The 115,343-nt window shown below is 31.7% G+C and carries 131 protein-coding genes, 1 tRNA gene, 1 pseudogene and 1 other annotated feature (2 of these 134 cut by a window edge); of the genes and pseudogenes, 11 read left to right on the forward strand and 122 right to left on the reverse strand.

Annotated elements, in window-relative coordinates:
- The 8 genes and pseudogenes from CLHOM_RS09430 to CLHOM_RS09460 all read right to left on the reverse strand — a co-directional run.
- On the reverse strand, positions 1–41 hold the start of the coding sequence (locus CLHOM_RS09430; protein WP_052221447.1) for a MarR family winged helix-turn-helix transcriptional regulator. Its footprint begins 400 nt before the window's first position; 41 of the gene's 441 nt are visible here — the first part of the coding sequence; it begins with the start codon at positions 39–41; its stop codon lies beyond the left edge, outside the window.
- A 284-nt stretch (positions 42–325) separates the two neighbouring features.
- A complete protein-coding gene (locus CLHOM_RS18335; RefSeq protein WP_161803215.1) occupies positions 326–475 on the reverse strand; it encodes a hypothetical protein in 150 nt (49 codons plus the stop codon).
- Between the two features lie 111 nt (positions 476–586).
- The gene (locus tag CLHOM_RS09435) at positions 587–976 is read right to left on the reverse strand and encodes a hypothetical protein (RefSeq protein WP_152909100.1); all 390 of its coding nucleotides are present in this window, start codon (positions 974–976) and stop codon (positions 587–589) included.
- A 180-nt stretch (positions 977–1,156) separates the two neighbouring features.
- Positions 1,157–1,690: a hypothetical protein gene (locus CLHOM_RS09440; protein WP_052221449.1), complete on the reverse strand. Its 534-nt coding sequence runs from the start codon at positions 1,688–1,690 to the stop codon at positions 1,157–1,159.
- Positions 1,691–1,940: 250 nt separating this feature from the next.
- Positions 1,941–2,426, reverse strand: a complete 486-nt coding sequence (locus CLHOM_RS09445) for a Csac_0668 family 2Fe-2S cluster-binding (seleno)protein (RefSeq protein WP_052221450.1) — start codon at positions 2,424–2,426, stop codon at positions 1,941–1,943.
- A pseudogene (locus tag CLHOM_RS17900) lies at positions 2,404–2,667 on the reverse strand (ArsR family transcriptional regulator); the annotation flags it as partial. The gene CLHOM_RS09445 and the pseudogene CLHOM_RS17900, both read right to left, overlap by 23 nt.
- 500 nt (positions 2,668–3,167) lie before the next feature.
- Positions 3,168–3,407, reverse strand: a complete 240-nt coding sequence (locus CLHOM_RS09455; protein ID WP_052221452.1) for a hypothetical protein — start codon at positions 3,405–3,407, stop codon at positions 3,168–3,170.
- Positions 3,397–3,630, reverse strand: coding sequence for an SHOCT domain-containing protein (locus tag CLHOM_RS09460; protein ID WP_052221453.1), 234 nt, complete (start codon positions 3,628–3,630; stop codon positions 3,397–3,399). The genes CLHOM_RS09455 and CLHOM_RS09460 overlap by 11 nt, the downstream gene beginning before the upstream one ends.
- Positions 3,631–4,794: 1,164 nt before the next feature.
- Here CLHOM_RS09460 and CLHOM_RS09465 point away from each other — a divergent pair.
- A complete protein-coding gene (locus tag CLHOM_RS09465; RefSeq protein WP_052221454.1) occupies positions 4,795–9,753 on the forward strand; it encodes a hypothetical protein in 4,959 nt (1,652 codons plus the stop codon).
- A 41-nt stretch (positions 9,754–9,794) separates the two neighbouring features.
- Here the strand turns inward: CLHOM_RS09465 and CLHOM_RS09470 are convergent, their stop codons facing one another.
- The 14 genes from CLHOM_RS09470 to iadA all read right to left on the reverse strand — a co-directional run bounded on the left by CLHOM_RS09470 (position 9,795) and on the right by iadA (position 26,151).
- Positions 9,795–11,681, reverse strand: coding sequence for a TnsD family Tn7-like transposition protein (locus CLHOM_RS09470; protein ID WP_052221455.1), 1,887 nt, complete (start codon positions 11,679–11,681; stop codon positions 9,795–9,797).
- 36 nt (positions 11,682–11,717) lie between these two features.
- The gene (locus CLHOM_RS09475; protein ID WP_052221456.1) at positions 11,718–13,373 is read right to left on the reverse strand and encodes an ATP-binding protein; all 1,656 of its coding nucleotides are present in this window, start codon (positions 13,371–13,373) and stop codon (positions 11,718–11,720) included.
- Positions 13,363–15,498 (reverse strand): DDE-type integrase/transposase/recombinase, encoded by a 2,136-nt coding sequence (locus CLHOM_RS09480; RefSeq protein ID WP_052221457.1) that lies wholly within the window; start codon positions 15,496–15,498, stop codon positions 13,363–13,365. Before CLHOM_RS09480 ends, CLHOM_RS09475 begins: the two co-directional genes overlap by 11 nt.
- A complete protein-coding gene (locus CLHOM_RS09485; RefSeq protein ID WP_052221458.1) occupies positions 15,479–16,294 on the reverse strand; it encodes a heteromeric transposase endonuclease subunit TnsA in 816 nt (271 codons plus the stop codon). The genes CLHOM_RS09480 and CLHOM_RS09485 overlap by 20 nt, the downstream gene beginning before the upstream one ends.
- A gap of 31 nt (positions 16,295–16,325) precedes the next feature.
- Entirely contained in the window at positions 16,326–17,366 is a 1,041-nt protein-coding gene (locus CLHOM_RS09490) for a hypothetical protein (protein WP_052221459.1), read from the reverse strand.
- A 232-nt stretch (positions 17,367–17,598) separates the two neighbouring features.
- Positions 17,599–19,425 carry a glutamine--fructose-6-phosphate transaminase (isomerizing) gene (glmS, locus tag CLHOM_RS09495; protein ID WP_052221460.1) on the reverse strand — a complete coding sequence of 609 codons (1,827 nt, stop codon included), beginning with the start codon at positions 19,423–19,425 and terminating at the stop codon, positions 17,599–17,601.
- A 764-nt stretch (positions 19,426–20,189) separates the two neighbouring features.
- The gene (locus CLHOM_RS18525) at positions 20,190–20,381 is read right to left on the reverse strand and encodes a type II toxin-antitoxin system RelE family toxin (protein WP_052221461.1); all 192 of its coding nucleotides are present in this window, start codon (positions 20,379–20,381) and stop codon (positions 20,190–20,192) included.
- A 6-nt stretch (positions 20,382–20,387) separates the two neighbouring features.
- Positions 20,388–20,684 carry a type II toxin-antitoxin system Phd/YefM family antitoxin gene (locus tag CLHOM_RS09505; protein ID WP_052221462.1) on the reverse strand — a complete coding sequence of 99 codons (297 nt, stop codon included), beginning with the start codon at positions 20,682–20,684 and terminating at the stop codon, positions 20,388–20,390.
- 230 nt (positions 20,685–20,914) lie between these two features.
- Complete coding sequence (gene glmM, locus CLHOM_RS09510) at positions 20,915–22,261, reverse strand: phosphoglucosamine mutase (protein WP_052221463.1); 1,347 nt, start codon at positions 22,259–22,261, stop codon at positions 20,915–20,917.
- 90 nt (positions 22,262–22,351) lie between these two features.
- A complete protein-coding gene (locus tag CLHOM_RS09515) occupies positions 22,352–22,606 on the reverse strand; it encodes a hypothetical protein (RefSeq protein WP_052221464.1) in 255 nt (84 codons plus the stop codon).
- A 9-nt stretch (positions 22,607–22,615) separates the two neighbouring features.
- Entirely contained in the window at positions 22,616–23,005 is a 390-nt protein-coding gene (locus CLHOM_RS09520; RefSeq protein WP_052221465.1) for an SHOCT-like domain-containing protein, read from the reverse strand.
- 56 nt (positions 23,006–23,061) lie between these two features.
- On the reverse strand, positions 23,062–23,439 hold the full coding sequence (locus CLHOM_RS09525) for a DUF2089 domain-containing protein (protein ID WP_052221466.1): 378 nt from the start codon (positions 23,437–23,439) through the stop codon (positions 23,062–23,064).
- Between the two features lie 22 nt (positions 23,440–23,461).
- Positions 23,462–24,760, reverse strand: coding sequence for an MFS transporter (locus CLHOM_RS09530; protein WP_052221467.1), 1,299 nt, complete (start codon positions 24,758–24,760; stop codon positions 23,462–23,464).
- Between the two features lie 257 nt (positions 24,761–25,017).
- Positions 25,018–26,151, reverse strand: coding sequence for a beta-aspartyl-peptidase (gene iadA, locus CLHOM_RS09535; protein ID WP_052221468.1), 1,134 nt, complete (start codon positions 26,149–26,151; stop codon positions 25,018–25,020).
- Between the two features lie 106 nt (positions 26,152–26,257).
- Between iadA and CLHOM_RS09540 the strand changes: the two genes are divergently transcribed.
- Positions 26,258–26,923: an FMN-dependent NADH-azoreductase gene (locus tag CLHOM_RS09540; RefSeq protein WP_052221469.1), complete on the forward strand. Its 666-nt coding sequence runs from the start codon at positions 26,258–26,260 to the stop codon at positions 26,921–26,923.
- 54 nt (positions 26,924–26,977) lie between these two features.
- On the opposite strand, the gene CLHOM_RS09545 is transcribed toward CLHOM_RS09540, so the two are convergent.
- The 8 genes from CLHOM_RS09545 to cdaA all read right to left on the reverse strand — a co-directional run bounded on the left by CLHOM_RS09545 (position 26,978) and on the right by cdaA (position 34,124).
- Entirely contained in the window at positions 26,978–27,508 is a 531-nt protein-coding gene (locus CLHOM_RS09545; RefSeq protein WP_052221470.1) for a 2-oxoacid:acceptor oxidoreductase family protein, read from the reverse strand.
- 1 nt (position 27,509) lies between these two features.
- Positions 27,510–28,259, reverse strand: coding sequence for a thiamine pyrophosphate-dependent enzyme (locus tag CLHOM_RS09550; RefSeq protein ID WP_052221471.1), 750 nt, complete (start codon positions 28,257–28,259; stop codon positions 27,510–27,512).
- Positions 28,259–29,332 (reverse strand): 3-methyl-2-oxobutanoate dehydrogenase subunit VorB, encoded by a 1,074-nt coding sequence (locus CLHOM_RS09555; RefSeq protein ID WP_052221472.1) that lies wholly within the window; start codon positions 29,330–29,332, stop codon positions 28,259–28,261. The genes CLHOM_RS09550 and CLHOM_RS09555 overlap by 1 nt, the downstream gene beginning before the upstream one ends.
- Positions 29,333–29,342: 10 nt before the next feature.
- On the reverse strand, positions 29,343–29,552 hold the full coding sequence (locus CLHOM_RS09560) for an indolepyruvate ferredoxin oxidoreductase subunit alpha (RefSeq protein ID WP_052221473.1): 210 nt from the start codon (positions 29,550–29,552) through the stop codon (positions 29,343–29,345).
- Between the two features lie 35 nt (positions 29,553–29,587).
- Positions 29,588–30,253 carry a nucleotide-binding protein gene (locus tag CLHOM_RS09565; RefSeq protein ID WP_052221474.1) on the reverse strand — a complete coding sequence of 222 codons (666 nt, stop codon included), beginning with the start codon at positions 30,251–30,253 and terminating at the stop codon, positions 29,588–29,590.
- A 241-nt stretch (positions 30,254–30,494) separates the two neighbouring features.
- Positions 30,495–32,090 (reverse strand): NAD(P)/FAD-dependent oxidoreductase, encoded by a 1,596-nt coding sequence (locus CLHOM_RS09570; RefSeq protein ID WP_052221475.1) that lies wholly within the window; start codon positions 32,088–32,090, stop codon positions 30,495–30,497.
- On the reverse strand, positions 32,080–33,306 hold the full coding sequence (locus CLHOM_RS09575) for a CdaR family protein (protein WP_052221476.1): 1,227 nt from the start codon (positions 33,304–33,306) through the stop codon (positions 32,080–32,082). The genes CLHOM_RS09570 and CLHOM_RS09575 overlap by 11 nt, the downstream gene beginning before the upstream one ends.
- Positions 33,279–34,124 (reverse strand): diadenylate cyclase CdaA, encoded by an 846-nt coding sequence (gene cdaA, locus CLHOM_RS09580; RefSeq protein WP_052221477.1) that lies wholly within the window; start codon positions 34,122–34,124, stop codon positions 33,279–33,281. The genes CLHOM_RS09575 and cdaA overlap by 28 nt, the downstream gene beginning before the upstream one ends.
- Positions 34,125–34,315: 191 nt before the next feature.
- On the opposite strand from cdaA, the gene CLHOM_RS09585 reads away from it, so the two are divergent.
- Positions 34,316–35,329, forward strand: a complete 1,014-nt coding sequence (locus CLHOM_RS09585) for a hypothetical protein (RefSeq protein ID WP_052221478.1) — start codon at positions 34,316–34,318, stop codon at positions 35,327–35,329.
- A 117-nt stretch (positions 35,330–35,446) separates the two neighbouring features.
- Positions 35,447–35,977, forward strand: a complete 531-nt coding sequence (locus CLHOM_RS09590; protein ID WP_052221479.1) for a cell wall hydrolase — start codon at positions 35,447–35,449, stop codon at positions 35,975–35,977.
- A gap of 75 nt (positions 35,978–36,052) precedes the next feature.
- Here the strand turns inward: CLHOM_RS09590 and CLHOM_RS09595 are convergent, their stop codons facing one another.
- From CLHOM_RS09595 to CLHOM_RS09620, 6 genes are all read right to left on the reverse strand, one after another.
- Positions 36,053–36,901 (reverse strand): NAD(P)/FAD-dependent oxidoreductase, encoded by an 849-nt coding sequence (locus CLHOM_RS09595; RefSeq protein WP_052221480.1) that lies wholly within the window; start codon positions 36,899–36,901, stop codon positions 36,053–36,055.
- Positions 36,902–36,969: 68 nt separating this feature from the next.
- Entirely contained in the window at positions 36,970–37,287 is a 318-nt protein-coding gene (trxA, locus tag CLHOM_RS09600; protein ID WP_052221481.1) for a thioredoxin, read from the reverse strand.
- 176 nt (positions 37,288–37,463) lie between these two features.
- Positions 37,464–38,627, reverse strand: a complete 1,164-nt coding sequence (locus tag CLHOM_RS09605) for a tetratricopeptide repeat protein (protein WP_052221482.1) — start codon at positions 38,625–38,627, stop codon at positions 37,464–37,466.
- A 27-nt stretch (positions 38,628–38,654) separates the two neighbouring features.
- Entirely contained in the window at positions 38,655–39,377 is a 723-nt protein-coding gene (locus CLHOM_RS09610) for a DUF4652 domain-containing protein (RefSeq protein WP_052221483.1), read from the reverse strand.
- A 40-nt stretch (positions 39,378–39,417) separates the two neighbouring features.
- Positions 39,418–40,725 (reverse strand): DUF4652 domain-containing protein, encoded by a 1,308-nt coding sequence (locus CLHOM_RS09615; RefSeq protein ID WP_052221484.1) that lies wholly within the window; start codon positions 40,723–40,725, stop codon positions 39,418–39,420.
- Entirely contained in the window at positions 40,715–41,281 is a 567-nt protein-coding gene (locus CLHOM_RS09620; RefSeq protein ID WP_052221485.1) for an RNA polymerase sigma factor, read from the reverse strand. The genes CLHOM_RS09615 and CLHOM_RS09620 overlap by 11 nt, the downstream gene beginning before the upstream one ends.
- A 305-nt stretch (positions 41,282–41,586) precedes the next feature.
- Here CLHOM_RS09620 and CLHOM_RS09625 point away from each other — a divergent pair, with 305 nt between their 5' ends.
- Complete coding sequence (locus CLHOM_RS09625; RefSeq protein WP_052221486.1) at positions 41,587–43,194, forward strand: Na/Pi cotransporter family protein; 1,608 nt, start codon at positions 41,587–41,589, stop codon at positions 43,192–43,194.
- A 68-nt stretch (positions 43,195–43,262) separates the two neighbouring features.
- Here CLHOM_RS09625 and citX read toward each other — a convergent pair whose 3' ends face one another.
- The 66 genes from citX to CLHOM_RS09955 form a co-directional block, all read right to left on the reverse strand.
- Positions 43,263–43,778 (reverse strand): citrate lyase holo-[acyl-carrier protein] synthase, encoded by a 516-nt coding sequence (citX, locus tag CLHOM_RS09630; protein ID WP_052221487.1) that lies wholly within the window; start codon positions 43,776–43,778, stop codon positions 43,263–43,265.
- A 39-nt stretch (positions 43,779–43,817) separates the two neighbouring features.
- Positions 43,818–44,381, reverse strand: a complete 564-nt coding sequence (locus CLHOM_RS09635) for a Fe-S-containing hydro-lyase (RefSeq protein WP_052221488.1) — start codon at positions 44,379–44,381, stop codon at positions 43,818–43,820.
- Between the two features lie 33 nt (positions 44,382–44,414).
- Positions 44,415–45,257, reverse strand: a complete 843-nt coding sequence (locus CLHOM_RS09640) for a fumarate hydratase (protein ID WP_052221489.1) — start codon at positions 45,255–45,257, stop codon at positions 44,415–44,417.
- A gap of 181 nt (positions 45,258–45,438) precedes the next feature.
- Entirely contained in the window at positions 45,439–46,176 is a 738-nt protein-coding gene (gene cwlD, locus CLHOM_RS09645; RefSeq protein ID WP_423230633.1) for an N-acetylmuramoyl-L-alanine amidase CwlD, read from the reverse strand.
- A 120-nt stretch (positions 46,177–46,296) separates the two neighbouring features.
- Complete coding sequence (gene rpsI, locus CLHOM_RS09650) at positions 46,297–46,689, reverse strand: 30S ribosomal protein S9 (protein WP_052221490.1); 393 nt, start codon at positions 46,687–46,689, stop codon at positions 46,297–46,299.
- 26 nt (positions 46,690–46,715) lie between these two features.
- Positions 46,716–47,150, reverse strand: a complete 435-nt coding sequence (gene rplM, locus CLHOM_RS09655; protein ID WP_052221491.1) for a 50S ribosomal protein L13 — start codon at positions 47,148–47,150, stop codon at positions 46,716–46,718.
- Positions 47,151–47,325: 175 nt separating this feature from the next.
- Positions 47,326–48,063, reverse strand: coding sequence for a tRNA pseudouridine(38-40) synthase TruA (gene truA, locus CLHOM_RS09660; protein WP_423230634.1), 738 nt, complete (start codon positions 48,061–48,063; stop codon positions 47,326–47,328).
- Between the two features lie 25 nt (positions 48,064–48,088).
- On the reverse strand, positions 48,089–48,901 hold the full coding sequence (locus CLHOM_RS09665; protein ID WP_052221493.1) for an energy-coupling factor transporter transmembrane component T family protein: 813 nt from the start codon (positions 48,899–48,901) through the stop codon (positions 48,089–48,091).
- Positions 48,894–49,760, reverse strand: coding sequence for an energy-coupling factor transporter ATPase (locus CLHOM_RS09670; RefSeq protein ID WP_052221494.1), 867 nt, complete (start codon positions 49,758–49,760; stop codon positions 48,894–48,896). The genes CLHOM_RS09665 and CLHOM_RS09670 overlap by 8 nt, the downstream gene beginning before the upstream one ends.
- Complete coding sequence (locus tag CLHOM_RS09675; RefSeq protein WP_052221495.1) at positions 49,745–50,587, reverse strand: energy-coupling factor transporter ATPase; 843 nt, start codon at positions 50,585–50,587, stop codon at positions 49,745–49,747. The genes CLHOM_RS09670 and CLHOM_RS09675 overlap by 16 nt, the downstream gene beginning before the upstream one ends.
- Before the next feature lie 84 nt (positions 50,588–50,671).
- Positions 50,672–51,013, reverse strand: a complete 342-nt coding sequence (rplQ, locus tag CLHOM_RS09680) for a 50S ribosomal protein L17 (RefSeq protein WP_052221496.1) — start codon at positions 51,011–51,013, stop codon at positions 50,672–50,674.
- 13 nt (positions 51,014–51,026) lie between these two features.
- Complete coding sequence (locus CLHOM_RS09685; protein WP_052221497.1) at positions 51,027–51,974, reverse strand: DNA-directed RNA polymerase subunit alpha; 948 nt, start codon at positions 51,972–51,974, stop codon at positions 51,027–51,029.
- A gap of 64 nt (positions 51,975–52,038) precedes the next feature.
- Complete coding sequence (gene rpsD, locus CLHOM_RS09690; protein ID WP_052221498.1) at positions 52,039–52,659, reverse strand: 30S ribosomal protein S4; 621 nt, start codon at positions 52,657–52,659, stop codon at positions 52,039–52,041.
- A 27-nt stretch (positions 52,660–52,686) separates the two neighbouring features.
- Positions 52,687–53,082 (reverse strand): 30S ribosomal protein S11, encoded by a 396-nt coding sequence (gene rpsK / locus CLHOM_RS09695; protein ID WP_052221499.1) that lies wholly within the window; start codon positions 53,080–53,082, stop codon positions 52,687–52,689.
- 16 nt (positions 53,083–53,098) lie between these two features.
- Positions 53,099–53,470 carry a 30S ribosomal protein S13 gene (gene rpsM, locus CLHOM_RS09700; RefSeq protein WP_052221500.1) on the reverse strand — a complete coding sequence of 124 codons (372 nt, stop codon included), beginning with the start codon at positions 53,468–53,470 and terminating at the stop codon, positions 53,099–53,101.
- A 143-nt stretch (positions 53,471–53,613) separates the two neighbouring features.
- Entirely contained in the window at positions 53,614–53,727 is a 114-nt protein-coding gene (rpmJ, locus tag CLHOM_RS09705; protein ID WP_002509257.1) for a 50S ribosomal protein L36, read from the reverse strand.
- A gap of 15 nt (positions 53,728–53,742) precedes the next feature.
- On the reverse strand, positions 53,743–53,961 hold the full coding sequence (gene infA, locus CLHOM_RS09710) for a translation initiation factor IF-1 (protein WP_052221501.1): 219 nt from the start codon (positions 53,959–53,961) through the stop codon (positions 53,743–53,745).
- Between the two features lie 7 nt (positions 53,962–53,968).
- On the reverse strand, positions 53,969–54,253 hold the full coding sequence (locus CLHOM_RS09715) for a KOW domain-containing RNA-binding protein (RefSeq protein WP_052221596.1): 285 nt from the start codon (positions 54,251–54,253) through the stop codon (positions 53,969–53,971).
- A 16-nt stretch (positions 54,254–54,269) separates the two neighbouring features.
- The gene (gene map, locus CLHOM_RS09720; protein ID WP_052221502.1) at positions 54,270–55,016 is read right to left on the reverse strand and encodes a type I methionyl aminopeptidase; all 747 of its coding nucleotides are present in this window, start codon (positions 55,014–55,016) and stop codon (positions 54,270–54,272) included.
- A complete protein-coding gene (locus CLHOM_RS09725) occupies positions 55,017–55,673 on the reverse strand; it encodes an adenylate kinase (RefSeq protein ID WP_052221503.1) in 657 nt (218 codons plus the stop codon).
- Positions 55,674–55,701: 28 nt separating this feature from the next.
- Complete coding sequence (gene secY, locus CLHOM_RS09730; protein WP_052221504.1) at positions 55,702–56,976, reverse strand: preprotein translocase subunit SecY; 1,275 nt, start codon at positions 56,974–56,976, stop codon at positions 55,702–55,704.
- Position 56,977: 1 nt separating this feature from the next.
- A complete protein-coding gene (gene rplO / locus CLHOM_RS09735; RefSeq protein ID WP_052221505.1) occupies positions 56,978–57,418 on the reverse strand; it encodes a 50S ribosomal protein L15 in 441 nt (146 codons plus the stop codon).
- A gap of 15 nt (positions 57,419–57,433) precedes the next feature.
- Positions 57,434–57,616: a 50S ribosomal protein L30 gene (rpmD, locus tag CLHOM_RS09740; RefSeq protein WP_052221506.1), complete on the reverse strand. Its 183-nt coding sequence runs from the start codon at positions 57,614–57,616 to the stop codon at positions 57,434–57,436.
- Positions 57,617–57,628: 12 nt separating this feature from the next.
- Positions 57,629–58,126: a 30S ribosomal protein S5 gene (rpsE, locus tag CLHOM_RS09745; protein WP_052221507.1), complete on the reverse strand. Its 498-nt coding sequence runs from the start codon at positions 58,124–58,126 to the stop codon at positions 57,629–57,631.
- A gap of 16 nt (positions 58,127–58,142) precedes the next feature.
- Positions 58,143–58,505 carry a 50S ribosomal protein L18 gene (gene rplR / locus CLHOM_RS09750; RefSeq protein WP_052221508.1) on the reverse strand — a complete coding sequence of 121 codons (363 nt, stop codon included), beginning with the start codon at positions 58,503–58,505 and terminating at the stop codon, positions 58,143–58,145.
- Between the two features lie 30 nt (positions 58,506–58,535).
- A complete protein-coding gene (rplF, locus tag CLHOM_RS09755) occupies positions 58,536–59,075 on the reverse strand; it encodes a 50S ribosomal protein L6 (RefSeq protein ID WP_052221509.1) in 540 nt (179 codons plus the stop codon).
- 25 nt (positions 59,076–59,100) lie between these two features.
- The gene (gene rpsH / locus CLHOM_RS09760; RefSeq protein WP_052221510.1) at positions 59,101–59,496 is read right to left on the reverse strand and encodes a 30S ribosomal protein S8; all 396 of its coding nucleotides are present in this window, start codon (positions 59,494–59,496) and stop codon (positions 59,101–59,103) included.
- Between the two features lie 29 nt (positions 59,497–59,525).
- The gene (locus CLHOM_RS09765; protein ID WP_052221511.1) at positions 59,526–59,711 is read right to left on the reverse strand and encodes a type Z 30S ribosomal protein S14; all 186 of its coding nucleotides are present in this window, start codon (positions 59,709–59,711) and stop codon (positions 59,526–59,528) included.
- Positions 59,712–59,726: 15 nt separating this feature from the next.
- Positions 59,727–60,266, reverse strand: coding sequence for a 50S ribosomal protein L5 (rplE, locus tag CLHOM_RS09770; protein ID WP_052221512.1), 540 nt, complete (start codon positions 60,264–60,266; stop codon positions 59,727–59,729).
- Between the two features lie 22 nt (positions 60,267–60,288).
- Positions 60,289–60,606: a 50S ribosomal protein L24 gene (rplX, locus tag CLHOM_RS09775; protein ID WP_052221513.1), complete on the reverse strand. Its 318-nt coding sequence runs from the start codon at positions 60,604–60,606 to the stop codon at positions 60,289–60,291.
- A 16-nt stretch (positions 60,607–60,622) separates the two neighbouring features.
- Positions 60,623–60,997: a 50S ribosomal protein L14 gene (rplN, locus tag CLHOM_RS09780; RefSeq protein ID WP_052221514.1), complete on the reverse strand. Its 375-nt coding sequence runs from the start codon at positions 60,995–60,997 to the stop codon at positions 60,623–60,625.
- A gap of 27 nt (positions 60,998–61,024) precedes the next feature.
- Positions 61,025–61,279 carry a 30S ribosomal protein S17 gene (gene rpsQ / locus CLHOM_RS09785; RefSeq protein WP_052221515.1) on the reverse strand — a complete coding sequence of 85 codons (255 nt, stop codon included), beginning with the start codon at positions 61,277–61,279 and terminating at the stop codon, positions 61,025–61,027.
- A 23-nt stretch (positions 61,280–61,302) separates the two neighbouring features.
- The gene (gene rpmC, locus CLHOM_RS09790) at positions 61,303–61,515 is read right to left on the reverse strand and encodes a 50S ribosomal protein L29 (protein ID WP_052221516.1); all 213 of its coding nucleotides are present in this window, start codon (positions 61,513–61,515) and stop codon (positions 61,303–61,305) included.
- Positions 61,505–61,948: a 50S ribosomal protein L16 gene (gene rplP / locus CLHOM_RS09795; RefSeq protein ID WP_052221517.1), complete on the reverse strand. Its 444-nt coding sequence runs from the start codon at positions 61,946–61,948 to the stop codon at positions 61,505–61,507. The genes rpmC and rplP overlap by 11 nt, the downstream gene beginning before the upstream one ends.
- A 17-nt stretch (positions 61,949–61,965) precedes the next feature.
- The gene (gene rpsC, locus CLHOM_RS09800) at positions 61,966–62,631 is read right to left on the reverse strand and encodes a 30S ribosomal protein S3 (protein ID WP_052221518.1); all 666 of its coding nucleotides are present in this window, start codon (positions 62,629–62,631) and stop codon (positions 61,966–61,968) included.
- 17 nt (positions 62,632–62,648) lie between these two features.
- Positions 62,649–62,984 carry a 50S ribosomal protein L22 gene (rplV, locus tag CLHOM_RS09805; protein ID WP_052221519.1) on the reverse strand — a complete coding sequence of 112 codons (336 nt, stop codon included), beginning with the start codon at positions 62,982–62,984 and terminating at the stop codon, positions 62,649–62,651.
- A 21-nt stretch (positions 62,985–63,005) separates the two neighbouring features.
- On the reverse strand, positions 63,006–63,290 hold the full coding sequence (rpsS, locus tag CLHOM_RS09810; RefSeq protein ID WP_052221520.1) for a 30S ribosomal protein S19: 285 nt from the start codon (positions 63,288–63,290) through the stop codon (positions 63,006–63,008).
- A gap of 79 nt (positions 63,291–63,369) precedes the next feature.
- Positions 63,370–64,203 carry a 50S ribosomal protein L2 gene (gene rplB / locus CLHOM_RS09815; protein ID WP_052221521.1) on the reverse strand — a complete coding sequence of 278 codons (834 nt, stop codon included), beginning with the start codon at positions 64,201–64,203 and terminating at the stop codon, positions 63,370–63,372.
- Between the two features lie 58 nt (positions 64,204–64,261).
- Positions 64,262–64,555, reverse strand: a complete 294-nt coding sequence (gene rplW / locus CLHOM_RS09820; RefSeq protein WP_052221522.1) for a 50S ribosomal protein L23 — start codon at positions 64,553–64,555, stop codon at positions 64,262–64,264.
- Complete coding sequence (rplD, locus tag CLHOM_RS09825) at positions 64,555–65,175, reverse strand: 50S ribosomal protein L4 (protein WP_052221523.1); 621 nt, start codon at positions 65,173–65,175, stop codon at positions 64,555–64,557. Before rplD ends, rplW begins: the two co-directional genes overlap by 1 nt.
- A gap of 25 nt (positions 65,176–65,200) precedes the next feature.
- Positions 65,201–65,830 carry a 50S ribosomal protein L3 gene (rplC, locus tag CLHOM_RS09830; RefSeq protein WP_052221524.1) on the reverse strand — a complete coding sequence of 210 codons (630 nt, stop codon included), beginning with the start codon at positions 65,828–65,830 and terminating at the stop codon, positions 65,201–65,203.
- A 63-nt stretch (positions 65,831–65,893) separates the two neighbouring features.
- Complete coding sequence (gene rpsJ, locus CLHOM_RS09835; RefSeq protein ID WP_052221525.1) at positions 65,894–66,202, reverse strand: 30S ribosomal protein S10; 309 nt, start codon at positions 66,200–66,202, stop codon at positions 65,894–65,896.
- Between the two features lie 335 nt (positions 66,203–66,537).
- Entirely contained in the window at positions 66,538–67,719 is a 1,182-nt protein-coding gene (gene tuf, locus CLHOM_RS09840) for an elongation factor Tu (RefSeq protein WP_052221526.1), read from the reverse strand.
- 58 nt (positions 67,720–67,777) lie between these two features.
- Entirely contained in the window at positions 67,778–69,838 is a 2,061-nt protein-coding gene (fusA, locus tag CLHOM_RS09845; protein ID WP_052221527.1) for an elongation factor G, read from the reverse strand.
- Between the two features lie 110 nt (positions 69,839–69,948).
- Positions 69,949–70,419, reverse strand: coding sequence for a 30S ribosomal protein S7 (rpsG, locus tag CLHOM_RS09850; RefSeq protein WP_052221528.1), 471 nt, complete (start codon positions 70,417–70,419; stop codon positions 69,949–69,951).
- Between the two features lie 128 nt (positions 70,420–70,547).
- Positions 70,548–70,925: a 30S ribosomal protein S12 gene (rpsL, locus tag CLHOM_RS09855; protein ID WP_052221529.1), complete on the reverse strand. Its 378-nt coding sequence runs from the start codon at positions 70,923–70,925 to the stop codon at positions 70,548–70,550.
- Between the two features lie 55 nt (positions 70,926–70,980).
- On the reverse strand, positions 70,981–71,220 hold the full coding sequence (locus CLHOM_RS09860) for a ribosomal L7Ae/L30e/S12e/Gadd45 family protein (protein ID WP_052221530.1): 240 nt from the start codon (positions 71,218–71,220) through the stop codon (positions 70,981–70,983).
- A 118-nt stretch (positions 71,221–71,338) separates the two neighbouring features.
- Positions 71,339–74,875: a DNA-directed RNA polymerase subunit beta' gene (gene rpoC / locus CLHOM_RS09865; RefSeq protein WP_052221531.1), complete on the reverse strand. Its 3,537-nt coding sequence runs from the start codon at positions 74,873–74,875 to the stop codon at positions 71,339–71,341.
- A 20-nt stretch (positions 74,876–74,895) separates the two neighbouring features.
- On the reverse strand, positions 74,896–78,645 hold the full coding sequence (rpoB, locus tag CLHOM_RS09870) for a DNA-directed RNA polymerase subunit beta (protein WP_052221532.1): 3,750 nt from the start codon (positions 78,643–78,645) through the stop codon (positions 74,896–74,898).
- A gap of 256 nt (positions 78,646–78,901) precedes the next feature.
- Complete coding sequence (gene rplL, locus CLHOM_RS09875; protein ID WP_052221533.1) at positions 78,902–79,267, reverse strand: 50S ribosomal protein L7/L12; 366 nt, start codon at positions 79,265–79,267, stop codon at positions 78,902–78,904.
- A 55-nt stretch (positions 79,268–79,322) separates the two neighbouring features.
- Entirely contained in the window at positions 79,323–79,829 is a 507-nt protein-coding gene (rplJ, locus tag CLHOM_RS09880; RefSeq protein ID WP_052221597.1) for a 50S ribosomal protein L10, read from the reverse strand.
- A 16-nt stretch (positions 79,830–79,845) separates the two neighbouring features.
- Positions 79,846–79,982, reverse strand: a sequence feature (ribosomal protein L10 leader region).
- Between the two features lie 48 nt (positions 79,983–80,030).
- Entirely contained in the window at positions 80,031–80,729 is a 699-nt protein-coding gene (rplA, locus tag CLHOM_RS09885) for a 50S ribosomal protein L1 (RefSeq protein ID WP_052221534.1), read from the reverse strand.
- A 53-nt stretch (positions 80,730–80,782) separates the two neighbouring features.
- On the reverse strand, positions 80,783–81,208 hold the full coding sequence (rplK, locus tag CLHOM_RS09890) for a 50S ribosomal protein L11 (RefSeq protein ID WP_052221535.1): 426 nt from the start codon (positions 81,206–81,208) through the stop codon (positions 80,783–80,785).
- A gap of 73 nt (positions 81,209–81,281) precedes the next feature.
- Complete coding sequence (nusG, locus tag CLHOM_RS09895) at positions 81,282–81,806, reverse strand: transcription termination/antitermination protein NusG (protein WP_052221536.1); 525 nt, start codon at positions 81,804–81,806, stop codon at positions 81,282–81,284.
- Positions 81,807–81,851: 45 nt separating this feature from the next.
- Positions 81,852–82,073: a preprotein translocase subunit SecE gene (secE, locus tag CLHOM_RS09900; protein WP_052221537.1), complete on the reverse strand. Its 222-nt coding sequence runs from the start codon at positions 82,071–82,073 to the stop codon at positions 81,852–81,854.
- A gap of 40 nt (positions 82,074–82,113) precedes the next feature.
- Positions 82,114–82,263 (reverse strand): 50S ribosomal protein L33, encoded by a 150-nt coding sequence (rpmG, locus tag CLHOM_RS09905; RefSeq protein WP_052221538.1) that lies wholly within the window; start codon positions 82,261–82,263, stop codon positions 82,114–82,116.
- Positions 82,264–82,496: 233 nt separating this feature from the next.
- Positions 82,497–83,678 carry an elongation factor Tu gene (gene tuf, locus CLHOM_RS09910; RefSeq protein ID WP_052221526.1) on the reverse strand — a complete coding sequence of 394 codons (1,182 nt, stop codon included), beginning with the start codon at positions 83,676–83,678 and terminating at the stop codon, positions 82,497–82,499.
- A 118-nt stretch (positions 83,679–83,796) separates the two neighbouring features.
- Positions 83,797–83,872, reverse strand: a tRNA-Thr gene (locus CLHOM_RS09915).
- Between the two features lie 134 nt (positions 83,873–84,006).
- Positions 84,007–84,660, reverse strand: a complete 654-nt coding sequence (sigH, locus tag CLHOM_RS09920; protein WP_052221598.1) for an RNA polymerase sporulation sigma factor SigH — start codon at positions 84,658–84,660, stop codon at positions 84,007–84,009.
- Between the two features lie 89 nt (positions 84,661–84,749).
- Complete coding sequence (locus CLHOM_RS09925; protein ID WP_052221539.1) at positions 84,750–85,259, reverse strand: NYN domain-containing protein; 510 nt, start codon at positions 85,257–85,259, stop codon at positions 84,750–84,752.
- A gap of 12 nt (positions 85,260–85,271) precedes the next feature.
- On the reverse strand, positions 85,272–86,099 hold the full coding sequence (gene rlmB, locus CLHOM_RS09930; RefSeq protein ID WP_052221540.1) for a 23S rRNA (guanosine(2251)-2'-O)-methyltransferase RlmB: 828 nt from the start codon (positions 86,097–86,099) through the stop codon (positions 85,272–85,274).
- A 21-nt stretch (positions 86,100–86,120) separates the two neighbouring features.
- A complete protein-coding gene (gene thyX, locus CLHOM_RS09935) occupies positions 86,121–86,861 on the reverse strand; it encodes an FAD-dependent thymidylate synthase (RefSeq protein WP_052221541.1) in 741 nt (246 codons plus the stop codon).
- Positions 86,861–87,292 carry a Mini-ribonuclease 3 gene (locus tag CLHOM_RS09940; protein ID WP_052221542.1) on the reverse strand — a complete coding sequence of 144 codons (432 nt, stop codon included), beginning with the start codon at positions 87,290–87,292 and terminating at the stop codon, positions 86,861–86,863. The genes thyX and CLHOM_RS09940 overlap by 1 nt, the downstream gene beginning before the upstream one ends.
- 133 nt (positions 87,293–87,425) lie before the next feature.
- Complete coding sequence (gene cysS, locus CLHOM_RS09945; protein ID WP_052221543.1) at positions 87,426–88,826, reverse strand: cysteine--tRNA ligase; 1,401 nt, start codon at positions 88,824–88,826, stop codon at positions 87,426–87,428.
- A gap of 25 nt (positions 88,827–88,851) precedes the next feature.
- The gene (gene ispD / locus CLHOM_RS09950) at positions 88,852–89,547 is read right to left on the reverse strand and encodes a 2-C-methyl-D-erythritol 4-phosphate cytidylyltransferase (protein ID WP_052221544.1); all 696 of its coding nucleotides are present in this window, start codon (positions 89,545–89,547) and stop codon (positions 88,852–88,854) included.
- A gap of 17 nt (positions 89,548–89,564) precedes the next feature.
- Positions 89,565–90,644, reverse strand: a complete 1,080-nt coding sequence (locus CLHOM_RS09955; RefSeq protein WP_052221545.1) for a PIN/TRAM domain-containing protein — start codon at positions 90,642–90,644, stop codon at positions 89,565–89,567.
- A gap of 301 nt (positions 90,645–90,945) precedes the next feature.
- On the opposite strand from CLHOM_RS09955, the gene CLHOM_RS09960 reads away from it, so the two are divergent.
- Entirely contained in the window at positions 90,946–91,356 is a 411-nt protein-coding gene (locus CLHOM_RS09960) for a nucleoside triphosphate pyrophosphohydrolase family protein (RefSeq protein WP_052221546.1), read from the forward strand.
- Positions 91,357–91,394: 38 nt separating this feature from the next.
- Here the strand turns inward: CLHOM_RS09960 and disA are convergent, their stop codons facing one another.
- The 11 genes from disA to CLHOM_RS10015 all read right to left on the reverse strand — a co-directional run bounded on the left by disA (position 91,395) and on the right by CLHOM_RS10015 (position 103,765).
- Positions 91,395–92,459: a DNA integrity scanning diadenylate cyclase DisA gene (gene disA, locus CLHOM_RS09965; RefSeq protein WP_052221547.1), complete on the reverse strand. Its 1,065-nt coding sequence runs from the start codon at positions 92,457–92,459 to the stop codon at positions 91,395–91,397.
- Positions 92,460–92,487: 28 nt separating this feature from the next.
- The gene (gene radA / locus CLHOM_RS09970) at positions 92,488–93,846 is read right to left on the reverse strand and encodes a DNA repair protein RadA (RefSeq protein ID WP_052221548.1); all 1,359 of its coding nucleotides are present in this window, start codon (positions 93,844–93,846) and stop codon (positions 92,488–92,490) included.
- Positions 93,847–93,995: 149 nt separating this feature from the next.
- Complete coding sequence (locus CLHOM_RS09975; RefSeq protein WP_052221549.1) at positions 93,996–96,437, reverse strand: ATP-dependent Clp protease ATP-binding subunit; 2,442 nt, start codon at positions 96,435–96,437, stop codon at positions 93,996–93,998.
- Positions 96,438–96,464: 27 nt separating this feature from the next.
- Positions 96,465–97,499: a protein arginine kinase gene (locus CLHOM_RS09980; protein ID WP_052221550.1), complete on the reverse strand. Its 1,035-nt coding sequence runs from the start codon at positions 97,497–97,499 to the stop codon at positions 96,465–96,467.
- An 18-nt stretch (positions 97,500–97,517) separates the two neighbouring features.
- Positions 97,518–98,036, reverse strand: coding sequence for a UvrB/UvrC motif-containing protein (locus CLHOM_RS09985; protein ID WP_052221551.1), 519 nt, complete (start codon positions 98,034–98,036; stop codon positions 97,518–97,520).
- 28 nt (positions 98,037–98,064) lie between these two features.
- Positions 98,065–98,523: a CtsR family transcriptional regulator gene (locus CLHOM_RS09990; RefSeq protein ID WP_052221552.1), complete on the reverse strand. Its 459-nt coding sequence runs from the start codon at positions 98,521–98,523 to the stop codon at positions 98,065–98,067.
- A 304-nt stretch (positions 98,524–98,827) separates the two neighbouring features.
- Positions 98,828–100,156 carry an acetyl-CoA hydrolase/transferase family protein gene (locus tag CLHOM_RS09995; protein ID WP_052221553.1) on the reverse strand — a complete coding sequence of 443 codons (1,329 nt, stop codon included), beginning with the start codon at positions 100,154–100,156 and terminating at the stop codon, positions 98,828–98,830.
- 25 nt (positions 100,157–100,181) lie between these two features.
- A complete protein-coding gene (locus CLHOM_RS10000; protein ID WP_052221554.1) occupies positions 100,182–101,219 on the reverse strand; it encodes a 3-oxoacyl-ACP synthase in 1,038 nt (345 codons plus the stop codon).
- Between the two features lie 67 nt (positions 101,220–101,286).
- Positions 101,287–101,706 (reverse strand): hypothetical protein, encoded by a 420-nt coding sequence (locus CLHOM_RS10005; protein ID WP_052221555.1) that lies wholly within the window; start codon positions 101,704–101,706, stop codon positions 101,287–101,289.
- A gap of 60 nt (positions 101,707–101,766) precedes the next feature.
- Positions 101,767–103,305, reverse strand: coding sequence for a sodium:solute symporter family transporter (locus tag CLHOM_RS10010; protein ID WP_052221556.1), 1,539 nt, complete (start codon positions 103,303–103,305; stop codon positions 101,767–101,769).
- Complete coding sequence (locus CLHOM_RS10015; RefSeq protein WP_052221557.1) at positions 103,283–103,765, reverse strand: hypothetical protein; 483 nt, start codon at positions 103,763–103,765, stop codon at positions 103,283–103,285. The genes CLHOM_RS10010 and CLHOM_RS10015 overlap by 23 nt, the downstream gene beginning before the upstream one ends.
- Positions 103,766–104,197: 432 nt before the next feature.
- Here CLHOM_RS10015 and CLHOM_RS10020 point away from each other — a divergent pair, with 432 nt between their 5' ends.
- The gene (locus tag CLHOM_RS10020; RefSeq protein WP_052221558.1) at positions 104,198–105,610 is read left to right on the forward strand and encodes a sigma-54 interaction domain-containing protein; all 1,413 of its coding nucleotides are present in this window, start codon (positions 104,198–104,200) and stop codon (positions 105,608–105,610) included.
- Between the two features lie 130 nt (positions 105,611–105,740).
- On the opposite strand, the gene CLHOM_RS10025 is transcribed toward CLHOM_RS10020, so the two are convergent.
- From CLHOM_RS10025 to CLHOM_RS10040, 4 genes are all read right to left on the reverse strand, one after another.
- Positions 105,741–106,289 (reverse strand): NADH peroxidase, encoded by a 549-nt coding sequence (locus CLHOM_RS10025; protein ID WP_052221559.1) that lies wholly within the window; start codon positions 106,287–106,289, stop codon positions 105,741–105,743.
- Between the two features lie 172 nt (positions 106,290–106,461).
- Entirely contained in the window at positions 106,462–107,454 is a 993-nt protein-coding gene (locus tag CLHOM_RS10030; protein ID WP_052221560.1) for a P1 family peptidase, read from the reverse strand.
- Between the two features lie 128 nt (positions 107,455–107,582).
- On the reverse strand, positions 107,583–108,179 hold the full coding sequence (locus tag CLHOM_RS10035) for an ECF transporter S component (RefSeq protein WP_052221561.1): 597 nt from the start codon (positions 108,177–108,179) through the stop codon (positions 107,583–107,585).
- Between the two features lie 132 nt (positions 108,180–108,311).
- Entirely contained in the window at positions 108,312–109,556 is a 1,245-nt protein-coding gene (locus CLHOM_RS10040; RefSeq protein ID WP_052221562.1) for an MDR family MFS transporter, read from the reverse strand.
- A 209-nt stretch (positions 109,557–109,765) separates the two neighbouring features.
- On the opposite strand from CLHOM_RS10040, the gene CLHOM_RS18340 reads away from it, so the two are divergent.
- Positions 109,766–109,903, forward strand: a complete 138-nt coding sequence (locus tag CLHOM_RS18340) for a hypothetical protein (protein ID WP_161803217.1) — start codon at positions 109,766–109,768, stop codon at positions 109,901–109,903.
- Between the two features lie 55 nt (positions 109,904–109,958).
- Here the strand turns inward: CLHOM_RS18340 and panD are convergent, their stop codons facing one another.
- From panD to CLHOM_RS10065, 5 genes are all read right to left on the reverse strand, one after another.
- Positions 109,959–110,330: an aspartate 1-decarboxylase gene (gene panD, locus CLHOM_RS10045; RefSeq protein WP_052221563.1), complete on the reverse strand. Its 372-nt coding sequence runs from the start codon at positions 110,328–110,330 to the stop codon at positions 109,959–109,961.
- Between the two features lie 11 nt (positions 110,331–110,341).
- Entirely contained in the window at positions 110,342–111,181 is an 840-nt protein-coding gene (panC, locus tag CLHOM_RS10050; protein WP_052221599.1) for a pantoate--beta-alanine ligase, read from the reverse strand.
- Between the two features lie 45 nt (positions 111,182–111,226).
- Positions 111,227–112,054 carry a 3-methyl-2-oxobutanoate hydroxymethyltransferase gene (gene panB, locus CLHOM_RS10055; RefSeq protein WP_052221564.1) on the reverse strand — a complete coding sequence of 276 codons (828 nt, stop codon included), beginning with the start codon at positions 112,052–112,054 and terminating at the stop codon, positions 111,227–111,229.
- Complete coding sequence (locus tag CLHOM_RS10060; protein WP_052221565.1) at positions 112,055–112,903, reverse strand: Rossmann-like and DUF2520 domain-containing protein; 849 nt, start codon at positions 112,901–112,903, stop codon at positions 112,055–112,057.
- Positions 112,904–113,143: 240 nt separating this feature from the next.
- Positions 113,144–114,055, reverse strand: a complete 912-nt coding sequence (locus tag CLHOM_RS10065) for a WG repeat-containing protein (protein WP_052221566.1) — start codon at positions 114,053–114,055, stop codon at positions 113,144–113,146.
- 164 nt (positions 114,056–114,219) lie between these two features.
- Between CLHOM_RS10065 and CLHOM_RS17910 the strand changes: the two genes are divergently transcribed.
- From CLHOM_RS17910 to cls, 3 genes are all read left to right on the forward strand, one after another.
- Entirely contained in the window at positions 114,220–114,402 is a 183-nt protein-coding gene (locus CLHOM_RS17910; RefSeq protein WP_074782995.1) for a uracil-DNA glycosylase, read from the forward strand.
- Between the two features lie 82 nt (positions 114,403–114,484).
- Positions 114,485–114,886 carry a hypothetical protein gene (locus tag CLHOM_RS10070; RefSeq protein ID WP_052221567.1) on the forward strand — a complete coding sequence of 134 codons (402 nt, stop codon included), beginning with the start codon at positions 114,485–114,487 and terminating at the stop codon, positions 114,884–114,886.
- A gap of 18 nt (positions 114,887–114,904) precedes the next feature.
- Positions 114,905–115,343: the 5' end (the start) of a cardiolipin synthase gene (cls, locus tag CLHOM_RS10075; RefSeq protein ID WP_052221568.1), read on the forward strand. 1,004 nt of this gene lie beyond the right edge of the window; only the first 439 of its 1,443 coding nucleotides appear in the window; it begins with the start codon at positions 114,905–114,907; the stop codon falls past the right edge of the window.

Consider the following 115,343-nt stretch of genomic DNA (forward strand, 5'->3'; position numbering starts at 1 on the left):
CTAATTAGTTCTCTTAAATAGTGACTTTCTTTATTATCCATTTTACCACCTCTGCAATCATTGTAATACAAAACTGTTGTGTATCGCAACTATTGTTTATATAAATATTTCGACAGCTATTTTTAAAAGAACGTCATATCTGTATCTTTAAAATAAACCTATTCTGTTTCTATAACCTGAATCCATGATTTTTCTAGTACCTATCTATTTCCATGAAATAAAGCTTTTCCGTCAGCCTAATCCCTTTAATATCAAGGCTTATAGCCTTTGTAATTAAATCTTGCCGTTTCTAACAATAACAAAAAGAGTAGGTTGTGGATTCTAGTTATCCAAAATCCTCTCTACTCTTGATATATTGAGCTTTCTCAAGTTTTTCTATTATTTTTTCCGATTCATTCCAAACAGTTGTAGATGTTATAAAAAAGTCTTTAAGTATAATGACCTCAAAATCCTTGAAATTCCTTCTCTTATACATTTATGAGTAAAAAAACTCCTTTTGATACATATTACCATGCAAAACAATTAGGTTATGAACATAATCACAGCTAGGCAATATAATCCAAATAATATCGAAAAAATATTGACTTTATTGAAAATGGAACATCAAGGTTTCCGCTTTATCTATATAAAAGTCATTATTTTTGAGAGACATACTGTTAATATTTTTTGATATTATTTCTGGGTTCATTAACTCTTTTCTACTATCAATTTTTATTTTACTTAAAGTATAAATTAGATTGAAACTTGATAGCACTGCTTCATTCTCTACATCCGTAAAACAAATCAACTGTATGTTAAAGAGTTTGGCAAATTCCAGAAATGATTTGAGAAGGTGTTGACTTGTCATTTTTGCAAATGGATTATCAAGAATAATTACCTTGGCATTTTTAAGTAATTTCTTCTTCTCTGATTGCACCGGCAATATACTCAAATTACTGAATAGTTTTTTATATCTTATAAATGATATTAAGCTCATAAATAGCATCGCTATTCCAATATACCCTTCTCCCACACTTGTGTTGGATTTTATCTTCTCATAATCGGTATAATCCCTTTCCACTATCTAAGGGTTTATATATCTCCAAATGATACTCCTGTAGAGGGGTTATAAGATTCACCAATGATTCAGCTTTTAATCTATCATGTATCAGTTCTCTTACCTTTTTTTCACACTACCCTCTATTTTTAATTGGGATACGTCATTGACTAAAGTATTTATATGATTATTTACAGTTTCCTCAACACTATGCTCATATATTTTAGGCATAGTTAGCTTTACTCCTTGTACAAGATATCCCTTGTCTTCATATTTTGTTGTTTTATCGAAATCTTCTATATCCTCAAGTATCTTTCTTATATATTGACAGCACATCTGTAAAAGGTTTTCCTTGTCTTTCTTTATATGTTCAAACGTACTCTCAATATTCTCAATATACTTATCTATAATTTGTATTTTTATATTCATAAATTGAGTATTGTACTGAAAATTATATAAAAACTTTTCGTTACTCATAAGCTGCTGTAGAGTTGCACCTATTCCTAAAACCGTTAAATCAGAATAATCACTAATAATCTGTTTCTTTTGAATTTCAATGTTGGACTTTTCTTGTTCCATATTCCATCTTGATAAGCTTTCTTTCCTTAAAATATCGTCAACAGTCTTATAAATGGCTGATGGTGTTATTTTCATAAGGTCCACCAATTCTAGAGTTTCTTTTAATTCAGCTTGTTCAAGAGCAAGTCTTTTACTATTGATTATTCTTATATTTGCATCCAGAGAACCATAAATTAAATTATTACTATCAATGTCATCCTTGTATTTTTCAATTAACTTTTTGTTTTCATTTTTTTACTATCGCATTTAATTCTTGTATTAAAAAAGAAGGCAAAACCGCCTCCTTTTTTATATAATATAAAGAAATTGTGATATAATAAAATTTCTATTTCATAGATAATCCTCTATCTATTGCATTCTGAATTATTTGATGACAGCACTTGCCTAATGGATTTTTCTTTTGGCATTGTGAATTACTCATTGCTCCAGTAATCTTTAAAACTTCTTTCATATTAGTAGCACCATCTTTTACTACTGCATCTATGACTTGTTCTTCTGTTACTTTACTACAGTAACAGGCATATTTAGGATTCGCATCTTTCTTAAACCATATAGGGACTTTCACTTGTTGCTTATTAAATTTGATATTAAATTCCGTATTATAGTAAGTAATATCGCATTCCTCACTCATGCATAAAAAATAATCAAGATTCCCAACTTGCTCTATTAACTCATCAAGTATCATATGCTTTACTGTAATGTTTTTTACAAGAATACCTTCTTTCCCACAAACTGGACACAAGTTGGCTTCTTTACAAGAGGATTTAAATGAATCTTCACAACAACACTTATTCAAAATTTCTTTTTCCATAATCTATATTTTTCTCCTTTAATTTATTTTGTTCACTCATTATAACCTCGCAAGTACAAATATCATTTATACTTCCTTCTGCTATTGATTGACCAAGTTGAATAAATTCCTTTATTCTTTCATCAGAAATATAATAATAGATATTCTTTCCTTCTTTAATCGACTTTACAAAATTGCACCATTTCAAGCATTTTAACTGCATTGATATAAGACTTTGAGAACATCCTAAATCTTCTGCAAGTTCGCCTACATTTTTTTATCGTCCAATAAAGTAATTATAATTTTGTATCTTGTAGGATTAGACAATACAATGGCTCCATCCTTCATTTGCACAGAAACCATCTTTAACTTTTTCGTAGATATGACCCCCGAAAACTATTTCGTTACCTACTTTAATGCCATCCGTAACCTTTGTATTATTTATTACAACAATACCCCCAACAACACAATATATTGATCATTTTTTGTTTATATTACTGTATATCGTAATAAATGTTTGTTACTTTATAAAGTTTATACTCTTAATGCATATATGATAATAACTACACTGATTAATGCTATAAATCCACTAATTAAATCAAATTTATCATGTAGTGTAGTTTTATAATAAAGCTCGGTCAGGATATCCTTGAATGACGAAATAAAAAATACCATAAAATCCAATTTTGAATAATACGGTATTTTGAAAAATTATTCGTTTTTATAGTTGAGTCGCCAAATATGAATATTGCATAACATTTATTAGGATTTAGCCCTTCTATCTTTTATCTCTCTGAATACACCAATTCCCAATAATACTAATCCGAGAATAAATAAAGCTACTTCCAAATATTCTGAAAGAGTCTCGTTTGGCAAAATCCTATGCCATTTAAAAAGCCAATGAGAAAATATATTGTCAAGTACGGCTACCAATCCTAAAGATATAAAACTTCCATTCATTAAAATTTTGTTTCTTTCGTTGTTTCTCATATTATCTCTCAAGTATTTCTTCCTTTTTCCGTTTATATTCTTCAGAATTAATTTCTCCGTTAGCATACCTCTTATTCAATATTTCTATAGCTTCGGATTTGTTATCGGAATCGTGATTCGGTCTCCTATGAAATCTCGGAATTCCGCAGCCTCCGCTCCATCCACATCCACGTAGAAAAAACATACCAATAAAAAGCAATATTACAAATAACCAACTAAAATTGCCAAACCGCATAACTAAACCTCCTTAAAAATCCCACTAAAGATTAGATTACTCAAAATTTTTAATACTATTCGCTTATCACTATGGTATACAATTTATGCCTATTGAACAATTAAAATACCGTATTATTCAGTTTTAAAAAAACATTATTCAGATATTCAATTCCAATTATTAATTCGCCTTTTAATCAAACTTTTTTCTAAAATTTATTTATTAGCTCAACGGACTTAAGCCATTTATATGACCTATTTTAATCAATCTTTTTTATAAAGCTATATGTAGTACATTATCAACTTTCCATCCACATAAAATTGATAGAGCAATGAATTATCTCCTTAAAATCTATTTAACCTTAAATTAAGTATTATCAAGGATTTAAGCTACTTCAAATTCGGTTTTATTTTATATTTTATCAATCCTTACTTCTTAAGCCTTTTTCCTGCAAACAAATAAATCCCTGAACGAAAATGCAGTACCTTCTGCGCTCCGTCCAAGGATTATGAAAAACATTTATTATTCAGGAAAGGGTTTAATATGTGTATACAAATATGACTTTATTTCAAGTGGTTCATCTTTGTTCTATCTCAACATTTAACACATACAAACCCATATGACATATTTATATTATAATCTGTGACATAACATGTTGTAACTTGTGACATGTTATGTTGTAACCGACACATACACTTTTCCCTTAAATCTAACTCCTCCTTATCCCTGCCTACTTTTCTCCAAAGTGAAAAAGAGAAAACCAGCTATTTTTTCTGATTTTCTCTCATTATTTTTGAACAACTTTTTTCTAGATGAACAAGTTTATTTTCACAAAATACAAATGTTCTCCTAAAAGAAAGTTGTTAAATTATATATACATACAATTAAGCTTTTACGCAATATAGTTTTTATAGTATTAAAAGAAAGTTGTTAAAACTCGGATAATAATTTATTTATATTTATATATTTCTAAAAGAAAGTTATTAAATTTTAATACTATAAAATAATTATACAATGAAAATGGAAAATGTCCAAATAAATAATAATATAGTGAATTTTATACAATTTTGTAGTATAATATTAAGTGGAATAAGCTAGAAAATTTGGAATTCAAGTAACTGCATTAATATGTTTCAAATTATCATTGACATCATTAAAATAAATTTTGTTGTTTGGAGGAGTTCGATGTCTGAAGAAAAAGTAATTGATTTAGTGGCTGCATGTTTAAGCCTTCCTGAAATCGGGTGTAATGATACCACGAATGATCTTATTGAACGAGATAATTATTTATATGCAATCGAAGATAGATTTAATATGGATTATAAAACAGTAATTATTGATGGACAAGATGGCATTGGTAAGACAACACTTTTAGTTCAATTTGCTAATAAGCATAAATCATCTTCTGTTTGTATATTTATTAAGCCAAATGATCAGTGGGGATGCAATATAGATTACCTACGTTATGATTTATGCAATCAACTTAGTCTATTTATTAATTCCAAAGAGTTAAATAATATTAATGAATCTAGCGAAATGCATCTAAGAGACTTACTTTTTTCATTAAACAAAAAAACTCGTAAAATCAATAAAAATTTTTATTTCTTAGTTGATGGATTAAGTGATATTCCAAAGGAAAATGAGGTTATAAAGAGACAACTTATTCAAATGTTACCATTTTCATATTCTAATATAAAATTTATATTTACAGGTGATTATACTGAATTAAAGGACACATATTTATATAATATAAAATGTAGTCATTTTATATTAACTGGATTTAAAATTGAAGAAACTAGAAAATACTTTGAAGACTTTGATATTGAAGATGACTATATTAGAGAGATTCACTTAAACTGCAAAACGTTACCTGGTAGACTTGCTGATATAAAAAGATTAATTAAATCAGGTATTAATGTGAAAGATTTGATGACAATCAAAATAGATAAATGGTCTGACTTATTTGATGTAGAATGGGGTAATGTTGGTACAGATGAAGAACAAAACAAATTATTATCAATACTTGCTTTGGATAATAGAACATATACTGTTGATGAACTAAGTCAATTAATTTGTATTGATAAAAATTCAGTATACAATAAATTACAAGGATTAAGTTTTATTGAATTTTGTAAAGAAACAAATAAAATCACTTTTGTAACAGAATCATTTCGCTTATATGCAGCTGATAAACTAAGATTATATCAAAGCTATGTTAATAAATTAATTGTTGAGTATATGCTAAAGAAACCTGATAGTGAAGAATCAATAGAATTACTTCCTATTTATCTAGACAAGAGTGGATACCATGATGAAATACTCAGATATCTATCCCCATATCATTTTTTAAAAATGCTAGAAAGAAGCCAATCTATAAATTCAATTAAAAATAAAGCTGAGTTAGGTATAAAAACTTCTATTAACTTAGGTAAATATAATGATCAGATAAGATTTAGTATCCAGAAATCAATAATGTTACAGTTTGAAACTGAAGAAATATTGCATTCAGAAGTGGAAGCTTACATTTCTTTAAATGACTATAACTCAGCAATAGTATTAGCACAATCCGCAGTCACCAAAGAAGATAGATTGCACCTTTTATCCATAATTTGCAAAAAGAAAAAGCAACAAGAAGGTATCCTCGATTCAAGTTTATTAGACCTGATTAAAGGACTTTATAATGAAATCGATTATGAAATTAATAAAGACAAAACTATTGCAATTTCTTCTGAATTAATTTTTTGTTGCCCCGAAATAGCAATAGAACTAATTACCAAATCCAATAAAGAGTCAAAGCTTGAAAATGATTTAGATTTTGCTTTTGCTGAATTATCATTAAGAACTTTAGAAAAAGATCAAAATACTGATGAGTATTTAAAGATAGCTGATGAAATAAACTCAAAAATTAAGAATCCTGAAGTAAGGGACATTTCTAAAAGTATCAATTTATTAGTTGGGGGATATTCTGCGAGCAAAATTATTGGTGAATCAGAAAAACTAAAAGATACAACAAGTAAGCTTCTTATTTTAACAAAATGGACTGTAAAAAATAGGCGAAGAAAGGATGCAATTGAAGTAGTTAAATATTCTCTTGATTTAACAATTGCAACAACTTCATATTCGCCAAACGCGCAAATTTTTAGAGAATTGGCAACGCCAATTCCATATATTAATGATGAAAAGGAAATGGATAACTTAATCAGCCGTTTCGATAGTCAAAAGGGTTTGGCTGAAAAGATTGGACCAACAGAAGAGTTTATCGGCTTGCAACTTATTTTAGCTCATGCAGAAAGTAGAATAGATCTAACAAAGAGTTTTGATAGGTTATGGGATACTTATAATTATATCCTAGAGCTTGATGATCTATCAGTAAAAGCAATTTGTATGGCAAAACTTCTCTCAAGAGTGAAAGTAATAGACAAAGATCAAGAATTAGAACAGCAACTAAGTTTTAATGAAACTATTAGGAAAGATCTGAATAATTTTATAGAAGAGTTACTAAATACAACTGCTATGCATTTCGAAGTAAGTGAAGGAATTATATCTTCATTAGCTTATAATTATTATGACTTAGCATACTCAATTGCTATAAAATTAAATACAGAAACTAGGAGAAATAAAGCATTATCTAAACTTATTGACACTCTACTTTTATCTGATATAAAGAAAATTGATATACAATTCATTATTAAGGTTATTAATGAGATTACCCAGAAATCAATTAAATATAACTTGATAATATCTATATTAGAAAGAATAGAATCTGAAAGTACTGAAGTTAATATTTGCATAAATAATGCTTTGCAATTAATCCCACATGTTGAAAGTATAGATGATGCTGAAGACAAGTGTATAGCTTATTGTAATTTGTGCTCAATCTTAAAAAAAGATTTGAATAGTAAATATGAAAATTTAATTTCAGATAAAATACAGCTATTAGAAAAATTATGGCAAGCTATGGATACAGGATGGAAAAAAATTAATATAGGCTATACAATTGTGTCTAAACTATCAACAAGCTCACATGATATTGCTAAAAAATTATTGCTGAGAACAGAGGAGTATAAAAAAGAGGCAATTATTGATTCTAACAGCTTAGCTAATATACTTATATTTATTATTCAACTTGCAATCCGAGCATATAGTGGATTAATAGGAATAAATTCTGTAAATAGAGATGATATAAAAAAACTTATGGAATATATAAATTGCATACCTTCCTATGGAGAACGAGCTGCTCTATGGAGCGACCTAGCTCTAAGATGTTTAAGAATTAAAGAGTTAAAATTGTTTGATTCACTAGTATCCGAAAATGTGAGAGCACATTTAGCGTATATTTCTTCACTAGACAAACAGTACTATAATAGATTAATTATAAGACTCGCCCCTGCACTTTACTATCATAATAGAGTAAGAGCTCTTAGTGAAATAGACAATCTTGATCCGCTACAAAAGGATTCAGCCTATTTTAACATTGTAGAGTATATATTTACTAAACAATCATATTTCGATCCATATGATAATTCAGGTAAACATGAATTCATGTTAAATTTTGATGAAATTATTGACCTCTGTGAAATATTGAAAAAGGTAGAAACAGATGATTTAATATATTACATTATCGCTGGTATCTCTACATCTATATATTCTTTTAAATTACTTACAGATAATCAGTGCTATGATATTATGAATCGGCTTGATAATATCATAAATACAAAACTTCCTAGTAAGAAAAATATAAAACATGGAGGCTATAAAATAATATCTAAAGCACAAGTTGCTAGATTTTATCCAAAATACATTACTTTTGAAGAGTTAATAGGACAAGCAAAACAAATTGATAACTTAGCTGACAAAGCATTTGTATTATCTGTTATAGCTACTTTACTTCCTGCTAAACAAACTTTAACGCAATCAGCTCTTGTAAATGATTCAAAATCTTTAATTGATAATATACCTTCTATTTATGATAGAATTAAACACTATGAGGACTTTGCATCAAATTGTTGGACAATAAATTCGAGTTTGAGTAAAAAATGTTTACTTACAGCATTACAAATATCAAAGGAACAAGATAATCCTGAGTACTTAAAGGTTCAGCGAAGAATAATTGATATGGCTCATCGTATAGATCCAGACTTAGCAGCATCAATGGCTTCTCTTACAGATGAAGATGAGGTAAGATCCCAAGTTAAACTGAATTTAAGGCAACAAGTAAAGGTTAATGACTTAAAAAAGAAAATGACAAAAGGTTTAAATGAAAATGAAAAAAATGAATATACAAATATTGATTACTGTAAAGCTGCATGGAAATTACTAGGTTCATTAAATGCAGGCAGAACTAATACTCTCCATAGATCTCTTACGAGCCCCTATATAGAAGTTGTTTCAAGAGAAAAATTTATGCATATCTATCCTATTCTCTCTTGGCTTGTGGAGAATGATATTAAGCGTCACTGTAGAGCAGAGGATTCTCAACCTTTTCTAAGAAATATGTTTGATTCTCTGCTACTAGGAGCTGAATTAGCTATGAAGTTATTAGAGAAGTCCTTAATGCTTGTAGATAAAAGGAAGGTTTTAGTATCCTTTAACGAATATGATGATTCAAAAATTATTAACCCAGGAGAAAGAGATTTAGCAATAGAATTTATTAGAGATTGGCTAGAATCAAATTCAAAAAATAATCTTATTATTGCAGATCCTTTCTTTGGTCCTGAGGAAATGGAAATTTTAAAAATTATTAGTTCAATTAATCCAAGTTGTCAGATTAATATCCTAACTAGTATTAAACATAATACAAAAGAAAGTATTAATCCACACAAGCTTCCGTATGATGAACTATATACTAATTACTGGAGAGCAAATATTTCTGATCAAGATCCACCAGATTGTGAAATAACATTTATAGGTGGAATTAAAACAAATGAACCACCTATACACGATCGTTGGCTTATTACAGAAGATAGTGCACTTATTCTCGGGACATCGTTTAATAGTCTAGGTATTACAAAAATATCAAAGTTATCAATCTGTACTAAGGAGCAAGCTCAAGATATGATGCATGTTGTTATGTCATACTTAAATAGAAAAGAAAAATTTTTTAACGGTGAACGATTAAGATCGTATTCAATTACACTTTATTAATAAATAATACACTTTAATATCTAATCCGAGATAAACTCCATTTATGTGAGTTTATCTTTTTTTACTCTAAAGCATTCATCTATATAAAATTTTACTGAAACTGAAGGATTTCTAGCAACTTGCTTTAATATCTGCCATTTACGTACATAACCTTGTTGTTTAATTAAGTTATTATAAATATAGTTTACTTTTCTTATATGAAATTTATCAATAGATTCTACCATATTAGAAATAAATTTTTGAGTTTTAGGCAATTTACTTTTCTTATTATATATCAAGGAACTAATCCCAGCAACATTACCTAACCGACTTTTGGTAATTCTAATGGGCTTATTACTATTAACTATGTCGTTATATGCATTTTTTATAAGTATTAAAACTTCATTATCTCGTGGTTCCCACTCAACTTTATTTCTATTCATTTTAACTCTATATGTTTTTTGAGGTAAATTTTCAAAAAGCCATTCCTTGTCATTTCTATAAAGCCATGTATATTCTTTTTGCGCAATTCTTCTAATCTCAGTTCTAGTTAGATCAGAATTCTCCTTTATAAAACTTATTAAATTATTACGATATTTTAATAATCTTTTATTTTGAAAATTACTTATATCATAATCTTTTTTAACGGAATCTGATATTTTAATATACCCATTTTCTATTTTATCTATGTATTTTTTTACTGTTTTGGCATCACACCTCATTATTCTACATATCTCTCTAACACTTTTACTGCCTGCACAGGCTATTGATAGTAATTGCGACTCCCACACATGTCCAAAGCATTTAATCCTACCAATTTCATATATATGTTCATTATGATTATCTGGTCCCTTTCTAGAATATTTAAAACCACAAGAACAATTGAATGTTCCAATTGGAAGTCTTGTTTTATAATCTGCAGTTATTTTCACATTTTTAATGACTTTTTCCCTATAATGATCTGACACTGGATTTAAGCAAGGCCAAGGTCCATTCCCAAAATACTCATATTCATCCTCTGGTTTTTTCAAGAAAGTGTTCATATTATCACATAAAAATAATATTAACATAATGTGTTTTATTGGATTTATTATTCTTTTATTATTTCTTAATATATTTCTTATCCAAGAGCTATCAGAATCTACATTAAAATTTAGATTCATAATATTAAGTATCTCATCACCATAGTACATTTTAAAAAATCTTACAGTCTTATCTTGTCTAATTTCTCGAGATATAGTTAATAATCCCTTTTGTTTTAATAAGACTTTATATTTTTTATTAATAATGTTAATCTCATATTGATTATTACTATTCTTCAATAATAAAAAAGCCGCCTTAGCTATTTTTAATAATATTGCAGATTGTTGCTCATTATAATAGTTTACATCCTTATCTGTGTATTTAGGATTCAAACTAATATATTTTAATCTTGAAATATAGTTATCTTTGCCATAGGTATAAGTCTTGATTTTACACCCATGTTTATGGCATACTAATATTCCGTCAACTTGATGTCCTCTATGAAAATAAGCCTCTCCGCTTGAATTAACGTCCTCTCTTACACACAATGGACAATATTTTAACTCTTTAGTGCTAAAAATTGCTCCTGCTTGTATCCCTAATAAGAATCCAATTCTTTGACCATTTGAAAACTTCATATCTTCTAAGATTTCTTTTTTACGTGAAGTGGTTAAAAATGGTTCATAAATTGGGAACATGGTATGACCTGAAATAATGATATCAGCATTTAAATTTAAGTCCTCAAAAACACTTGAACAGAATTTAGAAATATTACAAGGGAATTGAACATATGGTGTTATTGTTTTAGAACCGAAAAAATCTTTTAATATATTCTTAAGATTAGTATCCCCAGATATTTCAGAATAGCGCGCTACAAAACTATAAAATAATTCATCATCATAAATTCTAGGTATATAATTAATCATACTACTCCTTACAGAAATTCAAATTTATTAAGGTTCTTATGGTAATTCTATAGTTTTTATATCTTCTGTTAAATCTATAGTAATATTTTTTTTGTTTATTCTTTTAGTTTCTTTTTTCCCATTCACTTCTTGTGGCTTACTTAAAACTATTTGTTTTATAAGCCGCTGTTTAAGATAAGAAACTGGTTTTCTAATTCCTTCTATTGATATTAATTCATCCACAATATTTAAAAAGTCATTATAATTATAGCCTAACTCACTTAAAAATAATCTTAATTCATTTATTAATTCTTTCTTATTTCTACTGTTTTTACGTTCTTCACCTTTCAATATTTCCATAGCTTGTGACCTGCTCATAACCTCATGTCTACAATTTTCAAATAGCTCTTCCATATCAGCTGGTGCAATTAAATCCTCATATTTCATAAGCTTATTTATATCATACTTAATAATTGCATCCGTCAATTCCTTTGATAAGGCAAACTTTTCATTTGCTACTTCTTTAATCAGCTTTGATGTAATTTTTTCTACCCCTCTTCTTATTGCCTCAAATTGTACAGTCATAAAAAGTTTAACACTCAAGTCTACAATTCCAGCTGTTCTTTCATGAAATAATTTCTTAATTTCATCTGTAAGTTCTGTTTTATTCTTCACCCATTGATACTCCCATAACTCACCTAAAAACATTTCAAATTCTGCGTCATCTTTCAAATATCTAAATTCCGTCATACCTATTCCCATTGATCGTCTTATATGTCTACCATCTTTTGATAGATGCTTTATTGCCTTATATGTACCAATATACACTATTGGTAATTTAATTTCATTCATCATACTTACAAAAAAATTTAATGCAGCTTCATCTTGGCGTTTAGAGCATTTTAAATGTTGAATTTCATCTATTATCAACATACCTAAACCGTGCTTCATACATAAATAAGATATAGCAATAATCATTCTATCAATACTGAATCTACTATTCCCATACTTTTGAAGATAATTTGTCTTAAGTACTTTATCAAATTCATAAAATATTTTCTGACATAACCCCTTGATATTACCATCATATGTACAATCTACTTTTATCCAAGTAACTTGTGCAAAATAATATTTTTGTTCTTCATACTCAGTATGATGAATAACTTGAGGATAAAAAGAAAGAATATCATTAACAGTAGTTGATTTTCCTGCCCCACTTACCCCTATTATAGAAAAGCCTAATGGAGCTGATGAAGCAAGCGTCATATTCAAAAATCCTTCTTTAAATTCTTTAATCTCATTTGCCGAATTATTCAAAATTAAATTTAGTTCTTTTAATGAATCTGTATAATCTGGTGAAAAAATTCGTTTATTTATATAGCCTCTTTTTAATGCAATAGATATTTTTAATCCAACCTCATAATACTTTGTAAATGGAAATCTATAATCGTTTAATCTATATATTGCTTCTAATCTTTCAATCTCCGTTTTATTTCTTTCCTCATCAATGTATGGAGGTATCTTCTCGACTCTTAGAAAAATACTCTCCATATCTAATGTAGGTGGCAATGCCTCTATTAATGGATTACCTAAATAAGTAATCTCAGTAGGTTCTATATATCTGGCTTTAGTTGAATTAATTAATTGAATGCTATTTTCATCTATATCTTCATACTGACTTATTTTGAAATCTGTATAATATTTATTTCTCATTATTCTTTCTCCTCATTTTGATCTTACTAAGTGCTTCTAACTCTCTGATTGTATTTTTATTATCATCTTCACTATAATTAGTAAATTCATTTTGTAGTATGTGATTTGTATATGAAAATTTATCCATCTTATTAATCTCATTATTGAATACTATCTCTAACCGCTTATTATACTTCATATCTTTTTTTGATACCTTTACTGATTGTAAATTTTTAGCACTACTTTTCATTATCTTTTCAATTTCAGAATACATGTCAACTTCATTTTGATTAATATAGTCTTGCATTCTTTTTTTCTCTACAATGCTATTAATTTGAAAATCTTTAACTTCATCTAAAGTTAAATTAGTATACATTTTGTATTCATTTTTTAACTCGCATCGAATATATCTATTGCTTAACTTATCATAGAAATAAATAAATGTCATATCTCTATCATCAAATACGATAGGAATAGTTTTATGCCCATTTATTCTTGCTAACTCAAATAATCCTTTTTTTTCTATCACTTCTGTTGTATATAACATTTTTCTGTATTTTATACCTCTTTCTGTTATTGAAGCGGTATCATGTTTCATAAGCTTTAGCTTTAATAGATCATCATTTATTCTTTTTAGTTTTCCTGTTTTATTTAGCATTCCCCACTTCCAAAGTTCAATTGGAATAACTCTTACACCATCTGCTATCATTTCCTTTGTAAGCTGATAATCATCAATCAATGAACTATTAATATTTTTAATAGCTATTAATACTATTTGAGTGTATTCATAGATATCTAATTTAGCATCAAGCTTATAATCTCTTTCTCCACGTTCTTTATGATCTTTCTTAACAGCCCCTGGGAGTAATGCCTTAATTCTTGCATTTAAGCGATGAAACATTTGCTCAACTATTGGCTTTCTATCTCCTCTACCAGTTGGGGTATTTTCTAAAGTAATATTTAAATTTGATACAATATGCTCACCAATAGGACCTATTAATTCACCTCTATCCGCTAATATAATATTAGGTAACCCTTGTGATGGCCATTCATCGGAATTTATTTTTATTCCATACTTTTCACAAAACTTTACTTTATTTTCAGTACAATTATATATTGTACTTGCTGATCCATTCCAAGATGCACATTCGAATGAAATATTCATACCTGTGATAAGTCTACTAAAAACATCAACAATTATGTATAATGTAGGTCTTCCTATAACTTTACTTTTGTCTATTCTACTTACTAAATATATATCACATATTGTTGAATCTATTTCATATCTTGATCCTGGGCCTAAAACTTCTTGTAGCGTATTTGATGGTAATTGCCTATTTTTCAGCTGATATTTCCTATCACCCATTCGTTTCTTTTTATTAGTCCTAATATCAGATTTATTCCTAACCCAATTATAAAATTGATTAAGATTTGGTATCTGATACCTACTTTTAACAACTAGTTGCCCATTACTTACTTCTGTAAAAAAATCTTTTATCATAAGTTTATATACTAATCTTAAAGACATTTCGTTAGGCTTCCTATAGTACTTATCTAATGTTTTTTGAAAAATATCTTTTATTTCTTCGGTTATGGGAATTCCAATTTTTTTATTTAAAATCTTCTCCTCATAACTTGGCCTACCTGTTTTTTTACTGAAGTTTTTTTCTCTCCCTGGAGCTCCACAATTATTATATTTTGGTATCAAAGAAAATTTAATTTTACCTCCCTGCCAATATAATCTTAAATACTTATAAATCACAGTTTTACTCAAATTAAATTTTGTAGAAGCAGCTTCAACTACTTTTCCCCTATACTTATGGTAAAAAATATATGGTTCAGGTGATTTTGAAATAGCATAATTGATAATTTCAAACTTTTTATCTATACTATCTTTATACTTTTTTATATATTCATTATCTATATAAACTAATTCACTTATACTATCAGTAGATATTTCAACTGAATTATTCTCAATAGCATTAATTAACTGCTTTATCAACTTCTCTTTTATTATTGTTTTATTTGTATCTAATTGGATCGTAAAACAATATTCATACTTTTCATCAATCCATAAAATTCTTTCTCTAATTATTTCATTTGAATCATTATAATTTAAAATGTCATTAACAAGTAACTGAATCATTTTTATTCCCCTCATTAAAATATATTTCCATGTCGTTAAAATTTAACTTTATATTTAGATTAACAATAATGACTTTCTTTAAGATAAGATACTTAAAGAAGTTTAGACCTTCACCACATTCCCAAAAGTTATTTTTTTCGAGATTACGACAAGATTTTATAATGTCTTTATTATATTTTAATAACAAATTTTTCAAATCATATGTAATATAATCGATTTCATTTTGATTAAACTTAGAATTACTAAACCAAAAATAATCGTTGTATAGTAAATATATGTTTTTAGCTTTTGTCTTATTTATTTGCTCTTCTGTTACTATTCCCCAATTCAAGCCCTTATTCTTAAAATATTCCTTTTCTATAGATAACTTTTCTAAAACTCTTTGATTTTTTAAATCTTTTTTACTCTTTACTGTTCTTACTATATCCTTTAATCCATCGTTGCTCTTTATTGTAATTATAAAATCTGTAGTCATTATAACTTCATTACCACTTTTTTTATTATGCGGTGGATGCTTAATACCAAGATCTTTGGCAATTCTTACAGTATCAATTAAGTTCATAGGAAATTGTTCTCTTATATCAATTACATTTTCATTCCACTGAAGTAATAAAAAATAGTACAATTCTAAATCTGACATAAAGTAATATATTCTATTAACTTTCCATCCCCTAATTCTGTGTGTTCTCCCCAATGATCCGAATTCATGCGGTTTTAACCAAGGAGTATAATTACCCCCCCTGCCTGTTCCAATTTTCTCTTTTAACTTAGCATTATCACTTTTTCTTCTAGCCATCATATTCACCTATCCTAAGAGTATTAATTAATCAACTATCTATTTCCAATAAATGTTCATATACTTCCTCTGCTGCCTCACTAAAATAAAATCCACAATTAATATATTTATAACTCTTCTTATTAAACAAATTCTTTAATCTATGCAACTTGTCGTATGTGGATTGTTTTCTAGAATAATTTATAAATTCTTTTATATCACAATCAAATAGCATTCTAATAATTAAAATGATTTGAATAGGAGAGTAGTAGTATGGGCTCCAACCTGGTTTTAATATTAATCTTCTAAAATTGAATATATCTTCTCTAAAATAAAATAAACTATTATCTAATTGTTTTAAATAAAAGTAATCATGATATTCATAAAAGTCACTATAAAATTTTGATTTGATAGCCATATTATTAATATAGCCCTTTTCATACATAATAATCCAAATGCTCATCATAATATAATCAATATTAAAACTATTCAATATACCATTAGAAATATCATAAATATCTTGACTTAATAATCTTAATTTATCAGTATAGATTTCATCTGGCCTAATCGGGTCTTTTAAATCCATCTTTAGATAATCACTAGTCCCATAGTGAAAATTATTTGCCATTTTGAGTTTGCTATTATGCTTTATACAAAAAAAATTTCCTGGAATCTGATGTGCACGATGAATGTATGCTCCTCCAAATGTATTAATTTCTTCATTAATACAATCAATACATACCTTTGGATTTTCTAAAATAAAATATGATTGATAATATTCCTTTACACTATTAAGATAAATTAAATAATTCATTTTATCATGCTTATCCATATATTCTGGTGAATCACAAAATGGAGTAATATAAGGAAATAGTGTGTTTTTATTTATTATGTCCATAAAATTAAGTTTTAAGTAGTTTTGAACATATAGACAAATATCTAATATGTCATGAGCTTTTAATTTTCTTATATCTCTAATACCAAACTCTTTGTTTCTATTTGGACAAAATATCGAAGAATCATTATATTGGAAAACTTTAAATAACCAACTTTCAAAAAGTTCATCATGACGTAGTGGCGGTAATATATGCATTTTTTAGCCTCCCCCAAAATTACATTTTTGCAATTATGTTTAATACCATACTATATAATCACATAAATTTGCCTAAACGACATATTTGACATAAAATGAAAATAGAGGTTATTTTAACCTCTATTTTATATATAATTATTTGTTTAACAACTTTATTTAATTTTAACGACTTTTTTTTACTTTTAACAACTTTGTTTAAGATTAACAACAAATATTTATATTTATTTCATTATTATTCAACCGTTACAGACTTTGCCAAATTTCTAGGCTTATCCACGTCGCAGCCTTTCTCAATAGAAATATAGTAAGATAGAAGCTGTAATGGAATAACTGAAAGTATTGGTGCTACTATTGGCATAACTCTTGGAATATATATAGCATCATCAACACTCTTTTCTATTACATCATGTCCTTCCATAGCTACTGCTATTACTTTTGCTCCTCTTGTTATAACTTCCTTAATGTTACTCAACATCTTTTCGAATAAGTATTCTTGTGTTGCAAGAGCAATTACTGTAGTATCATCTTCAATTAGAGCTATCGGTCCATGCTTTAATTCTCCTGCAGCATAAGCTTCTGAGTGGATATAGGATATTTCTTTAAGCTTTAGAGATCCTTCCATTGCTACTGCATAGTCAAGTCCTCTTCCTAAGAAGTACATATCTTTATCCATGTATATTTTTTTAGCGAAGGCCTTAACCTTTTCCTTTTGGTTTAGAACCTCAGCTGCTTTTTCTGATAGGTTTAAAAGCTCAGATTTTATCTTATCAATTTCCGTAGATCTTATGCTTTCCTTGTTTTCTGCAAAATATAGAGCAATAATATACATTGCAATAAGCTGAGTTACATAAGCTTTAGTAGATGCTACTGCAATTTCTGGTCCTGCCCAAGTATATAAAACATCATCTGCCTCTCTTGCAACGGAGCTTCCAACTACGTTTGTTATAGCTATTACTCTAGCATTTTCAGATTTAGCAAGTCTTAAGGCAGCCAAAGTATCTGCTGTCTCTCCTGATTGGCTGATAACTATCATTAAAGTTCTTTCGTTGATAAGCGGTTCTCTGTATCTAAATTCAGATGCAACCTCTATCTCTACTGGAATTTTTGCAAGTTTTTCTATAGCATACTTGCCCACAACTCCTGCATGATAAGCAGTACCGCAAGCAACTATATATATTTTATCTATTTCAGCTATTTGTTCCTTTGTAATCTTTATGCTATCTAAGTTAATCTTTTGTCCTTTAACTACTCTTGAAGTTAAAGTATCCTTTATAGCCTTAGGCTGCTCATGAATTTCCTTTAGCATAAAATGATCATATCCGCCCTTTTCAGCTGCATCAGCGTTCCAGGTTACATGATATATTTCCTTCTTAACTTCATTTTTATTAAAATCAAATATCTTAACATTTCCATCTTCCATTAAAACAAATTCATTGTCTTCAAGAAGATATACGTTTCTTGTATGATTTAAAACAGCTGGAATATCAGAAGCTATAAAGCTTTCTCCTTCCCCTACACCAACTATTAGAGGGCTGTCCTTTCTAACTGCAACAATCTTATTAGGCTCCTCTTTGCAAACTACTCCTAGTGCATAGCTGCCTTCCATCTTTTTAACTGCCTTCATAAAAGCATCAAGAAGATCTCCCTCATAATAATAATCTATTAAGTGAGGAATAACCTCAGTATCTGTTTCTGATTTAAATTTATATCCTTCAGATTGTAACCATTCCTTCAATACCATGTAGTTTTCAATAATTCCATTGTGAACTACAGCTATTGTTTGATTTTCATTTGTATGAGGATGAGAATTTAAATCTGATGGTACTCCATGAGTTGCCCATCTTGTATGCCCAATTCCCACATTTCCAACTAATTTATTACTATCAATCTTTTCCTCAAGATTTGCAAGTCTTCCTTTGTATTTTTCAACAACTACAGAACCATCTACAATAACTGCAACTCCTGCTGAATCGTAACCCCTATATTCTAGCTTTGATAATCCTTCTATCAAAATATCAGTTGCGCTCTTTTTGCCTAAATATCCTACTATTCCACACATATTCTATTCTCCCTTTTGATAATTTTTATTTTTTGTACATATAATTATGCTATTTAAGGGAAGCTTGTATTGTGAGTGCCTGACTGAATTTGTACTGAAAATTACTTTTCAGTTTTGCCAGTCTTTATCGGTAGCACTATACCGTGGGGCATCCGCCGAATTTTCGATACTCCCCACCCTCGTCAGCTAAGCGAGAATCCAAATCTTAAGTAGATTGCCCAAATCTATGATTTGGTGCAAGTCACTTACACAGAGTGCTAATTTGGCTTATTCGAGCTTACTCAGACCTTAGTTTGAGTTTCCTATAAGACAATCTTTGATTCAGGCTCCCTGCTTAGCTCTGGCGCTTTAATATATTTTTTCCTTTCTACCCTCCTTTTTCATGTATTATTTTTTCACAAGCTTCTAGTACATTATATTTGACATTATATTATACGTCAATAAATTTAATGTTGATTCATATTTAATTCATTTTTAGTTCATTAATTAGTCAAATATAACTATTTATATAAAAAAGACACAGGTATTTTCAAACACCTATGTCCAAGTAATTACATTCTAATGTTTTCTTTTCCAAATTTTAGACAATTCCATTGATTCTAATAATTTATCTTTATGCAACCTTTTCAACTTGTCATTTCTATTATGTGCAATTTTAAATACCAAGCCATCACTTCTTCTTTCAATCGCAAGTATATACACAATCTTAAGAATATCTACTCTTTCATCTGTAATTTTAAAAATAATTCTTATACCTGCATCTCTTAATTTTTTTCTTTACACCCTCCTAATTTAGTATCCTTATTATTTCTCAATATTTTTCCTGTCTCATTTGCTCTTAGCTCTAGCTCATCTATTGCTTTATTAACAATATTAAGAACAGAACCGTCCAATTTTTCATATTCTTTTACTGCATCTGGATGTAATCGCACTTCAAATTTTCTTTGCTCTCTCATCGTTAATTACCTTGTACGACGAACATCTCTCCAAGAAGCTGCCGAAGATGAATTGTCTTCAAGATCACTTATTCTCTTAGATAATATTCTCTCTTCCTCTTTCTCTTCTAATTCAATAAGCCTTCCATACATCTTTTCAAAATATTCATATCCAAGTAAAACAGAATCAATACTTCCATTATCAGTTATATATAATGGAGCATCTTTAGCTTTTTTTCTAATTTGCCCAAATCTTTTTGAGGCTTCAGAAGATTTTACTATTTGCTCTTTAGTAATACTTGGCTTCGCCATTGTAACACCCACTTTCGAATTCCTCCTTCTTATTATATTCATATCTATATTATAAATACACTAAATCTTACTGATTATATTACGCAATATATTCCGTAATATAATTATATATTATTATTTGTTTAAAGACAATAAGCATGTCCCTTGCTTATATGTAGATAAAAAGCTCTATTTTGTTAAGAATCACAAAGTCAATTCAAAAAGAAGTACCCAAATCTTTGGATACTTCTCTAAAACCTTTATTAATTAACTTTTGCTTCAATCATCTTAGCTAGGTTATGAGCAATTTTATTAAGTTCCTCTTGATCCTTTCCTTCTAGCATTACTCTAACTAAAGGCTCAGTTCCTGAAGGTCTTATTAAAACTCTTCCACAACCATCAAGTTTTTCTTCAATTTTAGCTATTTCAGCAGCAATCTCTACGTCCTTTTCATGAATATCCTTCATATTGTTAGGCACCTTAGCATTCACTAAAACCTGAGGAAGCTTGGTCATCATTGCTGCTAACTCTGAAAGGGCCTTTCCAGTCTTCTTAACTACTGACGCAATTTGAAGTCCAGTTACAAGACCGTCTCCAGTAGTGTTATAATCCAAGAAAATAATATGCCCTGATTGTTCTCCTCCCAGCTTATAGTCACCCTTAATCATTTCTTCAAGAACATATCTATCTCCTACTTTTGTCTTTATAGTGGATATTTTTTCATTCTTAAAGGCTAAATCTAAGCCAAGGTTACTCATAACAGTAACTATTACCATATCATCCTTTAATTTACCTTGCTCTTTTAAATTCTTTCCACAGATAGCCATTATAAAATCACCATCAATTAGATTTCCTTTTTCATCTACTGCAAGGCATCTATCTGCATCTCCATCAAAAGCTAGCCCCAAATCGCAGCCTTCTTTTACAACATACTCCATTAATCCTTCTGGATGAGTTGAACCACATTTTTCATTTATATTTACTCCATCTGGATTATTATTTATAACATACACTTTTGCCCCTAGCTTATTAAATCCTTCTACTGCTGCCTTATATGCTGCTCCGTTAGCACAATCAAGGGCTACCTTAATACCTTTTAAATCTACATCTATTGTAGATAAGGCATAGTCTATATAATCTTCTATAGCAAAGTTATTTATAATTTTTCTTCCTAAGTCTCCACCTGTTGGAGATGGAACTCCTACAAAATTACTCTCTATTATCCCTTGTATTTTATCTTCTATTTCGTCACTTAGTTTGTATCCATTTCCATTGAAAAACTTGATTCCGTTATATTCTACAGGATTATGAGAAGCTGAAATTACAACTCCTGCATCTGCTTTATACTTTCTTGTAAGATAGGCAATGGCAGGGGTAGGTACAACTCCTATACAGACAGCTTCAGCTCCCATAGATAATATACCTGAAACTAATGCTGCTTCAAGCATATCCCCTGAAATTCTTGTATCCATTCCAACTAATATTTTAGGCTTATGAGCTCCTTCTGTTAAAGCAAAGGCTCCAGCTCTTCCAAGCTTATATGCAAGTTCTGCAGTTAACTCTTCATTGGCAATTCCTCTTACTCCATCTGTTCCAAACAATCTACTCATTTTGTTCCCTCTCTTTATATGTTTTATACACATTCCCTTTAATTATATTACATATTTTTTATTATAACAATATGAGTAAATTTCCCCTGATTACAATATTATCTTCACTTTTGTCCCATCTGAAGCATTAACATTTACTATCTCCATACCTTTATACTTGCTTAGAACCTTTATAGCCTTATTTAATTCCTCAAAATCTAGTGCTTCTATATACATTCTTTGTTCCTTTGGAATGTACTTATTCATTCCGTATTTTGCAGTTAACTTCAAAGCAAAGCCTAACATCCACAAGGGCATGGGTATTATACATCTAAATTTTCCTGTAGTCTTAATATGCACTCTCATATTTTCACCCTATTCAATTATTACTTCTACAATATCACCATTAGCACTCTTAACATCAACTATCTTTCCGTTTATGTCATTATCAATAGCATCAGCTATGGCCTTCATATCAAAATTAAATCCATTTTCAGTGCCCATAGCTATTCCTGGTATTTTACCACTAGCATTAAGCATAGCCTTAACAAACTTAATAGGAAGCTTTACATCCACATTATCCCCTTTAATTGATCTTACCTTAACTTTTAACATTCTATCTTCATTATTACCTTTTGTTAAATCAAGAGTAGTAAGGATATCCTTCTCCTTTTCTTTAATTGCTGATATTAAATCAGTAGCCTTATCTGCATCAATTTTACCTTCTTCAACCATTTTTAATATTCTTGATATATCTTCTTTCATTTTAAATTACCTCCAAATTATTTTTTTAATTACTAAATTAATTTCATAATAAGTAGTTATTCTGGAAGATCTCCATCCTTCAATGCCTTTAAAGCCTCTTCTGGAGAAATCTCTCCCTTTTCCAGCATATCTAATACCTCTTTATTTGTAACCTTAGGCTTTTTGTTTAAGGAATATCCTAAAGCTAAAATTACGTCATCAAGTTTAGCTCTTACAGTTGGATAGGATATGCCCATTTCTTTTTCCACATCCTTGATGTTTCCTCTAGACTTAATAAATACCTCTGCAAATTCAAGCTGTTCACTAGTTAAGTAGGCAAATTTTGATAGTTCAAACTCGTTTTCTATAATTGTTCCACACCTGTTGCATTTCAGTTTTGTCACTTTTAAATTGGAGCTGCATACTGGACATTTGCTTAAAACCTTGTATCCCATTTTTTCACCTCTTTTCCTCACCTTATATCTTTCTTATTTCTTTATTTAATCCCATTGCAAGAGTAATAAAAATCATTACTGCTCCTGATAATAAAGGTAGTATATACACAGGAATCCTTTCTAGCAATAAACCAGATAAGATTAATCCTAAAGGAAAAATACTTAATGATGAAGTTTCTAATAAAGCAAATATTCTTCCTCTAATACTGTCTGGTGTTTCTCTTTGAATAACCAACTGAATAGGAATATTTGCATATATAACAGATGCCCCTGATATAACTAAGCAAACCATGTAATAAACGAAATAAATATTTTTATTGAAATTCATAAATATAGGCATAACAGGTAGCGACATCAAGGCAGTTGCAGTGCTAACTAATAATATACTCCCTATAAAGCTTTTATATTTTTTATCTTTTTCTTTAAAAATTGACATTACAATAGATCCTATCATCATTCCTAAAGGGAACATTGCCTCTAAGATTCCATACTTTTCAGGAATTAATTTGATTACATTATTTATAATATAAGGAAAAGGCACTGTTACTCCAAAGGCTACAAAGAAATTTAAAAACAATGAGAACCCAAAAATTATAATCAATAGCTCTCTAGTTTTAAGAAACTTAAAAACTTCTTTAAATTCTTTTATAATTCCTATAGATAGTTTCTTCTCTTCTGCTTCCTTTTCTTCCTGCTTATCAGTATTATTTAAATTAAAATCAATGAACATTTCTGAGATTCCAGATAACATAAAGGATGCAGCATTAATAATTAAAAATAATCTCATATCCACAAGAACAAATATAATTCCACCTAAAAATGGTCCACATATTTGTGCCATGGCAGATACTGTCTGATTTAAAGAATTTGCTCTGTTTAAATTTTTATCATCTACAATATTAGGGATAGATGCATTTATTGGTATATCAAAGAAGGTATTACAGGTATTTAATAAAAAGTTTGCTGCGTATATATATGATACTCTAAGTTCATCTGCAGTTGCTAGAGCTGCAAGTGCAAAAACTATTGTTCCACTAAGTATATCTGATAACACCACTATCTTCTTTCTATCAACCTTATCTGAAATTACTCCTGCCAATGGTCCAAATAGTATTCTAGGAAGCATTCCAAAAACAAGAGTTATAGAAAAAGCAGCTGAAGAACCTGTTTTTTGCAATACATATAAGCCAATAGCAAAGTTATATATTTGACTTCCAAATAAAGATACTAATCTTCCCAGCAATAATAAAACTATATTAGAAGTTACTCTAGCACTATCAATTACTTCTAGCTTTGTTTCTATGTCTTTATTAAATTCCAAATCCTCGTCCTCCTACAACATGTTAAAATATGCTTTGTTTACATATTTATCTAACTAACTACAATATCATTATAGTATACTCAATTAATAAAATCAATATATAAATTAAAATAATTAATTTTATTTTTGATTAAATTAATTATTTTAATTTATTACTTTAAATTTCTTAATGTGAAATATTAATTTTTATATTCTGCTAAATATTTAAAGGATATATAGTTCTAATTTATACTTAGAATTACATATCCTTTTCCATATTAAATTGCTATGTTACCCATAGCTATCACATTTGTAATCTCCAGAGTCTCTTTATCTAAAATAACTATATCTCCATCCTTGCCTTCCTCTATTCTTCCTTTTCCCTTTAATTTTAAACTAGAGGCTGGATTTGAGGTTATTACTTTAATTGCAGTTTCTATATCAATATTTTCTTCTAATATGGCATCCTTAACTTCTTTAAATAAAGAACTTATGCTGCCCACACCATTTCCAATAAATTCTCCCAACTCATTAAACATAGGGAGGCTTCCTTGAGCATCTGAGGAAAAACTTATATTTTCTATAGGAACATTACTTTGTAAAAGTCTTTTTAAGCCTCTGCTGCACTTTACTTCCCCTTCCATTAGGAATTTTGTGGTTGTGCTTGTGGTTAAATCTATTCTTCCTCCAGATCTTGCGTACTCTATTCCCTCTTTGAAAAGCTCCTCATTTCTATTTATATGGGTCGGTATAAATTGAGTTATAGGTATCTCTGTTTCACTTACTGTTCTCTTTAAATGGTCTAATTTTTCTTTTCCATCTCCTAAATGGATATTTATAATTCCAGCTTTATTAGAAAGAACTCCTGCCCTTCTTGCCTCTGAAGCTAATTCTATTAGCTTTTCAATTGGTGGTTGAGAACCTCTATGGTCTGATAATGCAACTTCTCCTACACCTATTATTTTATCAATTAGCATTATATCCTCTTCTATACTGTTCATTAATGCCTTTGGAGGTATTTTATAGGAACCTGTGTAAATGTAAGTGCTTATTCCTTCTTCCTCTAGAGCCTTTGCTTTGGCTAAGAGCCCCTTCATATCCCTTGTAATCCCGTCAGTTCCAAGGCATCCTACAACAGTCGTAACCCCAGACCTGACTATTTCTTTATAAGAGATTTCTGGTGTCCTAGTTTTAAAGCCTCCTTCTCCCCCTCCCCCTAAAATATGAACATGTGAATCTATAAAACCTGGAAATACCAATTTATTAGCTGCATCAATTATTTTAATGGGTAATTCTTTTTGAAGCTGTATTTTATCCCCAATATATTCTATTTTATTTCCACATATGAACAAATCCTTTTCACCCAAATATTCAGGAGAATAAACCTCTCCATTTTTAATCAATATCATCATAAAAATATACCTCTTTAATAATAAAATTAATCTGTTCATTAACATTTTACATTATTTATTGTGTACAGTGAAATAATAAATTTATTACATACAGGAGGTGTTTATTTTGAAAAAGCTATTGTATATTACGGTTAATCCAAAACCTGAACAAATGTCCACAAGCAAGACCGTCGGAAGGCAATTTGTTAATAGATTCTTAGAGGAAGATAAAGAATATGTTATGGAAGAGTTGGATTTATATAAAGAGGATATACCTGAAGTTAACCATATATTATTTTCAGGCAGAGCAGAAACTGTTTCTGGTGATGCCTATAATGCTTTATCTGAGCAAGATAAAAAGCAAGTTGACAGAATTAATGCCCTATGCGATCAATTTATAGCTGCAGATACTTATGTAATAGCGGCTCCTATGTGGAGTGTCAGCTTTCCTTCAAGACTTAAAAGATATTTTGATTGCATCATACTTAACAACAAGGTAATCAAGATTTCCCCCGAAGATGTTCAGGGACTACTGGATGACAAGGAAAGAAGCATGGTATATATTCAATCCTCAGGAGGAGTGTACCCAAAGATATTCAACAGTAAAATTAATCATGGAGTAGAGTACGTTGAAGATATATTTAAGTTTCTAGGAATACGGAAATTTAAAAAGATTCTTGTGGAAGGTGTAGATATTCCTTCCGTTGGGAGAGAAGCAGCAATCTCTAACGCTTTTGCAGATGTTGATGCTGTTGTGGATGCCCTTACTACAGATAAATTAATTCAAATATAAATTGTAAAGAACATATAGAGTATAGAATCATGTCTATATGTTCTTCTACTAAAATTATTTTACACAGTCCATTCCTTTTTCAATGGCCTTTTTATTCATTTCATAAAACTCTTCTCTTCCATGTTCTTTTAGTGCTTTAAGTAAAGCTTCCTCTGATACTACTTCAGTCCTTTTTACTAGAGCTCCTAAAAGTACCATGTTTGCAATAGTCTTCTTTCCTATCTCCTCTGCTTCCTTTTGTGCTGGAATAGCTATTACCTCTATATCACTTCTAACAGGAAACCTATCTACAAGATTACTGTCCATGATAAGCAGTCCCCCAGGTCTTACCATTGGCTCAAACTTATCTAGGGATGGTCTATTCATAACTAAAACTGTACTTGGTTCTGTAACTATAGGTGAACCAACAGCTTCTTCAGATATTGTAACTGCGCAGTTACAAGTACCCCCTCTCATTTCAGGTCCATATGATGGAAGCCAAGATACATTTAAATCGGTCTCCATAGCTGCATGGGCTAAAAACTTACCCATAGATAATATTCCTTGTCCTCCAAAACCTGCAAAGATTATTTCTTGAAATACCATACTACTCCACCTCCTCAGTTATATCCTTTTTAACTCCAAGGGTGTAATAAGGCATCATATTTACCCTAAGCCACTTGAGGGCTTCATTTGGGGACAGTCCCCAATTTGTGGGGCAAGTGGACAGTACTTCCACTATAGAAAAACCTTTTCCCTCTATTTGATTTTTGAAGGCTTTCTTAATAGCATTCTTAGCCTTCATTATATTTTTTACATTATCTACTGATACACGTTCCACATAGCATACTCCATCTAGAGTAGCTATCATCTCAGAAACTCTTATTGGATAGCCTGCAATTGATGTATCTCTTCCATAAGGTGATGTTTCAGTTACTTGACCTGGAAGAGTTGTAGGTGCCATTTGTCCCCCTGTCATACCATAAATGCAGTTATTTACGAATATTGAGGTAAGCTTTTCTCCTCTGGTAGCAGCATGGATTATTTCTGATGTTCCAATAGCTGCTAAATCTCCATCTCCCTGATAAGTAAATACTACAGAGTCTGGTACAGCTCTCTTAATACCTGTTGCAACGGCTGGAGCCCTTCCATGAGCAGCTTGAAACATATCGCATGCAAAGTAATCATATGCTAATACAGAACACCCTACAGGAGCTACCCCGATGGTTTTATCTAATATTCCTAAGTCATCAATAGCTTCTGCAACTAATCTATGAATGATTCCATGAGTACAACCTGGGCAATAATGAGTTGGTACATCTAATAAAGCTTCTGGTCTTTTAAATATAACAGTCATTATTTTTCACCCCCAAGAATTTCTCTAACCTTTTGTAAAATGTCTTCCTTATGAGGTACCATTCCTCCAGTTCTTCCATAAAAGGCAACCGGTTTCATTCCTTCCACAGAAAGTCTTACATCCTCTACCATTTGACCACAACTCATTTCTACTGTTAAATATCCCTGTTTAGTTTTACTTAATGTATTCTGGAAGCTTTCCTTTGGAAATGGCCAAAGGGTTATTGGTCTTATAAGCCCCAGCTTAATACCCTCTTCTTCAGCCTCTTTAATTACATTCTTGCATACTCTAGCTGTAGTTCCATATGCCACAATAATTAAGTCATTCTCTCTTTCACATTTATACTCTTCGTACTTAACTTCTTTTTTTTCTAATTCTCTATATTTTTCTTGAAGCTTTAAGTTATGCTTCTCCAATTCTTCTGGTTTTAGGAATAGTGTATTGATTATATTGTGCTTTTTTCTGCCATTAAGCCCTGCAGCCTTCCACTGTTTTTTACTAGGAAGTTCCCTTTCTGTTCTTTCTTTAAACTCTACAGGCTCCATCATTTGTCCAAGCATCCCATCTCCCATAATCATACATGGAGTTCTATATATATCCGCTACATCAAAGGCATCTCCAATTAAATCTACCATTTCTTGAATAGATGCTGGTGCATATACCGGCATTCTATAATCTCCATGGCCTCCTCCTTTAGTCGCTTGGAAGTAATCAGATTGGGCAGGCTGAATTCCTCCAAGGCCTGGCCCCCCTCTTACTATGTTTATGATAACACAAGGTAGTTCTGCAGCTGCAATATAGGAAATACCTTCCGCTTTTAAACTAATTCCTGGACTTGAAGATGAAGTCATACATCTGGTTCCAGTTCCTGAACAGCCATACACCATATTTATAGCAGCAACTTCACTTTCAGCTTGTAAAAATGTTCTTCCAACCTGAGGCATCCTTTTTGATAAATATGCTGCTACTTCTGTCTGAGGCGTTATGGGATAACCGAAAAAACATTGGCAGCCTGCTTTAATTGCAGCTTCACCAATCGCTTCATTTCCTTTCATTAAAATCCTTCTATTCATAAGTATTCCCCTACCTTTCAACAGTTATAGCACAGTCTGGACATATCTTAGCACAGGATGCACATCCTATGCACATACTTTTTTTATCCTCTTCAATAGTGGCTGGATGGTATCCATTTAAATTCAATTTATCTCCAAAAGATATTATCCTCATAGGACATATTTCTAAACAAAGACCACACCCTTTACACCTTTCTTCTTGAAACGTTACCTTTGGCATAGAAATCCCCCCAATTCAGTTATAAATTTGTTACCTTATTGCTCCCACGGTTTCTTCATATAAATATTGATTGTAAATAATTCACCTTCTACTTTGCCCCTAACTCCATCTTGTAAATCTTTTGTGATAACTGTGTATCTATATGGAATATTTAATTGTTTTGATAATTCACTGACTATTTTATCCCCATCCAAAACATCTTGTACATTTGTTTCAGTGCTTAAATTAGTATTCGATATTAAATGGGTAATCTTAAGTCTTGAAGCTTTTTCAATGTTTATCATATATTCTTCTGTGCTTAAAAAGTCTTCTGTCATTGGGCGATTATTGTTTATAACAAAATACATATCATAAGGCTCTTCTTGAAAATATTTATTGTATTGTCCAAGAGCTACAGCCCCTACATCGTCCCCTCCAACATCGATAACTACTTCATAGGATTTATCATTAAATGCTGAAAGAACCTCCGGCGGAAGCACCATAAGCTCTGCATTTGAAAATTTAGGATTTGAACTTATTACTTTTATCCCTTCCTTCTCTAGATAGTCTTTTATGTCTCTTACACAAAAATATGGATTTACAATATCCATATCAACAATTGCAACCTTACTACCACTTTTAGCAAGATTTATGGCATAATTCACTGCAATTTCTGTTTTTCCACTTCCAAAATGTCCTGTAAACACTCTTATCCTACTCATATTTCCACCTGATTTCATAGCATTAAAGATTGTATAATATTGTCAGTGTAATCGTTTAAATATATTATAACGCAAAACTAATTATTAATCAAAATTAATTATACTTTAAAATATGCAATTGCAAGTAAAATTTCTCCAATTTATAAATTGTATTTTATTCATTCAATATTTAGTAAATATAATAACCTAACGTATTTTAATTTTTTTAAATACATTAGGTTATACATAACTAATTAACGCTCTATAGAGGTAAATATTCTTTTATTATACTCTCAGAAATTTTTAATCCATCAACTGCTGCTGAAATAATACCACCAGCAAAACCTGCACCTTCTCCAGCTGGATACAATCCACCTGTAGAAATGCTCTGAAATTTTTCATTTCTTTCTATTTTAACTGGAGCAGAAGTTCTAGTTTCAATCCCAGTCATAACTACATCATCACTTGCAAATCCTGGTATTTTCCTATCAAATTGTACAAGTCCTTCCTTCAGCGTACTTATAACTCCTTCTGGAAGACAGTCTTTTAGTTCTCTAAAAGCATATCCTGGTTTATATGTAGGCTTTATACTTCCTAAGCTTACTGAAGGTTTATCCTTTAAAAAATCCCCAACTAATTGCACCGGAGCTATATAATTTCCTCCTAAAGAGAAAGCAAGTGATTCATAATGTCTTTGGAATTCCATTCCCTTTAGTGGTGTATTTCCAATAAAATCATTTTCTCCAACTGTTACTACAATAGCTGAATTGGCATTTTCCTTATCTCTAGCATAATAACTCATTCCATTAGTAACAAGTCTTCCTTCCTCAGAGGCTGCAGCTACAACATCTCCTCCTGGGCACATACAGAAGCTATAGACTGCTCTATTATTTTTCTCACTGGTATAGGATAATCTATAATCTGCTGCTCTTAATCTTGGATGTCCAGCGTATTTTCCATATTGATTTTCATCAATGATTCTTTGGGAGTGCTCTATTCGAACGCCAATTGAAAAAGGCTTAGGGGACATAAATACTCCCCTTTTATAGAGCATTTCATAGGTGTCTCTAGCACTATGTCCTAGGGCTAATATTAATACTCCACAAGATATTTCTTCTCCATTTACAATTATACTGAAAATCTTATTATCCTTTATTTTAATATCTTCAAGCTTGCTGTTAAATCTTACTTCTCCTCCAAGCTCAATTATTTTTTCTCTAATGTTCTTTACTACCGATTTTAATATATCTGTTCCAATGTGTGGCTTGCCTATATATGTTATTTCCTCTGGAGCTCCTGCCTTTACAAATTCCTGAAGAACATAATCACATCTAATATCTTTAATTCTTGTAGTTAGTTTACCATCTGAAAAGGTACCTGCTCCCCCTTCTCCAAACTGAACATTGGATTCAAGGTTTAGCTTACCAGTTTTCCAAAAGCCTTCTACAGCTTTAGTCCTTTCTTCAACGGCACCTCCTCTTTCTACGACTATAGGCTTATAACCCTTCTCAGCTAATCTAAGTGCTGAAAACATACCAGCAGGTCCCATACCTACAATTATAGGTCTACTTTCAAGCTTTTTGCTTCCATGCATTAATTCTTCAACTAATTGTTCTTTTTCTATCTTTATATCTTTATCATTAGCTCTTTTTACGAGCTTTTCTTCATTTTCAGTACTTACTTCAATATTATAAATAAATTTAATATTATTTTTCTTTCTTGCATCTATTGACTCTTTAAGAATTTTAAACTTTTTTATATTCTTTTCTTCTATTCTTAATTTTTTTGCAACCTTTTTCTTAAGTAAATCTATGTCTTCATTTATATCTAATGAAATATTGTTTATTCTAACTGCCATTCCCTTGCTCCTTAATAGTTACTTTTACAAATTTAATATTTTGCGAAATTATATCTATATCTGATGGTACTTCTAGGTTTATAGGTAAATTGTGTTCACCTTTGCCTAATGAATCCAAATTCACAAAGCACTTTATATTATCCGCAGAAAGCTGACTTATTGCAGTTTCGGATCCTGATGCTACAATAGAAACAGTTTTTGTATCTAAACTAGCTGATAGTCCATTTCCCAAATTAGTACTGTCTATATCTAAGGTTAGATTTTTCTGGATTACTTTATCTAACAGCACTTCTCCATCAATAGTGTCTGTATCTTCAACTAACTTTATTTTAGGTGGAATCTTTAATTTTACTTTGATATAAGACTTTTCACTTTTAAATTTGCTCAAGTCTATAGGCTCAGTTTCTAGTGTATTTACAGAAACTAAATCATTTGGTTCCCCAGTAATCATTACCTTCTCTTTATAAAGATTTATAGCTTTTAGCAAAAAATCATTAGATAAATCTCCAGTGGTATTTACACTAATAGATACCTCTTTAGTCTTTTGAATAGGTATAACAACATCAACGACCTTTGGATTTACTTTTAATTCTTTTATTTCTACCCCTGCTGCATCAGTTGCAATTAAAGGTACTTTTAAGGTCAAATTTTTATCTTGATTACTAATATCCACATCTGCTACAACTTGAGACATGCTGTTAATATATTGTTCTGACCCTCCAACTACTGCATTTTCAGGTTTAACTATAGGTTTGCCTTCTGAAAATCCATTTTTAGAATTCCCTTTAAGTTTTACCACTATAGGCATTGTCTTTTCAATATATTTATCAACTTTTACATTAATCCACATGGAATTATCATTAATAATACTAATATCAGAACTTGGTCTCTTAACTATACTAATCGGAATTTTATTATCCCCTTTTTTTAAAGCATAAATACTTAAATCTGCTACTATTTTAAATTGATCAGCTTTAACAGAATATACGTCTGAAGGTTTTCCTGTAATTTTTAATGAAGTAGTAAATTGTTGATTAGGTAAAATTACTAGTCCCGATTGAGTTAAGAAATCCTCGTTTACAATTTCAATTGGAATATTAGAAATTTTGTAGGTTACATTTAGGTTTTCATCATTTGATGTAACTAGCCATAAAACAAATGCTGCAATAATACAGCATATTTTAACAACTAGCTGTTTTCTTCTTTGCTGAACCATGACTTCACCTTCTCTCTATATGTAATTTTCTTATTGCTTCTAGTTTTTATTATTCTTATTAAAATATCCTTAAGTCTTTCTTTAGTATAGTACCTGGTCAGATTCCCATTTATTGCAAGAGATATAACGCCAGTTTCTTCGGATACTATAATAACTATAGCATCTGAAACCTCAGAAATACCTATTCCAGCTCTATGTCTTGTTCCCAATTGCTTATTTATATTTCCATTGCTTGTAAGTGGCAAAAAACAGCCTGCTGCAACAATTCTATCATTTTTAATTACAGTAGCTCCATCATGAAGAGGAGTATTTACCACAAATATATTTTCCAGCAATGCAGAAGAAACAGCAGCGTCAATTTTAGTTCCAGTAGAAGTTATATCCCCAAGCCCAGTGGTCTGTTCCATTAAAATGAGTGCTCCTGTTCTAGTTTTAGATAAATTTTCAACTGCATTTGTTATTTCCGTTATTACTTCTTCTATCATCATTTCATCTTCAAAAAGATGTTTATCTGTAAAAGTACTTCTTCCAATATGTTCTAAAGCTTTTCTAATTTCTGGCTGAAATATAATTATAAAAGAAAGTACTCCAATAGTTATTGTTTTATTTAATATCCAATTTAAAGTGGATAAGTGAAGCAAACTACTTATAGGAATCAAAATAACAATAAGTAAAATTCCCTTTAAAAGCTGTTCAGCTCTTGTTTCATGCATCAGCATATAGAACTTATAGAAAATATACGAAACCACAGCAATATCTAATATAGAAAAAGCATTTATGCTTTTTATAGTACTTATAAACATGTCTAAAAACTGCATTCCATTCACCTCTAGGCTTTAATTTATATATTAATTATACACTATAATAACTTATTAATATCAATTGCTTAATTAATTTACAAAATATTTATTTACTTATTCAGTGTATATTAATTTTTTTATGAAATACTAGCATAATATTCTATCTATGTTAAAATAATAATAATAATTTATACGGAGGAGTTGATGTCTTGATAAAACAAGAGAAAAAAAGAACTAGAACAGTAATCATTGCTATTTCTGCAATTCTTCTAGGCTTATTAGTTTTCTTTGGAACATATTATTTTTTTATGAACAAATCTTATTCACATTATACAGACAAAGTTAAAACTGAAATAACCAACATAACAAAAATAAATGAAGCTTCTTCCACATTTACTAAGGGTGAAACTATTGATAAAGACAAGATTTTAAATAGTATACCTAATTCAATTTCCTCCCTTCAGACATCTTTATCGAACCTTAAAAACCTGCTTGTACAAGATAAATATAAAAAGGATCATGAAAATCTTATAAATGGTGTAGAAAACAATATATCTATTTATAAACAAATACTAGCCATATGTAGAGATTCAAATAACTCTAATTTACAAAGTTACATTACACTGCTCCAAAAGTATAGAGATGACTGCATGAATTACTATACTCTTGTTTCTATTAATAATTATAAAATTTCTCTTACAGACGAAATTATTGACTTAATTGATAAGACTATAGATTTTTCTCAAAAGCAAGTTCGTCTTAATTTAGATAAAGAAGTCTCAACGAACCAAAACCGTGATTTTCTTAACATCTTGAATCCTTTAGTTGAGAAATTTAATGAAGTAAATAAAGATTATATGCCTGAGATTCTCAATATTAGAAATAACTCTACTAGCTATGAGGGAATCTTAGATTCTATTACAAATGCTGAAGCTGTTATTGCTGATAGCAAAACTACTCTAGCTGCAGTAACTATTCCTAAGGATGCTTTAGAAGTTAATAAAGCTTTTATTAAAACTTTAGATGATTTTGATCAATATATCCAAAGTTTTAAATTTGCTGTAAAAACTGAGAGTCTAACCTATTCTGGTGGAGTAAACAACAATAAAGCTTTAGATAGTTTATATTCTTCTTCTAAAGATAAAATGAAAACTGCCAATGAATCTTATAAAGTTTTTTTAAAATTATTTCATGAGTTTAAGGATAAACTTCCAGTTCAATAACCTATAATATTTAATTGTTAAATTTAATTATTTATTGAATTATTTTTTTCTTAACGGGAACAATATCTATAGCCTGCTTTAAAAGTTCCATAAAATTTAAAGGAGAGGATAGTTAAAATGAAAAAACTCTTAGTTAACATGATAGTAATACTTACTATGTTAACTTGTTCATTTTATGATGCCAACGCTATTGAAAAAAATGATTCTGAAATTAAAAATTTATACAGAGAGGAATCACAGGTTGTAACAGTATTTAATGCTAAAGGAAAGGATATTTATATTACAAATGATGATATACACTTAATGGCTCAAATTGTATACGCAGAAAGCTGTGCTGAGCCTTATGAAGGTAAGGTTGCAGTGGCATCCGTTATCTTAAACAGAGTTAAAGATAAAGCTTTTCCAGATAACGTAGAAGATGTAATTAAACAGAAGGCTGCTTTTTCTTGTGTTAAAGATGGAAAAATAAATGTAAAGCCTGATGAATATTCTTTTAGAGCAGTAATGGATGCCTTACGAGGTAAAGACCCAACTGGCAATGCAGTATTTTTCTATAATCCTAAAATAGCTACTTGTAGCTGGATGAAAAATATTGCCAAAAAGAATAATAAGAAAATAGGTAATCATGTATTTTTTGTTGTAAATTAATATTATTAAACATAAAAGGCTAAAGGCAGTTCTTCATGAACTGCCTTTAGCCTTTTATGAAAAGATTTTAGTTTTTTAAATTTCCTCTACAGCTGTAAGAGCTGCTACTTGACCTTCTCCTGCTGACTTAATGTACTGATAAGGCTTACCTGTACAATCTCCTGCAGCATAGCATCTTTTGATATTTGTTCTCATACGTCTGTCAACCTTAATATGACCATCTTCTATCTCAAGTCCGGGAACTAGCTGACTAGGTGATATACTGTCTCTTAGCACGAATATTCCATCAGTTTTTAGTGTTTCCTTCTCTAAAACTAATTCCTTTACGCTATCTTCCCCACATACCTCTATAGGCTTATCATTTACAATCTTAATACTAGGATTTACACTTAAATCTCCTCTATACATAGGCACATAATATACTGAAGATGCAAGCTCACTAACATAGTTAGCTTCTTCCTCTGCTTCTTTATTATATCCTACTATAGTTACTGTCTTCCCTCTATATAATGGGGCATCGCAGGTAGCACAGTAGCCAACGCCCTTTCCTAAAAATTCAGCTTCTCCTTTTAGAGGCTTACCATTTTCAATACCGGTAGCTATAATTACCGCTCTTGCTTCATACATCTTTTCATTTACCATTAAGGCAAAATATTCTCCCATAGCATAAACTGCATTAATTCTTTCTTCAGTAATTTTAATGCCCATATTTTCTATATGTTTTTCAAATTGAGCCTTTAATTCTGCACCTGAAACATCATAGAAACCTAAATAGTTATTTATCTTTGGAGCTTTCATTAGCTTAGGACTAAAGTCCTTGCTTCCAAAAATAATTACATTTTTGTTTCTTATTTTAGCATTTATGGCCGCTTCAAGCCCTGCTGGTCCACTGCCAATTATAGCAATATCATATCTTTCGCTCATACTATTCTCCTCCTAATATAAGAAATCCGACAATACCTCTGCATTGTCGGTCTTATTTAAAACTTATCTTAAATGTGTTTTCCAAGAGCTCTAACAAACTCTTGTTTTGGTCTGAATCCAACTAAATTCTCTACAACCTCTCCATCTTTAAATACCATTACATTTGGTATACTAGAAATTCTATATTTTTGAGCTATTTCTGGATTTTCGTCTACATTAATTTTAAAGAATCTTGCCTTAGTTCCTACTTCTTCAGATAATTCTTCTATTACAGGTCCTAGCATTCTGCAAGGTCCACACCATGGAGCCCAAAAATCTACAAGTACAGCTGTTTCAGAATTTATAACTTCTTGAATAAAGTTTGATCCTCCGATTTCTCTTATCATATAATATCCCTCCAAAACAATCATTGCATACCCTCATGGGGTATACTTAAATTTTAACTCTAATTTAGTTTATAGTCAAGATTTAAATAAATAAATTAATATATATTATTTATTTTATCCAAAACTAGCTTATATATATATTTATTTATATCTATTAAGTTTATATTTTTAGATGGCTATCTGTTTATTATTGTTTTTACAATTGAATTATTATATTGCGAATCTGTATACTCATTTGCAATTACAGCGGCATATTCTTTTGCTTTATTTAAATCTTTATCTTTATATATATTTACTAATCTATAAAGTATTTCTGCTTCATAATTACCTTTTGGATATTTAGTCATATATTCTCTGTAAAATTTATATGAGTTTTCAATATCATTCTTTTGTTCATAGGAAACACCTAAAAAATATACTATATCGGGGTATAAATATTTATCATCCCCATAAGCATAGGCTTTATTAAAATTATCAATGGCTTTTTCTATATTTCTATTTACTAATAATTCATCTTTTCCATTAATATAATAATATTTTATTCCCTTGTCTATTTCTGGTGTATTATTTTTTGTAATATTGCTTTCTGTTTTAGTAGTAACCTTTTTTAAGGTTTCCTCTTTTGTATCTTTAGATACATCTATAGTATTAGTAGGAATACTCTTAGTAAGGTTCATATTTGTAAAGGCTTCCAAATTGTTTTTCCCATTGTTTATAATTCTATTTTTTATTTCATTTCTTCCTAATACTCCAATAGTGCATAGTAGGACTATAGAAACAAGGGCTAATAAAAACTTTGTATTATTATGACTTGCCTTTTTAAATTCTTTTCTGGATATTCCATTTTTCACTAAACTCTTCATGTTTTTATTAGCAATTTCATTTTTACAGTCTAATTCAAGTACTTTATTTACATATTCCACTGCATTTTCATATTGTCCAATGTTTATAAAGCAAGCTACTAGAGCATTGCTCACATTTATACAATTATAGTCGCTTTCTTTACATCTATCTAGAAGTTTTATTGCTTCTTTAATTTTCAATGAATTAATCAGAGATACTGCAGAAGTATACAGTGAAAATCTTTCCTCATCCTCTTTTAAACCATGGATGTATTTTTTAGCAACTCCGTCTTCATTTACTTCGTAATTAAGTTTCCAAAGTGCTTTAGCACTTTCTAAGTCACCTTTAAAATAATAGAGTAAACCCTTTAGATTTATTGCTGCAGTATTTTTTATACTTATAGATATTGCCTCTTCACATATATCCATAGCTTCATCTATAAGTCCATCTTGATATTTATTTAAAGCCTTTGTATATAACTTTCTTGCTTTATCCATTAAATTCTTATAAATGCCTCCAATTTCCTATTTTAAACTTATAGTTTTCTTTTCAGTATGATTTTTAGTAAATTCTTCATCATCATACACAAGTAATTGAAGTTCTAAATTAGATTTATCTTTACTGATTTTAGCTGATAACACTTGCACTTTAGGAATTTTTGCTTCATACAAAACAGTAGTTTCCCCAGTATTAATATTTGTTTTATATAGACTACCCCCAAGTACTATTGTTCCATAGCCTAATCCAACTATATTAATCAGATTTTCATCATCTATCCACTGAATATATTTAGGGCTATTTTGTTCTTCACCTGGGATTAATTCAAGTGACCACTTTTCTCCACTGCTTAAATTCTTAATAAATATTTTACCTATACCTTCCTCTTGTGCATCTGGACCTCTTCCAGATATGCAAGCACTAAATTTTTTATTTTCAGAATCAATCCATTTTGTAGCAAATTCCGGTTCAGTGTTTTTATCTAGTTGTTGTTTTGTATATTGGACCTTGCTTTTTCCAGGAATAACATTATCTTTTTCTTCTGTCTGATTGTTATTATCTTCTTCTTTTACAGTTTCATTAGGCTTATCTTCTTCTTTATTTATATTTGTTCCATTAACCGTTTCATTTTTTATAGTATTATCCTTTTTAGAACAACCACCAAAGCTTAGAAGAGAGCTTATCAATAAAAAGCTTAAGCCTAAGGATACTAATTTTTTATATGATATGAATCTCCAACTCCATCTCATGTAATCCCTCCTAAATTGTTAACACCTTTATTAGGAATTTTTACTTATAAAAATTTTCTTTTCGTATATCAAGAAGAGTGAAACTTTGCATATTACTATCTAAGTAATTATCGTTGCTATTTAATTGAAGCTTGAGTTCAACATTGGTTGTGTTTATCTTATTTATGCCCACAATACTTTTACTTCCACCATACAATTTATATAGCATAGTACCATTTCCTTTAGCAACATCTAATAAATATAATTCTTCCTTTTTTACATTATCCTCTGTACCATTCATTACTACAAAAATACTCTCATTATCATACCACTCTACAAATTTAGGTATGCTATTAGTAGGATTGTTGTCCTTTTCAATTGACCAAACAATGTTTCTGCTTGTATCCTTTATATAAATTTTATCCAAATATACATCATTTACTTTTATTAATGACTGGAATTGCTTATTAGGAGATTCTATCCATCCACTAGCTACTTTTGTTATAGGATCATCCATATAAAGCTTCTTATTAAATCTTACATTAATATCATTCTCTTTTTCATAGTAAATATTATTAGTTAAATCATCAATATTGTCTGTTTGTTCTGCAATTGTATTATCTCCCGCCTGTAATCCTAAATTTTCTGTAGAAGAATTATTTTCATTTTGTTTCTCACCTGCTAGAGCAAGAGAATTCTCATCCTTGCCGTCAAGATTTTTTTCATTGTCTTCTTTGACTTCAAGTTTATCATCTGACCGTTTAATACTATCATTTGAAATTTTTTCTTTTACGTTATTATCATGATTTAAAGCAACTTTTTCATTCGCACTATTATCTATATTAGTTTCATTTGTTTTTTCCTTATTTAATGCCATATCTGCTTTTTTACTTATATTCTCTTGTTCATTAGTAGTTTTCGCACTATCATTTGTGCTGTTAATTGTAGGTTTTTCCTCTGTGTGAATAGAACCTGTATCTTTACTACTAATACTACTTGACCTATTTTCAAATAACTTGAATCTTTCAATTGGATTTAATAATAAAACAAAAGCTATAGCTGCAGCAACAGGCATACCTATCTTAAAATACTTTATAAATCGAGATAAATCTGCTCTATGGTTAGTGTAAGTTTCGCTGTATTTGTTTTTATCTATACTATTCATTATTTTATCTTTTTGGCTTTCAAATACTATATTATCTAAATCTAGTGCCCCTATAATAGATGCCTTAATAAAAAGCTCTTCATTATAAAGTTCATTGCATTCTTCACAATCTGATAAATGTTCTTCCATTTGTTTCTTTAATTCTTCTGATAATTCTTCAGCTACATATAAATAAAGCATATCTTGGAATTTTTTACAGTTCATATTCACACCCCCTTTCTACCGCTATGTGCTTTTTAAATTGCTCTTTTATCTTATAATATCTTCTTTTAACTGATGACTCACTAATGCTGAGTATAGTTGATATATCATTGAAAGTTATATTATTTAAATATCTCATAATAATAATCTGTCTGTCTATACTCTCTAAACCGTTTATGTATTCTTGAATTTTTTCCTTAGTTTCTTTATACTCAACAATTTCTTCTGGTGAGGATTCTTTTGAGGATAAATTAAAAACCTCATCTATACTGTGTTCATTTACTTTACTGGTTTTTCTTACATAATCTATAGCTTTATTCTTAGCTATCCTCATAATCCAGTTATAAAATTTGTATTTAGTATCAAAGGTATCTAACTTGTTATATACAGTAATAAACACTTCTTGAGTAACATCCTCTGCTGTTTCTTTATCTCTTAACATTGAATATATGAATTTCAATATAGTAAGTTCATACTTACTAACAAGGATTTCAAAGCTTCGAATTTTGCCTATAAGAATTTCTTCTACAAGTATCAAATCCTCTTCATTATTGAACAAGTGATTCCCCCCTTACACCTGTCTATTAATATATACGATAATTATACATTAAAAGTCATAAAAAAGAATAACAATAAATAAAATTATCTTTAAAAATTATATATTAATTTATTTATTACTATTAATAATTATATTCATTATATTTTTCGACTAATTTATATTTTTTTTGCTTTTCTTCTTTATTTTCTCCATATTTTAATATAAACTTAACATTAGTGTGATAGAATTTTAACAGTATTAACACTAAATTAATATCATTAATATTTTTTTAACATTGAAGAATTTATAGGGGAATGAGGTTAGGTATGGATTATATCATGATTTTTAAGTTATTAGGTGGACTTGGATTATTTGTCTACGGAATGAAACTCATGGGTGACGGACTTCAAAAGGCAGCTGGTGAAAAACTAAAAAGTATTTTAGAAGCCTTAACAAGTAATAGGGTCTTTGCTATCTTGGTTGGAGCTGGAGTAACTGCAATTATTCAAAGTAGTAGCGCAACTACAGTAATGACTGTAGGCTTTGTTAATGCAGGTCTTATGAATTTGTTTCAGGCTGCTGGAGTTATTATGGGAGCCAACATTGGAACAACTATGACAGCTCAGCTTATTGCTTTTAAACTATCTGATGTAGCACCCTTAGTGCTTGCTGTAGGTGCAGCGATGGTTTTATTCTCTAAAAAGAAAAAAACTAGAGATATTGGAGACATAATTCTAGGATTTGGTATTCTTTTTGTTGGTATGTCTATGATGGAAAGTTCAATGAGACCATTGAGAGACATGGAAAGCTTCAGAAATCTAATTCTTACACTAGGAAAGCATCCTTTATTAGGCGTTCTTGTGGGTCTTGGTATGACAGCCACAGTTCAAAGCAGCAGTGCTACTATTGGAATTCTAATGGCTCTTGCTGCAAATGACTCTGTTACACTTAATGTAGCACTTCCAATTCTTTTTGGTGATAATATTGGCACCTGCGTTACAGCTCTATTAGCTAGTATTGGAACAAATAAGAATGCTAAACGTACTGCATTATTACATCTTTCCTTTAATACTGTCGGTACTTTAATATTTATGTCTGCATTTGGTTTAGTATTAAAATTTATTCCTATGCTTGGTGGGGACATCCAAAGACAAATTGCAAATTCTCATACGATGTTTAATATTACAAATGTTTTAATACAAGCTCCTTTTATTCCCTTGCTTGTAAAATTTGTAAACAGACTTGTTCCTGGTGAAGATGAGAATTTAAGCCCTTATACATTAGAATATTTAGATAAACGTTTACTAGAAACTCCATCTATCGCTTGTGGACAAGTAGTTAAAGAAATAGTAAGAATGGGAAGAATAGCTGCAGATAATCTAGAAACTTCAATGAACGCTTTCTTAAAAAACGATAGTGCTCTTAATGATACCGTTTTAGAAAAAGAAAAATTAATAAATTATCTTCAAAGAGAAATTATTGACTACATGGTTTCTTTATCAAATACTAATTTATCTCAAAGTCAATCTGAACTCATAACTTCATTATTTCATGTAGTTAGTGACTTAGAGAGAGTTGGTGACCATGCTAAAAACATTTCGGAGCTTTCAGAAATAAAAATTCAAGACAATATTGAGTTTTCAGAAAATGCTTATAAGGATATACATACAATTTATGGCTGTACTAAAAAAGCAATTGATTCTGCTATAACTTCCTTATCTACATTTAATCCTCAACTTGCTAAGGAAGTTATAGAAATTGAAGGAAGTATTGATATAATGGAGGATCAATTTAGGAAAAGTCATATAGAAAGACTTAACTCTAGGTTATGTAGTGCCGCAGGAGGCGCAATTTATGTTGATTTACTAAGTAATTTTGAAAGGGTTGGGGATCATTCTAATAACATAGCACACATGGTTCTTGATCAAGTATAATATATTTTATAAACAATATACAAAAACAGTAAGAAATAAAAATTCTTACTGTTTTATTTTAATAATAACTACACCTTTTTACCATGGAAATTCTCCATATATTCTCGGTATTTTCCTACAACATATTGTATTATTCTATCATTACCATGAGCATTTTTCTTCATGCAGTTCTTTGCAGTTCCATCACAAATAAAGCATTTACGTGGAGGATATCCCATAAGTTGCCTGGTAATCTTATTCATATCCTTATCATAAACATCAATGTTTACACAGTCACCTAAAATATGCTTGTCTTCAATTTCTACCGTAGTTTTTTTTATTTCCATCGGATCTTTGTCTAATACAAAAGTAACTACTGGTCCTTCTTCAGTTATTCTTAAGGATTTAAACACTATAAATGGGCTAAATATATCCGACATTATATCGTCCAAATTTTCAATTATACTATTAGTTATTTCATTACTCTTATTAGTGCCTGGATAATTTACCTTCATTAATATATAAGGCATATTATATCTTCTTATTAACTTATTAATGAAAGAACAGGTATTTTTTTTATCATTGTTTTCCAAACTATTTATCATTATGTTATTAAGAAGGCTGAACCTCCCTTTACCTCCTTATTATGCATTTGAAATACTGTTTAAATATTCCTTCTGTCCTATATCATAAAGATTATTACCCATTGTATCTATTATCACTACAACAGGGAAATCAACAACCTCTAATTTTCTAATAGCCTCTGAACCTAAATCTTCATAAGCTACTACTTCAGATTTAACTATAGATTTTGAAATAAGTGCTGCTGCACCACCAATTGCACCAAAATATATTCCCTTATTTCTCTTAATGGCTTCGATAACTTCCTCAGAGCGTTCCCCTTTACCAATCATTCCTCTTAACCCCATGTCTAATAATTTTGGAGCGTAAGGATCCATTCTATAGCTAGTAGTCGGTCCTGCAGATCCTATTACCATTCCCGGTTTTGCCGGTGTTGGTCCCACATAGTATATAACTTCATTATGTATATTTAAAGGCAATTCATCTCCTCTATTTACTAGCTCCAGTAATCTTTTGTGTGCTGCATCCCTAGCTGCGTATATTGTTCCAGATAAGAGTACGCTATCTCCGGCTTTTAAATTTTTAACCTTCTCCTCCGTCAAGGGTGTAGTTAACTTTATTTCCATTAAATCATTCCCTCCTTTAGCTGTTCATTTATATTATAATTCTTTTGTTATATGTCTAGTTACATGACAGTTTATATTTACTGCTACAGGCAATCCAGCAATATGAGTAGGATAGGTTTCTATGTTAACTCCTAAAGCAGTGGTTTTTCCTCCAAACCCCTGTGGACCTATTCCAAGACTATTAATTTTTTCTAGTAACTCACCTTCTAATTTTTCATAGTAACTATTTTGATTTCTTATATCAATTGGTCTGAGTAAAGCTTTTTTTGCTAAGTAAGCTGCCTTTTCGAAGGTTCCACCTATTCCAATTCCAACAACTATCGGCGGACAAGGATTAGGTCCTGCCTCTTTAACTGTCTGTAATACAAACTGTTTTACCCCCTCCACTCCATCTGCTGGCTTTAGCATTTTAATTTTACTCATATTTTCTGAGCCAAAGCCTTTTGGTGCTACAGTTATTTTTATTTTATCCCCTGGTACTATATTATAATGTATTACCGCTGGAGTATTATCTCCAGTATTAATTCTTTCTAAAGGATCACTTAATACAGATTTTCTTAAATACCCTTCCTTGTAACCTAATCTTACTCCTTCATTAATAGCATCTTCTAAATTACCTTCTACTATATGTACATCTTGTCCAATATCTATGAATATACATGCCATCCCAGTATCTTGGCATATAGGCATTTGTCCTTCTTCAGATATTTCTATATTTTTTAATATTTTATCTAAAATACCCTTTCCGATATCCCAGGTTTCTTCCTTATAAGATTTATTTAATTGATCCTTTATATCTTTACTTAAATGATAATTTGCATCTATACACATATCTTTTATTAAATTAGTTATATCAGAAGCTTTTATTTCTCTCATATAGTTTTTCACCTTTTATTATATATAAGGTTAATTCCTCCAATCTGTTCTTTTCTCATAATATTACTTTATATTAATTGTATTGTTTTATCAATAATAAATATTAAATTTATATTTTGAGATTAAACGACATATTTCCTAGGAAATATGTCGTTTAAATTGGATATTGCTAAATAGTATCTTATTCTGTATTATCTTCATTTTGTTTATTATACTTTACAAAGTATTCACTAATTGATTTTCCTATAGATTTGGCAATCTCTCTTTGATATGCTTCTGTCTTTAATTTTTCTTCTTCTCTTGGATTTGATAAAAATCCGCATTCTATTAATACTGATGGAATATCTTCACTGCATCTTAATACCTTATATGCTCCTTTTGCACACTTCTCTTTTCTCGTGTTAGTTTTATCTAAGTCATTTATTAAATTATTTTGTATTATATTTGCTAGATCTGCACTTTTACCTTCTTTTGAATACCATACTTGTGCACCATAATATTGACTTTGAGGGAACATATTTAAATGTATACTAATAAAAACGTCACACTTAGATTCTTCTTTAAATTTACATCTGTTATTTAGATCTTCGTTTTTTTTGTCCCTTATTCTCCCATTCTCAGAGTATAATCCTATATCACTGTCTCTTATCATAAGAACTTTAAAATCTTTTGCTTCTAGTACTTCTTTTAAAAATAATGATATCTTTAAATTAATATCTTTTTCTACAGTTCCTCTTTTAGAAACTGCTCCACCATCTATGCCGCCATGTCCAGCATCAATTAATATTATTTTTTTTTCATTCTCAGCTATTTTACTAAATGCTTTTACTGGAATTTGTGAAAAGTATATTAGAGGGCATATTAATATTAACACAGATATAATGAATATTTTTATTTTATAAATTTTTATTTTATACACTATTATCCCTCCTAATTAGACTCATATATATTTTATCCTATATTACCGATTTATATTTTGGAAATTTTTCAATATAAAAAAAGCAAGAAAGATATACTTTCTTGCTTTTTGAATATTTTTTTATCTCTTTGAAAATTGTGAAGCTTTTCTAGCCTTTTTAAGACCGTATTTCTTTCTTTCCTTCATTCTTGGATCTCTAGTTAAGAATCCAGCCTTTTTAAGCTCAGGCTTTAAATTTAAATCTGCCTTAAGAAGAGCTCTTGATATACCGTGTCTTATTGCTCCAGCTTGACCTGTAAATCCACCACCGTGTACATTTACTACAACATCAAATTTGTCTTTAGTTCCTGTTAATACTAAAGGTTGATTAACAATATATCTTAAAGTTTCTAATCCAAAATAGTTTTGGATATCTCTTTTATTTATTGTAATCTTACCATCTCCAGGGACAAGTATTACTCTAGCTATTGATTTTTTTCTTCTTCCTGTTCCAAAATATTGAACCTTAGCCATCTATATGTATCCTCCCTTCAGCTCTCTTAGTATTTTAACTCTAAAACTTCTGGTTTTTGAGCTTGTTGATTGTGTTCTGAACCCCTAAATACTTTTAATTTTTTAAGCATTTTTCTTCCTAAAGGTCCTTCTGGAAGCATTCTTCTTACTGCTTCTTGGAAAACAAATTCAGGCTTGCTTTCTAAAGCTTTTTTGTAAGATACTTCTTTTAATCCACCTGGATATTGTGAATGGTGTCTTAACATTTTTTGGTCTAATTTCTTTCCTGTTAATACGATCTTTTCTGCATTTAATATTATTACATAGTCTCCAGTATCAACATTTGGTGTGTAAGTTGGTTTATTTTTTCCTCTTAAAATTGAAGCTACTTGGCTAGCTACTCTTCCAAGTGTTTTGCCTTCAACATCAATAACATACCATTTTCTTTGAACTTCATTTTCTTTCGCAAGATATGATTTCATCTTATTCCCTCCTTGAACTTTTCCTATCTCGTATCAATTTCATCTCTTTTATATCAAGACCGGGGCCGTGGTCTTATATATCTTCAATTACAACAAAATCTATTATAATACAATCAGCCTGGCGTGTCAACATCGTTTCCATATAAAATATATTATTTTATAACTTTTTTGCTAATTAATAATATATTTTTTCTAAACACAAGCCCTGTGCTGGAAGAGACATGCCTGCCTTTGATCTGTCTTTAGCAAGCAGTATTTCCTTTACTGATTCTGGTGTCATTTTCCCAACACCAACGTCTAATAGGGTACCTACTATAATTCTTACCATATTATAAAGAAATCCATTGCCAGTTATATTAAATTTAATATAGTATTCTTGCTTCTCAATATCTATTGAATATATGGTTCTGGTAGTAGTCTTTACTGAACTCCCAATCTTTCTAAAGGAATCAAATTCATGAGTTCCTATTAAAAATTCACTTCCCTTTTTCATAAGATCAATATCTAACGGTCTCTTAAAGTGATATACATAGTTTCTATTTATAGCAGCAGGTTCTTCTCTATTTAATATAGTATAAGTATAGGTTTTTTTTATGCAATTATACCTTGAATGAAAGTTTATTGGCACTTCACTTGAATCTAAAATTACTATATCATTTGGCAATAAATTATTTATAGCATATTTAATCTTACTTGGTGGAATTGTAGTTTCTGTAACAAAATTACATATGAAACCTCTTGCATGTACTCCTGAATCTGTTCTACTACAGCCTATTACATTTATATTTCTTCCAGTAAGCTTTTCCAATACTTCTTCTAGTATTTTTTGTACTGTAATTGCATTATTTTGCCTTTGCCATCCAGCATAATTTGTACCATCATACTCAATAACTAGCTTAAAATTTTTTTTCAAAAGTATCACTCCATAATTCATACCTTTAAGTAAAACTTCTGCTTAAGAAAGAAACAACTACCAAAACTGCAGTAATACTTATTGCAACATAGTCCTCATTATGCAGCTTAAGCACCTTCATTCTAGTTCTTCCACTTCCGCCTTTATAACATCTTGCTTCCATAGCCATAGCAAGCTCATCTGCACGTCTGAATGAACTAATAAATAGAGGAACTAAAAGTGGTATTAAATTTTTTGCTCTTGCTAATATATTTCCTGACTCAAAATCTGCTCCTCTTGCCATTTGTGCTTTCATTATTTTATCTGTCTCATCTATTAAGGTTGGAATAAACCTTAAAGCTATTGTCATCATCATAGCTATTTCATGTGCAGGCAGACCGATTTTTTTAAATGGATTTAAAAGCTTCTCTAATCCATCTGTCAGTTCAATAGGTGAAGTAGTTAAAGTTAATAGTGATGTTCCTATAATTAAAAATACGAGTCTTATTATCATAAATGCTGCTAATATTAAACCATCTTCATACACTTTTAAAAACTTCCACTGCCAAAGTGGAGGTTCTCCTGATGTACCACCTGTCATAAAAATGTTTAATAAAGCTGTAATCAATAGCAGCATAAATATTGGTTTTAACCCTTTATATATGTACTTAAATGGTACTTTAGAGATAATTATAGATAGGGCTGTAAATCCTAAAATAAATAGGTATCCCCAAAAATTATCTATAATAAATAAATCTACTATATATATCATTGACAATAATATTTTAACTCGAGGATCTAACTTATGAACGAAAGATTCTCCTGGAATGTATTGACCTATGGTTATATCCTTAATCATTGTTATTAGCTCCCTTTAACAATTTTAATATCTCATATTTAGCTTCTTCTATAGTAAATATATCTTCTGATATATTAAATCCCTTTTGTTTAAGTTTTTTAGCTAAATAAGTAACCTGAGGAACCGCAAGTCCAACTTTTTCTAGTACTTCAACTTCCTTAAAAACTTCTTTAGGTGTTCCATCTAGAATGCATTTTCCTTGATGCATTACTAAAATTCTAGTTGCGACCTTTGCAACATCCTCCATGCTATGTGAAACTAATATTATTGTCATATTATATTCTTTTCTAAGATCTTTTATTTTATCTAGTATTTCATCTCTACCCTTTGGATCTAATCCAGCAGTTGGCTCATCTAATATTAACACTTTAGGCTCCATTGCAACTACTCCTGCAATTGCAACTCTTCTCTTTTGTCCGCCACTTAAATCAAAAGGTGATTTATCTTTATAGCTTTCATAATCCAAGCCTACCATGTTCATAGCCTTTATAACTCTCTTTGAAATTTCAGCTTCATCTAGTCCTAGATTCTTTGGTCCAAAAGCTATGTCTTTTTCTATAGTTTCCTCAAATAGTTGATATTCAGGATATTGGAAAACTAAGCCTACCTTTTTTCTAATGTCACTTAATTTTACCTTGTCACCAGTAATATCTACATTATCAATAATTATTTTCCCGCTGCTAGGTTTTAAAAGGCCATTTATATGCTGAATTAAAGTAGATTTACCTGAACCTGTATGACCAATTAATGCAACAAATTCTCCATCCTGGATATCAATAGAAACTTCATCTAAAGCTCTTTTTTCGAAAGGTGATCCAGGCATATATATATGTGTTAAGTTTTCTATTTTAATTGACATAACGCATTCACCATCTCATCTATTGTTAATATATCAGAAGATATATTTATTCCATTATTTTTTAACTCATAAGACAATTCTGTTACTTGTGGTACATCTAAACCAATTTCTTTCATCATTGATACCTTACTGAATATTTCCCTTGGTGTACCTTCCATTACTATCTTACCTTTATCCATAACTACTATTCTATCTGCCTCTACGGCTTCCTCCATATAGTGAGTTATTAGTACTATAGTAATACCATATCTTTTATTTACATCTTTAATAGTGTTTATTACTTCTCTTCTTCCTGAAGGATCTAGCATTGCTGTAGGCTCGTCAAATACAATACATTCAGGTCTCATTGCTAAAATCCCAGCAATTGCAACCCTCTGCTTTTGCCCACCTGATAATAAGTGTGGTGCATGCTTTCTGTATTCATACATATTTACTTTTTTTAATGAATCATCAACCCTAACTCTAATTTCAGAAGGATCAACTCCTAAGTTTTCAGGTCCAAAAGCTACATCTTCTTCTACAATAGTTGCAACTATTTGATTGTCCGGATTTTGAAAAACCATTCCTGCCTTATTTCTAATCTTCCATACGTTTTCCTCATTAGCAGTATCTAATTTATCAACTAATACAATGCCTTCAGATGGAATTAGTAGTGCATTCATGTGCTTTGACAAAGTAGATTTCCCTGATCCATTATGACCAAGAACAACAAGGAATTCTCCTTTTTTAATATCTAAATTTACTCCATTTACGGCTATTTTTGAATCTTCATTTTGTTTGTCATATTTATAAATAAGATTTTTACACTCAATCATATTTTGAATCATAGGGTAAATACTCCTTTATATTGTACTTACTGACAATAGCAAAATGGGGACTAAGCTAGAAATACTTAATCCCCTCTAAAATAATTACACTAATTCAAGTATAACTACTTCTGCTCCGTCTCCTCTTCTTTGTCCCATTTTATATATTCTAGTGTATCCACCATTTCTTTCAGCATACTTTGGAGCAATATTTGCAAATAAATCTTCAACAACTTCTTTTTCATAAACATATGCTAATACTTGTCTTCTAGCATGAAGATCTCCTCTTTTTGCAAGAGTAATCATTTTTTCAGCTATTTTTCTAGTTTCTTTTGCTCTTGTAACAGTAGTTTCAATCTTACCGTTCTTCAAAAAACTAGTTACTAGGTTTCTTAGCATAGCTATTCTCTGATCAGTTGGAAGCCCTAACTTACGTTGTTGTGCCATGTTTCATCCTCCTTTACTCATCGGATTTCTTTAAGCCTAAACCTAATGCATCAAGCTTCTCTTGAACTTCTTCAAGGGATTTTTTGCCTAAGTTTCTAACTTTCATCATATCATCCATAGTTCTTTCAGTAAGTTCTTGAACAGTATTAATTCCTGCTCTTTTTAAGCAATTATAGCTTCTTACTGAAAGGTCTAATTCTTCTATTGTCATTTCTAGTACTTTTTCTTTTTTATCTTCCTCTTTTTCGACCATAATTTCAACATTATCTGCATGGTCTGTAAGAGTCATAAATAATTTAAAATGTTCTATTAATATTTTAGCTGAAAGACTGATAGCTTCTTCTGGCTTAATAGTTCCATTTGTCCATATCTCAATAGTCAACTTATCATAGTCAGTAATTTGACCTACTCTTGTATTTTCTAATGAGAAATTTACTCTTTTTACTGGTGTATAAATAGAATCAACTGGTATAGTACCAATAGGTAGATCTTCTATCTTATTTTTGTTCTGAGTAACATAACCTCTACCTTTGTTAATATTGATTTCCATGTATAGTCTGCCATCTTCATCTAATGTAGCAATATGTAAATCCTTATTTACAACTTCTACATCACTATCACAAACTATATCTCCAGCAGTTACTTCACCTGGTCCTTTTACATCTAAATAAATTGTTTTTGAACCTTCTCCATTCATCTTAAGAGCTAATCCTTTAATATTAAGTATTAGCTCTGTAACATCTTCCTTAACTCCTGTTACAGTTGAAAACTCATGAAGAACTCCATCAATTTTTATAGAACTTGCTGCAGCACCAGGTAAAGAAGATAATAATATTCTTCTAAGAGAATTTCCTAAAGTAGTACCATATCCTCTTTCTAGCGGGTCAATAACAAATTTCCCATAAGTGCCATCTTCGGCTACTTCAACACATTCTATTTTGGGTTTTTCTATCTCTAACATACGAACCCTCCCTTAATGAATTATACCATACTGAGGGCAACTGATTCCATTCTATTTTCCATTCTTATTTGCTATATAACTCAACAATTAATGTTTCATTTACTGGAACATCTATATCAGTTCTAGCTGGCTCAGCAACTACTTTTGCCTCGTAATTTTCTACATTTGCTTGTATCCATGCTGGTAATGTTTTAGGATTTTCTGCAAAAGTTTTGAATTTTTCACTAGCTCTACTTTTCTCACGTACAGTAATAACATCATTTACACTTACTTGGCAAGATGGAATATCAACTTTCTTTCCATTTACTAAGAAATGACCATGTGTAACTAGTTGTCTAGCCTCTGCTCTTGAACCACCAAAACCTGCTCTAAATACTACATTATCTAATCTCATTTCAAGGAGTCTTAATAGGTTTTCACCAGTGATTCCTTTTATTGATGCAGCATGCTCATAATATTTTCTGAATTGTCCTTCAAGTATTCCATATATTCTTCTAGCTTTTTGTTTTTCTCTTAATTGTATTCCATAGTTAGAAAGCTTCTTTCTGCTTTGTCCGTGCTGTCCTGGTGCATATCCTCTTCTTCCGAATGCACATTTATCTGTATAACATCTATCCCCTTTTAGGAATAGCTTCATACCTTCTCTTCTACATTGTCTACATGTAGCTCCAGTATATCTAGCCATTTAAGTAACACCTCCTGTTTCTATATATTACACTCTTCTTCTTTTAGGTGGTCTACAACCATTGTGTGGTATTGGTGTAACGTCTTTAATTAAAGTTATTTCTAGACCTGCTGCTTGTAATGATCTGATTGCAGCTTCTCTACCAGCTCCCGGTCCTTTTACATATACTTCTATGCTTTTTAATCCATGTTCCATTGCAGATGTTGCTGCAGTTTCTGCTGCCATTTGCGCAGCAAATGGTGTGCTTTTTCTTGAACCTTTAAATCCTAATGCTCCTGCACTTGACCATGATAGAGCGTTACCCACTGCATCAGTTAGTGTAACAATTGAATTATTGAAGGTAGATTTTATATGTGCACAGCCATGTTCAACATTCTTTCTTTCTTTTTTTCTTCTTGTCTTTCTTACTTTTGCTTTAGCCACTTATCATCCCTCCTTACTATTTCTTCTTCTTAGCGCTAACGGCTCTCTTTGGTCCTTTTCTAGTTCTAGCATTTGTCTTAGTTTTTTGTCCTCTTACTGGAAGATTTCTTCTATGTCTTATTCCTCTATAACAGCCTATTTCAAGTAATCTCTTTATATCTAGAGCGATCTTTCTTCTTAAATCTCCTTCAACTACAAAGTTCTTGCTAATATAATCTCTTATTGCATTTACTTCTTCTTCAGTAAGATCTTTAACTCTAGTATCTGGACTTACTCCAGCTATGCTTAGAATTTCACGAGATCTATTAATTCCAATCCCGTAAATGTATGTTAGACCCACTTCAACTCTTTTTTCTTTTGGTAGGTCAACACCAGCTATTCTTGCCATTGGATTCTACACCTCCTAATAATTAACTGTTGCATCGTATATTTATGTTAGCAGCCGCATGTATACTTTTTAATTTATTATAATCATACTTATACATGATATTTCAATTTTAAAAATTTATCAACTGTTTATTTGAATTTTTATTAACCTTGTTTTTGTTTATGCTTAGGATTTTCGCAAATAACCATTACTTTGCCTTTTCTTTTTATAACCTTACATTTTTCACATATAGGTTTTACTGATGGTCTTACTTTCATCACTAACCCTCCTCGCTATTTTGCTCTCCAAGTTATCCTGCCTCTACTTAAATCATATGGAGAAAGCTCAACTGTAACTTTGTCACCTGGTAAGATTCTAATAAAATTCATTCTTAGCTTACCAGATACATGCGCCAATATCGTTTGACCACTTTCTAATTTTACTTCAAACATTGCATTTGGTAGGGCTTCCAAAACCTCACCTTGCATTTCAATTACATCATCTTTTGACATAAGGCACTTAACCCTCCTTATTATCGCACCTATTTACTAAGCACTTCCTAATTAATACATTACTAATGTTTTCACCAGAAATTATCAACTCTTTTATATCTTCCAACACATCTTTGGTAACTATTAAGTGCTTCAATTTCTTCTTTTTAGGTTTTTCGATTTTTCTTAATTCACCATCTACAATACTTACATACTCATCATTTAATATGTTAAGTATCATAAACGGTCTACCTGAATCTCTTCCGGCTTTTGAATACACTACTTTCCCTATAAGGTCTTCATTGTACAATATAGCCACCTCTATTAACCTATATTAAAGTCAGTATTTCTGGACCATTACTCAAAATTGCTACAGTGTTTTCATAATGAGCTGATAACGTGCCATCCTTTGTGACTACAGTCCAATCATTAGATTGCGTTTCTACTTGATAACCCCCAATGTTAATCATAGGTTCAATTGCTAAAACCATTCCATTCATTAACTTAGGTCCTCTTCCTGGTCTACCATAGTTAGGTACCTCTGGATCCTCATGCATTTTAGTACCAATTCCATGACCTACATAATCCCTAACAACAGAGTAGCCCCGGGCTTCAGCATATTCCTGAATAGCTGAGGATATATCTGTTAATCTATTACCAACAATAGCTTTTTCTACTCCTTTAAAAAAACTTTCTCTAGTAATATTAATTAGGTTTTCAGCCTCTTTTGAAATTTGACCTACAGCAAAGGTCCTAGCAGCATCACCATGATAACCATTGTAATTTGTTCCACAATCAATGCTTATAATGTCGCCCTCTTTTAGAACTGTTTTCCCTGGTATACCATGGACAACTTCTTCATTAATAGATGTGCATATAGAAGCTGGAAAGCCGTAATAACCTTTAAATGAAGGAGTAGAATTATTTCTCTTTATGTATTCTTCTGCTATTCTATCCAATTCATCGGTAGTTATTCCTGGTTTTATAGATTCTTGTAATAATGCAAGAGTTTCCCCTACTATTTTTCCAGCCTTTTTCATGTAATCTATTTCTCTATCACTTTTAATTATTATCATTTACTTATTGCCTTCTATCTCTATGTGATTAGAAATTATTTTAAAGACTTCGTCAATTAATTGTGTACCATCAACCACAAATAATTGATTCTTTTGTTTATAGAAATCTACTAATGGCTGAGTTTGTTTTTCATAAACGTCTATTCTTTCTTTCACTGTCTCTTCACTATCATCTTTTCTCTGCACTACTGCGCTACCGCACAAATCACATAGACCATCAACTTTTGGAGGGTTAAATTTAATATGATAACTTGCTCCGCATGACGGACAAACTCTTCTTCCAGTCATTCTATCTAAAATGTAACTACCAGGAACTTCAATAAGTAAAGCAGTATCTATTCCTTCTCCTTTTGCTTTTAAGAAGTTTTCAAGTGCTTCAGCTTGTTTTACTGTTCTAGGGAATCCATCTAGTAAAAATCCATTTTTACAATCATCATTAGTAAATCTATCATTAACTAAATCAATAGTTAATTCATCAGGAACTAAAAGTCCCTTATCCATATATTCTTTTGCTTTAATACCTAGCTGTGTTTTTTCAGAAATGTTCTTTCTGAATATATCTCCAGTAGATATATGCGGAATAGAATATTTTTCACTTATTAACTTTGCTTGAGTACCTTTACCTGCTCCAGGAGGTCCTAACAAAATTATTTTCATAATATCAACTCCAACTCTTAATACATTTCTACTTAAGGAAACCTTTATAATGTCTCATCATTAATTGAGAATCTAATTTTCTCATGAAATCAAGAGCAACTCCAACTTCAATTAATAATGCAGTACCACCAAAAGATATTCCTTGAAAAGGTGTTAACCCTTCAATAGCCATTGGAATTACAGCAATTAAAGCAGCAAACAATCCTCCAAGTACTGACATTCTCATCAATACTCTTTCAATAAATCTAGCAGTTGATTCTCCTGGTCTTACACCTGGTATAAATCCTGCAGATTTATGAATATTTTCAGCCATTTCCTCAGGTTTAAAAGTAACTTCTGAGTAGAACCAAGTAAAAAATACAACAAGTACTATTGTAATTATTGCATATGGCAATGAATTATTTTTAAATACACTGTATTTACTCAATGTTATAAACTTATTAAATGCTGATTCTGGCCAAAAACTACCTATTGTTGCTGGAAATTGCATAACTGACATTGCGAATATTATTGCTATAACTGAAGAGGAATTCAGATTTATAGGAATATGTGTTGATTGTCCTTTAAATACTCTTCCGCCAGATTGTTTTGCTGCATATTGAATTGGAATTCTTCTTTCTGATAATGCAGATATAACAACAGCAGTGAATAAAGCAATTACTAAAACTAGTAATAATACAATTTGAACTTCACTTACAGCTCCAGTTGACTGTAAACTAGCAATTCTTCCTACTTCACGTGGAAGCCTAGACATAATATTTACAAATATTATTAAAGAAATACCATTACCTATACCTTTTACAGTAATTTGGTCACCTAACCACATTAAGAAAACTGATGAAGTTGTCAATGTTAGTACAATTAAAAATACATCAAAATTGCTAACATTTGATATAGCTCCGTAATTTCTAATCAATGCGTATGTACCTAATGATTGTATAGCACCAAATATTACTGCACAATATCTAGTATATTTCTGTATTTTCTTTCTGCCTTCTTCTCCTTCTTTTGAAAGTTGTTCTAAAGAAGGAATGGCAATAGTCAATAACTGAAATATAATTGATGAATTAATATAAGGTATAACACCCATAGCAAAAATACTAAAGCTACTTAAGGCTCCTCCTGACATTAAATCATAAAAACTAAATAGCGTCCCCGCTTTTGCTAAGTTTGATAGTGCGCTGGTATCAATTCCAGGAACAGGAATATGATTTCCTATCCTGACAATTGCAACCATTAATATTGTAAAAATTATTCTATTTCTAAGATCGGGAACTTTCCAAGCATTACGTAAGGTTGACAAATTATATCACCTCTACTTTTCCCCCAATAGATTCTATCTTCTCAACTGCGCCTTTTGTGAACTTAGTAGCTTTTATAGTAAGCTTTTTCTCCAAAACGCCATTTCCTAGGATCTTGATACCATCTTTAAATTTACTTACTACTCCACTTTCTTTTAATAATTCTGGAGTAACTTCTGTTCCATCTTCAAATATATTTAATCTGCTTACATTAACTTCAACGTATTCTTTAGAAAATATATTTGTAAATCCTCTTTTAGGAATTCTTCTATATAAAGGCATTTGACCTCCTTCAAATCCTGGTCTTACGCCTCCGCCTGATCTTGCATTTTGTCCTTTATGCCCTTTTCCTGCTGTCTTTCCTAAACCTGAACCATTACCTCTACCAACTCTTTTAGAAGCTTGTTTTGAACCTACAGCAGGCTTCAAATCATGAAGTTGCATATTCTACACCTCCTCTTATTGCATTTCTTCAACATCTAGAAGATAACTTATTTTGTTTATCATACCTCTTATTTGAGGAGTATCTTCTTGCATAACACTGTTGCCTATCTTTTTTAATCCAAGAGCATTAACAGTAGCTATGTGGTCTTTTTTTCTGCCTATAACACTCTTTGTTAGTGTCACCTTAAGCTTAGCCAAGGTCGATCCCTCCTAACCTAATATCTCTTCAACAGTCTTGCCTCTTAATTTAGCAATCTGTTCAGCAGTTCTTAATTTTGATAATCCATCGATTGTAGCTCCGACCATATTTCTTGGATTATTAGATCCTAATGATTTAGCTCTAACATCCTTTAATCCTGCAAGTTCAAGTACGGCTCTTACTGGACCACCAGCAATAACTCCAGTACCTTCTGTTGCTGGCATTATTAATACTTCTCCTCTTCCAAATTTTCCATCAATCTTATGAGGAACAGTATTATCAACTATTGCAACTTCTACTAAATGTTTCTTTGCATCTTCTATACCTTTTCTTATAGCTTCTGGTATTTCAGTAGCTTTACCCATACCAACGCCAACGTGCCCGTTTTCATCTCCAACAACTACAAGAGCACTAAATCTAAAGTTTCTTCCACCTTTAACAACCTTAGCAACTCTGTTTATGAAAACAACTTTTTCTTTTAGATTTAGCGTGCTAGGTTCTATTCTCATAGCTTTCCCTCCTTTTCTAGAATTTTAGACCTGCTTCTCTAGCTCCATCAGCAAGTTCTTTTACTCTACCATGATATATATATCCGCCTCTATCGAAAACAACTTCTTCTATGCCTTTTTCTAAAGCTTTCTTTGCTACTAAAGCTCCTACTGCTTTTGCAGCTTCTTTATTGCTTCCAACTTTTGATCCAAAATCTTTATCTATACTAGAAGCTGACGCTAAAGTTACTCCTGCAACGTCATCAATAAGTTGTGCATATATGTTTTTTTCGCTTCTAAAAACTGCTAATCTAGGTCTTGCTGCAGTTCCTTGCACTTTGTTACGCACTCTTAAATGACGATTCACTCTAGCTTTTTGTCTATCTTCTTTCTTGAACATTTTATTCACTCCTTTCTGCTGTTACATTTGTTATTTACCAGTTTTACCTTCTTTACGTCTGATTACTTCACCAGCGTACTTAATTCCTTTTCCTTTGTAAGGTTCTGGTTTTCTCCAAACTCTTATATCAGCTGCTACTGAACCAACTAATTCTTTGTCTATTCCACTAACAACTACTTTTGTAGCTTCTGGAACTGAATAGTCTACACCTTGAACAGCTTTAATTTCTACTGGATGTGAATATCCAAGATTTAATACTAGATCCTTGCCTTTTAATTGAGCTCTGTAACCTACACCTACTAGCTCTAAAGTTTTTTGGAATCCTTCAGTTACTCCAACAACCATGTTTTTTATTAAAGCTCTTGTTAAACCGTGTAAAGCTCTATGTAAAGGTGCTTCACTAGGTCTTGTTACTACAACTTGATTATTTTCTAAAGCTATGTTTACTTCCTTATGCATAGCTTTTACTAATTCTCCTTTGGGTCCTTTTACTGTAACAACGTTATCTGGCGTTACATTAACATTTACTCCATTAGGTATTTCTATTGGAAGTCTTCCTATTCTAGACATTACCACACCTCCTATTCACCTTAAATTACCAAATGTAACAAATTACTTCTCCACCTAAGCCTAATTTTCTTGCATCTCTATCAGTAACGATTCCTTTAGAAGTTGATACAACTGCAACTCCAAGTCCGTTTAAAACTTTTGGAATATTATCTTTTTGGCAATAAACTCTTAAGCCTGGTTTAGAAATTCTTTTTAAACCTGTAATTACTCTTTCTTTTCCTTGATATTTCAACGACATTCTAAGCATTGGAACTGCTCCATCTGCATATTCTTCAACATCTTTAACATATCCTTCCTGAAGTAATATGTTTGCTAAAGCTTTTTTAACATTAGAAGATGGAACTTCAACAACTTCATGTCTAACTATATTTGCATTTCTTATACGAGTTAGCATATCTGCAATAGGGTCTGTCATAACCATCTATTATGCCTCCTTTCCAATTTTATATATTACCAGCTTGCTTTTTTGCATCCAGGAATTTGACCTTTGTATGCTAATTCTCTAAAACAAATACGGCATATTCCGTATTTCTTTAAAACTGCATGTGGTCTTCCGCATATTCTACATCTTGTATATGCTCTAGTAGCATATTTAGGAGTCTTACTCCACTTTTCAATCATTGCTTTACGTGCCACGTTCTTCCCTCCTTATTATTGAGCAAATGGCATTCCAAGACATCTAAGCAATTCTCTTGCCTCTTCATCTGTCTTTGCAGTAGTAACAAAAATTATATCCATACCTCTTACTTTGTCAATTTTATCATATTCTATTTCTGGGAATATAATTTGCTCTTTAATTCCTAAAGCATAATTTCCTCTTCCATCAAATGCTTTAGCAGATACTCCTCTAAAGTCTCTAACTCTTGGTAGAGCAACACTAACAAGTCTATCAGCAAATTGATACATCTTCTCTTTTCTTAATGTAACCTTGCATCCTATTGGCATATTTTCTCTAATTTTAAAGTTAGCTACAGATTTTTTAGCTCTTGTAAGTATAGGTTTTTGACCTGAAATTTTTTGTAAGTCTCCAACAGCTGCTTCTAAAATTTTTGAATTATCTTTTGCTTCACCAATACCCATATTGATAACTATTTTCTCTAGCTTTGGAACTTCCATTATATTTTTGTATCCGAACTTTTCCATTAGGGCTGGCACTACTTCTTTATTATATTTTTCCTGTAGTCTATCCATCTAGTAAACCTCCTTTCAAAGTCTATAGTATTTCTCCGCACTTTTTGCATACTCTAACTTTTGTTCCATCTTCTAAAAGTTTTTTGCTTACTCTTGTAGCAGAATTACATTTAGTGCAATATAACATTACTTTTGAACTATTTATTGGTGCTTCTTTCTTTACTAATCCACCTTGCATATTTTCTCTGCTTGGTTTTGTATGTCTTGTTACTATATTAACATCTTTTACTAATACCTTGCCATCCTTAGGATATACTGCAAGTATTTCGCTTGTTTTTCCTTTATCTTTACCTGAAATAACAACAACTTTGTCTGTTCTTCTAACATGTACTTTAGCCATCACAGCCACCTCCTTTTTATAGAACTTCAGGTGCTAATGATAATATTTTATTGAACTCTTTATCTTTTTCTCTAAGCTCTCTAGCTATAGGTCCAAAAATACGAGTGCCTTTTGGTTGCTTATCATCCTTGATAACAACTGCAGCATTTTCATCAAATTTTATGTATGAACCATCTGCTCTTCTAACACCTCTTTTTGACCTTACGACAACAGCTTTAACTACATCACCTTTTTTAACAACCCCGCCTGGTGTTGCACTTTTAACGCTAGCAACTATTACATCACCAATGTTGCCATACTTTCTTCTAGAACCACCTAATACTCTGATGCACATTATTTCTTTTGCTCCAGTATTATCAGCTACTTTTAAGCGTGTTTGTGGCTGTATCATATGAACGACCTCCTTCCAACGTACAAATTACTTCGCTTTTTCTACTATTTGAACCAATCTCCAATTTTTATCTTTAGATAATGGTCTTGTTTCCATTATTGATACTATATCATTTATTCCAGCTTCATTATTTTCATCATGAACCTTGAACTTCTTAGTTACATTGATAGTTTTTCCATATAATGGGTGACGAACCTTGTTTTCAACTGCAACTACAATAGTCTTATCCATCTTATCAGAAACGACTCTACCTATTCTAGTTTTTCTGTTACCTCTTTCCACAGGATGAACCTCCTTTCAGTGTACTATTGTTCAACCACTTGTAATTCTTTTTCTCTAAGTACTGTTTTAACTTGAGCTATTGATTTCTTAACCTGTTTTATTGTCATTGGGTTTTCTAGTTGTCCTGTTGCTAATTGAAATCTCAAGTTAAATAGTTCAGCTTTAAGATCCATAAGTTTAGCTGATAATTCTTGAGATGAACTTTGTTTTAATTCTTGTAATTCATTAGCCCTCATTTACTTCACCACCCACTTGCTCGAAATCTTTTCTTGTTACAAACTTAGTGCCTATTGGAAGCTTATGTGAAGCAAGTCTCATAGCTTCTCTAGCAACTTCTTCTGCAACACCTGATAATTCAAATAAAACTCTACCTGGTTTAACAACTGCTACCCAGTATTCTGGTGATCCTTTACCAGAACCCATACGTGTTTCAGCTGGTTTCTCAGTTACTGGCTTATCTGGGAAAACCTTAATCCAAAGCTTTCCACCTCTTTTTATATATCTATTAATAGCAATTCTGGCAGCCTCAATCTGGTTGCTTGTTAACCAGCCTGGTTCAGTTGCTTGTATAGCGTAATCACCGTATGCAATGAAATTTCCTCTTGTTGCTTTTCCTCTCATATTGCCACGTTGTACCTTACGATGTTTTACCTTTTTTGGCATCAACATAACTTATTCCTCCTTTCTTATTGGTTAACTTCTTCTACTTTTACTTTTCTCTTTGGAAGAATTTCACCTTTATAAACCCAAACTTTAACACCTATTTTTCCGTATGTTGTGTTTGCTTCTGCAAATCCATAGTCTATATCTGCTCTTAATGTTTGTAGAGGAATTGTTCCTTCATGATATTGCTCTGTTCTAGCAATTTCTGCTCCTGCAAGTCTTCCTGCACATGCAGTCTTAACTCCTTTAACTCCACTTCTCATTGCTCTTTGAATAGTTTGTTTCATAGCTCTTCTAAAAGATATTCTTTTTTCAAGTTGTTGAGCAATGTTCTCTGCCATTAATTGAGCATCTGTTTCTGGTTTTTTAATTTCAACTATGTTGATTATAACATTCTTTTCACTTACTTTTGAAACAAGTTGTTCTTTTAATTCATCTATACCTTTTCCGCCTTTTCCTATTAGCATACCAGGTTTAGCTGTATATATATTTACTTTAACTCTTTTTGGGGTTCTTTCAATTTCAATTTTAGAAATTCCTGCTGAAAAAGCTTTTACTTTTATATATTTTCTTATTATATCGTCCTCAATTAGGTTATCAGCAAAATTTTTACTATCTGCATACCATTTAGCATCCCAGTCTTTAATAACTCCGACTCTGAGGCCATGTGGATTAACTTTTTGTCCCAATCTTATTTCCCTCCTTTTTATGCTCTTTCTTTTACAACTAGTGTTATGTGACTAGTTCTTTTCATAATTGAATATGCTCTACCTTGTGCACGTGGTCTAAATCTCTTTAATGTTGGTCCTTGGTTAGCATAAGCTTCTGCAATAAATAAATTTTTACCATCAAGGTTTAAATTATTTTCTGCATTAGCTACTGCTGATTTTAGAACTTTATTTATTATAGTAGCTGCATTCTTCGGAGTATATTTTAATATAGCGAAAGCTTCATTTACATTCTTACCTCTTACTAAATCAAGAACAACTGCCACTTTTCTTGGAGCAATTCTCACATACTTTGCTATAGCTCTAGCTTCCATTTTAGTTCCTCCTTCCTATAACTATCTTAAACGTGTTGATTTTTCACTCTTGTCTACGTGGCCTTTGAATGTTCTAGTTAAAACGAATTCTCCTAATTTGTGTCCTACCATGTCTTCACTTATATAAACTGGAACATGCTTTCTTCCATCATGTACTGCTATAGTATGGCCTACCATTTGAGGGAAAATTGTTGAACTTCTTGACCAAGTCTTTATTACTTTCTTTTCACCTTTTTCATTCATTGCCTCTATTTTACTCATTAATGATTCTGCAACAAACGGTCCTTTTTTAAGTGATCTACTCAAGCTAGTGTCCTCCTTTCATAATCTTTAAATATAGGAAGAGAATACACCATTCTCTTCTTTATACTTAAATATTAACTAATTATTTTTGACCTCTTCTCTTAATAATTAATCTATCTGAATACTTCTTGTTCTTTCTTGTCTTGTATCCAAGTGCTGGTTTACCCCATGGAGTAACAGGACCTGGACGTCCAATAGGTGATTTACCTTCTCCACCACCATGAGGGTGATCGTTAGGGTTCATAACAGATCCTCTAACTGTAGGTCTCCAACCCATATGTCTCTTTCTTCCAGCTTTACCTATGTTTATTATATCATTTGTTAGATTAGAAACTGTTCCTATTGTAGCTCTACATTCTATTCTAACATATCTCATTTCTCCACTTGGAAGTCTTAATATAGCATAGCCTCCCTCTTTAGCCATTAATTGAGCTGAGGTTCCAGCAGATCTCACTATTTGACCACCTTTACCTGCTTGTAATTCAATGTTGTGAATTACTGTACCCACAGGTATGTTTTGTAATGGAAGTGCATTTCCTGGTTTAATGTCCGCATCTTTTCCTGACATTAATACGTCTCCAACTTTTAATCCAGCTGGTGCAATTATATATCTCTTTTCACCATCTGCGTATACAACTAATGCTATATATGCTGTTCTGTTTGGATCGTATTCTATTGTAACAACCTTTGCAGGTATTCCATCTTTATTTCTCTTAAAATCTATTATTCTATATTTTCTCTTAGCTCCACCACCACGATGACGAACAGTTATTTTACCTTGAGCATTTCTTCCAGCCTTGCTATTTAGAGCAACAAGAAGTGATTTCTCAGGTGTATCTGTTGTTATTTCCTCAAATGTAGGCATAGTCATTTGTCTAAGTGAAGGTGTTGTTGGTTTAAACTTCTTAACAGCCATTTAAGTTCCCTCCTTCTTCTCGCTTATCTGGTTTTACCACCAATAACCGCTTTAATTATTACATTCCTTCAAAGAATTCTATTGTTTTGCTATCTGCAGTTAATGTAACTACAGCTTTCTTGTAATCAGGTCTTTTTCCTATGTGAACGCCAACTCTCTTAGTCTTTCCCATAATTCTACCTGTATTTACTTCTTTAACCTTTACACCAAAAACTTCTTCAACAGCTCTCTTAATTTGAGATTTGTTTGCTTTAATGTCTACTACGAAGGTGTATTGTCTGTCTGCCATAGCAGCCATGCTTTTTTCAGTTATTACAGGTCTTTTAAGTATATCGTAGCTGTTTAACATCATTATGCATACACCTCCTCAATTTTTGCAACTGCTTCCTTTGTAATTATGAACTTATCATGTTTTAATATATCATATACGTTCAAATTATTTACAGGAATAACCATTGCTCCTTCTATATTTCTTACTGATTTAAACACAACATCATCTGTTGCAGGTACTACTATTAAAGGTTTCTTTGCTTCAAAAGCATTTATCATTTTAACAATTTCTTTTGTTTTTGGAGCTTCTAATTGTAAACCTTCTAATACTACAAGATTATTATCATTAACTTTGCTAGTTAGTGCTGATTTCATTGCAACTCTTTTCATTGTTTTTGGAATTGCCATTCTATAATCTCTTGGCTTTGGTGCAAATACTATACCACCATGTATCCATTGAGGTGCTCTAATAGAACCTTGTCTTGCTCTACCAGTTCCCTTTTGTCTCCAAGGTTTCTTTCCTCCTCCAGAAACTTCAGATCTTGTTTTTGCTGATTGAGTTCCTTGTCTTTTATTTGCAAGTAGTGCAACTACTACTTGATGTAATACACTTTCATTTACCTCAACTGCAAATACGTTGTCAGATAATTGCATATCTCCAACTTTTTGTCCTTCTCTATTATATAAATCTACTGTAGGCATTCTTTATCCTCCTTTCTTGCAAATCTTAAGCTTTTACCGTATTTCTAATTACAACATAGCCTTTGTTTGGACCTGGTATTCCGCCCTTTATTAATATTACGTTCTTTTCAGGCATTACTTTTACAACTTGTAAGTTTAATACAGTTGTCTTCTTGCTTCCCATGTGTCCAGGCATCTTCTTGTTTTTAAATGTTCTTGATGGAGATGATGAAGCACCACCTGATCCAACAGCTCTATGATACTTAGAACCGTGAGACATAGGTCCTCTATTAAAGTTCCATCTCTTGATTGTTCCAGCGAAACCTTTTCCTTTTGATATTCCAGATACATCTACTCTTTCTCCTGCTTCAAATGTATCTGCTTTTATTTCGCTTCCTACTTCATATTGAGTAGTATCTTCTAATCTTAACTCTTTAACAAGTCTTCTTAAAGATACTCCTGCTTTTGCAAAATGACCTTTTTTAGGTTTGTTTGCTAACTTTTCTCTAATAACTTCAAAGCCTACTTGTATTGCATCGTATCCATCTTTTTCTTTTGTTTTCTTTTGGATAACAGGGCAAGGACCAGCTTCTACTACTGTTACAGGAACAACCTTACCATCTTCATCAAATATTTGAGTCATTCCTAGCTTTCTACCTATAATTGCTTTCTTCATTTTCTGCACCTCCTAAAATATTAGCGGATCGAGTCCGATCATAATATCTTCAATTATTAAAAATTATAATTTTATTTCGATATCCACACCAGCTGGTAAGTCTAATCTCATTAGAGCATCAACTGTTTTAGGTGATGGACTTAATATATCTATTAATCTCTTATGTGTTCTAATTTCAAATTGTTCTCTAGAATCCTTGTACTTATGTGTAGCTCTTAATATAGTTACAACATCTTTTTCTGTTGGTAGCGGAACTGGTCCAGCTACTTTAGCACCTGTACTCTTTGCAGTTTCTACGATTTTTTCAGCTGATTGATCTAATATATTGTGATCAAATGCTTTTAGTCTAATTCTGATTTTTTGATTTGCCATTTTATTTCCCTCCTTTTCATTTCTCTTTAATGTTCGTATGTAACCTCAGTGTTATGTAAACTGCTCCAGGTGTTCCATGATTTTTTAGCATAATACAGCATACATAGCACAGTCGCCTGATTCATGATCAAGCATGCTCAGCTAAGAATAACCTAGAAAATCCAGCAACCTCTTGCTTCATCGCCTTTATACTGTCACAACTCTTATATTGTATAATATTTTTTTAGTTTTGACAAGTATTTTTTAAATTTTATCCATTTTCCTATAATAATCTTTTATTTACACATAAAAAAAGAAGGGCGTCCCCTTCTTTTTTATATATAGTTAGGTATAGACTATTCTAAAATAGTAGTAACAACTCCTGAACCAACTGTTCTTCCACCTTCTCTGATGGCAAATCTTAAGTTTGCTTCCATTGCTACTGGAGTTATTAATTCTACTGTCATATCAATGTGATCTCCTGGCATAACCATTTCTACTCCTTCTGGTAATGCGATTGATCCTGTTACGTCTGTTGTTCTGAAGTAGAATTGTGGTCTATATCCGTTGAAGAATGGTGTATGTCTTCCCCCTTCTTCTTTCTTTAATACGTATACTTGACCTACGAATTTCTTGTGTGGTTTTACTGAACCTGGTTTTACTAATACTTGACCTCTTTCGATTTCGTTTCTTTGTACTCCTCTTAGTAATGCTCCGATGTTATCTCCTGCCATTGCTTCATCTAACATCTTTCTGAACATTTCTACTCCTGTACATGTTGTCTTTCCTATTTCTTCTTTCATTCCTACGATTTGTACTTCGTCTCCTACGTGTAGTACTCCTCTTTCTACTCTTCCTGTTGCAACTGTTCCTCTTCCTGTTATTGTGAATACATCTTCTACTGGCATTAAGAATGGTTGGTCTGTTGCTCTTTCTGGTGTTGGTATGTATTCATCTACCGCTGCCATTAAGTCTTTTATGCATTGATCATCATCTTCTTCTATTGCTTTTAATGCTGATCCTACTACTACTGGACATCCATCTCCATCAAATCCGTATTCGTTTAATAGATCTCTTACTTCCATTTCTACTAATTCTAATAGTTCTGGATCGTCTACTTGGTCTGCTTTATTTAAGAATACTACTATATGGTTAACTCCAACTCTTGATGCTAGTAGTATATGTTCTCTTGTTTGAGGCATTGGACCATCTGCTGCTGATACAACTAGGATAGCTCCATCCATTTGAGCTGCTCCTGTTATCATGTTCTTTACATAGTCAGCGTGTCCTGGACAGTCAACGTGTGCATAGTGTCTTGCATCTGTTTCATATTCTACGTGTGCTGTATTGATTGTGATTCCTCTTTCCTTTTCTTCTGGTGCTTTGTCTATTTCGTCATATCTTTGTACTTGCGCTTTTCCTTCTTTTGCAAGTGTCATTGTGATTGCTGCTGTTGTTGTTGTCTTACCGTGGTCTACGTGACCGATTGTTCCTATGTTTACATGTGGCTTTGTTCTTTCAAACTTTTGTCTTGCCATTTATTTTTCCTCCTAACCTATCTTTATATTTTATTATTTAATTTAAATTATTTTTAAATTACTTTGCTCCTGTTACTTTATCAGTAATGTTCTTTGGAACATCTTCATAATGGTGGAATTCCATACTGTATGTTCCTCTTCCTTGAGTCTTTGATCTTAATACGGTTGCATATCCAAACATTTCTGATAGAGGTACATATGCTGCTATAACTTGAGCACCAGATCTTGAATTCATTCCCTCTATTCTTCCTCTTCTTGAGTTAACATCACCAATAACGTCTCCCATGTAATCTTCTGGTACTGTTATTTCAACTTTCATTATTGGTTCAAGTAATACTGGATTAGCTTTTGCCATAGCATTTTTAAACGCCATAGATCCAGCTACTTTAAATGCCATTTCAGATGAGTCAACATCATGGTATGATCCATCATAACATTTAACCTTGAAATTAATAACTGGATATCCTCCAACTATACCTGTCTTAGAAGCTTCTTGAATACCATTGTCAATAGCCGGAATATATTCCTTAGGGATAACTCCTCCTACTATGGCATTTTCAAATTCATATTCTCCTTCAGAAGGAATTAACTCAATCCAACAGTGTCCGTATTGACCACGTCCACCTGATTGTCTTACAAACTTACCTTCAGCCTTAACAGCATTCTTGATAGTTTCTCTGTAAGCAACTTGTGGAGCACCTACGTTACATTCTACTTTAAATTCTCTTTGAAGTCTGTCAACGATTATTTCAAGGTGAAGTTCTCCCATACCTCCAATAATTACTTGACCTGTTTCTTGGTTTGTATATGTTCTGAATGTAGGGTCTTCTTCTGCAAGCTTAGCTAATGCTATACCCATTTTTTCTTGAGAAGCTTTTGTCTTAGGTTCAATAGCTACTTCAATAACTGGTTCAGGGAATTCCATACTTTCAAGTATTACTGGAGCATCCTCATCACATAAAGTATCACCAGTTGTTGTATTTTTTAAACCTATTACTGCACCTAATTCTCCTGCATATAATTCTTCAACTTCTTCTCTGTGGTTAGCATGCATCTTAACAAGTCTTCCGATTCTTTCCTTTTTGTTCTTTGTACTATTTAATACATAGCTACCGCTCTTCATTATTCCTGAATAAATTCTAACGAAAGCAAGTTTACCAACAAATGGGTCTGTTGCTATCTTAAATGCTAATGAAGCTAAAGGTTCACTATCAGAAGCATGTTTCTCAATTTTTTCTCCATCCATATCTTGACCTTCTATTGAAGGAATATCTAATGGAGATGGTAAATATGCAATAACTGCATCTAGTAAGTGCTGAACTCCCTTATTTCTATAAGCTGTTCCGCAAAGAACTGGAACTATTTCATTAGCTATAGTAGCTTTTCTTAATGCAGCATAAATTTCTTCTGATGTAATTTCTTCACCTTCAAGGTATTTCATCATTAAATCTTCATCTGTTTCAGCAACTGCTTCGATTAAAGCTCCTCTATATTCTTCAGCCTTGTCTTTTAAGTCATCTGGTATTTCAACTTCTTCGAAGTTTACTCCTAATTCTTTGTCAAAAACTACTGCTACGTTCTTAATAAGATCAACATGACCTTGATAATTGTCTTCTTTTCCTATTGGAAGTTGTACTGGTACTGCATTAGCACGTAGTCTTTCTCTAACTGAATTAACAGACATATAGAAATCTGCACCTAAGATATCCATTTTGTTAACGAATATCATTCTTGGTACTTTATACTTATCTCCTTGTCTCCATACTGTTTCAGTTTGAGGCTCAACTCCACCCTTTGCATCAAGAACTGTAACTGCTCCGTCAAGTACTCTTAATGACCTTTCAACTTCAACTGTGAAATCTACGTGTCCTGGTGTATCAATTATGTTTATTTGGTGTTCTTTCCAGAAACATGTTGTTGCAGCAGAAGTAATTGTTATACCTCTTTCTTGTTCTTGAACCATCCAGTCCATTGTAGCTGCACCTTCATGAACTTCACCTATTTTATGACTCTTTCCTGTATAGAATAGTATACGCTCAGTTGCTGTTGTTTTACCAGCGTCTATATGAGCCATTATACCAATATTACGAAATTTTTCTAATGGATATTGTCTAGCCACTTTTTCTCCTCCTCTCAGCAAGTAAATTGCACTGCATTTGCAATGTGAAAATTAATTGGATAAAACTGTTTTGGATTATCCAAAACAGTTTTATATCTAGCATTAATTTATTAGTATCTGTAGTGAGCAAATGCTTTGTTAGCTTCTGCCATCTTATGTGTATCTTCTCTCTTCTTAACAGCTGCACCAGTGTTATTTGCTGCATCCATTAATTCACCAGCTAGTTGCTCTCTCATGTACTTTTCTCCTCTTTTTCTAGAGGCATCAACTATCCATCTAATTCCTAAAGTCTGTCTTCTTTCAGGTCTAACTTCCATAGGAACTTGATAAGTAGCACCACCAATTCTTCTAGCTTTTACTTCAAGTAATGGCATAACATTATTCATAGCTGTTTCAAAAACTTCCATAGCTTCTTTTCCAGTTTTCTGTGCAATTATTTCAAATGCTCCATAACATATTTTTTGTGATACTCCCTTTTTTCCATCTTCCATTATATAGTTGATTAACTTAGTAACAACTTTGCTGTTGTACATTGGATCTGGTAATACGTCTCTCTTAGGCGCGTTTCCTTTTCTTGGCACTTTTCTTCCCTCCTTAACATGGAATTTAATTCTCAGGTACTCGGCTTACCTGCCGTAAAGCGCTCTCTTCTGCAAAATATCTATTATTATTTATATAAATGCTGAAGACATAGCACTATTTTCTAAAACTATTTTTGTTTTGGTCTCTTTGCACCATACTTAGATCTTCCTTGTAATCTGTTAGCAACACCTGCAGAGTCTAATGCTCCTCTTACAATATGATATCTAACACCTGGAAGGTCTTTTACTCTTCCACCTCTTATTAAAACAACGCTATGTTCTTGTAAGTTGTGTCCTACTCCTGGTATGTAAGCTGTAACTTCATATCCATTTGTAAGTCTTACTCTTGCAACTTTTCTTAAAGCTGAGTTTGGTTTCTTAGGTGTTGTTGTCTTAACAACTGTACATACTCCTCTTTTTTGTGGACATTGTTTTAATGCTGGTGATGCTGACTTTTCTTCAACTGCTTTTCTTCCTTTTCTTACTAGTTGGTTAATTGTTGGCATTTTTTCACCTCCTCAATTATTAAATAGACTATATAAAAGTTTATTAATAGCGTAGTTATTTTGTCACTAATGCTACAGCCGCTCCAACTTCAATACCACATAGAACTCCTAATTCTTTCATAGTTTCTACATAATTTATTTGGAGTGATTTTTCGTTGGCTAGTTTTATTACAGGAGTAGTTAGTTTCGCATCAGCATCTTTTGCTACATATAAGCATTTTCCACGATCACTTTTTATGCTTTTAAGTGATTGCTTTATACCAATGACTTTTTCACCTTCTATCCTATTTACCATCCACTAACCTCCTTATAACATTATGTTAGAGACAAGGAATAACCCTGTCTCTAATCATTAACATCACATACAAAATGTATTTTAACATTTTACGTTGGCTATGTCAATAAAATGAATATTAAGCCTCGTTAATATTTGTTACTTCTTCTACATTTTCATTTTTGTCAGTATTTAATTTTATTGATCTGTATTTCATCATACCAGTTCCAGCAGGTATTAACTTACCAATTATTACGTTCTCCTTTAATCCTAATAAAGGATCAACTTTGCCTTTTATTGCTGCATCAGTAAGTACTCTTGTAGTTTCTTGGAATGATGCTGCTGAAAGGAATGAGTCAGTTGCAAGAGCTGCTTTTGTGATTCCTAGTAATGCTATATCTCCAGTAGCTTCTTCTCCACCTTCAACTCTTACTTTATCATTCATTTCATTGAAGTCAAAAATATCAACTAAAGTTCCTGGAAGTAAATCAGTATCCCCTGACTCTTTTATTTTTACTTTTCTAGTCATTTGTCTTATTACTACTTCTAAGTGTTTATCATTTATATCAACGCCTTGAAGTCTGTAAACTTTTTGAACTTCTGACAATAAGTAATTTTTAACTTCCTTAGGTCCTTTTATAGCTATTATATCATGAGGGTTAACTGAACCTTCTGTTATTTCATCTCCAGCTTCAATTTTCTGTCCATTTGTTACTTTTATTCTAGATCCAAATGGTATATCGTAACTCTTTTGCTCTCCCTCATCATCCATTACATGAACAATTCTCTTCTTTTTAGTTTCTTCAATTTTAACTGTACCTGCTAATTCAGAAATTATAGCAAGACCCTTTGGCTTTCTAGCTTCGAATAACTCCTCAACTCTTGGAAGACCTTGAGTTATATCAGCACCAGCAACTCCTCCTGTATGGAATGTTCTCATTGTAAGCTGAGTTCCAGGTTCACCTATTGATTGAGCAGCTATAATACCTACCGCTTCACCAATATTAATCTTAGTAGCTGTTGCCATGTTCATTCCATAGCACTTAGCACAAACTCCATGCTTTGACTTACATGTAAATACAGATCTTATTCTAACTTTTTTAACACCTGTAGCAGCTACTTTTTCTGCTAAGTCAATATTCATGTAAGAGTCTTTGACTACTAGAACTTCTCCAGTTGTAGGATCTATGATATCTTCTGCTGAATATCTTCCGTTTAATCTCTCAGTTAATGATTCAATTACTTCATTACCTTCTCTTATTTCTTGTACTTCGTATCCTTCTTCAGCGCCGCAATCCTCTTCTCTAACTATTACATCTTGACTTACATCAACCAATCTTCTAGTTAAATATCCTGAATCGGCTGTCTTTAGAGCTGTATCCGCATTACCTTTTCTAGCTCCGTGAGTTGATATAAAGTATTCTAATACGTCAAGTCCTTCCCTAAAGGATGCTCTTATAGGCAATTCTATAATTTTTCCTGATGGATTAGCCATAAGTCCTCTCATACCAGCTAATTGCTTAATTTGAGATTTTGAACCTCTGGCTCCTGAATCAGCCATCATAAATATAGGATTGAATTTATCTAGATTATCCATTAATGCATTTGCAACATCTTCTGTTGTTTGAGTCCATATTTCAATAACTCTTTCATATCTTTCATCTTCAGATATAAAACCTCTTCTATACATCTTCTCTATTTTTTCTACTGCAGCATCAGTATCAGCAAGCAACTGATTTTTATTTCCAGGTACGGTCATGTCTGAAACTGATATTGTTATAGCTCCTATTGATGAATAGTGATATCCTTTAGCTTTGATTTTATCAAGCATTGTAGATGTTATTGTTGGACCATACTTGTTGTAGCATTTATCTATTATTTTACCTAAATTTTTCTTACTTACTAAGAAGTCTACTTCTAATTTAAATTCATTTTCTGGCTTACTTCTATCTATAAAACCTAAACCTTGTGGTATTGATTCATTAAATATTATTTTCCCTGGGGTAGTTTCAATTATGCCGTATATAGTTTTCCCGTCTTTAATTTTAGACATTTTTACTTTTATCTTAGCATGTATATCTACTACACCTGCATTATAAGCCATTAAAACTTCATCAGTGTTAGCAAATACTTTTCCTTCTCCTTTAGCACCATCTTTATCTAAAGTTAAATAGTAGGATCCTAATACCATATCTTGTGTAGGAACACAAACTGGCTTTCCATCAGATGGCTTTAAGATATTGTTTGCTGCAAGCATTAAAAATCTAGCTTCAGCTTGAGCTTCTACTGAAAGTGGTACGTGAACAGCCATTTGGTCACCATCAAAGTCCGCATTATATGCTGTACATACTAGAGGGTGAAGTTTAATAGCTCTTCCTTCTACAAGGACTGGTTGGAATGCTTGAATTCCAAGTCTATGTAAAGTAGGAGCACGGTTTAATAGTACTGGATGCTCAGATATAACCTCTTCAAGCACATCCCATACTTGTGGCATAACACGCTCTACCATCTTTTTAGAACTCTTAATATTATGTGCTGCTCCACTTTCTACAAGTTTTTTCATTACAAATGGTTTAAATAATTCAAGCGCCATTTCTTTTGGAAGTCCACATTGATACATCTTAAGTTCTGGTCCTACAACTATAACTGAACGTCCTGAATAGTCAACACGTTTTCCTAATAGATTTTGTCTAAATCTTCCTTGTTTACCTTTTAGCATGTCAGATAGTGATTTTAGTGGTCTATTCCCTGGACCAGTTACTGGTCTGCCTCTTCTACCATTATCTATTAATGCATCTACAGCTTCTTGAAGCATTCTTTTTTCATTTCTAACTATAATATCTGGTGCTCCTAAATCTAGAAGCTTTTTTAATCTATTATTTCTATTAATTACTCTTCTATAAAGATCATTAAGGTCTGATGTTGCAAATCTTCCTCCATCCAATTGAACCATTGGTCTTAAATCTGGTGGAATAACAGGTATTACATCAATAATCATCCACTCTGGTCTATTATTTGACTTTCTGAAAGACTCTACAACTTCCAATCTTCTTATAGTTCTTACTTTCTTTTGACCTGTACTTGTTTTTAAACTTTCTTTTAATTCAATTGAATGTTGCTCTAAGTCTATCTCCCTTAATAAGTTTTTAATAGCCTCAGCTCCCATTCCAGCTGAAAAAGCATCTTCTCCGTATTTATCTACACTTTCCCTATACTCTTTTTCACTTAGTAATTGTTTTTTAAGTAATGGCGTTTCTTTAGGGTCTAGCACTATATATGATGCAAAATATAGCACTTTTTCTAAAGATCTTGGTGACATATCTAATATAAGTCCCATTCTTGATGGTATGCCTTTGAAATACCAAATATGAGATACAGGGGCAGCAAGTTCTATATGCCCCATTCTCTCACGTCTAACCTTAGATTTAGTAACTTCAACTCCGCATCTGTCACATACTATACCTTTATATCTAACTCTTTTGTATTTACCGCAGTGACATTCCCAATCTTTAATTGGTCCAAATATTCTCTCACAAAACAATCCGTCTTTTTCAGGTTTCAAGGTCCTATAGTTAATAGTTTCAGGTTTCTTAACTTCTCCTCTAGACCACTCTCTTATCTGTTCTGGTGAAGCTAAACCAATTTGCAAAGCCTCAAAATTATTTAATTCTATCAAGGGTAAATCCTCCCTCCGCATTAATGTTCATCATTAAAATCTTCTAGTTCTAGACCGTCTTCAAGCTCATCTAATGGTAGTTCATCATAATCTATTTTTAAATCTTCATCAAAATCATCTAAATCTTCATCCACATCTCCTAATTCATCTAGTTCCTCTTCTATGATATCATCGCCGTCTATACCAGCACTAGATTTAACAAGAAGAACATCTTCGCTACCTTCAATGTTAATACCCAAATCTTCCATTTCTTCATCAACAGATTCTTTAATTTTAATCTCTTCATTAGTATCACTAAGTACTCTAACATTTAAGCATAATGCTTGCAATTCTTTTATAAGTACTTTGAAGGATTCAGGTACTCCAGGTTCAGGAATGTTTTCTCCTTTTACAATGGATTCATAAGTTTTAACTCTACCAACAACGTCGTCAGATTTAACTGTTAAAACTTCTTGAAGTGTATGTGCTGCTCCATATGCTTCTAGTGCCCAAACTTCCATTTCTCCAAATCTTTGGCCTCCAAATTGAGCCTTTCCACCTAGTGGTTGTTGTGTAACTAAAGAATAAGGTCCAGTAGATCTTGCATGTATCTTATCATCAACTAAATGATGAAGCTTTAATATATACATATAACCTACTGTAACTCTATTGTCAAATGGTTCTCCAGTTCTTCCATCGTATAATATAGTCTTACCATCAGCATCATAACCAGCCTCTTGTAATAAGTCTACAATTTCACTTTCAAGAGCTCCTCCAAATACTGGTGTAGCAATATGCCAACCCATTCCTGCAGCTGCCCATCCTAAATGAACTTCAAGCACTTGACCAATGTTCATACGTGAAGGAACTCCTAATGGATTTAAGCATATTTGAAGAGGTCTTCCATCTGGAAGGAATGGCATATCTTCTTCTGGTAGTATTCTAGAGATAACACCTTTATTACCATGTCTACCAGCCATCTTATCTCCAACTGATATTTTTCTCTTCTGTGCAATATAACATCTTACTAATTCATTTACTCCAGGAGGAAGTTCATCCCCATTTTCTCTTGTAAATACTTTTACATCAACAATTATACCTGCTTCTCCGTGTGGAACTCTTAATGATGTATCTCTTACCTCTCTTGCCTTTTCACCGAATATAGCTCTAAGTAATCTCTCTTCTGCAGTAAGTTCAGTTTCTCCCTTAGGAGTTACTTTACCAACTAATATATCACCAGATCTTACTTCAGCTCCTATTCTAATAATTCCTCGTTCATCTATGTTCTTTAATGCATCTTCTCCGACATTAGGTATATCTCTTGTGATTTCTTCAGGTCCTAGTTTTGTATCTCTTGCTTCAGCTTCATACTCTTCTATATGAATAGAAGTAAATATATCATCACGAACTAATTGCTCAGATACTAGCATAGCATCCTCATAGTTATATCCTTCCCAAGTTATAAATCCAATACGGATATTTTGACCTAATGCTATTTCTCCAAAATCAGTTGATGGTCCATCTGCAAGCACATGGCCAACTTTAACTCTCTCTCCCTTATCAACAATAGGTCTTTGAGTTATACATGTTCCTTGATTTGACCTTTTATACTTTAGAAGTTTGTATTTGTCAATACCACCATCAGAGTCTCTCTTTATTCTTATTTCATTTGCACTTACATAAGTTATTACTCCATCATGTTCTGCCTTTGGTAGTACTCCTGAGTCTACAGCCGCTTTATATTCTATTCCTGTTCCTACAATTGGAGCTGCTGGCTTTAATAGTGGAACTGCTTGACGCTGCATATTAGATCCCATTAAGGCACGGCTGGCGTCATCATTTTCAAGGAATGGTATCATGGCAGTAGCAACAGATACTATTTGTCTTGGAGATACATCCATTAAATCTACTTGTTCTTTAGGAACCAATATTATATCTTCTCTTACTCTAACTGTGACTTTGTTATCAATAAAATGTCCTGTTTCATCTATTGGTTCTTTTGCCTGAGCAACTAAATATTGATCCTCTTCATCAGCTGTTAAATAGATAATTTTATCAGTTACTCTCATTTCTTTTCTATCAACAACTCTGTATGGTGTTTCAATAAAACCATATTCATTTACTCTCGCATAGCATGCAAGTGAATTTATTAATCCTATATTTGGTCCTTCTGGTGTTTCTATAGGACACATTCTTCCATAGTGAGAGTGATGAACGTCTCTTACTTCAAATCCAGCTCTTTCTCTTGAAAGTCCCCCTGGTCCTAAGGCTGATAATCTTCTCTTATGTGTTAATTCTGACAATGGGTTAGTTTGATCCATGAATTGTGAAAGTTGTGAACTTCCAAAGAATTCTTTAATAGCCGCTGCAACTGGTCTAATATTAATTAATGCTTGGGGTGTTATAACTTCTTGGTCTTGAATAGTCATTCTTTCCTTAACTACTCTTTCCATTCTTGATAGCCCGATTCTAAATTGGTTTTGAAGTAATTCTCCAACAGATCTTAATCTTCTATTTCCTAAATGATCTATGTCATCAATATTTCCAATACCATAAGGTAATCCTAGTTCATAGCTGATTGTAGCATAAACATCATCTATTACTATATGTTTTGGAATTAATTCTTGTATATTCTTTTTAATTTCTTCTTTTATTGCATCTTCATCAGTAAAATTATCTAATATTTTCTTTAGAGTAGGGTAATGCACATGCTCCCTAATTTTTAATTCAGATATATCGAAATCTATAAATTTATGTATGTCTACAAAGTGGTTTCCTATTACTCTAATAACTTTATCTTCTACTTGAACATCAACAGCATTTATAGCACAATTTTGAATTTCTAGAGCTTTTTCTCGATCAATAACTTCTCCATTTTGAACAATAATCTCTCCTGTAAATGGATTAACTACATCTTGTGCTGCAACTTGATTTAAAAGTCTTACATAGATAGATAACTTTTTATTAAACTTATATCTACCAACTCTGGATAAGTCATATCTCTTTGGATCAAAGAATAAAGAATTTATAAGAGAAACTGCACTATCTACAGTTGGTGGTTCACCAGGTCTTAATCTCTTATATATTTCTAGCAATGCTTCATCTTTAGCTTTTGTATTGTCCTTTTCTATAGTTGCCTTTAATCTTTCTTCTTCTCCAAAATAGTTTATAATATCCACGTCACTTCCTAAACCTAGAGCTCTTATTAAGATACTTATAGGAAGTTTTCTTGTTTTGTCTATTCTTACATATATTATATCATTAGAGTCTGTTTCGTACTCTAACCATGCTCCTCTATTTGGAATTACAGTTGAGGAAAAAAGTTTTTTTCCTGTTTTATCTACATTGTATCCATAATATGAGCCTGGAGATCTTACTAATTGACTTACTATTACTCTTTCTGCTCCATTAATAACAAATGTTCCTTGCTGTGTCATTAATGGAAAGTCACCCATGAACACTTCTTGTTCTTTTACTTCTCCAGTTTCCTTGTTAAGTAATCTTACCTTAACCTTCAACGGTGCTGCATAAGTAGCATCTCTTTCTTTACATTCTTCTACAGAATATTTTATAGCATCTCTGTCTAAACTATGGTCAATAAACTCTAGTACTAGATTACCTGTGTAATCCTGTATAGGATTAACATCTTCAAAAACTTCCTTTAATCCTTCTTCCCAGAACCAATCATAAGAGTTCAATTGCACCTCTATAAGGTTAGGCATTGGACATACTTCATTAACTTTTGAAAAACTCATTCTAGTTCTTTTACCAATTTGAATAGGATGTACCATTAAAATTTCACCCCTTGCGTAATAATAACAAAAAATGTAACACTCTAGGGCTTAAAGTCCTAGATTACACATACTCATCTTGTTAGTATAACCAAAAATATTTAATTAATTCAATTAATGCTAATTTGGGTATACCAAAATATCTATACTTTCATGCAATAAATTATAATATCATAACATAGTACCTATGTCAATACTTACCTATATAAATTCAAAAAAGGCACTTAATATAAGTGCCTTTCTTCAAGTCAGATTATTACTTTATTTCTATTGTTGCACCAACTTCTTCAAGTTTTGCTTTCATATCTTCAGCTGCTTCTTTAGCTACGCCTTCTTTAAGTGTCTTAGGAGCCCCATCAACTATTTCTTTAGCTTCTTTTAATCCTAATCCAGTTAATTCTCTAACTACTTTTATAACTTTTATCTTTTGAGCACCAGCATTAGCTAATACTACATCAAATTCAGTCTTTTCTTCAACTTCTCCAGCTGCAGCTGGTGCACCTGCAACAGCAACTGGTGCTGCAGCACTTACTCCAAATTCTTCTTCACATGCTTTTACTAATTCATTTAATTCTAAAACAGACATTTCTTTTATAGCTTGAATAATCTCTTCTCTTGTCATTTTAATAGCACCTCCATAATTTTTAAAAAATCTCAATTAGATTGTTTTTTTATTTTTACTCTGTTACTTCAGCTGAACCATTTTTTTCAGCTATAGCATTTAATAAGTATACTAAGTTTGACATTGGAGCTTTTAAGCTGCCAAGTAGTTTTGCAATAAGAACTTCCTTTGGTGGTATTGTTGCAAGTTCTTGTACTTTAGCTTGATCATATACAGCACCTTGAACGATTCCAGCTTTTAATTCTAATTTCTTATGATTTTTAGCAAAATCATTAAGTATTCTTGCTGGAGCTGTAGCATCATCATATGCTATCGCTATAGATATAGGTCCTTCTAAGTATTGTACGATCCCGTCGATTCCTAATTCTTTAGCAGCAAGAGTAACTAATGTATTTTTATATACTTTGTATTCTACACCAGCTTCTCTTAATTTCTTTCTAAGCTCTGTATCTTCTTCAACGTTTAATCCTTGATAACTAGCAAGTACGACCGCTTCGGCTTTTTCAAGCTTTTCTTTTATTTCTTGAACTTTAGCTTCTTTTAATTGCCTATTTTTGCTTATCACTGTAGCCACCTCCTTAATAAAAATCAAAGCCTCTTCGCAGACAGATGCAAAGAGGCTAAAAAATCGACTCACCGAATATTTTAATCCTCGGTAGGTTGGGTTCCGTTATGCTTTCGCACCTACTGTCTACGGAGTATTATCTTTTTCAATTTAATACAACATATTTGATTATATCAAAGCTTATCTTTTGGGTCAAGATTAACCTAAAACTTTTGAAGGATTTATTTTAATTCCTGGGCCCATTGTGCTTGATAATACAACTGATTTAACATATTGTCCTTTTGCAGCTGCTGGTTTAGCTTTGATTACTGCTTCCATTAACACACTGAAGTTATCAGCAAGTTTTTCAACTCCAAAAGATTTTTTTCCAATTGGAACGTGAACAATAGCAGTTTTATCAACTCTGTATTCAACTTTACCAGCTTTAATGTCAGCGATAGCTTTAGCAACATCAAATGTAACAGTACCTGATTTAGGGTTTGGCATTAAACCTTTTGGTCCTAATACTCTACCTAATCTTCCTACTAATCCCATCATGTCTGGTGTAGCTACAACTATATCGAATTCAAACCAATTTTCTTTTTGGATTTTATCAATGAATTCTTCTGCTCCAACATAATCTGCACCTGCAGCTTCAGCTTCCTTAACTTTATCACCTTTAGCAAAAACTAAAACTCTAACTACTTTACCAGTTCCATGCGGAAGCACTACTGCTCCTCTAACTTGTTGATCTGCGTGTCTTGGATCTACACCAAGTCTTACAGATAACTCAATAGTTTCATCGAATTTTGCTTTAGCTGTTTTTAAAGTAAGGTCTATAGCTTCAGAAGGTGTATATAAAGTGTTCTTATCTATAAGCTTAACACTCTCTAAGTAATTTTTACCTTGTTTTGCCATTTTCTTACCTCCTTGTGGTTTTAGCGGTTTTTACCTCCCACTAACGATTTATATTATTCTTCAACTGTTACTCCCATACTTCTTGCAGTTCCAGCTATCATACTCATAGCTGCATCTATTGATGCTGCATTTAGATCAGGCATTTTTGTTTCAGCTATTTGTCTTAATTGTTCTTTATTGATCTTTGCTACTTTTTTTCTATTTGGTTCTCCTGAACCACTTTCTATTCCAGCTGCTTTTTTAATTAAAACTGATGCTGGAGGAGTTTTAAGAATAAAGCTGAAAGATCTATCTTGGTAAACAGAAATTATAACTGGAACAGTCATTCCTACTTGATCAGCAGTTTTAGCATTGTATTCTTTACAGAATGCCATAATGTTAACTCCGTGTTGTCCAAGCGCTGGTCCAACTGGTGGTGCTGGAGTTGCCTTTCCTGCTGGAAGTTGAAGCTTTATCATTCCTACTACCTTTTTTGCCATAGTTTACACCTCCTCATATGTGGTAATGCGAGCATAAGCTCTCCCACTTTATAAGACTAAGTCTTATAGTAGGTTAGTCTAATTTTTCTATTTGGTTAAAATTTAGTTCAACAGGTGTTTCCCTGCCAAACATATTAACTAACGCTTTAATTTTTTGTTTTTCAAGATTAATCTCTTGTATTATTGCAACAAAGTTTTTCAATGGTCCAGAAACCACTTGAACACTCTCTCCTACAGAAACATCTATACTCACAGTATTGCTTTCGGCAATTCCCATAGTTGCTACTTCTTCATCGGTAAGAGGAACTGGCTTTGATCCAGGACCTACAAATCCAGTAACTCCTCTAGTATTTCTAACTATGTACCAAGAATCATCTGACATTATCATTTTTACAAGTACATATCCCGGAAACACTTTTTTCTGAGTTATCTTTTTCTTTCCATCTTTAACTTCAACTACTTCTTCCATAGGGACTTGTATGTCGTGAACTAATTCATGTAACCCTCTATTATCAATTGTTTTTTCTAAATTCATTTTCACCTTATTCTCATAACCTGAATAAGTATGAACAACATACCATCTAGCTTTTTCTGCCATAATTTTAGGATGAGGTAATCCTCATTCCTACCTCCCTTTTTTTATTTATTTACTGAATATCAACTTATATAGACTACTTAAGCCATAGTCCATTGCTCCTATTAGCACTGCGCTAACAGCACAAAAAAGTAACACTATTATGGTAGATTTTTTAATATCCTTTTTAGGCGGCCAAGTTATTCTTTTAGTTTCTGCCTTCACTTCCATCAAAAACTTGCCCAGTCCTTTTGATGATTCTCCTACTTGTTTCTTTTCATTCAAAGCCATTTTATTCACATCCCCAGCCTTTATTAGTGAATACTAGCAACTACTTTGTTTCTTTGTGAAGTGTGTGGTTGCGGCAGAACTTGCAATACTTTCTCATTTCTAATCTTTCAGGATTATTTTTCTTGTTCTTCATTGTATTGTAATTTCTTTGTTTACATTCTGTACAAGCTAAAGTTACTTTCACTCTCACAATCTACACCTCCTGATTCTGCGTACACACACAGACATGCTACATTTATTAGTATACTGTTAAGTACAATTTTTATCATTCTTGAGTGTCACTTAACAAACTTATCACAAGTTGCTGTATATGTCAACTTATTTTTCTATACCCAATTTTCAAGTATATAACTATTTTCTTGTATGTTTTTTATGATTTATATTTACAGGACTAAGTTATAAACCTAGCCCTGTCAGTTTAACCTATTCTAAAATAGTAGTAACAACTCCTGAACCAACTGTTCTTCCACCTTCTCTGATGGCAAATCTTAAGTTTGCTTCCATTGCTACTGGAGTTATTAATTCTACTGTCATATCAATGTGATCTCCTGGCATAACCATTTCTACTCCTTCTGGTAATGCGATTGATCCTGTTACGTCTGTTGTTCTGAAGTAGAATTGTGGTCTATATCCGTTGAAGAATGGTGTATGTCTTCCCCCTTCTTCTTTCTTTAATACGTATACTTGACCTACGAATTTCTTGTGTGGTTTTACTGAACCTGGTTTTACTAATACTTGACCTCTTTCGATTTCGTTTCTTTGTACTCCTCTTAGTAATGCTCCGATGTTATCTCCTGCCATTGCTTCATCTAACATCTTTCTGAACATTTCTACTCCTGTACATGTTGTCTTTCCTATTTCTTCTTTCATTCCTACGATTTGTACTTCGTCTCCTACGTGTAGTACTCCTCTTTCTACTCTTCCTGTTGCAACTGTTCCTCTTCCTGTTATTGTGAATACATCTTCTACTGGCATTAAGAATGGTTGGTCTGTTGCTCTTTCTGGTGTTGGTATGTATTCATCTACCGCTGCCATTAAGTCTTTTATGCATTGATCATCATCTTCTTCTATTGCTTTTAATGCTGATCCTACTACTACTGGACATCCATCTCCATCAAATCCGTATTCGTTTAATAGATCTCTTACTTCCATTTCTACTAATTCTAATAGTTCTGGATCGTCTACTTGGTCTGCTTTATTTAAGAATACTACTATATGGTTAACTCCAACTCTTGATGCTAGTAGTATATGTTCTCTTGTTTGAGGCATTGGACCATCTGCTGCTGATACAACTAGGATAGCTCCATCCATTTGAGCTGCTCCTGTTATCATGTTCTTTACATAGTCAGCGTGTCCTGGACAGTCAACGTGTGCATAGTGTCTTGCATCTGTTTCATATTCTACGTGTGCTGTATTGATTGTGATTCCTCTTTCCTTTTCTTCTGGTGCTTTGTCTATTTCGTCATATCTTTGTACTTGCGCTTTTCCTTCTTTTGCAAGTGTCATTGTGATTGCTGCTGTTGTTGTTGTCTTACCGTGGTCTACGTGACCGATTGTTCCTATGTTTACATGTGGCTTTGTTCTTTCAAACTTTTGTCTTGCCATTTATTTTTCCTCCTCTTTATCATGATTTCCATCCAAAATTAATGTTTTCAATAATCATACTGGATACTGGGTTATTTTCGTAAACTTGTCCTGGTGTGTTGTTATTTATTTCAACTCATGGAGCCCACGACCGGACTTGAACCGGCGACCTCCACCTTACCAAGGTGACGCTCTGCCAACTGAGCTACATGGGCACTTCACATTTAAGACATTAATATACACATAACTCCACTTTAATGCATGCGTCGATTCATTACAAGCATGATTACATTCTATATTACTATAGTCCTACACCAATTATCTATTTTACTATTATCATTTTTTTTTGTCAACTGCTTTTCGTCTTTTTGTTTAAGCATTTTTCCAGCTTCCTTTTAACCCTTTGTAGTGCATTGTCAATAGACTTAGAGTGTCTATCTAAATCACATGCAATTTCTTGATATGACTTCCCTTGAAGATATGAATTTAAAACCTCCAACTCAAGTTCTGACAGTGCTTCTCCTATTTCAGTTTCTATACTTGAAACCTCTTCTCTACTTATAACCAGTTCCTCTGGGTCGCAAACTTTAACAGTAGATAGTATATCTAGTAATGTTCGATCTGATTCCTCATCATATACTGGCTTGTTTAGGGAAATATATGTGTTAAGTGGTATATGTTTTTGTCTAGTGGCAGTTTTAATAGCTGTGATAATTTGTCTTGTAACACATAATTCTGCAAAAGCTTTAAATGAAGATAATTTATCTGGCCTATAATCTCTTATAGATTTGAATAAACCAATCATTCCTTCTTGATAAATATCTTCTTTATCTGCACCAATAAGGAAATACGACTTTGCTTTAGCTTTTACAAAATTCTTATATTTATTTATTAAATACTCTAGAGCTTGTACATTTCCCCGTTTTGCTTCTAATGCAATTTCTTCATCTAATTTGTCTTCTAATGAATAATTATTTTTTTCGTCAATTACTGAATCATTTATCAAAGTATCCCCTCCACCGCCGGACCTAGAATCTGGTTATTCTAACAAGCTTAATTATACATTAAAAGGAAATTTTTCGTCAAGAGAATTTAATGACTTCTTCTAATTTTTTCAAGTTTTTCTAATATATCCTCATTTATTCTTTCTTCTATAGTTACTCTATTGCTCGCATTACTATTTTTTGTATTTATACTTATTTTATGACCTGTAAGTTTTACTTCATTATAGAACTCTATAGAAGACATTCTTGTAGCCCCTCTTTGGAACGTTACTTGTTGTTCTAAAGAATCTGAAGTTACCACACAAACTTCTATCTTTCTACCTATTAGACTGACATATCTTTCAATAAAACTATCAGCAGTTTCTCCCTCTTTAGTAAATACAATTACAACATTACCCATTCTTTCTTTTTTTTCTATACTGCCTTTAACCATATGAGCATCAAATACTAAGAATATTTTATACCCGTGGTATGCCGAATAGTTTTGCATAATTTCTATAAGCTCCACACGTGCTGCTTCAAAGCTATACTGCTTAATCTTATTCAATTCAGGCCAGCTATTTATTACATTATAACCATCTACAAATACATTTCTCACGTTATTTATTACCTATTTATTTTGAATCTTTTGTTTTAGTACTTCATACATCATTATACTTGCCGCTACTGATGCATTTAAGGATGTTATATTACCTACCATAGGTATTTTAAATAGCATGTCACACTTAGCCTTAGTTAACTTGGAAATTCCTTTTCCTTCACTTCCAATTACCAATGCCACCGAGCCATCGAAATCCCCTTTAAAGCAATATTCACTGCCATCCATATCTGCCCCATATATCCATAATCCCTTTTCTTTAAGTTCATCAATAACTGAGTTTATATTAGAAACTTTAGCTATCTTCATATACTCAATTGCCCCTGCAGAAGTCTTATAAACAGTTGGTGTAATGCCTACGTTTCTTCTCTTAGGAATTATAATTCCATGAACTCCACAGGTTTCTGCAGTTCTTATAATTGAACCTAGATTATGCGGATCTTCAATTTCATCTAGTATAAGTATGAAAGGCTTCTCATTTTTATCTTCGGCATATTTTAAAATATCTTCAATATGAAAATACTTATAAGGAGTAACTACAGCTATAACTCCCTGATGCGCTCCAGTTGAAGACATAGAATCTAATTTTTTTCTATCAACTTCTTTTATTACAATTTTCTTTTCCTTTGCCATGGCTAGTATCTTTTCAATAGATCCAGTCATATCACCTTTAGCTATTAATAAACTTTCTATAGTTCTATCACTTTTTAATGCTTCTATTACTGCATTTCTTCCTTCAATTAAATCTTCTCTAATTTCTTTTACAATAGGTTCTTTATCCTTAATTTCTTTTTTTACAATACCTTTTTTTGCAATATCTTTTTTCTTATAATCTTTCATATAAGTACCTCACCTTTAAATTTATATGTTAGAATATTTCTCTTGAACTTCTTTTATCTTTCCACAGGTCATTGCGCCTTCTGGACAATGTCCTTTTACACATTTAGGGCCAACATTTTTAAATAATATTGGAGCAACTTCCTTTAATTTTTTAAGCATTTCATCTGCCAGAATATGTATCTCCCATTGTGCTCTATTACAACATCTATGCTCAAAGAAGTTTATTAAGCTTCTAGCATTCATTGTAACCATTATTTTAGTTTCACATGCATTAGGGAAAACATATCTAGCATCCTCAATTGCTTTTTTTTCAGCATTTAATTTACTCATACCCCTACTTATATATTTTTCTTTTAGTATACTAGTTATTTCATCATAACTCTGTTGACTTTTTTTCATAGCATCAATATATATTTCTTTTGCAGTATCATCTTCTGCAATTTCCGGTGGAATTATGTATTCAAACTGATCCAATTTAACATATCGTTGACTTTGCTGAGAATATGAGGCTATCCTGTGTCTTACTAACTGATGAGTAAGCGACCTTGAAACTCCTTCAATAGCAAATGTAAATGATACATGTTCGATTGGAGACATATGTCCATAAGACATCAACTTGTCCAAAAACTTTTGAACATTTTCCTCATCTAATCCATCTAGAATTTCGTCTACACCAACAGCACTATAACAAAGCTTTGCTGATGAAGCAATTACTTTTTCCGGATTTGGGGTATATTCTATCAAATTTACCTTTAGAGCCATTATCGTTTCACTCCTTCTTTTAAACTATATATTATTATAAGATCCAATAGTTGTTTTAATCTCTCTCTTTGATTTGTTATATATAAAAAACCAACTAACGCCTCTAAGCCCGTTGCCATTCTATATTCTTGAACATCAGCATTTTTAGGGACAGTTCCTGATTTTGCATTTCTTCCTCTCTTAAAAATAGAATATTCTTCTTCAGTTAGTTTATCTTCTATTCCCTTAATAAACTCACTTTGAGAATGTGCTTTTACAAAGGATATAGCCTTAACATGCAATTTATGCGAAGATAAATCTCTATAGTTATTAATAAGATAACTTCTTACAAACACTTCATATACAGCATCTCCTATAAATGCAAGCACCAAAGGATTTAATTGCTTTGCTTCATTTATAGAAAATACCTTATCTGTTAAACTAAATTCCATTTCGTTTATCCCCTTTAAATATTTTCAAGCTTTTAAACATATAATACTATACTTTTATTAAATTTAAAAGTGTAGCACCTATTGAACTACATATAGTACTACACTCTAAAAATGCTTACTTACTATTTTAATGTTAGTCTATTTTTTTCCATCTTACCCCTTGAGGAGTATCCTCTAATATTATTCCCATTTCCTTTAATTCATCTCTTATTTTATCTGACAAAGCCCAATCTTTGTTCTTTCTTGCTTGCTGTCTTTTTTCAACTAACGCCTCGATCTCATCATCTAAATTGCATATAGTTGATTTTTGTAGTATTCCTAAAGGTTTGCCCAGCTCTCTAATTAAAGCTAAGGAATATTCTGCTAAGGCTTTAGATGAATCAATAGTTACATTAGTGTTTATATCCTTAACTAAATCAAAAATTACTGCTATGGCATCAGCTGTATTGAAGTCATCATCCATTTTTTCAATATATTTGTCTTTATATGAATTTAATTTATTTATATATTCTTTTTCTTCCTCTTTTAGTGTTTCTGTTTTAACTTCCCTCACTAAGCTCTCAAGATTAGATATAGCATTATATAATCTTTCATTTGAGGCTTTTGCACTTTCCAGAAGCTCCTCACTAAAATTTAATGGTGTTCTATAATGAGCCGAAAGCATAAATAATCTAATCACTTCTGGTTCATATTTTTCTTGAATTTCTCTTGCAGTAAAAAAATTATTTAAAGACTTAGACATCTTTTTATTATTTATATTCAGATATGCAGAATGCATCCAATAATTCGCAAAAGCTTTTCCTGTTCTTGCTTCACTTTGAGCTATCTCATTTTCATGATGCGGGAAAACTAAGTCAGCACCACCAGCATGAATATCAATTGTTTCTCCTAAAAGCTTATGAGCCATGCATGAGCATTCTATATGCCAGCCTGGTCTTCCTTTACCCCATGGGCTATCCCAAGAAGGTTCACCCGGCTTTTCGCTTTTCCAAACTGCAAAATCCATTGGATCTTTTTTTCTTTCATCTATAGAAATTCTAGCTCCTAATTGAAGATCTTCTAGATTTTGGCCGGAAAGCTTACCATATTCTTTAAAACTCTTAGCATTAAAATATACATCTCCATCCACTTCATATGCATATCCCTTGTTTATTAGATCTTTAACAAAATCTATTATTTCATCTATAAACTCTGTAGCTCTTGGATTTTTTGTGGCTCTTTCAATATTAAGCCCATCTGCATCTTTATAATATTCTTCAATATATTTGTCACCTAATTCTTTTACTGTTATGTTTTCCTCATTTGCTTTATTAATCATTTTATCATCAATATCTGTAAAGTTTTGTACAAAATTAACCTTATAGCCTTTATACTCAAAGTACCTTCTAACAGTATCAAATACTAAGAAGGTCCTGGCATTTCCTATATGAAAAAAATTGTAAACTGTAGGTCCGCAAACATACATATTTACTTCCCCAGGTTTTATAGAAGTAAATTCTTCCTTTTGTCTTGTCATCGTGTTAAATAACTTCATGCTATTTCCTCCCAACAAATTAACACTATAAATCCACATAGTTATATAGGATTTTCTCCCCTATTATAAGATCTTCTGGAGTAGTTATCTTAATATTATTATAGCTACCTTCATATAAATAAACACTGTCACCATTTTCTTCTGCTAAGGCTGTATCATCAGTAGCATCTATCCCCTTATTCATTGCCTCTTTGTGAGCATTAAGTATCAAATCATACTTAAAGCATTGAGGGGTCTGTACAGAAAATAATGTATCCCTTTTTAATGTTCCTTCTGAAAATCCTTCTACGGATTTGATTTTGATTGTATCCTTTGGTTTAACTCCACAAGCACATGCACCATATATTTTAGCATATTTTATTCCATCATCAATTATTTTGTTATCAATAAATGGTCTAGCTCCATCATGTATTAAGACTAAATCACATTCTTCTGCCACTAATAATCCATTCATAACGGAGTTTTGCCTTGTAGGACCACCTTTAACAATTTTACATACTTTTTTTATTCCATATTTATTTATAATATTATTCATGCAGTATTCTATTTCAGCTTCTGATAACACTAATATTATGTTATCTATATTCTCATTATCCTCAAAAGTCTTTATTGTATAATATAAAATCGGTTTTCCTTTCAAATCTAGGAAAACCTTATTTTGCTTACAATTCATTCTGGTACCCTTACCAGCAGCTACAATTATTGCATATTTCTTATTCATGAGAGCACCTTCTTAAATTATCTTTTTTGCTTAGCAAAAATCATCCTTCCTGCAGCTGTTTGAAGCACAGAGGTTACTATTACATCCATAATTTCACCTATATGTCGTTTTCCACCTTCTACAACAATCATAGTACCGTCATCTAAATAAGCTATACCCTGTTCTTGCTCTTTACCGTCTTTAATTATCTGTATAGTCATCTCTTCTCCTGGAAGAACTACGGGTTTAATTGAATTTGCAAGTTCATTAATATTTAATACCGGTACTCCTTGAACACCTGCAACTTTATTTAAATTATAGTCATTAGTAATTACTTTCCCCTTTAAAACTTGTGCAAGTTTTAAAAGCTTACTATCTACTTCTTCAATTTCAGGAAAATCTTTATCAGAAATAATAACCTCAACATTCAATTCTTTTTGAATTTTATTTAATACATCTAACCCTCTTCTTCCTCTGTTTCTTTTAAGACTATCAGAAGAATCTGCTATATGTCTTAATTCATCAAGAACAAAATTAGGAATTACAAGACTTCCTTCAATAAATCCGCTTTGGCAAATATCCATAATTCTTCCGTCGATAATTACTGACGTATCTAACACCTTAGGTATACCATTACAAGGTAGTTTGATCTTCTTTTCTTTAGGAACACCAACCTTCCTAATGTTAGCTATAGCTGCTGTTATGTCTTCTTTTTTCCTTACAGCTACATCAGCCCCAAGGGCTGTTACAATAAGAACCAATACTGCACCTATAATTTTACCTATTAGTATATCGTTAAATAAACTTACAAAGGGCACAGATATTAGGAGTCCAATTATTGCACCAAAAGCTCCAATTAATATTTCAAAAGTAGGCATCTTTTGTATATTCTCTTCAAAATAATTCATTACTTTACCAATTAGAGAGCTAAGTACTGGTGAAATTAAAAATAAAATGAGTCCTAAAAACAAAGTGGAAAATACTAAAAACAACATTCTTAGAATAGTAGTACTATTAAAATATGCTAGCTTTTGTAGTTGTAAAAACCATTCTCCTGATATAAAACCTAAAATAAATCCAATTATGGTAAATAGCCCTCTTAGTATTCTATTAAACACTACTTTCACCTCCTCAAAATATAAATTTATTACTTATTTAATAATATCATTACTTACAATATATAATATTCTATACCTTATTTCAACTTGAGACCAAATTATTTATAATTTGTTCATCATTATATATTTTCGTCCAATTATTAACTTTTTAATCCCCCTATTCATAAAAAAAATAATGTTTTATTATATACATATAACATGTACTAATAAATTATATTTAGCTTTGTTGACAAAATTATCTAACAATACTTATAATTATTTTAATAGCTATTATCCAAATTACTAATAAGGAGTGGAGACTATGAAAGATTTTATCTTTGATGATTTTCAAAATGCAGTAGACGAATGCCTGCTTCGTCATAGAAGCTTACTTGATATAATAACAAAGCTCCAAGAATCTCAAGGAAGAATTAATAGAGCAGTCGCTAAATCAGTAACCAATTGCGGTTGTATTCAAATCGACCCAAATAAGCAACCTTTATCAAAGGACAACAACATAGACAACATAGACATAGAAACATTTAGAAAAAACCTTCAGGATCCACTTAAAGGAACTATTTGCGATAATTGTAGGGATGTAATAGAGAGAGAAATCGGTAATAACTTGTTTTATCTTACATCACTATGCAATTTGCTTGACCTAAATCTTTATGACATAATATTAAAAGAATACGATAAAATTAATACTTTGGGAAAATACACATTTAGATAACATGTAAAATAGCACAAAATAAGCTTCATTATTTTGTGCTATAATTGCTTATCAAGAATGAATTGTTCCCTAAGCCTTCTTAGTCCATTCTTTATGGCCTTAGCCCTAGCTTCTCCAATTCCTTCTACATTGTCAAGTTCTTCATAAGTTGCTTCCATAACTGACTTCAATTCTTTAAAGTTGTTTATAACATTTTCAATTATATTTACTGGAATTCTTTGTATTTTGCTAAGCATTCTATATCCTCTTGGAGAAATTAAAGTATCTACCAAAGGTACTCCACTATAACCTAGCATCTTAGATATAACATCTAAATCTAATACTTCATCTGAAGACATATTTTGAATTTGCTCATATATCTTATTATGATCCATATTATTTTGACAATAATCTCTTATTAAAAGAATTCCATCCTGTTCAACACTCTTGATTAGTTCATTTAACTGCATAGATATAAGTATTCCTTCATTTCCAAGCTCAACAATATTTCTTTCTACCTGGTCCACAATTCTCATTACCATTTCAGTTCTTTGTATTGCTGTCATAACATCAAAAAGTGTAACTAAGTCTTGAAACTCCAGTAAATTTAAGTTACTCATTACTCTTTCAAGAACATTTACATATTTCTCAAGAGTTTGTATTGCTTGATTTGCCCTAGCCAATATTACGCTGCTGTCTTTTAATATATATTTGATATCATTCTTATAAACAGTTATTATATTTCTTCTCTGAGAAATAGCTACAACAATTCCTCCTGTTTGCTTGGTTACCCTATATGCTGTCCTATGCCTTGTTCCAGTTTCAAAAGTAGGAATAGCTGCATCCGGTATTAATTGAGTGTTAGCATAAAGTATCCTTTTTAAATCACTGCTTAATACAATAGCTCCATCCATCTTAGCTAGTTCATAAATGTAAGAAGGACTGTACTCAGAGTTAATGCTAAATCCACCATCCACAATTTTTAAAATTTCTTCAGAATCTCCTAGAATTATAAGTCCACCTGTTTTAGCCCTTAATATATTATCAAGTCCTTCTCTTAGTTGTGTCCCCGGTGCCATAAGCTTTAATATTTCCAAAAGTGTTTTATCCTTTTTAAGTCTCAAACTTTCTCCTCCTTTCTTATAATTTTATTTAAAATACTTTATTTACAGCCTCTCTTAAAGACGAAACTCCTATTATATTTTCACCTTTTACTTGGATTTTATCTTTATTTCTAGCAGGTATCACTATGTTTTCAAAACCCATTTTTATACCTTCGTTTACTAATCTTTCACAAAGTACAATTGGTCTTACTTCACCTGTAAGCCCTATTTCACCAATAATCATAGATTTATTTATTTTTAAACTATTTCCTCTTGCACTTGAAATTAAAGCTAAAGCTAATCCTAAATCTCCATAGGTACCCTCAATATTTAATCCTCCTACCACATTTACATACACATCAGAAGAATAGAAAGGGATTTTTAATTTTTTCTCTAATACCGCAAGTATCAGGCTTAGTCTTGAAGTGTCTACTCCTACAGCTGTCCTCCTTGGAAAATTAGATTTAGTTTCACTTACTAGTGCCTGTATTTCTACTAAAATAGGACGGGTACCTTCCATTATGCCTATTACTACTGAACCTTCGTTGTTAAAGTTTGTCTCTTCAAGGAATACTTCGGATGGATTGCTAATTTCCTTTAGCCCTGTTTGTAGCATTTCAAACACTCCGATTTCACTGGTAGTCCCAAATCTATTCTTCATAGTTCTTAGTATTCTAAATTCCTGGGTCCTCTCTCCTTCAAATGACAAAACTGTATCAACCATATGTTCTAAGACTCTAGGGCCTGCAAGTTCTCCTTGTTTTGTAACATGTGCTACAATAAACAGAGGAATATTTTTTGTTTTAGATATTCTCATTAGTTCATTTGAACACTCTCTAACCTGTGCTACACTACCTGGGGCAGAAGTAATTGATGGCTTAAATAGAGTTTGAATTGAATCTATTATTATAAAAACTGGGTTAATGCTATCAATATGCCCCTCTATCAATTCTAAGTTTGTTTCAGATAATATGTATAAGTTAGGTGAAATGTTACCAACTCTATCTCCCCTTATCTTTATTTGTTCTCCAGATTCTTCTCCTGAAACATAAAGTACTTTCCCTATATTTAAGGCAATGTTGTTAGCTGTTTGTAACAATAAGGTAGACTTTCCTATGCCAGGTTCACCTGATATTAAAGTTAGTGATCCTTTTACCATTCCACCACCAAGAACCCTATTCAATTCTTCTATTCCTGTATTATATCTTTCAAATTCACCAGATTTTATTTCTACTATGCTTTCCGGTTTATTGTTGCTGCTTATACCTGTACTTCTACTCATAACTTGAGTTTCTTTTTTTTCCTCAACCATAGTATTCCAGTTACTGCATCCAGGGCATTTCCCAAACCATTTAGGAGCCTCATATCCACATTCTTGGCAAATAAAAACATTCTTATTTTTAGCCATTATTATATCACTCCCACTTATTCATACAAAATATTATTATACAATACATTAGTATAAAAATGCAAAAAAATACTGCATATTTATTATACATTAAAAAAACCCATAAAATAGTATTTTATTAACTCTATTCTATGGGTTTTTTTATTATGCTATTCTACTTTTTTAAATACTAACTGTTCATCACTTACTGAGGCAAATACTTTATCACCCTTTTTAATATTTCCCTTTAAAATTTCTTCAGAAAGTTTATCCTCAACAACTTTTGTAATAGCTCTTCTTAAAGGTCTTGCACCATAAGTAGGATCAAATCCTTCTTTTGCTAAAAGTTTTTCAGCTAGTTCATCAAATTCTATGCTTATATCCTGATCCTTTAGTCTATTTCCTACTTCCTTTAACATTAATTTAACTATATCTCTTAAATGTTTTTCTTCAAGAGAGTGGAATACTATAATATCATCTATCCTATTTAAAAATTCTGGTCTGAAAGAGTTTTTAAGTTCTCCCATTACGTTTTCTTTCATTTTTTCATATTCGTTCTGAGCTGCTTCTTCTGAAACTGAAAAACCTAGTAACTTTTGTTTCTTAATAGTAGAAGCTCCAACGTTAGATGTCATAATTATAATAGTATTCTTAAAGTTAACTGTTTTACCCTTTCCATCAGTAAGTCTTCCGTCTTCTAATATTTGAAGCAAGATATTGAATACTTCTGGGTGAGCCTTTTCAATTTCATCAAACAATACTACTGAGTAAGGTTGTCGTCTTACTTTCTCAGTTAGCTGTCCTCCTTCATCATAGCCTACATATCCTGGAGGAGAACCGATAAGTCTTGAAACTGCATGTTTCTCCATATATTCAGACATATCTATTCTTATTATACTATTTTCGTCTCCAAACATAGCTTCTGAAAGAGCTTTAGATAATTCTGTCTTACCTACTCCAGTAGGCCCTAAGAATATAAATGAACCTATAGGTCTCTTAGGGTCTTTAAGTCCAACTCTAGATCTTCTAACTGCCCTTGAAATTGACTTAACTGCTTCTTCTTGACCAATTACTCTATTATGAAGTATACTTTCTAGCTTTAATAACCTTTCTGATTCTGTTTCTGTAAGCTTTTCCACTGGAACATTAGTCCATTTAGCAACAACTTCGGCGATTTGTTCCTCAGTTACTATCTGAGTTTCACCGTAATTTTGTTTCTTCCAATGATTTCTAAAATCGTCAAGTTTTTCTTTCAATTCTTTTTCTTTATCTCTTAATAACGCCGCCTTTTCAAAATCCTGAACAGCTATAGCATCTTCCTTTTCTTTTTTAGCCTTTTCAACATCTTCTTCTAGTCCCTTTAAATCTGGTGGTGCAGTAAGATTCTTTATTCTTACCTTTGAACCTGCTTCATCAATTAAGTCTATAGCTTTATCTGGAAGATATCTATCTGTAATATATCTGTCTGATAGTTCCACTGCTGCCTTAATAGCTTCATCAGTGATCTTAACACCATGATGTGCTTCATATTTATCTCTTAATCCCATTAGTATTTGCACAGATTCCTCTTTTGTTGGTTCCCCAACAGTTACAGGCTGAAATCTTCTTTCTAAGGCTGCATCCTTTTCAATATGCTTCCTATATTCATCAATTGTTGTAGCACCTATACATTGAATTTCTCCTCTAGCAAGTGCTGGTTTAAGAATATTTGAAGCATCTATAGCTCCTTCAGCACCACCTGCACCTATTATAGTATGAATTTCATCAACAAATAGGATAACATCTCCAGCCTTAGTTATTTCCTCCATAACTTTTTTAAGTCTTTCTTCGAATTCTCCTCTATATTTTGAACCTGCTACTAGTGAAGATATATCTAATGTTACTACTCTTTTATTTTTTAGCAGCTCTGGAATATTTCCACTAGCAATTCTCTGAGCTAATCCCTCTGCAATTGCTGTTTTACCTACTCCTGGATCTCCAATTAAGCAAGGGTTATTTTTTATTCTTCTACACAAAATTTCAAGAACTCTTTCTGTTTCTTTATCCCTTCCAATTACAGGATCAAGCTTTTCTTCTCTTGCTAATGTAGTTAGGTCTCTTCCAAACTGATCTAGTGTAGGAGTACTTACTTTTTCTTTAGTTTTAGCTGTAGTAGATACTCCTTTAGCATATTCTGGATCAAAAGTATTTAATAACTCTTTTTGAAGTTTTTCAAAATCTAATCCTAGATTATTTAATATAGTATATGCTACCCCTTCTGGTTCCTTTATTAGAGCTAATAATATATGCTCTGGGGTTACATAGTTATGATTTAGTTTTCTTGCTTCTAACAAGCTCAAATCAAGTAATCTTTTTGTCCTGGGGGTTAATGGAATTTCTTTTTTATTTAAATTAAAATCTCCCTTGCCTTCGTATTCTTCTATGAGATTCTTAACATTCTTTTCTGTTATATTCATGTCATTAAGCAGTCTCTTCGCTGCTCCTTCATTTTCTTTTAATATTCCTAGTAGTATATGCTCAGTTCCTACATATCCATGTTGAAATCCTTGAGCTTCTTGTTGGGCATAATATAAAACCTTTTGTGCCCTTTCATTAAATCTTCCAAACATCATGGAAATTACACCTCCTTAAATTATCCTTTATAACCTTACAGTTTCTAATTTTTCCTTAACTAATTTTGCTCTATTTAAATCCCTTTCCTTCTCAGAAAGCTTACTTTCAAATATCTTTTGAAGAGTTGCCGGTTGTATTTCTACTAAAAGCTTATTCAAAATTCTCATATTAATATCATTGATTATTCCCAATTCTACACCTAATCTTACATTTGAAAGTAAATTTAATGCTTCTTTGGAGCTCAATATAACTGCTGATTTCAATACTCCTAAAGATCTATATATTTTGTCTTCAACTACATATTTATTTTTGGCGAAAATCCTTTCTCTTGCAAGTTTTTCTCTATCAATAACCTGATTAACTACTCCTGTTAAATTTCTTAATATTTCTTCTTCCCTAAGCCCTAAAGTTACTTGATTTGATATTTGATAGATATTACCTTCACCGCTGGAACCTTCTCCATATAAACCTCTAATAGTCATTCCCACCTGTGTTAAGGCATTAAGTAATCCTACTATTTCCTTATTAGCTGTTAATGCTGGTAAATGTACCATTACTGAAGCTCTAAGAGCAGTTCCTAGGTTTGTTGGACATGCAGTTAGATAACCAAGTTTTTCATCAAAGGCATATTCCAACCTTTCCTCCAATAAATCATCAATTTTATTTGCATACTCTAGAGTTTCTTCTAAATTAAATCCTCCAGTAATACTTTGTAATCTCAAATGGTCCTCTTCATTTATCATGATGCTAACAGTTTCATTTTTATTTAATATAAAAGCCGCTTGTTTACTATTATTAATCAACTTTTGACTTATTAAATGTTCCTCTAGATAAGTATTGTTTCTAGTGTGCTCATTTTGCCATAAATAAATTGTCTTATATTTATCTTCTATTTCAGGTGAAATGTAGAATGCGTCTTCAACTTTCTTTACTAAATCTTTTCCCTGTTCTTCATCTAGTTTATTTGGGAAAGGTATATTCTTTATATTCCTAGCTAATCTTATCCTACTACTTATAACTACTGGTTCAGTATCAATTTTGTTTTCTAACCAATTTTCCATTATATTTTCACCTCCGTGCTAATCTATTTCCTTCTCTACTTCTTTAATCTTGTCTCTTAGCTCCGCAGCTCTCTCATATTCTTCTAAAGTAATAGCCTTTTGTAATTCCTCTTTAAGCTGCAATATCTTCTTTTTGCTTATAAAATCTTTACCTGCCCTATTGGGTATTTTACCTAAATGTTCAGTATTACCTTGCAATCCTTTCACTACTTGTTGAATTGATGGTTTAAAATATTCATAGCATTCATTGCATCCAAGTAGTCCTTTTTCTTTAAATTCTCTATAGGATAAATTACATTTTTTACATCTAAGTTCTACATCACTGTTTACTTTTTCAGTTTTATTTACATAGTCCATTAGTCCACCTAAAATATTTGTAAACGAGAATGGTGTCATAATATCTATATCTGTAACCAAATTAAATTCCTGAGTTTTTCCTGCACAACTTGAACAAATATTAATTTCATTTTTTGTACCGTTCACTATTTTTGTAATATGAATTGTAGCTTCATTTTGTTTACATACTTCACAAATCATATAATCACCCCTTTTTTTATTTTCAGCACTATAACAATATTATTTTCAACATTGCCTTTAATATTTCAGATCTCAAATTATTTTTTTTATCTGCTTGTATCATGAGGCTTCTATCATTTATTGCAGCCTTCATAATATTAGCTTCTCTACTAGTTAATATTTTTCTTTCTAACAACCCATCAATAATTTTCATAGCACTATCATAAGTAATTCCATTCCCTATTTTCTCTTCAATCAACTTCCTTAAAGGCTCATTAGATTGAAATTCTACTTTCCTGATCTTAATAGATCCTCCACCACCTCTCCTGCTTTCTATATAATACCCACTTTCTGTTGAAAATCTGGTAGTCAAAACATATGTTATTTGAGATGGTGCACAGTTAAATTGAGTTGCTAAATCATTTCGTCCAATTTCCAGTTCGCTATTTCCACTTTCATTGAATAGCTCTTTTATGAATTCTTCAATTACATCAGATAGTCTTGCCATATAATCACCTCTTCCGACTTTGTCTTTCTTTGACTTTTATTAATTTTATATTATTATTTTTGTCTTTTATATTCAATTATTATACTTATTTATATTCCCATTTAATTCTTTATTATCTTTACTTATCTCTATTTTTCTTGTTTTTTCTTATAATAGCTTTATTTTTAAATTTAAATGGGTTGTCATCATATTATATGATAACAACCCTTATATGGAGTAATAAATATTTGGTAGGCTTTTACTAATTAGCAATCTTTCTGATGTTACGCAAAACATCATTCTCTTAAAATATATCTAGATTTAATTACCAAATTCCATTTTTCTTAGCTTCAAATCTTATTTCATCTCTAAAATCTGGATGAGCTATATTTATTAATCTTTCAACTCTTTCTCTTATGGCCCTTCCTCTGAGCCATGCAACACCATACTCTGTAACTACGTAGTCTACATCATTTCTTGATAAGCTTACTATTGCTCCAGGTTTCATCATTGGAACTATCTTTGAAACCTTCACTTTTTCTCCCTGCTCATTCTTAATATCAGCAGTAGAATAAAGTGCAATGATAGATTTTCCTTCCTCTGATAATTGGGCTCCTATAGCAGTATCTGCTTGACCTCCTGTTCCAGAGAACTGAACATGTCCAATAGCTTCTGAAGCACATTGTCCAAATAAATCTACCTCTAAAGTAGTATTAATAGAAGTCATTTTATAGTTCTGTCCTATTACATAGGAATCATTTGTCCACATACCATTTTTAAATAAAACTGATGGGTTATCATCTAAGAAATCATATAGCCTTCTAGTTCCTAATGCAAAGGTTGCTACTGATTTTTCAGGATATAAAGTTTTCTTAGAATTGTCTACAGCTCCGCACTCAATTAGATCCACCATACCATCAGTAAACATTTCAGTATGAATTCCAAGGTGTTTTTTAGACTTTAAGGCTTCTGCTACTGCATTAGGAATTCCCCCAATCCCCAATTGAATAGTTGCTCCATCTTCAACTAATTCAGCAATGTATTGTCCTATGATGGCATCCTTTTCTGTAAAAGGCACATTAGGAAGGGCAGGAACCTGGTAGCTTACTTCTACAATAGCATCTACTTGATTAATATTTATTGTAGTATCCCCGAAAGTTCTTGGAAGGTATGGATTTACTTCAACAATAACTAGTGCTTCATCATTTATTAATTGTTTCTCATAAGTACATCCTAAAGATAAACTTAAATATCCGTGATTATCCATAGGTGAAGCTGTAGCTAATAATACTTTCCTTCTTCCATCTGTAGCAAACAACTTCTTAGTTAATGCAGAATGTAAGTGTTGTGGTATATGGCTTACATTCGCATTTTTATGTGCTTTTCTTAAGCTAGGTGAATAAAACCATCCGTCTACAAAAATTGTATCTTTATACTCAGGATTTTTTATAAACTCATAATCCCCCATAGGTAAACAGTTTGTAAGAACACATCCTTTAACACCGTTTTCTCTAATCTTATGAAGTTCTTTTAATATATCCATAGGTTCGCTTCCACCTAAAGCAGTTATAAAAAGATCATTTGATTTTATCATTTTTAATACTTCTGGAATGCTTTTTACTTTACTTTTATATATATCATAAAACTTTTCCATATATTTCCTCCTCATTTATGGATTCTTATGCTTTTCCCCATCTAACTAAGCTGCATGAAAATGCGTATCCTGTACCAGCACCTAATAGGGCACATACAGTTCCGTCCTTTACTAAGCCTCTTTCTAATCCATGCTGCACTGCTAAGAGCTGGTCAACATGTCCACAATGCCCATCATCAGCTAGATATACTGTTTTTTCCTTATCTATTCCAAGGTCGTCCATTATAGCATAATGTGCTTTTGGAGCTATATGAGTTATTCCTATAAAATCTATATCTCTTTCATTTAAATTAGAATCTTTAAGTGCTAATCTAACAGCTCCTGTAAAATTAGGTATAGACCTAGTTGCTAAGTTCTTTTTTGTTCTTTCGGGGTCTGTCATATGAAGCAATCTTGCCTTTCTTAACTTTTCTGGATCCTGTGCGATTTCATCAGTAATTGGATTTAATGTTCCACCCCATTTTCCTATTGCATCATCGCAGAAAATATGGTCAGTTATTACGCCAGATCCTAAGAGTTCATTTTCCATATGACCTCTCTTTAAAATAAGAGCAAATCCAGCTGGAGACATATCAAACATATTAGATTGATTTGGATCTTCAAGATCTATTAAATAAGCATTAGCATTTCCTCCTGCAACTAATACTGTATTTAAAGTATCATCTGCATACATCATATCCTTAGCAACCTTTAAAGCTAGCGGAGTTCCGGCACATCTAAAGGATAAATCCCATGCATAAGCCTTATCAGCGCCTATTTCGTTTTGTATCTTTATTGCTACTGTCCAACAAGTATATTCGCAGTATGTTTCTCCTGCATATAATATCATATCTATTTCTTTTGGATTTATTTTTGTTTTTTCTAATAATCTCTTAGTTGCTTTAGTTGCCATCATTCCAGGATGGTCTTCTGGTCCACCTATATGCTTACTATTAACTCCCATCTTGTTTCTTAATACATCTGCTGGAATATTTACTATTTCTGATAGTTCCTCAGCAGTCATAATTTGTTCTGGTAAATAATTTTCAAAATCAACTATACCTACGTGAAAATCTTTTTTCATAATAAAACCCTCCTACATGTTTTTATAAATTTAATATTTTAAGTCAGCTGAGCTAACATTATAATCTCTATTTAATTTCAGCCTTTTCCTTTAAATATGGCTTAACTAAGTTGTAATATGCTTCTGTATCAATCCTGTCTTTACTAAACAAAACTAGCTTATCATCTAAGCCTTTTGCATTAATTTCTATCCTTGCATTAGTAAAAAAGCTTCTCTTTTTGAACACTATTTTCTCAATGTCCTGGAATCTTATTGTAAAATTTTCTCTGTTCTTTTTTAAAATATCCCTAGCGTTCATGCCGTCATATTCATACACCTTTACTGGGCTTACATGTAATATCCAAGTTCTATAGCTTTTTATTAAATAATCCACTACTATTTCTTCATCAGTAAAAACCACATTGTAATAAATCATATTTAGCGGACAGTTTCTAAGCATATTTTCCATAACACTAATAACTTTATTTTTAGTTATGCCATATTCCATACAATCTTCCCCCATTTATTTAGGCAAATGGGCTATAGCCCATCTGCCAATAGTATTAGATTAACAATCCATAACTGCTTCTAGATTCTTTTCCAATTTAACTTCCTTAGTAGCCATAGAAACAACTATTAGTAGTATCAATGAAACAGCTAAAGCAAAACTTCCATTGTGCAAACCAATTTTAGCAAGAGAATTCATATACCAATCAGCCTTTAGTGTTTTAGACATTTCTAAAATTACTGAAATTCCTAGTCCTGAAGCTATAGATACAACTGCTCCTTCTTTTGTAGCTCTCTTCCAGTTGAATCCAAGACCTATTGCTGGTGCCAATGCAGCTGCAAAGGTACCCCATCCAAAAGCTCCTAATAAGGCTATTCCATCTTTTCCAAGTCCTACTGCTAATACAACTGATAATATTCCACAGCCTATTGAAGCAACTCTTCCTAAGAAAAGTTCTTGTTTACTATCTAAAGTCTTACCGAAAGCAAATGGTATATCACGTACAATAGAAGCAGAAGCTATATTTATAAATGAATCTCCAGTTGACATTACTGCTGAAGCTATACCTGCAAAAGCAATTCCAGTTAAAACTGGGTTAGTAAAATTCATTAAGAATACAGTTATAGCATCATCTGGATTAGTAAGTGCAGGTATCTTTCCAGATACAACTAGTGATTTAACTACAACGCCTACGCCAAAAGCTAAGAAACCAGTTAGTATTGCAGGAATTGTTGTAAAAAGAGCACCCCATTTTAATTTTCTAATATCCTTAACCATAAAGAATTTATGAACTAAGTGAGGTTGGCCAACTACTCCCATTGCCATTATGAAGTATGAGCACATAGCAGCTATTGGTGTACCTAGCCCAAAAGGTCCTACGAATTTAAAACCTGCTCCCCCTTTAGCTAAAGCCTGAGAATTAGCTATTGTTTCTGTAATATTAAGCATTCCATTTCCTGTTTTTAATACATATAAGAATATTGCTATAGAAGCTATTGCCATCATGGTTCCTTGGAAAACGTCAGTATAAATACCTGCAAGCATTCCTCCGCCGATAGCATAGATAAGCATTACTATCATGCCTATAATTAACCCAGTTACAACTGGTATATTGAATACGTATCCTATAATAACCCCCATTGCTAATAGTTGAGTTGCTAAATATAAAACAGTACCAGCTATAGTAGCTATTGCTGCAAGCCCAGAAGCGGCTTTACTTTTGTATCTTACATATATTGCATCTGCAACTGTCATACAGTCGCTAACTTCAACCAATAACCTCATTCTTTTTCCTACAATAACCCATAGAATAACGAACGCCATACCGGTTGAAATAGTAAGCCATATTACTCCTGTACCTATGCTATAAATTAATCCTGGGCATCCAACAAATAACCATCCTGACATAGTTGCTGAGAAAGCTGCCAAAGCTAGAGGAATAGGTCCTATAGATTTTCCTGCTATGAAGAAGTCGGCAGAACTCTTTGTTCTTCTTGTTGCCCATGCCCCTATCAGTAAAACTATAATCATGTAAATAATTACTATTGATCCTATTATCCCCATACCACTACCTGTATTACTTGCTAATAGTAGATTCATTTCCTCCAACTCCCTTCATAACATTGTCTGAACTGGATAACAATTTAGCACCAGTTTTTTGTTCAAATTCCCTTATCCACTCATCTCTTAAATAATCTTTTTCAAATCTTAAGCAGAAAGTTAAAGTACCTGTTATTATTAGAAGAATCCAATAGACAAAGAACATGATTCCTGTTGGCAATGGATACCCAAATAAATAACTCTTAGTTATATTTTCAGGAACTGCTGTTAAATTTAGCATTGATATAAGAGATCCAACCATAATGATGAAAGAAATTATCCACCAAAACTTTTGTACTCCATGGACCTTCCCATTCTTAGACGCGCCAGCAAATAACCATGTAAATAGGAAAAGCGGCATTGCTACTGCAAATAAATAGCTGTTTTTAGTAAACTGTGCTATAACAAATATAATAGCCGTTAGTAAGAGAACGATTACATACTTTTGATTTTTATCCACTATAATTACCTCCTTTAATATATTGATAGATATTCCTACTATCCCCCTTTACTAATATGTGTGTTTTCTATTTGCCTATATTAATAGCAGGTATTGTGCCAATTTTATTAAGTTATGATAAAAGCCTTATTCCTCAGCACTTTTACAAGTTTTTATAATTCAAAAACGCACATTCATTTTAGAAACAAATAGTTACTAACAGAAAACGTTTTCCTGAAAACCTTTGCTAGTCCAATCCTTACTGGAAAGTATAACTAAAAGTTACACTTAATAAATTGTTACACTTTGCTTTTAAAATTTAATCACTATTAAATTTTTATATTTTTTACATAAATTATTTTTATTTTTTATGCGTTTTATAGTATATTTTAACTTTTAATCTAGTATAATAAGTGTTAGAATAATGATATATACTATTAAGGAGGAGATTCAATGCAAGAACAAACTAGTAAGAGCAATATAGACAAGCTACTCACCTCCATACCCCCTTCAATTTTCAACAAATTGCCTCTTCCAATTAACTTTGTAGATGAAAATTGTAGAGTTATTGTGATGAATCAAGCTTTTTTGGATTACATAGGTAGTTCTATAAAAGACGTAGTAGGAAAACACCTATCAGAGGTAGACCCCTCAGTAAGACTTCCTTTAGTTTTAAAAACTGGAATACCGGAGCTTGGCCGTAAACATAAATTTCATAATGGCAAAGAGGCCCTTGTGGATAGAATACCTCTTATAGATGAAGGGAAAGTTATGGGAGGTGTAGGCATTATACTTTTAGATGATTTAACTAATCGGGAGCTTAGAAATAGTATAATCACTACAATTAATCCATCTATTCCTGAAAACGTTTTGGAAACCTTTAGACCTAAATATAACTTTGATGATATACTTAGCCAATCGCCTATTGGTAAAAAGTGCAAATCACAAGCAAAATCCTTTGCTGTTACGGATCTTCCAGTGTTAATCACAGGTGAGAGCGGAGTAGGAAAGGAACTTTTTGCTCACTCTATTCATGATTTTAGCAATAGACATAATAAACCATTTGTAAGTGTTAATTGTGCTGCAATCCCTGAACAGCTTATAGAATCCGAGCTTTTTGGCTATGAAGGAGGTTCCTTTACTGGTGCAAATAAGGGAGGAAAACCTGGTAAATTTGAACTAGCTAATGGTGGGACAATCTTTCTAGACGAGATTGGAGATCTTCCTTTAAGTATGCAGGTAAAGCTTTTAAGAGCCTTACAAGAAAACCAAATTGAAAAAATAGGTAGTAATAAGATGATAAATACAGATGTACGAATAATAGCAGCTACTAACTGTAACCTAGAAGAAAAAGTAGCCAAAAAAGAGTTTCGTGCTGATTTATATTATAGATTAAATGTGTTAAACTTGCATGTACCTACTCTTAAAGAGAGAAGTGCCGATATAGCAATCTTAATTGACCACTTTATTACTTCTTTTTATCAACGTTGTGGTATTATAAAAACTTTTCCTCAAGAAATTATTGATATATTAGTTCAATACGATTGGCCAGGCAACATAAGAGAGCTTCGAAATATTGTTGAAAGACTAGCAGTTGTATCCCCTGGAGAAGAGATAAGCAAAGATGCTCTTCCAAATTACATACTTGAGACAAGCTACAAAAGTACAGCAAAGCTATATACTTCCTCTCTAACTTTAAAAAGCTCCTTAAATAATATACTTGAAGAAGTTGAAACTCAAATAATAAAAGATACCCTTAGATCTTGTAACTTTAATAAATCTCAAGCAGCTGATATACTGGGAATCCCTAGAATGACACTATATAGAAAACTTAAAAAAATAGAGTCAGAAGAAGTATCAGAATAGTAATTTATTATGTAAAAAAGCTTAGTTTTATACTATTTGCATAAAACTAAGCTTTTTATATTTAAAGCAGAATAACATTAGCTAATTTATATATAACATATTATTTTATTCACATATTATAATTTTATTTTTATCCGAAGTATCTGTTTAATAATCCTTGGAATGCAGCTCCGTGTCGAGCTTCATCTTTGCACATTTCATGTACTGTATCATGAATAGCATCGTAGTTAAGCTTTTTAGCAAGTGTAGCTAAATCTTTCTTTCCTTGACATGCACCATGTTCTGCATCAACTCTCATTTGAAGATTTTCCTTTGTGCTGTCTGTTACAACTTCTCCTAATAATTCAGCAAACTTGGCAGCATGTTCTGCTTCTTCAAATGCAATTCTCTTATAAGCTTCTGCAACTTCAGGGAAACCTTCTCTATCTGCTTGTCTGCTCATTGCTAAATACATTCCTACTTCAGTACATTCTCCCATAAAGTTTGCTTTTAATCCTTCAACTACTTCTGGATCTATTCCTTGAGCAACTCCTATTTTATGTTCATCAGCCCATTGTAATTTTTCTCCTTCAGTCTTTTCTATAAATTTATCCTTTGATGCTCTACATTGAGGGCATATTGCTGGTGCTTCCTCTCCTACATGAGTGTATCCACATACTGAACAAATAAACTTTTTCATTTAATATTCCTCCTATATTCCTAATTTTTTAATATTTTTTATTACTTAATAATTATTATTAATTGATCTACTATTACTATACTATTACTAATGTATTTAATCAAATTCTATTTTTCTCAAAATGCACTATATATTGAATATAGATCTCACCTGCTTTGTTTTTCTAATCATTTTACCATTTTTCACTAAAATACATTTTCTTAAATGATAAATCTTTAAAAGCCTTATATCCATAAATTCCTTCTGCATTTTTTACCCCACTTACAATGGCTTTTTCCATAACTCTTGCAGCTAAAGCTCCTATTACATTAACATCTGCTTCAATTTTCCCTGTTGAAAGACAAAATATTGTATCTCCATCGAACATAGTGTGAACTGGATGAATAGCCATAGCATATCCGTTATGGGCCATAGAAGCTACTTTATTAGCCTCTGCTTTTGTTAATTTAGCATTTGTAATAATACAACCTATAGTAGTATTCCCATTAAATAGATTTTTTTTGTTATCATAACGAGACATCATTATTTCTTCAGTATTTCTGATACTTTCTCTATTTTCACTTAATACTCCACCTATAGCTTTACCTGTTTCAAAGTCTAGTACATCTCCTAAGCAATTTACTGCAACTACAGCACCAACTATTAAATCTCCTACCTTAACTGTATAAGTACCAAGTCCACCTTTCATAGCAAATTCAGGACCAAGAACCTTTCCTATAGTTGCTCCTGCTCCTGCTCCTACATTACCTTCAGTAAAACTTTCATTACTTGAATTTATGCATGCCTCATATCCCATTTCTTTATTTGGTCTAATTTTATGATTGCCTATTACCAAATCAAATAATGCTGCTCCACACACAATAGGTACTTTGGTAACTCCTACATCAAACCCTACGCCTTTTTCTTCCAGATACTTCATAACACCAGCAGCAGCATCTAATCCAAAGGCACTTCCTCCTGTTAAAAGGACAGCATGAATCTTATCTACCATATTTACAGGATTTAATAAGTCTGTTTCCCGTGTTCCTGGTGCTCCCCCTCTAACATCTACTCCTGCAACGGCACCTTCTTCACAAATAATTACTGTGCAGCCAGTAGCTGCTTCCAAATCTTCAGCATGACCAATTTTTATTCCCTGTATATAATTAATTTTTATTACTTCCATTTTAAGTCCTCCTAATAGTTATATTTCCATCAAATAATATATAAAGATATCTAACCTATGTATTTTTAAATCATAAGATAATAAAAGCAGTAAAAACATTATCTGCTTTTACTGCTGCTAAATCTAAATTAGTTTTTTCTTAGTTTTTTTAAGGCTAAAATTACTCCAACGGTAATTATTACTGCTACAATTATTTCTGGAATTCCGTGTGTAACACCTATTGTAACAATTGCTTTTCCTACAGCGTCCACTGAAACTTTAAATGCTACAGCAGCAGTTTCTGCATATAATAAGTACAACATTCCTAAGAAACCAAAAGTATTGATTGCTGTACCAATGGCTGCACTTATTCCAACTCTAATCTTATCACTTTCAATTGGCAAGGACTTGTACGCATAATATGCTCCAACACCAATTAAAATTCTTGGCAATACTGATACCATAGGATTTAATATTGCTGGAAGAAGAATATTTCCTGTAGTAATAGCACGAATTATGCTCAAAATACCAAATATCAATCCCATGATAGCACCTATAACAGGTCCTTCAAGAATTGCAGCTATAATAACAGGTATGTGCATTATTGTAGCGTTTACTGGTGGCACCGGAATTATTCCAAGTGGAGTAAATCCAAGAATTACTGAAATAGCTGAGAGCATAGCAAGAGTTGTTAGCTTTCTTGTGCTAGCTTTTGCTTTTGTGTTAGTATAAAGTTTTCTTTCCATTAATTTTCCCTCCGTTCTTATTCCCCATTAGGATATAAGTCGAATAGCCTAAACTTAAATATTAAATTATTTAATAATATTCTAGTTCAGTTTCTAAGTTAGAATACCGACTTGTAAACATTTTACCACCTTTTAATTATATTTCAAAGATGTTTTTTTTATTTTATAATCCTTTTTTTCTTTTAGATATATCATATACATTAGGATTGTTGCACCTAAGGCTAAGACAAAAACAAGAGGCCAAGCCATTCTTACCCCCCTATTTAGTATATAAATTCCCATTATACTTGGGCCAATAGCATTTCCAGCTCCAGATATTAATGGCAATACAGAATTAACTCTTCCTCTATGTGACATAGGAGTATTATTTGCAATGTACACTCCTTGGTTTGTGGCTGATAAAATTTCCCCAATAGTCCAGATTATTGTTGAAACTATTAAGAAACTATAGTTCTTTACAAAGTATAGCATTCCAAAACCAACTGCATAGAATAAGCCTGCAATTGCAATATTTAATATTGGTTTGTTTTTTCTAGTAAGTCCTATAATGATAAATGTACAAGCCACTACCACTACTGCATTTACGGATATTAATGACCCAAATAATACAGAGCCTTCTTCTGGATATATATTTTTAACCTGTAATGGTAGAGAAAAATTACTTTGTGCATATATAAAAGAATATATAATAGATACTAAAGAAAATGCCAAAAGTGCAGGTCTCTTTAAAATAACTGATATAACATTTCCTGTTTCACTTTTTTCGTTTTCATTCATATCTTGATGATTGCTATTATGAATACCCTCTTTAACCATTGTGGCTACAAGAATTATTGAAATAAATGTAGTTAAAGCATCTCCCCAGAAAATCCATTGAATATAGTTTTTATATAGTACTCCTGCGATTATTGGTCCAATAGCTACTCCAATATTTATTCCTAAATATAATAGTGAAAAAGCCTGCTGTCTGTTTTTATTATTGGTTAAATCTGCTACCATAGCAGCATTAGCAGGTTGTACAGCTCCAGTGAAAAATTGCATTGCTATTAAAAACCACGGAATTAATATAGAACTTCCTAAAAAACCACAAGGAATCAGCATAATTGCTGCCATACTTTGAAAAAATAAAATTACCTTCTTTCTTCCTATAATGTCTGCAAGTTTTCCTCCAAGTAAAGAACCTAATGCACCTGCTACAGCAGCCATCATCATAAAGCTCCCTACTTTGTTTGTACTCATTCCCATTTTTTCTGTGAGAAACAATGTTAGAAAAGGAAAAACAAAATTCCCCAAACAATTTACTATTCTTGCAAAAAATAGTACTATTATGCTTCTTGGTAATTTTGCATACTCTTTTAAATCTTTACCTAAAGCCATTTTAATCACCCATTTCCTATTATTACAAAATCCATGTTTTTATATTGTAACATTTCTATTCACAAAAACATATACTTTTAAAATAAAAAATTTATGAACCTTTTAGATAAAGAATAAAAAAATCTATTGCAAATTAATTACAAAAACAATATAATATGGAATATATTTCAAATTATATTGCTATTATACAACGGGAGGTGTAACACATCATGGAAAACTCATCTAGAATACTTGAAAATACTAATATGGATAAAGCTCCTAAAGCTTCAAAAGAGGTTAAAATAAAAAAAACCATTCAGATTACACAAGAAGTAATAGAAGATTGTCTATCAACCTGCTTAGGTTAAAAAAAGGGATTGATTTAGCATCCTATACCATGCTATTCAATCCCTTAATTACTAGCTAGTTTTTTTCATAATTAGTAACTTTATCTATTGTATTGTTCTCCTTTGCAAAAACCACGATAGGCTCATGAGACTTTGCTTCTGCTTCATCCATTTCGCAATAAGCCATTATTATTATTTTATCTCCTGTATGAACGCATCTGGCAGCAGCACCATTTAAACATATTGTGCCACTATTTTCTTCTCCCGGAATAACATAGGTTTCAAATCTACTTCCATTATTTATGTCAACAATTTGAACCTTTTCATACTCTAATATATTCGCCGCCTTCATTAAAGCTGTATCTATTGTTATACTTCCTACATAATTTAACTCAGCTTGAGTTACAGTTACCCTGTGTATTTTAGATTTTAACATGTGCAATATCACGTCTTGTCCTCCTAAAAAATAATATTGTCTATAAGCCTGGTCTTTCCTATGAAAACTGCAATGGCTATAAGTATTTCCTTTTCCACCTTTTCTACAGGTTTTAAAGTAATACTGTCTACTACTTCAACATAATCAATTTTTGCAAGGGGTTCACTATTTAATACTTCTTCAATTACTCTTTTAATGCTTTTAGTATTTCTTTCCCCTTCACTTAAAACATTTCTTGCCTTATTTAAGCTTTTACTTAAAATCAAAGCTGCTTTTCTTTCTTCTTTTGAAAGATAAGTATTTCTAGAGCTTTTAGCTAATCCATCTTCTTCTCTGATAATTTCGCAGCCCACTACTTCAAGGTCAAAGTTTAAATCTCTAACCATTCTCTTTATTACAGCTAACTGCTGAGCATCCTTTTGACCAAAATAAGCTTTATCAGGAGTCACAATATTGAAAAGTTTTGAAACTACTGTACATACTCCTCTAAAGTGGCCTGGTCTTTTACTTCCACAAAGTCCTTCTGTAAGTTCTTCTACATCTACAAAGGTAGATGCATCCTTAAAATACATTTCTGATGCTTCAGGATTAAATAATATGTTTGCCCCTGCATCACTGCAAAGCTTTTTATCTCTCTCAATATCTCTTGGATATGTGCTTAAGTCCTCCTTTGGACCAAATTGTATTGGATTAACAAAAACACTTACCACTACTCTGTCATTTTCCTTAACTGCTCTATCTATTAAGCTTTTGTGTCCTTCATGTAGAAAACCCATGGTTGGCACAAGCCCTATAGTCAAACCTTCCTTTTTCCAACTTTTAATATTTTCTTTTAATTCTTTAACACTAGATATAGTCTTCATAGCTTTATTAGCAGAAAATTTTCCGCCTTCTCCCCCTTTGTCCAATTAGTAAAGTTTATTTAATACTTCTTCATCAATTTTAAAACAGTGCTCTTTTGCAGGGAAAGTACCCTTTTGAACCTCTTCTATGTATTTACTAAAGCCCTGCTTCATTATTGTGCCAACATCCGCAAACTTCTTTACAAACTTTGGCGTCATATCTGAAAACATTCCTAACATGTCTTGATATACAAGAACTTGACCATCACAGCTTGCACCAGCTCCTATACCTATAGTCGGAATTGATACCTCTCTTGTGATTATCTCAGCTAGCTTTTCAGGAATGCCCTCTAGAGTTATTGAAAATACTCCAGCCTCTTCTAGACTTTTAGCATCTTCAATTATTTGTCTTGCTACCTCTTCACTTTTTCCTTGGACTTTAAATCCACCAAACATGTTTATTGATTGTGGTGTAAGTCCAATGTGCCCCATTACAGGAATTTGAGCTTTAACTATTGCTTTAACTTGCTCAAGTACTATAGCTCCTCCTTCTAATTTAACTGCCTGAGCTCCCCCCTCTTTTATGAGTCTTCCCGCATTAACCACAGCATCATAAACTGAAGTTTGATAAGACATAAATGGCATATCTCCAATAACTAAAGCATTCTTAGCTCCCCTTGATACAGCCTTAGTATGATGAATCATATCCTCCATGGTAACACTTAGGGTGTCCTTGTAACCTAGACAAACCATTCCCAAGGAATCGCCTACTAAAATCCCGTTAATATTTGCTTCATCCATCAATTTAGCAGTTGAATAATCATAAGCAGTAAGTACAGTTAATTTTGTACCTTTTTCTTTTGCTTCTTTAAATGTGGTTACAGTATTCTTCATTTAGAATCCCCCTTGTAAATATTCTTCTAATTTCTTATAATCTCTTCCTGGATTTTTAACTTTTGAAAGTTCTAACAAGTTTTTTGAGAGCAATCTATACAGCTCTAGATCTTCACTTTTTATAACTTTCACATGAGATTTTATGGTTCCTAAATCGCATCGTTCAATAGGACCTGTAACTGAATTTACAAAGCCTTTTTTTCTTATATTGTCTATGTTCCCTTGTATAAGAGGAAATAACGCTTTTATTGCATTTTCTTTATCAATATTGCATTCCTCTAAATAGCTGCAGCCTAAATCTAGCAGCGGCAAAACTAAGTTTGAAACTACAACATTGGCTAAATGATACGTAGATTTTTTTGTAGAATCAATTTTAATAACCCTGTTACCTAAATTCTCAAAAAAACCACATAGATAGTTTAGGCATTTTGCACTACCTTCAATGGAAAAATATGCGTTTTCTAAATACTTGTAGGAATTAAATTTGTCCGAGAATGGGAACATAGGATGAATAGAATACCCGAATGCACCTGAATTGTTAATATTCGAGAAGATTTCCGAAGACACTGAGCCACTGGTGTGGCATATAATTTTATCATTTAAATCTAAACTGCTTATTTTCTGCCATATATCACTAATACTATCATCGGGAACCGTAATAAAAATTGTATCACTATTATTAATAAGATCCCTTAAATTATCGTAAGCTAAAGAGTTCGTAAATTCAGAAGCTTCATATGCAGACCTTAAGGTTCTACTATAATATCCCTTAATATTTACACCCTTGTTTAAAAAATATTTTCCTAAGGAGCAGCCTACTTTGCCAGCTCCTATAAAACTTATGTTCAATAGGCATCACCTCTTTTATATTTTTATAGAAGTGACACAAAAAATCTCCAGCTATGTGGAGATAACAATTTCCCTTATAGCAGTCTCATTCCATGTGATATGAGCAGATTAAAATAAAATTATATTTGAATATAACAAACCGGTGCAGCTCCCTGTGGATACTACCCATCAGTTTCAGTTTACCACAATCTCTTTGTCAATACAATTTAAAAAGATACTTATATGAGAAAAACCTCAAAATTACTTTTGAGGTTTCCAAACATATTCTCCAGTTTTATTAATATATCCTATTTTTTTATCAATCTCCACAAATGCTAATCCATCTATGAATTCGAAGGCTTCATCAAATTTAGGCTCAATAACCATATTCCCAGAAATATCTACATATCCCCATTTATCATTAATTAAAACTGCAATCAAACCTTCACTTAACATATCAATATCGTCATATACTATAGGAATTACTATTTCTCCATTTTTATTAATATATCCATACTTATCCTCTTTGCACACAGCAGCATAACCATTAATAAAATCATCAGTTTCATCAAATTGAGGTTTTATTATTATTTCTCCAGCTTTGTTAATAAACCCATAGCCTTCTTTTAATTCCACTGCGGCTAATCCATCTTCAAAATCCAATGCAATTAGGTATTGAGGCTTTATAACCACATTACCTTCTCTATCAATATAGCCAAATTTATCTTCAAAGTCTACTGATGCAAGCCCTTCACTAAAGCTATGTGCATAATTATAATTAGGTTCTATTACCATATTGCCATCTTTATCTATGTATCCTTGCTTACCTCCTACTTGAACTAATGCTAAACCTTCGCTAAAATCATATGCATCTAAAAATGAAAATGGTATTACCTCTTCGCCTTTCTCATTTATATATCCCCATTTATATCCAATCTGTACTGCTGCTAATCCTTCCGAAAATAGATTTGCTTCCTTGAATCTAGGCTCTATTACAAATTCTCCATTAGTATTTATATACCCACGCTGACCCTTAACTCCGATTATTGCAAGAGATCCATAAAAATCCTCTGCATAATCATATTTAGGTTCAATAACTATTGTACCCGAATTATCTATATATCCGTATTTACCATTAACTAATACTGGATATAAAGTTTTTTCTCTATTCATTTTATTCCTCCTGAAAAATTCATTTTTAAACATTAAACTTTACTTACCTGTTATTTAATTATATCCTACTTTTCATATTATTACATATAATTAAGCTGATTATTTAAGATGCTACAATAATATGTTAAAATTAAATATTGAAATCATTGAAAGGATATAATATTATGAGTAGTAAAATTAACTGTAGACTATGCAAATACTTTTTTATAACTTGGAATAAGTTATCTCCTTATGGTTGCAAATCAATGGGCTTTAAGTCTAAATTAATGCCTAATACTATTGTTCTCCAAACTACAGGTAAAAATTGTTTAAGTTTTCAACCCAAACATACAAGTATAAGTAAATAGACCTTCTCTAAATAGTAAGCCTTATTAATTATAATATAATTTATTTTTATGAAAGTATGTTACAATAATATTTAAATATATTATGGAAGGTGATATTATTAATAATCTAGAAATAATCTTATCAAAAGAAGCATACAATGAATTTAAGAGTTTACTTGAGGCTAATAAAAAAGATTATTCTTGTGTAAGAATGTCTTATTTAAATACCTGCTGTAAAAAGTCTCATATTGACATATATCTAGATGATCTACTAAATAAAACAGAATATGCATCTAAAAATGTTGATGGTATTCTTTTTTTATTTGATAAAGGTATACTGGATAATATTGAAAAAATAGAGTTTATATATGAAAATTCCACTATAAAAATAAAATCCACTTCTAAAGGCAATAAAATAAATACTTGCTCAAAAGCTGCTGCAAAAGGTTGCCATTCTAGAGAAGGGGCTAGCTCTTGCAATAATTGCAATTGCTCTTCTCATTAGTTTAAGGGAGGCTTTATAATGCGATTTATAAATAGTTTTATTGATGCATTACCCTATTTAAACTTGCTATTTGCCCTTTTAGTAATATTTTTTGAAAGAAGAAACCCTTCAGCTACCTGGGCATGGCTTATGGTTTTACTTTTGATACCTGGAATAGGCTTTATTTTATACCTAACATTTGGTCAAAACCTCAGCAGAAAGAAAATGTTTGATTTCAAAATTGCGGAAGATAGATTTCATAAAAAACTATTACTTCAAGGAAAGCAACTTTCTGAAGACACTATAAAGTTTAATGATAGGGCTATGACTAATTATAAAGATATGATGTATATGAATCTAATTAATAGTCAGTCAGTTTTTACACAAGATAATTCTGTAAAAATATATACAGATGGACACGATAAATTTCGTGAGCTTTTCAAAGCCATAGAAGAAGCTAAAGATCATATTCATATGG

This window comes from Clostridium homopropionicum DSM 5847 (assembly GCF_001263795.1).
In the GTDB taxonomy this organism is placed as follows: domain Bacteria; phylum Bacillota; class Clostridia; order Clostridiales; family Clostridiaceae; genus Clostridium_H; species Clostridium_H homopropionicum.

Excerpts from the sequence above, each read along its gene's own strand:
- CLHOM_RS18335 (WP_161803215.1), bottom strand. The coding sequence starts at position 475 with ATGTATAAGAGAAGGAATTTCAAGGATTTTGAGGTCATTATACTTAAA.
- CLHOM_RS09435 (WP_152909100.1), bottom strand. The coding sequence starts at position 976 with ATGAGCTTAATATCATTTATAAGATATAAAAAACTATTCAGTAATTTG.
- CLHOM_RS09440 (WP_052221449.1), bottom strand. The coding sequence starts at position 1,690 with ATGAAAATAACACCATCAGCCATTTATAAGACTGTTGACGATATTTTA.
- CLHOM_RS09445 (WP_052221450.1), bottom strand. The coding sequence starts at position 2,426 with ATGGAAAAAGAAATTTTGAATAAGTGTTGTTGTGAAGATTCATTTAAA.
- CLHOM_RS09460 (WP_052221453.1), bottom strand. The coding sequence starts at position 3,630 with ATGCGGTTTGGCAATTTTAGTTGGTTATTTGTAATATTGCTTTTTATT.
- CLHOM_RS09465 (WP_052221454.1), top strand. The coding sequence starts at position 4,795 with ATGTCTGAAGAAAAAGTAATTGATTTAGTGGCTGCATGTTTAAGCCTT.
- CLHOM_RS09470 (WP_052221455.1), bottom strand. The coding sequence starts at position 11,681 with ATGATTAATTATATACCTAGAATTTATGATGATGAATTATTTTATAGT.
- CLHOM_RS09475 (WP_052221456.1), bottom strand. The coding sequence starts at position 13,373 with ATGAGAAATAAATATTATACAGATTTCAAAATAAGTCAGTATGAAGAT.
- CLHOM_RS09480 (WP_052221457.1), bottom strand. The coding sequence starts at position 15,498 with ATGATTCAGTTACTTGTTAATGACATTTTAAATTATAATGATTCAAAT.
- CLHOM_RS09485 (WP_052221458.1), bottom strand. The coding sequence starts at position 16,294 with ATGGCTAGAAGAAAAAGTGATAATGCTAAGTTAAAAGAGAAAATTGGA.
- CLHOM_RS09490 (WP_052221459.1), bottom strand. The coding sequence starts at position 17,366 with ATGCATATATTACCGCCACTACGTCATGATGAACTTTTTGAAAGTTGG.
- glmS (WP_052221460.1), bottom strand. The coding sequence starts at position 19,425 with ATGTGTGGAATAGTAGGATATTTAGGCAAAAAGAGCGCAACTGATATT.
- CLHOM_RS18525 (WP_052221461.1), bottom strand. The coding sequence starts at position 20,381 with ATGAGAGAGCAAAGAAAATTTGAAGTGCGATTACATCCAGATGCAGTA.
- glmM (WP_052221463.1), bottom strand. The coding sequence starts at position 22,261 with ATGAGTAGATTGTTTGGAACAGATGGAGTAAGAGGAATTGCCAATGAA.
- CLHOM_RS09515 (WP_052221464.1), bottom strand. The coding sequence starts at position 22,606 with ATGAGAGTGCATATTAAGACTACAGGAAAATTTAGATGTATAATACCC.
- CLHOM_RS09520 (WP_052221465.1), bottom strand. The coding sequence starts at position 23,005 with ATGAAAGAAGATATATCAAGAATATTAAAAATGGTTGAAGAAGGTAAA.
- CLHOM_RS09525 (WP_052221466.1), bottom strand. The coding sequence starts at position 23,439 with ATGGGATACAAGGTTTTAAGCAAATGTCCAGTATGCAGCTCCAATTTA.
- iadA (WP_052221468.1), bottom strand. The coding sequence starts at position 26,151 with ATGATGATATTGATTAAAAATGGAGAGGTTTATTCTCCTGAATATTTG.
- CLHOM_RS09545 (WP_052221470.1), bottom strand. The coding sequence starts at position 27,508 with ATGGTATTTCAAGAAATAATCTTTGCAGGTTTTGGAGGACAAGGAATA.
- CLHOM_RS09550 (WP_052221471.1), bottom strand. The coding sequence starts at position 28,259 with ATGACTGTTATATTTAAAAGACCAGAAGCTTTATTAGATGTACCAACT.
- CLHOM_RS09555 (WP_052221472.1), bottom strand. The coding sequence starts at position 29,332 with ATGAATAGAAGGATTTTAATGAAAGGAAATGAAGCGATTGGTGAAGCT.
- CLHOM_RS09560 (WP_052221473.1), bottom strand. The coding sequence starts at position 29,552 with ATGCCAAAGGTAACGTTTCAAGAAGAAAGGTGTAAAGGGTGTGGTCTT.
- CLHOM_RS09565 (WP_052221474.1), bottom strand. The coding sequence starts at position 30,253 with ATGAGTAGGATAAGAGTGTTTACAGGACATTTTGGAAGTGGAAAAACA.
- CLHOM_RS09570 (WP_052221475.1), bottom strand. The coding sequence starts at position 32,090 with ATGGCAGTTAGAATAAACAATATTTCATTAGATATAAATGAAGACATA.
- CLHOM_RS09575 (WP_052221476.1), bottom strand. The coding sequence starts at position 33,306 with ATGGTTCAGCAAAGAAGAAAACAGCTAGTTGTTAAAATATGCTGTATT.
- cdaA (WP_052221477.1), bottom strand. The coding sequence starts at position 34,124 with ATGCAGTTTTTAGACATGTTTATAAGTACTATAAAAAGCATAAATGCT.
- CLHOM_RS09590 (WP_052221479.1), top strand. The coding sequence starts at position 35,447 with ATGAAAAAACTCTTAGTTAACATGATAGTAATACTTACTATGTTAACT.
- CLHOM_RS09595 (WP_052221480.1), bottom strand. The coding sequence starts at position 36,901 with ATGAGCGAAAGATATGATATTGCTATAATTGGCAGTGGACCAGCAGGG.
- trxA (WP_052221481.1), bottom strand. The coding sequence starts at position 37,287 with ATGATAAGAGAAATCGGAGGATCAAACTTTATTCAAGAAGTTATAAAT.
- CLHOM_RS09605 (WP_052221482.1), bottom strand. The coding sequence starts at position 38,627 with ATGGATAAAGCAAGAAAGTTATATACAAAGGCTTTAAATAAATATCAA.
- CLHOM_RS09610 (WP_052221483.1), bottom strand. The coding sequence starts at position 39,377 with ATGAGATGGAGTTGGAGATTCATATCATATAAAAAATTAGTATCCTTA.
- CLHOM_RS09615 (WP_052221484.1), bottom strand. The coding sequence starts at position 40,725 with ATGAACTGTAAAAAATTCCAAGATATGCTTTATTTATATGTAGCTGAA.
- CLHOM_RS09625 (WP_052221486.1), top strand. The coding sequence starts at position 41,587 with ATGGATTATATCATGATTTTTAAGTTATTAGGTGGACTTGGATTATTT.
- citX (WP_052221487.1), bottom strand. The coding sequence starts at position 43,778 with ATGATAAATAGTTTGGAAAACAATGATAAAAAAAATACCTGTTCTTTC.
- CLHOM_RS09635 (WP_052221488.1), bottom strand. The coding sequence starts at position 44,381 with ATGGAAATAAAGTTAACTACACCCTTGACGGAGGAGAAGGTTAAAAAT.
- CLHOM_RS09640 (WP_052221489.1), bottom strand. The coding sequence starts at position 45,257 with ATGAGAGAAATAAAAGCTTCTGATATAACTAATTTAATAAAAGATATG.
- rpsI (WP_052221490.1), bottom strand. The coding sequence starts at position 46,689 with ATGGCTAAGGTTCAATATTTTGGAACAGGAAGAAGAAAAAAATCAATA.
- rplM (WP_052221491.1), bottom strand. The coding sequence starts at position 47,150 with ATGAAATCATATCTTGCGAAAGAAAATGAAGTTCAAAGAAAATGGTAT.
- CLHOM_RS09665 (WP_052221493.1), bottom strand. The coding sequence starts at position 48,901 with ATGATTAAGGATATAACCATAGGTCAATACATTCCAGGAGAATCTTTC.
- CLHOM_RS09670 (WP_052221494.1), bottom strand. The coding sequence starts at position 49,760 with ATGTCAATTAAAATAGAAAACTTAACACATATATATATGCCTGGATCA.
- CLHOM_RS09675 (WP_052221495.1), bottom strand. The coding sequence starts at position 50,587 with ATGATTCAAAATATGATTGAGTGTAAAAATCTTATTTATAAATATGAC.
- rplQ (WP_052221496.1), bottom strand. The coding sequence starts at position 51,013 with ATGGCACAACAACGTAAGTTAGGGCTTCCAACTGATCAGAGAATAGCT.
- CLHOM_RS09685 (WP_052221497.1), bottom strand. The coding sequence starts at position 51,974 with ATGTTAGAGATAGAAAAACCCAAAATAGAATGTGTTGAAGTAGCCGAA.
- rpsD (WP_052221498.1), bottom strand. The coding sequence starts at position 52,659 with ATGGCTAGATATACTGGAGCTACATGTAGACAATGTAGAAGAGAAGGT.
- rpsM (WP_052221500.1), bottom strand. The coding sequence starts at position 53,470 with ATGGCAAGAATAGCTGGTGTTGACCTACCAAAAGAAAAAAGAGTTGAA.
- rpmJ (WP_002509257.1), bottom strand. The coding sequence starts at position 53,727 with ATGAAAGTAAGACCATCAGTAAAACCTATATGTGAAAAATGTAAGGTT.
- infA (WP_052221501.1), bottom strand. The coding sequence starts at position 53,961 with ATGTCAAAAGATGATGTAATTGAAATGCAAGGTGAGGTTTTGGAAGCC.
- map (WP_052221502.1), bottom strand. The coding sequence starts at position 55,016 with ATGATAATAATTAAAAGTGATAGAGAAATAGATTACATGAAAAAGGCT.
- CLHOM_RS09725 (WP_052221503.1), bottom strand. The coding sequence starts at position 55,673 with ATGAAAATAATTTTGTTAGGACCTCCTGGAGCAGGTAAAGGTACTCAA.
- rplO (WP_052221505.1), bottom strand. The coding sequence starts at position 57,418 with ATGCAACTTCATGATTTGAAGCCTGCTGTAGGTTCAAAACAAGCTTCT.
- rpsE (WP_052221507.1), bottom strand. The coding sequence starts at position 58,126 with ATGAGAATAGAACCTAGCACGCTAAATCTAAAAGAAAAAGTTGTTTTC.
- rplR (WP_052221508.1), bottom strand. The coding sequence starts at position 58,505 with ATGTTCAAGAAAGAAGATAGACAAAAAGCTAGAGTGAATCGTCATTTA.
- rplF (WP_052221509.1), bottom strand. The coding sequence starts at position 59,075 with ATGTCTAGAATAGGAAGACTTCCAATAGAAATACCTAATGGAGTAAAT.
- rpsH (WP_052221510.1), bottom strand. The coding sequence starts at position 59,496 with ATGGTTATGACAGACCCTATTGCAGATATGCTAACTCGTATAAGAAAT.
- rplE (WP_052221512.1), bottom strand. The coding sequence starts at position 60,266 with ATGGATAGACTACAGGAAAAATATAATAAAGAAGTAGTGCCAGCCCTA.
- rplX (WP_052221513.1), bottom strand. The coding sequence starts at position 60,606 with ATGGCTAAAGTACATGTTAGAAGAACAGACAAAGTTGTTGTTATTTCA.
- rplN (WP_052221514.1), bottom strand. The coding sequence starts at position 60,997 with ATGATACAGCCACAAACACGCTTAAAAGTAGCTGATAATACTGGAGCA.
- rpmC (WP_052221516.1), bottom strand. The coding sequence starts at position 61,515 with ATGAGGGCTAATGAATTACAAGAATTAAAACAAAGTTCATCTCAAGAA.
- rplP (WP_052221517.1), bottom strand. The coding sequence starts at position 61,948 with ATGTTGATGCCAAAAAAGGTAAAACATCGTAAGGTACAACGTGGCAAT.
- rplV (WP_052221519.1), bottom strand. The coding sequence starts at position 62,984 with ATGGAAGCTAGAGCTATAGCAAAGTATGTGAGAATTGCTCCAAGAAAA.
- rplB (WP_052221521.1), bottom strand. The coding sequence starts at position 64,203 with ATGGCTGTTAAGAAGTTTAAACCAACAACACCTTCACTTAGACAAATG.
- rplW (WP_052221522.1), bottom strand. The coding sequence starts at position 64,555 with ATGATGTTAAACAGCTACGATATACTTAAAAGACCTGTAATAACTGAA.
- rplD (WP_052221523.1), bottom strand. The coding sequence starts at position 65,175 with ATGCCTACAGTAGATTTATATAATAGAGAAGGACAAAAAGTTGGAGAT.
- rplC (WP_052221524.1), bottom strand. The coding sequence starts at position 65,830 with ATGAAGAAAGCAATTATAGGTAGAAAGCTAGGAATGACTCAAATATTT.
- rpsJ (WP_052221525.1), bottom strand. The coding sequence starts at position 66,202 with ATGGCAAATCAAAAAATCAGAATTAGACTAAAAGCATTTGATCACAAT.
- tuf (WP_052221526.1), bottom strand. The coding sequence starts at position 67,719 with ATGGCAAGACAAAAGTTTGAAAGAACAAAGCCACATGTAAACATAGGA.
- rpsL (WP_052221529.1), bottom strand. The coding sequence starts at position 70,925 with ATGCCAACAATTAACCAACTAGTAAGAAAAGGAAGAAAAGCAGTTGAA.
- CLHOM_RS09860 (WP_052221530.1), bottom strand. The coding sequence starts at position 71,220 with ATGGTAAATAGGATAGAAGGTGAAAAAGTCATTGGTATAAAGCAATCA.
- rpoB (WP_052221532.1), bottom strand. The coding sequence starts at position 78,645 with ATGGTACATCCTATTCAAATTGGTAAAAGAACTAGAATGAGTTTTTCA.
- rplL (WP_052221533.1), bottom strand. The coding sequence starts at position 79,267 with ATGACAAGAGAAGAGATTATTCAAGCTATAAAAGAAATGTCTGTTTTA.
- rplA (WP_052221534.1), bottom strand. The coding sequence starts at position 80,729 with ATGGCAAAACAAGGTAAAAATTACTTAGAGAGTGTTAAGCTTATAGAT.
- rplK (WP_052221535.1), bottom strand. The coding sequence starts at position 81,208 with ATGGCAAAAAAGGTAGTAGGAATGATAAAGCTTCAACTTCCAGCAGGA.
- nusG (WP_052221536.1), bottom strand. The coding sequence starts at position 81,806 with ATGGCAGAAAAAGCTAGATGGTATGTTGTTCATACTTATTCAGGTTAT.
- secE (WP_052221537.1), bottom strand. The coding sequence starts at position 82,073 with ATGGCTTTGAATGAAAAGAAACAAGTAGGAGAATCATCAAAAGGACTG.
- tuf (WP_052221526.1), bottom strand. The coding sequence starts at position 83,678 with ATGGCAAGACAAAAGTTTGAAAGAACAAAGCCACATGTAAACATAGGA.
- rlmB (WP_052221540.1), bottom strand. The coding sequence starts at position 86,099 with ATGAAAGATTATAAGAAAAAAGATATTGCAAAAAAAGGTATTGTAAAA.
- thyX (WP_052221541.1), bottom strand. The coding sequence starts at position 86,861 with ATGGCTCTAAAGGTAAATTTGATAGAATATACCCCAAATCCGGAAAAA.
- CLHOM_RS09940 (WP_052221542.1), bottom strand. The coding sequence starts at position 87,292 with ATGGAATTTAGTTTAACAGATAAGGTATTTTCTATAAATGAAGCAAAG.
- cysS (WP_052221543.1), bottom strand. The coding sequence starts at position 88,826 with ATGAAGTTATTTAACACGATGACAAGACAAAAGGAAGAATTTACTTCT.
- ispD (WP_052221544.1), bottom strand. The coding sequence starts at position 89,547 with ATGAATAAGAAATATGCAATAATTGTAGCTGCTGGTAAGGGTACCAGA.
- CLHOM_RS09960 (WP_052221546.1), top strand. The coding sequence starts at position 90,946 with ATGAAAGATTTTATCTTTGATGATTTTCAAAATGCAGTAGACGAATGC.
- radA (WP_052221548.1), bottom strand. The coding sequence starts at position 93,846 with ATGGCTAAAAATAAGAATGTTTTTATTTGCCAAGAATGTGGATATGAG.
- CLHOM_RS09975 (WP_052221549.1), bottom strand. The coding sequence starts at position 96,437 with ATGATGTTTGGAAGATTTAATGAAAGGGCACAAAAGGTTTTATATTAT.
- CLHOM_RS09980 (WP_052221550.1), bottom strand. The coding sequence starts at position 97,499 with ATGGAAAATTGGTTAGAAAACAAAATTGATACTGAACCAGTAGTTATA.
- CLHOM_RS09985 (WP_052221551.1), bottom strand. The coding sequence starts at position 98,036 with ATGATTTGTGAAGTATGTAAACAAAATGAAGCTACAATTCATATTACA.
- CLHOM_RS09990 (WP_052221552.1), bottom strand. The coding sequence starts at position 98,523 with ATGGCAAGACTATCTGATGTAATTGAAGAATTCATAAAAGAGCTATTC.
- CLHOM_RS09995 (WP_052221553.1), bottom strand. The coding sequence starts at position 100,156 with ATGGAAAAGTTTTATGATATATATAAAAGTAAAGTAAAAAGCATTCCA.
- CLHOM_RS10000 (WP_052221554.1), bottom strand. The coding sequence starts at position 101,219 with ATGAAAAAAGATTTTCACGTAGGTATAGTTGATTTTGAAAATTATTTA.
- CLHOM_RS10005 (WP_052221555.1), bottom strand. The coding sequence starts at position 101,706 with ATGGAATATGGCATAACTAAAAATAAAGTTATTAGTGTTATGGAAAAT.
- CLHOM_RS10010 (WP_052221556.1), bottom strand. The coding sequence starts at position 103,305 with ATGAATCTACTATTAGCAAGTAATACAGGTAGTGGTATGGGGATAATA.
- CLHOM_RS10020 (WP_052221558.1), top strand. The coding sequence starts at position 104,198 with ATGCAAGAACAAACTAGTAAGAGCAATATAGACAAGCTACTCACCTCC.
- CLHOM_RS10025 (WP_052221559.1), bottom strand. The coding sequence starts at position 106,289 with ATGAAAAAGTTTATTTGTTCAGTATGTGGATACACTCATGTAGGAGAG.
- CLHOM_RS10030 (WP_052221560.1), bottom strand. The coding sequence starts at position 107,454 with ATGGAAGTAATAAAAATTAATTATATACAGGGAATAAAAATTGGTCAT.
- CLHOM_RS10035 (WP_052221561.1), bottom strand. The coding sequence starts at position 108,179 with ATGGAAAGAAAACTTTATACTAACACAAAAGCAAAAGCTAGCACAAGA.
- CLHOM_RS10040 (WP_052221562.1), bottom strand. The coding sequence starts at position 109,556 with ATGGCTTTAGGTAAAGATTTAAAAGAGTATGCAAAATTACCAAGAAGC.
- CLHOM_RS18340 (WP_161803217.1), top strand. The coding sequence starts at position 109,766 with ATGGAAAACTCATCTAGAATACTTGAAAATACTAATATGGATAAAGCT.
- panC (WP_052221599.1), bottom strand. The coding sequence starts at position 111,181 with ATGAAGACTATATCTAGTGTTAAAGAATTAAAAGAAAATATTAAAAGT.
- panB (WP_052221564.1), bottom strand. The coding sequence starts at position 112,054 with ATGAAGAATACTGTAACCACATTTAAAGAAGCAAAAGAAAAAGGTACA.
- CLHOM_RS10065 (WP_052221566.1), bottom strand. The coding sequence starts at position 114,055 with ATGAATAGAGAAAAAACTTTATATCCAGTATTAGTTAATGGTAAATAC.
- CLHOM_RS17910 (WP_074782995.1), top strand. The coding sequence starts at position 114,220 with ATGAGTAGTAAAATTAACTGTAGACTATGCAAATACTTTTTTATAACT.
- CLHOM_RS10070 (WP_052221567.1), top strand. The coding sequence starts at position 114,485 with ATGGAAGGTGATATTATTAATAATCTAGAAATAATCTTATCAAAAGAA.